Raw genomic sequence first — 115,343 nt, 5'->3', positions numbered from 1 at the left:
TCTGCTGCTGCGAATGGAATCGCACCCTCGGTGATGAAGGCGAGTCCCATGATGAAGTTGGTCGGACCGGATTCTCTTTCTTCTTTTGTAAATTTATCTTTGAACAGCAGGGTTGCAAGTGCAATCGCACACGGAGGAACCATACCGCCGATCATAACGGATGCCATAATGTCGTAGTTTCCTGCTGCGATGGCTGCTGTTCCGAATACGTAAGCTGCTTTGTTGAACGGGCCGCCCATGTCGATGGCCATCATGCCGCCGAGGATCATGCCAAGGATCAGCTTGCTGGATCCGCCCATGGAAGCAAGACCATTGTTCAGTGCCGTGTTGACGGTTCCCATGATCGGCTCTACAATGAAGAGCATCAGAAGTCCCATCGCAAGGATGCCGACTACCGGGTAAATCAGAACCGGCGCAATCTTTTCGAGTGCTTCCGGAAGTTTCTCACATGCTTTGCGGAGGCCAAGGATAATGTAGCCTGCTGCAAAACCGGCAACGAGTGCTCCAAGGAAACCGGAGGTTCCGCTCGATGCCATCATACCGCCGACAAAACCAAGGGCAAGTGCCGGCCGGTCGCCGATTGCCATGGCGATGTAGCCTGCAAGAACCGGGAGCATGAAGCCGAATGCCACGCCGCCGATCTGTTTGAACATCGCTGCAGCCGGGGTAATCGTACCGAAGTTTGATCTGGCTGCGGCATCAAGGGAGTTCATATCAACAAGAAGTCCGTCGATCAGGAATGCGATTGCGATCAGAATACCGCCGCCGACAACGAACGGAAGCATATGGGAAACACCATTCATCAGCTGGGTGTACAGCTGGTGGCCGATACCGCCGCTGTTCTTCTTCGTGCTTGCTGCGGCTGCCTGCGCATTGCCGCTCTTGTAAACCGGTGCGTTTCCGGACATCGCAAGCTCGATCAGCTCATCTGCTTTGCTGATACCGTCGGATACCTGGCGCTGGATAACTTTCTTTCCGTCGAAACGATCCATCGGAACCTGTGCGTCGGCTGCAACGATGATGCAGTCCGCATCGGCGATTTCCTGTGCAGTCAGCACGTTTTTCGCTCCGCCGGAGCCTCGTGTCTCGACTTTTACGAAGCATCCTTTTGCTTTCGCTGCTTTCTCGATTCCCTCGGCTGCCATGTAAGTGTGGGCAATACCGGTCGGGCAGGAAGTAACGGCGAGAATCTTCACCTGATTTTCTTTTGCTTCCACCGGCTCTGCAAGACGCTCATCTACGCTCTTTTTCTCTTCATCGGCGCGGTCGATAATGGCAAGGAACTCTTCCGGTGTCCTTGCGTTTCGAAGGCTCTTGGTGAACTCTTCATCCATCAGCATCATGGAAAGTTTACTTAAGACATCGAGGTGAACGTTGTCTTTCGTGTTCGGCGCTGCGATGAGGAACAGCAGGGTGACCGGCTCTCCATCGAGAGAATCAAAATCAACGCCGTTCGGGATAACCATGGCTGCAAGGCCCGGTTTGTTTACTGCATCACATTTTCCGTGCGGAATCGCAATTCCCTCTCCGATTCCTGTGGTGCTCTCTTCTTCTCTTGCGTAAACCTGTGCGCGGTACGCATCTTCGTCTGTGATCTTTCCGCTTTTGACCATCAGCGCTACGGCTGCGTCAAGCGTTTCCTGTTTGCTTTTCGGTGCGGCATCCAACGCAATACTGCGGATGTCCAGCAAATCTGTGATTCTCATGAGACGTCCTCCCTCTTATTTTGTAATCTGTTCGTAGACAGATGCAATTTCCTCCCGGGTTGCAAGGTTTTCAGAAAAAGCACTTGCACTTCCCGCTGCGATTCCCATATGGAACGCATGGAGGTAATCTTCTTTTTCCATGTAGCCTGCCATGAATCCGGCTACCATCGAATCGCCTGCGCCGACGCCGTTGATGAGCTTTCCTTTCGGGGCCGGAGCTTCAAAGACCTCACCGGATGCGGCAACGAGAACGGCTCCTTCGCCTGCCATGGAAACCAGAACGTTCTGTGCGCCCTTTTCCTGCAGCTGTTTTGCATACGGAACAACTGACTCTCTTGTCTTTAATTCCACACTGAAAATCTCACCGAGCTCGTGATTGTTCGGTTTGATGAGGAACGGGTGGTACGGCAGAACCTTCATCAGCAGATCACGGGTCGCGTCTACGACGATGCGGACGCCCTTGCCGTCGAGCATTTCCATAATTTTCTGATAGGCATCATCTGCCATGGATGACGGGATGCTGCCTGCGAGGAAGAGAACGTCGCCCTCGCCGAGTGCGGAAAGCTGTTTCATCAGCTCTTCCACTTTTTTCTCCGGGATTTCGGGTCCCTGTCCGTTGATCTCAGTTCCGTCAATGCTCTTTAATTTGACGTTGATGCGGGAATATCCTTCTTCCAGCCAGATGCAGCCGTTTTTAATTCCCATCTGGTCGAGCCGTCCCGCGATTTCTTTTCCGGTAAAGCCTGCCAGAAATCCGAGCGCTGTGCTCTCAATTCCAAGGTTTCCAAGTACGGTCGATACGTTGATTCCTTTTCCGCCCGGAAGCATCAGCTCGGAGCTTGTACGGTTGGTAAGGCCGAGCTTGAAGTCTTCCACCGATACAATGTAGTCCAGAGACGGATTGAATGTCACTGTGTAAATCATATTTCCCTCCTGCTTTATTTTGATCGTGTTTGCTTTGATGAGCTTATTATATCGTCATATTCATTCAAAATCAATCATTAATATTTCATGAATTTTACCTTCTCTTTTTGTCGTATTTGCATAAGTTTAGAGTTTTATGACGGATTCCCCCGTTTTATCGCCCTGTTTTGACCGAGTTTGACTGATCGTCATCTTTTCTTCCTTGTCACGCATCGATCGCTTTATTCTCTCCATTTCGGTCATTTTTTATCAGACACTTTCTGTTCTCATTTTTGTACTTTACTTTTTCCGGATTTGGTACTAAAGTGAAGAGAAATCAAAAAAAAGAATTTCCAGAAGAGGTGATTTTATTTGAAACGATACTATATTCTTCACTATTTTGATCCCGCCAATGTGGGCAGTTTTCTGCTTGTCTCACTGCTCGGCCTGATTCTGGTGCTTACCCTTGTGCTTCTGATTGCAAAATTGCAGATTCAGCGGCAGCTAAAAGAGGAGACAGAGGAAAAAGCGAAAAAAATACGCCGGAAGAAACACCAGCGCAGGCAGTATCAGGTTGTGGAAAGCTTTTATGAGCTGGTTTTCTCCGGCACTTCGATTCTTCTCTTCCTCTCCCTCTATTACATTATCGATGAGCGTCTGCCGCAGATTTCGATGTACTGGGAGAAATATCAGGATGTGGTGCTTCTTGTCTTTATCGTGCTCTCCGTCTTTCTGACAAGCTGGCTCGATGTGGTTCTCGTAAAGCTCACGCATCTTGAGCCGGAGCAGAAAGCATCGGTGCGGCTGATTTCGGTCTTCTATATTGTACTGATTCTCCTGTACATCCGCTTTATCTACGAGGACACGAATTACGACGGCCTGATTCTCTATTTCCTGACACTGACGGTCGGCCGCTTCCTGTATTTCGACTTTACGGTCAAGAGTTTTCTTGAAACGATGCGGGGCGTGTTGGAAAATCTACCGCTTCTTGTCATCATGAGCGCCTACTCCGGTTTCGTGTGCTGGTATGGGTTCCATGTCGGCTTTCTGCTGAAATCAAATGGCGTCATTTTGAGCACCTTTCTTGCCCATCTGTTTATGGACTGCTCGATCTTTCTGCTCCACAAGACAAGAATTTTAAAGCATGTGATACGAAAAATTTAAAACCGGCATTTTTTTACCAGCCATATATCAAAAGCTCTGCAGATCAGAATTTTGCATTTTCTGTTCTGCAGAGCTTTTCTTATTTAATGTTCTTTTTTACATGCCAAACAGCAGTGCAAAGCCATGTACGACAAAAGCTGCCAGCCAGGCGATCACACACTGGGAAACGACAACACCGGCTGCCCATCTGCCGCCAAGCTCCCGCTTGATGGAAGCGACTGCCGCCACACACGGCGTATAGAGGAGGCAGAAAACCAGAAGGCTTAATGCGGAAACCGGTGTCAGAATTTCGGTCAGCTGCGCGGTCGTGCCGAACAGTACGGAAAGTGTGGAGACGACACTCTCCTTTGCCATAAATCCGGTTAGAAGGGCGGTCGATACTCTCCAGTCTCCAAATCCAAGCGGCCGAAAAACCGGGGCGAGACGGCCGGAGACAACGGCGAGAATGCTGTCCTTGGAGTCCTCCACGACATTGAGATGCGTTCCAAAGGTCTGTAAAAACCAGATCACAATCGTGGCAACAAAAATGACGGTGAATGCCCGCTGCAGGAAGTCTTTTGCCTTATCCCACAAAAGCTGTCCGACATTTTTTGCCCCCGGCATGCGGTAGTTTGGAAGCTCCATGACAAACGGAACGGCTTCCCCCTGGAATAAAGTTCCCTGCATCAGCATCGCCATCAGGACAGCCATGAAGATACCACCGAAATACAGAAGAACCATCACAAGGGCACTGTATTTCGGGAAGAATGCGGCGGTAAAGAACGCGTAAATCGGAAGTTTTGCCGAACAGCTCATAAACGGAGTTAATAGGATCGTCATTTTCCGGTCACGCTCGGAAGGCAGGGTGCGGCTCGCCATGACGCCCGGCACGGTACAGCCAAAACCGACCAGCATCGGCACGATACTGCGGCCGGAGAGGCCGATTTTCCGGAGCAGCTTATCCATCACAAATGCCACGCGCGCCATATAGCCGCTGTCTTCCAGAATGGACAGGAAGAAAAACAGGGTGACGATGATCGGAAGGAAGCTTAAGACACTTCCGACGCCGTTAAAAATACCGTCAATCACAAGGGAATGAAGCACCGGATTGACGCCCCATGCTGTCATGGCGCTGTCCACGAGCTCGGTCAGTTTTCCGATCAGAACCTCCAGCACACTCTGCAGCGATGCTCCGATCACATGGAAGGTCAGGAAAAAGACAGCCGCCATAATCCCGGCAAAACATGGCAGAGCCGTATATTTTCCGGTCAGCACACGGTCAATTTTTGTGCTCCGCACATGCTCGCGGCTCTCTTTTGGTTTTACCACGGTCTCACGGCAGACTTTTTCAATAAAATTAAAACGCATATCCGCAATCGCCGCCGCGCGGTCCAGGCCGCGCTCCGTCTCCATCTGACAGACGATATGCTCGAGCATCTCTTTCTCGTTTTCATCGAGGGCCAGCTGCTCCAGGATCAGCGCATCGCCCTCTGCCAGCTTGCTCGCCGCAAACCGCACCGGAATATCCGCCCTTGCGGCGTGATCCTCGATCAGATGCATGATCGCATGCAACGCACGGTGGACGGCACCGCCGTGGTCATTCGCCTCACAGAAGTCCTTTCTGCCCGGTTTTTCCTGGTATTTGGCCACATGGACAGCATGGGCAACCAGTTCATCGATTCCCTCGTTTTTTGCAGCGGAAATCGGGATAACCGGGATGCCAAGTCTCTCTTCCATCTGGTTCACGAGCACAGAACCGCCGTTTTCGCGTACCTCATCCATCATGTTGAGGGCCAGTACCATCGGAACGTCGAGTTCCATCAGCTGCATCGTCAGATACAGGTTTCGTTCGATATTTGTCGCATCTACAATATTGATGATGCCGCGCGGATGCTCGTTCAGAACGAAATTCCGGGTGACGATCTCTTCGCTTGAATACGGCGACATCGAATAAATGCCGGGAAGATCGGTGACCAGCGTGTTTTTCTGGCCGCGGATTTCACCGTCCTTCCGGTCTACGGTCACGCCGGGGAAGTTTCCGACGTGCTGGTTGGATCCCGTTAATTGGTTGAACAGGGTGGTCTTGCCGCAGTTCTGGTTTCCGGCCAGCGCAAAGGACAACAGCTCTCCTTCCGGCAGCGGATGCTCCTCTGCCTTATTGTGGTACTTTCCGCCCTCTCCAAAGCCGGGATGCGGAATTGCTTTCGCATCCGGCTGCTCTTTTTCTTTTACAGCGTCCCGCATCTCATCAATGGCAATCCGTCCGGCATCGGCGAGGCGGAGTGTCAGTTCATAGCTGTGAATCCGCACTTCCACAGGGTCTCCCATCGGTGCATACTTTACCATCGTCACTTCCGCCCCCGGAATGATTCCCATATCTAGGAAGTGCTGCCGCAGCGCGCCCTCTCCTCCTACCGTGCGGACGGTCGCTGTTTTGCCGATCGGCAGTTCTTTCAGTGTCATATATTTCACTCCTTATTGATTCTCATTATCAATAGTAAGTATATGACACAATTCGACTGCGGTCAAGCAATTGCCATTATTTCTCTTTTTGTTTTTCTTCGAGCTTCTTCTGTACACTCGGAAACAGCTCCAGATCCGTGTGTGGGATTGCCTGGGCCGCTTTCATCATAGAGATGAAAGCGGCGACCTGGCCGAACTGGATGTAGACCATCTCGTCCAGAATGCGGTCAATATCGTCGATGCAGGTCCGATCCAGCAGGATTTTTTCTGCTCCCGCAAGCGACGTATTTCCGGCGCAGATCAGGCGGCTGCGGTCCATATCCGGGTACATGCCGATCGTGATGGCGGATTCCTTTGAAACGTGCTTTCCAAATGCACCAGCCGCGTAAAACCGGTCAATTTCTTCCATGGAAATGCCGGATTCACGCATCATGTACTCAACCATCGTGTAGGCCGCTGACTTTGTACGAAGGAATTCGGCGATATCACTCTGATAGAAGCACAGCCCTTCACTATATTCAACGCACCACTCTCCCGTCTCCGGGTCTTCCTTGATCTTTTCGGACCGCTCCGGCTGCAGGGTGCCGAACAGGTTGATCCATCCATTTAGGAATAATTCCGCGAGCAGATCGATAATGCCGGAACCGCAGATGCCCTTTGGCTTACCCTCTCCGATTACATGGCACTGGATTTTCCCGTCTTCTATTTTTACCGTATCAACAGCGCCTTCTGCAGCTCGCATGCCGGTTTTGACCACGCCGCCCTCGAGCGCCGGACCGGCAGCGCCTGCGCCGCAGAGCAGAAATTCCCGGTTTCCGACGACAAGCTCGCCGTTCGTTCCGATATCAAAAAAAACGCTGATCGTTTCTTTTTTATAGAGTTCCGTTGCGATCATACCGCTTAATATATCACCGCCCAGGTAATTGGATTTTCCCGGCACGCAGTAGACACATCCCTTCATGGGAAATCCCATCTCTTTCGCCGGAAGGAATCCGACGCGGTCTGCGCGCACGGCGTACGGGGATGAAAAGACGCAGAACGGATCCAGTCCCAGCAGGAAATGGATCATCGTTGTGTTGCCGGATACGACCATTGAGAGAACATCCGACGGCGCAATTCCTGTCTTTTGGCGAAGTTTTTCAAAGAGCAGTGTAAATGTCTCCATCGTACACGCACGGATGTCCTGCAGTACCTCCGGTTTATCCTTACAGGCAAAGATTCTCGTCAGAATATCGGTTCCATAGGCAGTCTGGCGGTTGTATTCGCTCTCCTCGGCAAGCACAGTACCGTCGCTGCAGTTTACCAGGCGCACAACGACGGTCGTACTTCCAAGATCAGCGGCATAGCCGTAATGCTCTGCTGCTGTATCGCCCGCTTCCAGATCAACCACCTGCCAGATGCTTCCATTCCATGCGAGGGAAACCGTTATGTTATAGTCTGCCTCATCGCAGATGGGATACAGTTTCTGCAGCGCTGGAAGGGTAAATGATGCGGTGATTCCTTTCTCTTTTAATGCATCCAGTATCCGCATCTGGCTGGAGCGGGCGTCCTCCTCCGTCGGCGGGACCAACCCCAGATACTGTTTCTGTGTTATTCCTCTATTCATTATTACTTCCTCATTTCCTGATCATTTTTCTGTTTCTTATTGTAGCACTTTTCTCTTTTCCAGAGAACTTATTTTTTTCACATTTTTACTACATTTCCATCACAGATTCCCATTATACTGCAAAGCATAGAAACAAAAAAGGAAGCAAACAAAACCGGAAGCCGATTCCGGAACACAGTTTAAAATACAGATACCAGAAAGGAAGCATTTATTATGATGGACTACAGAAACAACTACAATAACGAAAACGAAACCAATAATGAGAACATGATGGCAGCAGAGCAGAATAGCTTCAACGGAAAGAAACCTTCTTCCAAAAACAAAAAAGCTGCTAAGCTTGCAAAAAAAATCGGAGCCATCGCCTTAAGCGCAGTTCTGTTCGGCGGTGTTGCCGGCGGTACCTTCCAGGCAGTCAACCACTTTGCCGGAAGCACGACAGCCACTGCAACAACAACCACTGCACAGCAGACGACTTCCAACAGCAGCCTCTTAAAAGCCGCTGCCACATCCTCAAGCTCCACTTCCACCGGAACGATGGATGTTTCCACGATTGCGAAAAACGCAATGCCGTCGATCGTCTCCATCACAAACCAGTCCGTACAGGAAGTACAGAACTACTTCAGCATGTTCGGTTACGGTGCCCAGACTCCGCAGACCGAGGAGACCACAAGCTGCGGTTCCGGTATCATCATCGGAAAGAATGACACCGAGCTTCTGATCGTCACCAATAACCATGTAGTAGAAGATGCCGATACTCTTTCTGTTAGTTTTGTAAACAATCAGGTCTGCAAGGCAAATATCAAAGGTACCGATGCCGATAACGATCTTGCCGTCATCGCCGTTCCGCTCTCCGAGATCCCGGATGACACGATGAGCAGCATCGCTGTTGCCACGATGGGCGATTCTGATTCCGTTGAGGTCGGCGAGCAGGTCGTTGCGATCGGCAACGCACTCGGCTACGGCCAGTCCGTTACGACCGGTATCATCAGTGCTGCAAACCGTGTGATCGACAGCGATTCCTCTTCTGACGGAAGCTCCGATGGAACAACGGCAGATACTTCTTCCACTGATACAACCGGAAAGACCTACTTACAGACCGATGCAGCCATCAACCCTGGCAACAGCGGCGGCGCTCTTCTGAACATGAACGGAGAGGTCATCGGTATCAACTCCGCAAAACTTGCTTCTACAGAGGTAGAGGGCATGGGCTATGCAATCCCGGTCTCCCGTGTTTCCGATATCATTGAAAATCTGATGAATGAGCAGACCAGAACAAAGGTTGCCGCAGAAGATCAGGGAACGATCGGCATCAAATGCCTCGATGTCAGCAGCCAGATCCAGCAGGCATACAATATGCCGGCCGGCATCTATATCTCCGAAGTAACCTCCGGCGGTGCCGCTGAAAATGCAGGTCTGAAATCCGGATACGTTCTGACCAGCTTTGACGGACATTCCATCACCTCCACCAGCGAGCTGAAATCCCTGCTGCAGTATTACTCTGCCGGCGAAACCGTTGAGGTGGAAGTACAGGTTCCAGACAACGGATCCTATGAGACAAAGACCTTCTCACTGACCCTCGGAACGAGCACCAGCTCTTCAGATGATCAGCAGAGCGATTCCCAGCAGAATGCGGGTTCATCCCGCTCTGCAGAGGGTGGAAATACCCTGACCTCCGCTACTCCTTCGATCTGACTGCCCGCTCTCCCGTGAAAGAAATCCATAAATAAAAAACATCATAAGCATGAAAGAAAGGCCCCGAAACATAACTCCAATGTTTCGGGGCCTTTCTCCTATTCTCTTAATCCATTTCTTATTTTTCTGCTCCTGCAACTGCCTCGCGGGCTGCTTTCTCTTCCGGATCTTCATCCAGAATGGAGAATGCAATATTGGTTGCATGGTCCGCGACACGCTCGAGTCCGGATACAAGATCGGAGAAGATCATGCCGGCTTCCGGCGTACATTCGTTGCGGGTCAGACGCTCTACATGCTTCTGCTGCAGATCCCGCTCCTCCTGATCAATGGAATTTTCAATATCAATGATCTCCTGCAGGTGCTGCAGATCATTCTTTGCAAACATTTCGATCGACTCATCGAGAATTTTTAATACCATATCCAGCATCTCGGAAAGATCCAGTTCGCCCTGTTTGCTGAAGGTCACATTGTCATTCGTCATCTGCACAGCAGAATCTGCGACATTCTCGGCATGATCACCAATCCGCTCGATATCATTGACCACATGGAACAGCGCTCCGATGCGCATAACGTCTGATGTCGGCAGCGATGCCTGATTTAAGTGAACCAGATAGTTCGTAATCTCTTTGTTCAGGAAATTAATATTTTCCTCGACACGGTAGACCTCATCGATTTCTTTCTGATCGCGGGTCACCAGCGTATTCATCGCGCGAATCAGGTTGGTCTCTGCCATCTGTGCCATACGCTCCATCTCACGGACAGCCTGCAGAACTGCAGTCGTCGGGGACATCGCGTGTTTCGAGCTGATGTAGGCAAGCTCGAACTTTTTGTCTTCCTCGTCATTTCCGCGGATGATAAAGTACGTTGCCTTCACCAGAAGCGGGGTAAACGGCAGCATCAGGAGTACCTGGCATACTTTGATGATCGAGTTTGCATTTGCGATCATACGGCCTGCTTCGTTTCCGGAAATACCCATAAAGAAGTCAACTACCTGATTTCCAAACAGCAGGAAAATAATGGAGCAGACAATCGTTCCGGAGATGTTGAACAGCAGGTGGACACATGCCGCACGTTTTGCATCTTTTTTGCAGCCGAAGCTGGCAAGAATAGCGGACATCGTACATCCGATGTTGCATCCAAGCATCATAAACAGACAGATCGGAAGTCCCATCAAGCCCTCTCTTGCAAGAAGCATGATGATTCCGACCGTTGCAGAGTTACTCTGCAGAATCGCGGTAGCCACCCAGCCGACTAAGAACGCAAGAAACGGATTCGTCAGGGATCCGAGGGCGTTAACGACTGCCGGGATCTCTTTTGCTTCGTTCAGGGCTCCTGAGATACCGGAGATACCCATAAACAGAATACCAAATCCCAAGATAACCTCGCCGAGACGGCTGATCGTCAGATTGTTCTTTACGAACATAACCATCAGAACACCGATGATGACAAACAGCGGCGCGATATCCGCAAGGTCAAACGCAATCAGCTGTCCGGTAACTGTCGTACCGATGTTTGCTCCGAGGATAATTCCAGGAGCCTGTGCCAGTTTCATCAGACCGGAGTTTACGAAGCTGACCACCATAACGGTTGTAGCGTTGGAGGACTGAATCAGCGCGGTAAAGAAAATACCGACCAGAAGACCGATCACACGGTTCTTCGTAAATACCTCCAGAATGCTTCTCATCTTGGATCCGGCAACCTTCTGCAGTCCTTCACTCATCAGCTTCATTCCATATAAGAAGAAGCCCAGACCGCCCATCAAAGACACTATTACACTCATATTCTTTTTTCTTCCTTGTCTTTTTCTGATGTCTTTTCAAAATCCCTGTCAAAGCATTTTCATGTTTTGGTCTCAATATTTTACATTTCCTTAACGCAGATTTTACAAGACACCTTTTTTATCATAAAAGAAATCATGACATTTGTCTATAGAAAAATTAAAAATTTCGACAAGAAATTTTCAGATTCTTTTCGTTTCTTTCTTGCATTCTACTTGATAATATTGTAACATTTAGGATGTTTCCATATTATGAGGCGACATTTCCGCCTACAAAATTCAAAAGGAGAGAAAACTATGGAAAAGTTTAGCAAGCTGATGGAAAACACATTCAAGCTGCGGGAAAATGGAACAACGGTCAAAACCGAGATCATCGCCGGTGTCACCACGTTCATGACGATGGCGTACATTCTTGCCGTCAACCCGAACATCCTTTCCTCCACCGGCATGGACCACGGCGCTGTCTTTACCGCAACGGCTCTGGCAGCCTTCCTTGGCACCCTGCTCATGGCACTTTTTGCCAATTATCCATTCGCTCTGGCACCTGGAATGGGCCTCAACGCCTATTTCGCCTACACCGTTGTTCTCGGATACGGATATAGCTGGCAGGCAGCCCTGACCGCCGTTTTTGCAGAAGGTATCATCTTTATTGTACTTTCTCTGACCAACGTCCGTGAGGCGATCTTCAACTCCATTCCGGTCAGCCTGAAATCTGCAGTCAGCGTCGGCATCGGTCTGTTCATCGCATTCATCGGACTTCAGAATGCAAAAATTGTACTGCCGAACTCTTCAACCGTGGCAGGCCTCTATTCCCTGTCTTCCTACAATGCCAACCTGCAGTCTGCAGCCACATTAAACGGAACGGAGTATGTGGCAGGAACGTTTAACGATGTCGGAATCACCGTTCTGCTCGCAGTCATCGGTGTTATCCTCACCGCTGTTCTTGTCGTACGCAATGTAAAAGGAAACATCCTCTGGGGAATTCTTGCAACCTGGATCCTCGGCATGATCTGCCAGGCATGCGGTCTCTACGTTCCGAACCCGGCAAACGGCTTCTACAGCCTGTTCCCGGATTTTTCCAACGGACTTTCCATTCCAAGCCTTGCCCCGATTTTCGGAAAACTGGATTTCTCCATTCTGAAAACAGGCGAGTTCTTCGTGATCATGTTTGCATTCCTGTTTGTCGATATGTTTGATACCATCGGAACTCTGATCGGTGTATCTTCCAAGGCAAACATGCTCGACAAAAACGGAAAACTTCCGCGCATCAAGGGCGCGCTGATGGCAGATGCTGTTGCTACCTGCGCAGGTGCTGTTCTTGGTACTTCTACCACAACGACTTTCGTTGAGAGTGCTTCCGGCGTTTCCGAAGGCGGCCGTACCGGTCTTACCGCTGTTACCACTGCAATCCTCTTCGGCCTCGCTCTGTTCCTCTCCCCGATCTTCCTTGCCATCCCGTCCTTTGCAACGGCTCCGGCACTGATCGTGGTAGGCTTCTACATGCTGACCAACGTAGTCAACATTGATTTCAGCGATCTTTCCGAGGCGATTCCGTGCTACATCTGCATCGGAGCAATGCCATTCTTCTACAGCATTTCCGAAGGTATTGCCATGGGAGTTATCTCCTACGTTGCAATCCAGATCCTGAGCGGAAAAGCAAAAGAAAAAAAGATCAGCGTGATCATGTACATCCTGGCTGTTCTGTTTATCTTAAAATACCTTCTTCTGTAATGGCTTTTTAACGATACAGAACTGCATAAAAAGGCTCCTGTCCCACAGATTTTATTCTGTGAAACAGGAGCTCTTTTTATGCTCTGAATCAAAAATTTTTATTCTGCCAGGGTCCGGTAAAAGCAGGTGCGGTTTCCGGTGTGGCACGCTGCGCCGACCTGTTCTACTTTGGCAAGAATTGTATCGTTGTCGCAGTCAATCAGAAGCTGTTTTACATACTGCACATGGCCGGAGCTCAGTCCTTTCGTCCAGAGCTCATTGCGGCTTCTGCTCCAGTACGTCATTTTTCCAAGGCGCAGTGTCGTCTCAAACGCTTCTTCATTCATGTAGGCGAGCATCAGCACTTCGTCATTTTCCGCATCCTGTACAACAACCGGAACCATGCCGTCGCTGTTTGTCTTAAAATCCGCCCAGGTAAAATCACATTTTAATGCTTGTTTCATCTCTTGTTCTCCTCTTTTTCTGCTCTTACAGGCTGCCCTTGGTCGAGAGCACGCCGGCAATTCTCGGATCGAAGGAAGTTGCCTCATCGAGTGCCTTCGCAAATGCTTTGAACATCGCCTCGATGATGTGGTGGTTATTTCCGCCGTCAAGCACTTTGATATGCAGATTCATCTGCGCCGCATAGGAAACGGCGTAGAAGAATTCTTTTACCATCTCGGTCTCCATCTCTCCTACTTTCTCCCGCGTAAATTCTGCCTGGAAAGAGAGATACGGTCTGCCGCAGAGGTCAACGGCCGAGAGCACCAGTGTCTCGTCCATCGGAAGGATTTTGTCGCCGTAGCGGCGGATGCCCTGTTTGTCGCCGACTGCCTCGCGGATTGCAGTTCCGAGCACGATACCGGTGTCCTCGATCGTGTGGTGGCCGTCTATATCAAGGTCTCCATCTACAGAAACGGAAAGGTCGAAAAGACCGTGGCGGGCAAAGCCGTCGAGCATATGGTCAAAAAAGCCGATGCCGGTGTGGATGTCGCTCTTTCCCGTTCCATCCAGATTTAATGTCATGCGGATCTTTGTTTCTTTTGTCACGCGTTCTACGCTGGCTGTTCTGTTCTCCACTTACTCTTCCCCCTCAAAACGGACGGCAATCGAATTGGCGTGTGCCGTCAGGCTCTCTGATTTTGCAAAGCTCTCGATATCCTCGTGGATCTCGGAAAGGGCTTCTCTGGAATAATAGATGATGCTGGATTTCTTCACGAAATCGTCTACGGACAGCGGGGAGAAGAATTTTGCGGTTCCGTTCGTCGGCAGGATATGGTTCGGGCCGGCAAAATAGTCACCGAGAGGCTCGCTGGAGTTCTCGCCGAGGAAAATAGCACCGGCGTTATGTACCTTCATCATATCCTCAAACGGGTTCTTCGTCACGATCTCGAGGTGCTCCGGTGCGATGGCATCTACGGTGTCGATCGCTTCCTGATGCGAATCGGTGACAAGGATGTAGCCGAAGTTGTCCAGTGATTTGGAGATGATGTCGCTTCTGGAGAGGACTTTTAAGAAACCGTCTACCTCTTCACTTACCTTCTCTGCCAGTTCCTGGGAGGTGGTAATGAGGATCGCACTTGCAAGCTCATCATGCTCAGCCTGGCTTAAGAGATCGGCTGCCACGAACCGCGGATTTGCAGTCTCATCAGCAAGGACAAGAATCTCACTTGGGCCTGCGATGGAGTCGATGCTGACATTTCCGTATACGGCTTTCTTTGCAAGGGCAACGTAGATGTTTCCAGGTCCTACGATTTTATCGACTTTTGGAATGCTCTCGGTTCCGTAAGCAAGGGCTGCAATTGCCTGTGCACCGCCGATTTTAAAGACGCGGTCCGCACCGGCTTCTTTTGCTGCTGCAAGGACAACCGGGTTGACTTTTCCGTCTCTGCCGCACGGCGTTGTCATGCAGATTTCTTTGACTCCTGCCACTTTTGCCGGAAGAATGTTCATCAGAACAGAGGACGGATACGCTGCCTTTCCTCCCGGAACGTATACGCCGACACGGTTCAGGGCGGTCAGCTTCTGGCCAAGCATCGTTCCGTTCTCGGTAGAGGTGAACCAGCTGTTCTGTTTCTGTTTTTCGTGGAACTCACGGATATTTTTCATGGATCTGCGGATGACACCGATCAGCTCTGGATCTACGATGTTGTACGCCTCATCAATCTCTTCCTGTGTTACTTCTACGGTAGAAGCATCGAGTACCGCGTGGTCGAATTTCTCGGTATATTCGAAAACGGCTGCGTCTTTTCTTGTTTTTACATTCTCAATGATCTCCTGCACGGAAGCCTCGTACGTTCCGTACTGTGTCGGGCTTCGTTTCAGCATATTCTCCAGAATATTTTCTGTGGTCTCTTTTGTCAGTTTTACGATTCTCATACCAGTGCTCCTTTCAGATCCTGAATTAATTTGGTAATTCTCTCATTTTCCATCCGCATGCTCACCTGGTTGACAACCATGCGCGCAGACAGCGGGCAGACCTCCTCGAGAACGGTCAGGCCGTTTTCCCGTAAAGTGCTTCCTGTCTCTACAATATCCACAATCACTTCGGAAAGTCCGACAATCGGTGCCAGCTCGATCGAGCCGTTCAGCTTGATCATCTCAACGGTCTGGTGCTTGCGGTTGTAGAAGTAATCCTTGGCAATGTTTGGGTACTTCGTTGCCACACGGATCTGCTGGTTGTGCTGCAGCAGCTCACGCGCGGATTCCGGTCCGCAGACACACATGCGGCACTTGCCGTAGCCAAGGTCCAATACCTCGTAGAGGCGTCTTCCTTCCTCCAGAATCGTGTCCTTTCCGACGATTCCGATATCCGCTGCGCCGTACTCCACATAGGTCGGCACATCCGGACCTTTGGCGAGGAAGAAACGGAGCTTATGCTCTTCGTCCGTGAAAATCAGCTTTCTCGTATCTTTATTTTTCATTTCATCGCAGGTGATGCCGACTTTTTCCAGCAGCTCCAGCGTCTGGTACGCCAGGCGTCCTTTTGTCAGTGCAATGGTCAAATATCTCATCTTTTTCGTACCCTTCCTCTCCTACAGCTCCACCGGCTGTACTTCTCCTGTCGACAAATCGATAGCAAGCACCGAATCGCTCTTCTGAATATAGACAATGCCGCCGAACTGGTTCTTTCTGCCGTATTCTTCATAATCTGCAAGAACCTTGTCCCTTGCAAAGCAGACCAGCGCGACATCCATGCCCTTGCTTCTGTGCTCGTTAGCAAGTTTTACGGCCAGCGGCTGAAGAAAATCCGGGTAGAGTAGCATCGTTTTCGTATTGGCAATCGGAAGAGAAATTTTCTGGCGCTCCAGTGCATTCATCAGAGATTCCATGACAGTACAGAATCCGATCGCCGGCGCTTTCTTTCCGAAGTGCTGCAGCAGTGCATCGTAGCGGCCGCCTTTTACGATCGGCTCGCCGGTGCCGTAGGTGTAGGCCTGGAAAATAATACCGGTGTAGTAATGGAATTTGCTTAAAAGGCCGAGATCGAAGAAGACGTATTTTTCATAGCCGTAATCTTTAACGATCTCATAGATCGTAGCCAGACGATCGAGTGCCTCTCTTGCCGCCGGATTTCTTGTAAGGCCTTTTGCCTTTTCGAGAATCTCTGCATTTCCGAACAGTTGCGGAACATCACGGAGTGCTTCAAACAGATCACTTCGAAGGTTCTGTTTTGCCAGCAGCTCCTCGGCGCCAAAATGATTTTTAATGGAAATCAGTTCTTTTAATTCGTTCAGAACATCCTCGGCGAGCGCAGCTTCCTCGGCGAGCGCCTGGAAGAAACCTACGTGGCCGATGCTGATCTGGAAATCGGTAAGACCGGCATCCAGCATAACTTTTACGGTCATCGCAATGATCTCTGCGTCTGCCATTGCGGAATCATCGTTTAAGAGCTCGACGCCCATCTGGGTGGACTCTTTTAAGCGGCCCTGATAGCTGCTGCTGTTGACGAAGCTGCTTCCTCTGTAGCAAAGGCGGATCGGCATCGTCTCTTCCATGAAATACATGGAGGCTGCGCGTGCAATCGACGGGGTAAAGTCCGGACGGAGCACAAGGGTGTTGCCGTCGCGGTCAAAGAATTTGTAGAGCTCGCGGGACGGTGTTGTTCCCACTTCTCTTCCGAATACATCAAAAAACTCGAACGTCGGTGTTTCAATATCCTGATATCCAAACGCATGAAATACCTGCTCAATCTGATTCTCCATGTATAATTTTTTCGTACATTCCTGATTGTAGACATCCCGGACGCCTTCCGGGGTATGAATTAATCGATCCATGTTTTGTTGTCCTCACTTTTTCGCTTTAGTCCACTACCATATTACCATATTGAATTTAAAACTATGGTTAGTATATCGGAAAACATTTTCCCTGTCAACTCAAAATTTTAATCCGCTTTCGAATCCCGTATCTCCAGATCCTTCTGGATTCCGTTCAGGTACGGGACGAGAACGCTGCTTCCCGTTCTGGGAAGGAAGAATGACGTTTCAAGCTCGGTGTAGGAAAAATGCTTCTTTCCGCCGTTCTGTCCGCGGTCCCAGAAGGTTTTCATCGTCTCATACCGCAGGTAATAATATTCGTCCCGCGCCGTAAAATACAGCAGCAGGAAGGAAATCCCCCCCTGCTGCTCGAAATCTTTCATAAACGTGACCTGGTGCTCGTGGATGTTTGCGAGCGGAAAGGAATCCGTTTTGCACTCTTTGGCATCGAAGCAGACGGGAATGCCCTGTACAGCGCCGATGTAATCAACGGTACTCTTCTTTTCAAAATAAGCCAGCGTGATGTGTCTGCTCTCCTTATCTATTTTGATCGGGGTGATCGGCGTCGGCACCTTCTGGATCAGTGCCAGATGCTTGTCACGGTACTGCTCGTTTGTGCGGTTGATCATTTCCTCCAGCGTTGATCCGCGGAGTCCCCTCGATGTCCATGCCATAATTCCTGTCCTCGTCTTTGTTCTGTTCTTATTCAATCAGAGAAATTTTGTTCAGCGGCCAGTAGCGCAGAAAGGCCTTGCCGATGATCTTGTCTTTCTCTACGTACGGATTCAGCCAGTAGCGGGAATCCTTTGATACGTTCCGGTTGTCGCCGAGCATAAAGTAGCAGCCCTCCGGCACCTCATACGGTCCGAAATCGCCGACCGGTGTTTCCGGGCAGAAATCATCGCGCAGCGGATCGGTGGAATCGTTGATATACACCTTTCCGTCGCGGATCGTAACCGTCTCTCCCGGCAGTCCGATGACGCGCTTGATAAACTTCTGCTTCTCGTCGTCCGGATAATAGAAAATAACGATGTCATACCGCTGCGGATCGCTCTTTACATAAGCAAGGCGGTTACCGAAGATCTGGTCTCCGGTCATAATCGTGTTTTCCATGGAAGGAGATGGGATTCTTGCGTTGATGACAATGACCTGCTCCACAAAAACAACGACTGCCACGACAATAGCGATCATTTTTACATATTCCCAGATTTCCCGTCCGATGCTCGTCTCCTCCGTTTTTCTTGGTTTTGTTTCTTTCTTTTCGTTGTCTTTTCGGCTCATAATCCTTCTCCCGTCAAATGTTCTCCCTGTAAAATCCGGCGCACGGATGATGGCAGGGGCGCTGTAAAGGTTTTTCCGGACAGATCCGATAAGGTGCCCGTAAGCTCTGGAAATACCGCCTTCCACGAATGGAGAAGTTGGTATTTCAGTCCGTATTTTTCCCGGAAGCGGCGGTTAAACTCCGCATCCCCGTATTTCGTATCTCCCGCAAGCGGATGACCGATGCTCGCGAGATGGCTGCGGATCTGATGGCTCTTTCCGGTCACCAGCTCAACCTCCAGCAGCGTACAGCCTCTTCCGGCACAGAGCGGCCGGTATGCGGTTTCTATGTAAACAGCATCTCCCTGCTGCTCTCTCTGAATCGAAACACGGTTTGTCCTCTCATTTTTTGTGAGATATCCGCGTATCCGCTCTGTCTCTGTCACGGTTCCTTTTACAACCGTCAGATAGTATTTTCCAACAGCCCGCTCTGCGATCAGTTCTGAAAGCTGCTGCGTCGCCGCAACGGTTTTTCCGGCAAGAATCAGACCGCTGGTGTTCCGGTCCAGACGATTGCAGAGTCCGGCGCGGAACATGGTCTCCTCCCCGGCATTTTTTTCCGAAAGATAGGCGCCGAGCGCTTCGGTAAGGCTCACATCCGTCTCTTTCGCCTTCTGTGAGAGGACACCTGCCGGCTTGTTCAGGAAAATTACTTTTTCGTCTTCATAGACGATATCCAGCTTCGGATACTTTACCTGTTTTCCAGCCGCCGGTTTTTCCGGTGTTTTCCGAAATTTTTCGATGGTCTCTTCCGCCAGATACAGCCGGATCGTATCGCCTGTTTTCAGCTTTTCACTGCCGTCCGCCTTTTTCTGGTTCAGCACAATGTTTTTCTTTCGCAGCATTTTATAGAAGAAACTCTTTGGCGCCTCCTCCATATATTTGGACAGATATTTGATGAGCTGCTGCGCGCAGTCTTTTTCTGTCACGGTCAGTTCTCTCATAGCAATGGTCTCCTACAGTGCCAGCGCCAGCATCGTGTGTTTCACCAGTTCCGTGCGGGACAGATCCGGGTACCGCTCATCCGGTTTGAAGTTTTCACTGGCGCTCTTTTCCAGCTCATCGTAGTTGCGGTTCAGGGAATCGAGGCGCTCCAGAAATGCTTTTTCCCGATCAAAAATCTTCACATGGCATTTGTAGCCGTTGGCACGGATGATCTTGTTCAGATACGTAGTGCAGTCCTCGATCTGTTTCTGGTCTTTGGCGCGCGTGGTGTAGCAGGCGATCTCCTCACCGCAGAACGCCGCTGCTTCGATCATCAGACTCGATTTTTCCTGTGTGATATACATTTCATATCCCATCAGCAGTTTTCCTTTTTTTGCCTCAATGGCATCGTACACTGCTTTGTCCACTGGCTTTTGCATAACCATCATGATAAAACCGACGGCGGCGCGGCAGCCCGGCAGACAGCCTACTACGGCGACAACCGTAAAAATGTTGCTCTTGTTTCCGTCTGCAAGCACAAGCCCGACAATAAAAACGATGGCCGGAAGGACGAACAGTCCCAGTGTCACAAGCAGTCTTTTTTTCTTTTCCCGGCGGATATAGCCGTAATCCCCTTTTCTGATCTTCATTCTTCTGTCATTTCCCTTCTTCGATAAGATCCCCGCTCATCTTCTGCGTGTTTATTTCTTTTTGTGCACGTTGCGGAGCGTCTTTTTCGGCCGTCCGCCTGTTTTGGCTTTTCCCTGTCCGGAACGGTCATTCGCCGTCTTCTGGCCAAAGCCTTTTCCGTTGGACCCTTTTCCTCTTGACGGTTTTCCTGCCTCCCCGGCCATCTTTCTCGGTCGTACGAGACATTTCGGTCCGAATCCGATCAGATCCTCCCGGTGTGTCCGGCGCAGTGCCTCGCAGACGAGCTCATAGTTCTCCGGATTCCGGTACTGAATCAGCGCACGCTGCATCGCCTTCTCATGCGGCGATTTCGGCACGTAAACCGGATCCATCGTCCGCGGGTCAAGACCGGTATAGTACATACAGGTGGAAAGTGTGGAAGGCGTCGGATAGAAGTCCTGTGCCTGCTCCGGGATAAATCCCATATCGCGGATGTACTCGGCAAGCTCCACCGCATCCTCCAAGTCACACCCCGGATGGGACGACATAAAATACGGAAGTGCGTACTGCTGCTTCCCCGTCTTTTTGTTGCACGCATCGAAGCGGCGGATAAATTCCTGATATACTTCGTGGCGCGGTTTTCCCATATAGGAAAGCACACGGTTCGAAACGTGCTCCGGCGCAACGCGGAGCTGACCGCTGACGTGATCCTTTACCAGCTCGGAAAGGAACGTCTGGTCTTTATCGGCCAGGACATAGTCAAAACGGATGCCGGAGCGGATAAAGACTTTCTTCACGCCCGGAATGTCTTTTAATTCCCGCAGCAGCTTCACATAATCTCTGTGATCTGCCACCATATTTTTACACGGCTCCGGGAAGAGACAGTTCCGGTTCGGGCAGGCGCCTTTGGTGAGCTGCTTTTTGCATGCCGGACCGCGGAAATCCGCCGTCGGGCCGCCGACATCGTGAATATAGCCTTTAAATTCTTTTTCCTGAACCATCTGCCGCGCTTCCGCCAGAATGGATTCGTGGCTTCTTGTCTGCACAACGCGTCCCTCGTGGAACGTCAGCGCGCAGAAACTGCAGGATCCAAAGCAGCCGCGGTTGCTCGTCAGACTGTATTTGATTTCTCCAAGCGCCGGCACACCGCCGTCTTTTTCATAGCTTGGGTGATAGGCGCGCATGTATGGAAGCGCATAGACATCATCCATCTCCTGCTCTGTCAAAGGACGGGAAGGCGGATTCTGTACAATGTAGCCCTGGCCCTCATACGGCTCTGCCATCGGCTTCGCATTGATGGCATCGGTATTTTTATACTGAATCGCAAAGCTCTCCGCATACGTCCGCTTGCTCTCCCGCACCTCCTCGAATGACGGCAGCACCACCGGGTCAATCAGGTGATCCAGCGTTTTGCTCCGATAAACGGTTCCCGGAATAAAGGTGACATCATGAACGTCAATGCCGGCCGCAAGTGCATCTGCAATCGCTACGATCGAAAGTTCTCCCATTCCGTACGAAATCAGATCCGCACCGGAATCGAGAAGGACGGAGCGGCGCACCTGGTCAGACCAGTAATCGTAATGCGAAAGGCGCCGGAGCGATGCCTCGATGCCGCCGAGGATCATCGGTGTATGTTTATACGTTCTCCGGATCAGATTGCCGTACACGGTAACCGCGCGGTCCGGCCGTTTTCCCATGACACCGCCCGGCGTAAAGGCATCTGTTTTTCGGTGCTTTTTCGCCACGGTATAATGGTTGACCATGGAATCCATATTTCCGGAAGAGACAAGAAAGCCAAGACGCGGTTCACCGAAAATCGAAATGCTGTTCTCGTCCTTCCAGTCCGGCTGTGAGATGATGCCGACGGAATAGCCGTTCGCCTCGAGCACACGGCTGATGATTGCCGGTCCGAACGAGGAATGGTCCACGTAGGCATCTCCGATGACATAGACAAAGTCAAACTGTTCGATTCCCCGTTCCTTCATCTCTTCTCTTGTAATTGGTAAAAAAGGCATGCTTTACTTTCCTTTCTGTGTTTCGGCGTCCGCTATGCCAAGCGCCGCTTTTTCTTTCTGCGTCAGGAGACGGGCACTGCCCTTTGGCAGCGCCGGATCAAGTTCCAGGCTCCCCATCGACAGCCGTTTCAAATAGACGACCGTTTTTCCGACCTTCTCAAACATGCGCTTGATCTGGTGGAAGCGGCCCTCACAGATGGTAATGCGGATCCGGCTTTCAAAAATGCCAGGCTCTTTTTCAGTCGTTTCCAGAATGGTAAGCTCGGCCGGAAGTGTCGGTTTGTCGTCCCCAATGTCGAGCCCTTCGGCAAATGCCTGCCGATCTTCTTCTGTCACTTTTCCGTCAATCACGGCCTCATACACTTTCGAGACATGCGATTTCGGAGAGAGCAGCCGGTGGGAAAGGGCTCCGTCGTTCGTAATCAGCAGCAGCCCTTCGGTGTCCTTGTCGAGCCGTCCGACCGGAAAGAGGTCTTTTCTTGCCGCACCACTTAAAAGATCGAGTACGGTCCGGTCACGGCGGTCCTCCGTCGCAGAGACGACACCCGCCGGTTTGTGGAGCATCCAGTATTCCATTTTCACATAGGAAATGCTGTTTCCGTCCACAGTCACCTGCGCTTCATCCGGGTCGACTTTCAGTTCCGGGGCTTTTGCCGTAATTCCGTCTACGGCCACCCGTCCCTTCCGGACCAGGGCCTTTACTTCCTGGCGTGTTCCCACACCCATGTCCGCCAGATATTTATCGAGTCGTAATTTACTCATACCATCCGCCATCCTGCATAATATTTATTCTTTAACGTTCCGTTGTTTATTTTTCCCCAGCCAAGTGGGAAATCATCCAGGCACACAAGCACCCAGTCCTTTTTCCCCTGACACTCTTCCTCGGAAAACGAGAGTGTCTCACCCTTTAAGTAGCGCATGACACGGTCATCTCCCTTGGGAATGGTCAAACACGAAACGTATTCTTCTTTTTTCAGATACGCCGCCAGCGCCTGGGACGGCTCGAAGCGGTTTTTCTTAACGGTGCCAAGCGAAAGTCCGGTCCGCAGATAGCGCAGACCCTTTGCCGCACAGACACCTTCCGGCAGAAAATAGAGCTGGTCTTTCACAAGGGCAAACGAACCATTCTTCCAGTCCATGCGCACGCCAGCAAGAAACTCTTCCGCCTCTTTCGGCAGCTTCTTTGTCGTTTCCAAAAGGCGGGAAGGCTGCCGTTTCCGGCTCTCTCCCTGCTTTTTCAGGAGCGCCACGAAATGGCCTTCTCCCTCCATCCGCTGCGGGAAAATATGAACGCACCGGGAAAGATCGCGGCCATTCACGGATACTCCCGGCGCAAACCCTTCGTAACCCGGGGTAATTTCCTGCACTTCCATATCCGGATGCGCATCCAGCAGCCCTGCGATGACCTCTTCGTTCTCCTTTACAGAAAACGTACAGGTAGAGTACAGCAGCTCTCCGCCCTCTGCAAGCATCTGATACGCCTGCTCGATCAGTTTTTTCTGGATCGGCACATAATGCTCCGGCCCATTTTCACTGTAGTAGCGCAGCATTGAGCTCTCTTTTCGGAACATGCCCTCCCCAGAGCACGGCGCGTCAAGAAGGATCTTGTCAAAAAAGGCCGGATACAAGGTTACTAATTTTTCCGGATCCTCGCTCGTCACGAGAAGACGTCCCACTCCCTGGATTTCCAGGTTGCGCAGCAGCGCCTTCGCCCGCGAATTGCTGATATCGTTTGCCAGCAGCATGCCGCCCTCACCGATCCGGCTTCCCAGCTCCGTTGCCTTTCCGCCCGGTGCCGCACAGAGATCGAGCACACGGTCATCCGGCTCAATTGGAAGGCGGGATGCCGGTGTCATCGCACTCGGCTCCTGCAGATAATACAGGCCCGCATAGTAATCGGCATCCTTTGCCGGATTGCAGCTCTCTTCATCGTAATAAAATCCATTGGGGATCCACGGAACCTTCTTAAGCGGAATATCGGTCCGCCTAAGAAACTCTTCTGTCGAAATTTTTCCGTTGTTTACCCGCAGTCCTCTATGTACCGCCTCGTCAAATGTCTTGCGGTATGCCTCATATTCTTCCTCACCGAGCAGCTGTTTCATCTCCTGCTCAAAGGCTTCCGGCAGTGTGATCATATCCGTTTATCCCCTTTTGTTCTAAAGTTCGTCTGTAATTGCCTGTGCGCGGTATCCCTCTGCAATCAGATCCAGTTCTTTGTGGAACCGTTTTAACTCCTGCAGATCGTTCTGCGCATAGATGTGATAAAACTCATCCTGAATTTTTTCTACTTCGCGTTTGTTCGTCACCTTGTAAAGATTCTCGATATTATTCAGGATATCCGTGATCAGATTCCGCTGTATCTGGGAGGAATTCTGTGCATCCATAATCTCACTCCGCACAGAGGACATCTCATTATCCAGCACAATAATCGCCTTTGCAGCTGCACTTAAGCGCTCCCGGATGTGATCCGGAATGTTTGCCTTATATTTGTACTGCAGCGAGTGCTCAATCGTCGCCCAGAAATCCATCGCCATCGTGCGGATCTGGATTTCCACCTGGATGCGCTTCGGGCCGTTCATCGTCTCCACGGTATAGTAAACAATGAGGTGATAGCTCCGGTAACCGCTGTCCTTCATGTGGCGGATGTAGTCTTTCTCGCTCTTAATCTCAATATCCGACCGCTTCTGGATCAGGTCGGCAACCTTTTCGATATCTTCAACGAACTGGCAGATGATGCGGATGCCCGCGATATCCTCCACCTGCTCCTCCATCTCTTCGGGCACAATGCCCTTTCTCTGCATTTTTTCCAGAATACTGGAAACACTCTTCACACGGCCGCTCACGCTCTCGATCGGTGAGTACAGCCCTTTTCCGTGGTGCTCCTTGATCAGATGCCGGAATTTCACCTGTAATTCCTTGACAGCCAGCTCGTATGGTTCCAGAATCTCATGCCATAACAGTATATCCATGTCCCCTAATCTCCTTTTTTGCTCCTGCTTTCAGCCATTTTTCTTATCGGATGGTAAACGCTTTGGAAATTCAATCCCCACCCTGTTACTTTATGCCTGTCTTTTCTGTTTTATGACTGTTTTTCAGAAACTTTTTTGAAATAGACACGGGCAGTTTTTTATGCCTGCCGTTTCGAAAGCTGCTCCAGAACGCGGCACAGGTACTGATACGTTCTCTCCACGGAGGAAATCGAAAGCCGCTCCTCGGTCGTGTGGATTGCTTTCATGTTCGGGCCGAAAGATACACAGTCAAGACCGGAAAGCTTTTCATAGAACAGACCGCATTCCAGTCCGGCATGAATCGCTTCCACTGCCGGTTTCTGTCCATACATGGCTTCATATTCCACCACCATCAGATCGCGGAGGGCAGAATCCTCTTTATACTCCCATGCCGGGTACGCGCCCTCTACGTGGAACTCACCGCCCAGGAAACCGATCAGATACTCCAGCTTGTCGGAAAGGGCTTCTTTTGCACTTCCCACGGAGCTCCGCACACTCGCACACGCATGCAGGTGATCCGGCTCTAATTTCAGAATACCGAGGTTCAGGGATGTTTCCACCAGTCCCGGGATCTGGCCGCTCATCTTCTGTACCCCGTTCGGAAGATTCATCAGGAAAAAGACGGTTTTCTGCAGGCTGACCGGATGAAGCGCCGGTGCAGCGCCCTCGCCTGTTTTCTCTACCGTAACGGTAATACCGTCATCTGTTCCGCTGTACTCTCTGCAAAGATTTTCGGTGAAGCGTAATGCTTCCTCTTTTAAGATCTCTTTCTCTCCGCCGTCGATGGCAAGAAGCATGCGGGTTGTCCGCGGAATGGCGTTGTCTTTTAAACCGCCCTCCAGCTCGATCAGGGCATAATCCATCTTTCCTGCCAGTTCGTACAGGAAACGGCCCGCCAGAATGTTGGAGTTGGCACGGTTTTTGTGGATTTCCGTACCGGAATGGCCACCGGCAAGACCGGAAATCGTCACTTCCATCTGCTCACCCATCACTTCGCTTCTGCGCACCGGCAGATCCATCATGGCTGTCATACCGCCTGCGCACGATACGGTGAGAATGCCTTCCTCTTCAGAATCCATATTTAACAGTGTTCTTCCCTTTAACTCATTCCCGTTTAATGCTGCTGCGCCGAGCAGTCCGATCTCTTCATCCGTCGTAATCAGTGCCTCGATGGCCGGAAGCTGCAGATCATCCGATTCCAGCACAGCCAGCATATAGGCAACGGCAATTCCGTCGTCTCCGCCAAGCGTCGTGTCCCTGGCATAAATCTCATCGCCGTCGATGTGAAGCTCAAGGCCGTCCTTCGTAAAATCGTGGCTGCTGCCCGGCTTCTTCTCGCAGACCATATCGCAGTGGCCCTGCAGAATCACGGTCGGAGCCAATTCACATCCCTTCGATGCCGGGCGGCGGATGACCACGTTGTTGGACGCATCCTGATACCAGGATAATTCATGGTCCCTTGCAAACTGAACCAGATAGTCGCTCACTTCTTTTGTGTTTCCGGAGCCGTGCGGAATGCGGCAGAGCTCTTCAAAATAATAAAATACCCGTTCCGGTTTTAATCCTGCTAATACGCTCATTTTTTCTTCTCCCATCTTCTTTTTTTCAAAGCTTCATCATACTCTATTTTAGAAAGCGGGAGGAGGTTCGAACGTCATGAAAAAATCACTTTTATTTCTCTCTTCCCTGCTTCTTTTTTTCTGTCTTCTTATCTTTCCCGCGCGGACTTTTTTCTATGCCTGCGAGGGTGTCAATCTCTGGTTTCATACCATTCTTCCGTCACTTCTGCCGTTTCTGATTCTGACATCTCTTCTTCTGGAAACAGGAGCCGCGCGGCGGATCTCTGCCCGTGCAGAAGTTTTTTTTCAAACGGTTTTCGGTCTTTCCCCGGCTGGGTTTTATGCACTTTTTCTCGGTCTTTTCTGCGGTTTTCCCATGGGAGCGCGCATCACTGCCCAGCTCTATGAGGCAGAAGAAATTGACCGGAACGAAGCGTGCTATCTTTTAACCTTCTGCAGCAGTCCGAGTCCTGCTTTTCTGTCTTCCTATGTTATCTTAACTGCGTTTTCCGGACAGATCCATCCCGGGTTCGTCTTCGGCGTGCTCTACGGTTCCAATTTTCTAACTGGTTTTCTGTTCCGGCTTGTTTTCCGCCGCTTCCGCCTGCACCGGCACACCGCCCATCGGACACATTCCGTGGAAAAAAAAGAGATGTCAAAACAGACTTCCAAAGGAAACCTGCTGGACACCTCTATCATGAACGGATTTGAAATCATTACACAGCTTGGCGGATACATCATCCTGTTTTCCATTCTGTCCGGACTTCTGATGGATCTGCATCCGTTTGGTTCCGCCTCGCCCCTGCTCTGCGGCGTGCTGGAAATCACGACGGGAATCGCACAGCTTGCCGCGTCCTCTCTTCCTTACGCCGGAAAAGTCTCTGCTATCCTTACCTGCGCCGCCTTCGGCGGTCTCTCTGTCGCTGCCCAGACAAACTGTATGATCCATAACAGCGGTCTGCCCCTCTGGCCTTATCTTGCCGGGAAGCTCTGCTGTGCTGCTTTCGCAGGAACGCTTGGTTTATTCCTCTTCGCTTTCCTCTTCTGATGCCGGATCATATTCCGGTACGACAACTTCTTCCTCTGGCTGCTCTTCTTCCGGAGCACCCTGCGGGGAGAGCTCACTTCTGTTCTGAACAACGGTATTGTAGCAGCTTGTCAGGGATTCTACAAAGCTGTTGTATTTCTCTCCTGCATCGTTTAATGCAGTCGTCATAATATTGCTTAAGTTGGCAAGCATATCATCGGTATATCCGATGGCACCGAGACGGATGCTGTTGGCATCGTTGGTTGCAGCATCCAGGATTTCCTGTGCCTGCTGGTTTGCATTGTTGACGGTCTCATTTGCCTGTGCGTATGCTGACTGCATCACTTCACTCTGCTCTACCATCTCTCTTGCCTTTGCCTGTGCCTCTGCAATGATGGCATCTGCCTTGTTCTGTGCATCTGCCAGAATCGCATCTTTGTTGCTGATGATCTTCTGGTACCGTTTGATCTCGTCCGGTGTTTTCAGACGGAGCTCACGGAGAAGCTCTTCTAATTCTTCTTTATTTACAACGATTTTGGTGGTAGACAGCGGCTGATATTTACAGCTCTCTACATACTCCTCAATTTCTTCGATGATCTGTTCAATTCTGCTGCTCATTTTAATTCTCCTTATCTTTTATCCTGCGGCATTCCTTCTGAATTTCGGGCGGCATACTTTGCGCGGATTTCTTTTTCCACAAAATCCGGAACAAATTTGTGAATGTCGCCGCCAAAAGCAGCTACTTCTTTTACTACCGTGGAGCTGAGGTACGCATACTCCAGCGAGGTAATCAGAAACGTGGTATCTACTTCCGGTTCCAGAACGCGGTTCGTCTGTGCCATCTGCAGTTCATATTCAAAGTCTGTGATCGCGCGGAGTCCGCGGACGATCGTATGCGCCTGGCATTCCTTCGCAAAATCAACAGCGAGCCCGCTGAAAGAACGGACTTCGACATTTGGAATGTCCTGGGTCGCTTTCTTTAGTATATTAACACGTTCTTCCACAGAAAACAACGGAGATTTTGAGGAATTATGTAAAACTCCCACGATTACGCGGTCAAAAAGCTTGGATGCACGCAAGATAACATCCAGATGACCATACGTTACAGGGTCAAAAGTTCCCGGGTATACGGCTGTCTTCATGATTCTTTTACTCCTTCGTGTTTGCTTTTCGGGGTAAGGAATACATGGACATTTGTCTTATAGATTTTTTTCTTCAGAATTTCGTATCCGGCATCCTCCGCCCAGTCGAAATCAGTATTCAGCGATGCTTCTACAATAATTAAGGTATCCTCACCGATAAAAGAGGCGTCGCGGAACGCATACAGCACGTCCTTTTCCAGTCCCTTATCGTATGGCGGGTCCATAAAAATGCAGTCAAAAGGCTCCTGTCCCTGAAGCGACTGCAGAGCTGCATGCGCTTCCATGGGCAGGAGCACTGCCTGCTGTTCCAGCTTCGTAAATTTTAAATTCTGCCGGATACAGTCTGCTGCAGCTTTGTTCTGCTCTACGAACCACGCGCGCTCGGCGCCGCGGCTCAACGCCTCGATTCCGATCGCCCCGCTTCCGGCGAACAGATCGAGAAAACGCGCATCCGGCAGATACGGCTGAAGCATATTAAATAAGGTTTCTTTGATCCGGTCCGTCGTCGGCCGGGTCTGTCTGCCGGGAACCGTCTTTAATGGAAGACTCCGGCATTTTCCTGCTATTACTCTCATGTTGGTCTTATTTTCGTCCTTACTGTTTTTGTTTGATGGATCAGTCGGCTTTCAACTGCTCTCTCCAGTCCAGATCTCCTCTTGCAAGTCCCAAAATCAGAGACTCCGCGGTTCCGATATTTGTTGCAATCGGGATATTGTACTGGTCGCAGGTACGGATAATTTTGTAGACATCCGGCTCTTTCGGATTGATCATCGTCGGATTGTAAAAGAAAATTACCATATCCATATCGCCGCGTTCAATCATCTCGGTAAACTGTTTGTCTCCGCCTACGCTTCCAGGCAGAAACTTGTGTACATGAAGGTTCGTCACCTCTTCAATCCGCCGTCCGGTGGTTCCGGTGGCGTACACCTCATGTTTCATGAGGATTCCCTTGTATGCAATACAGAAATCCTCGATCAAACTCTTCTTGCTGTTGTGTGCTATGATTCCAATATTCATTACTGCAAACCGCCCCTTCTCCTGTTTTTACTACCATGTACAGCAATTATAACAAATTTATTTTCAATACGCAATTCTTTTTGTGAATTTTTTACACAGTTTTTATATTTTTTTCTGACGTTCCATTTTTCCTTCTTCTTTTACTTTCTCCGCTTTTCCGGAAAAAATACAGAATCTGGAAGTTTATTTTTGTTTTCTTTCCACATACTATGACCGTAGCAGAACAGATGAAAAACACATCCGGATCTGCTTCACAGCAGCTTTTAACAAGCACAAAGATAAAGGAGGGAATGAACATGGCGAATCGTTCATCGAATACCGCAGCAGTACCAGAAGCAAAAGGCGCTCTGGACAAATTCAAATTTGAGGTGGCAAGCGAACTCGGCGTGCCGCTCAGTGATGGCTACAACGGTAACCTGACTTCCAAACAGAATGGTTCTGTCGGAGGTTATATGGTCAAAAAGATGATTGAGCAGCAGGAACGCCAGATGTCCGGCGGTTCTTCTGGCCAGTACTAATCATCCCGGTATAACATCCTGATGCCGGAACAGGCATCAAAAAGCGTGAGCTCTTTTCTTTTCGGAAAAGCTCACGCTTTTTTCTTGCTCCTGCAGAGCTGGTACATAATACTTACAGATCAATGCTTCCGGTTACATCATCATTGATTACGTAGTAAGCAGTAAATTCCTCCGGTTTTACATAAACCTTCAGGCTCTTTAATTCCTCTGCTTTCTTGCCATATCCTTCGATCCAGATCTGCTGGATTCTCTCGTACAGATCTTTCTCCTTGATTTCTCTTCCGCCGAACTGCAGAATCATCTCCTGCTCCGCTTCTTTCTTTGCTGCTTTTGCAGGTGCTTTTTTCTCTGCCGGCTTTTTCGCTGCTGCTGGTTTTTTCGGTGCAGCCGCTTTCTTTGTCGTTGTTTTCTTTGCTGTTGTGCGGGTTGTTTTTGCAGCTTTTGCTGCCGGTTTTTCTTCTGCTTTTGCAGGTGCTTCCTCTGCTACTGCAGTTTCCTTTACAACTTCTTTTGCAACTTCTTTTACAGCTTCTTTCTCTGCTGCGGTTGTTTTTTCTGCTGCTTTGGTCTCTACTTTTACTGTCTCGTTCTCTGCTGTCTTAGCCTGGGCAGCTGGTTTTTTCTTTACCATATCTGTTTCCTCCCATTTGGACCGGCCCTGTATATTTTGGAAGAGCCATCCTGCGAACTATTATTCAGGCGAACGCTTGACACTCACGGTCCGCACATTTTTTGATTCCTTGTTTATGATACATGAATTTTTTTGTCATTTCAAGTAATATCTGATTTCGCACGAATTTTCCACGAAATTGTACAGTCATTTTCCATACTATCCAATCAGGCTGTTACTTTTATCCGATTTTGCATTTTAAAGCCGGATTTTTTTTGTAATTTTTCACAATCCAATGTCGTGGTTTTCCAGATCAAGATACGATTTCATTACCTTTTTCAGCAGTTCATGCTCCGGTTTTTCAAAATAAGGATCGTCGGCAAGCAGTTCTGAAGCCGCCTCACTCGCTTTCTGCAGGATATCGGCATCCCGGAAAATATCTGCCATCTGGAATTCCATATCCCCGCTCTGGCGCGTTCCCAGCAGATCGCCGCTGCCGCGCAGTTTCAAATCTTCCGAAGCAATATAAAACCCGTCGTTCGAATGGTTCAGGATTTCCAGACGTTTGGCGGTCTCCTGATCTTTGTTTCCGCGGATGAAAATACAGTAGGACTGATGCTCTCCTCTTCCGACACGTCCGCGGAGCTGATGGAGCTGTGCAAGGCCGAAGCGTTCGGCATTTTCCACCATCATCACCGTCGCATTCGGCACGTTGACACCGACCTCCACGACTGTCGTCGAGACGAGTACCTGGATTTCTCCGCTGGCGAACCGCTCCATGATCTCGTTTTTCTGCGCCGCCTTCATCTGTCCGTGCAGCATCTCTACTGTGATGCCCGGCAGCTCTTTTTTCAGGAGCTGTGTATAGTCGGTGACGTTTTCCGCTTCCAGACCCTCGCTCTCCTCCACCATCGGGCAGATCACATACGCCTGACGGCCCAGTTCGACCTGACGCGTGATAAAGCGGTAAGCTTTTGGACGGTAAGACGTATCCACCACACAGTTTTTGATCGGCAGACGCTTCGCCGGAAGTTCATCAATCACAGAAATCGAAAGATCTCCGTACAGAATGATAGCCAGGGTTCTTGGAATCGGCGTTGCACTCATAACGAGAACATTCGGCGGTTCCCCTTTTTCAGCAAGTGCCGTTCTCTGCCGGACACCGAAGCGGTGCTGTTCGTCTGTGATGACAAGCGCCAGATTTTTGTACTGTACCTTTTCCTGAATCAGTGCATGTGTGCCGATCACCATTTTGCAGCTTCCGTCTTCCAGACTGGCATAGATTTCCCGGCGTTCTTTTGCTTTCGTGGATCCAGTCAGAAGGCGGGGATTGTATCCCGTCAGATTGTTTTCTTTCAACAGAGTGCAGAGCGATTCATAATGCTGCCGCGCCAGAACCTCCGTCGGAACCATCAGCGCCGATTGGTAGCCGTTCTCAGCTGTCATAATCATTGCAAGGAATGCCAGAATCGTCTTTCCGCTTCCGACATCTCCCTGTACCAGCCGCGCCATGCGGGTATGGCCTTTTAAGTCCCGCTCCAGTTCGCCCCACACGCGCATCTGTGCATTCGTGAGACGGTACGGCATATTTTCGATGACTTCCTCCGTCTTCCAGACGGCGCGGATCGGGAACACATTGGTAATTCCCTCCGTCTGCTCTTTTAACTGCCGCAGGGACAGGATGAAGAGAAAAAACTCTTCGAACACAATTCTGCGCCGCGCCGTTTCCAGATGCTCCTGGTCTTTTGGAAAATGAACCTCATGGAGGGCATAATTGATTTCACAAAGTTCATACCGGGCACGGATTTTTTCCGGCAGATAGTCCTGCGCAGGTGCGCATCGTTCCAGCACCTGTGCAACGGCCTTGCTCACCATCTTGTTCGTGAGACCGGCTGTCAGCCCATAAACCGGCTGAAGACTTGCCAGAAGCTCATGGTATGCGGCAGGAGTGAAGATTTCCGGCTGCTCCATCACGAGACGGCCTGATTTTTCCTGTATCTTTCCGCGGAAGATAAAAACACTGCCTTTCTTCAGCGTGCTCCGCAGAAACGGCATATTAAACCAGGTAAGCTGCAGCCGCACCGGCTCCTCGTAGAGTTCCAGGACAACGACGCTCTTTCTCTGGTTTCCTTTTACCGACGGACTGTGGACAATTCTTCCGTATACCGCATTCTTTTCCTCTTGTCTGCATTCGCGAAGGGGAACCGGCTCTGCATAGCAGTCATAATCTCTTGGATAATAATGCAGAAGCTGCTGCAAATTGTAGATTCCTACTTTTGCAAACAGCTTCTCCGTTTTTTCACCGATCCCCTTCAGTGTTGTCAGGGGTTCCGTATTCATATTTTTCTTTCCTTACTCTTATTCAACCGAAACGACACAGTAGTAAATCGGCTGTCCGCCATAGTTTACTTCCACATCGCAGTCCGGATATGCCTGCTCGATTTTTTCGCCAAGGCTTTCGGCATCTTCCTCACTCATATCTTCACCGTAATAGATGCTGATCAGCTCGCTGTCCTCATCGACCATGGCGCGGATGGTTTCTTCTGCAACGGTAAGAATATCCTGTCCGACAGCGAGAAGTCCGTGATCGCCAAGTCCCATGATGTCGCCCTGATGGATCTCTTTCTCATCGATGTGGGTATCACGTACCGCGTACGTTACCTGACCGGTTTTCACCATCTGGATGCCCTCTGTCATGGCCTCCTCGTTCTCTTCTGCAGATTTCTCCGGCACATAGCTGATCATGGCTGTGATGCCCTGCGGAACGGTTTTGGTCGGAACAACGATGATATTTTTGTCCTCAGTCATGGCTTTTGCCTGATTTGCTGCGAGGATGATATTTTTGTTGTTCGGCAGAATAAAGATATTCTTTGCATTGACCTTCTCAATTGCAGTCAGCATATCCTCGGTGCTCGGGTTCATGGTCTGACCGCCCTCGATCAGGTAATCAACACCGAGTCCCTGGAAGATCTCTTTGATTCCCTCTCCGATGGACACGGCAATGAATCCGTTCTCCTTCGGCGGCTGTTTTGCTGCTTCTTTTCTCTTCTTATCTTCCTCTGCCTGCTGTGCTGCGATCTTTTCTGCGTTCTTGATCAGGCGCTCCTGATGCTCCTCACGCATGTTGTCGATCTTCATTCTGGTCAGCTGTCCGTACGTCAGCGCCTTGGAAATTGCTTTTCCAGGATCGTTGGTATGTACGTGTACCTTAACCAGCTCGTCGTCTGCAACGAGAACGATCGAATCTCCGATTCCGTTCAGGAAATCTTTGAATGCATAAACCTCTTCATCCGGAAGCGGGTTTTCCAGCATAATGATAAACTCGGTGCAGTAGCCGAATTTGATTTCTTTTTCTGTCTCTTTGGACGGTCTGACAAATTCTGTCTTTGCTTCCGGCATCTCGAAATTCAGATCAATCTCTTTCCCGAGGAACGCGTCATATGCGCCCTGCAGTACGGTTAAGAGACCCTGTCCGCCGGAATCCACAACGCCTGCCTCTTTTAATACCGGCAGCATCTCTGGTGTCTGGGAGAGCACGTACTCTGCATGCGCGAGAACGTCCTCGATGAATGCGTTCAGATCTTCGCTTTCCGGTGCAAGCTCTGCTGCTTTCTCTGCTGCTCCCTTTGCCACGGTCAGGATGGTGCCTTCTTTTGGCTTCATAACGGCTTTGTATGCAGTCTCGACTGCTTTTTCCATTGCCTCTGCAAGAATCTCTGCATTCAGCTCTTCATAGTCGCGGATCTTCTTGGTAAAGCCACGAAGGAGCTGGGAAAGAATAACGCCAGAGTTACCTCTGGCACCGCGCAGAGAACCGGAAGAGATTGCCTTGGAAAGGTTGTACATGTTCACTTCTGTGAGCGAGTTTACTTCCTTGACTGCGGACATGATCGTCAGCGTCATGTTGGTACCTGTGTCGCCGTCCGGTACCGGGAACACGTTCAGCTCATTGATCCACTCTTTCTTTACTTCCAGATTTTTTGCACCAGCCAGAAACATTTTTGCCAGTAAGCCGGCATCAATTGTATTTGTAGCCACTTTCTTCATTTCCTCCTATTACCATCAGTCGATGACGCGAACGCCTTCAACCAGGATGTTGATTTTTTCAATTTCCATTCCGGTGAACTCTTCCACCTTGTATTTCACATTATTGATCAGGTTATCTGTTACGGCAGAAATACTGACTCCGTAAGAAACAATCACGTGGAAATCCAGGGAAATTTTATTTTCCGAAATCGATACATTGATTCCGTGTGTCAGACTCTCTTTTTTCAGAAGTTTGACCAGTCCATCTTTCATGTTTACCGCTGCCATTCCGACAATGCCGAAGCACTCCACAGCAACGCTGCCCGCATACAGGGCGATTACATCCGGATTGATTACGATTTCTCCCAAGCCTGTATTCATACGACCTTTCATGCCTTGTATCCTCCAATTCCATCATACTATTCAAAACACATGGAGACAGGAATAACTGACTCCACTCTACGATACATTATAACCGCTTTTCCGCAAAAAAGAAAGTTTAAAATGAAAAACCTTCAAAATTCATATAATTTTTTCATTTTTTACTTGCAAAACCGGTATAGATCTGTTAGAATGACTTATGTTGTGAGTCTAAAATGCGTTTTGACTCAAGTACGTATGTCAAGGAGGTGCAATCATGGCAAAGTGTGCAATTTGTGAGAAGGGTGCTCATTTCGGAAACAACGTAAGTCATTCACATAGAAGAAGCAATAAAATGTGGAAATCTAACGTAAAATCTGTCAAAGTTAAAGTTGACGGTGTACCGCAGAAAATGTACGTATGTACTTCCTGCTTAAGATCCGGAAAAGTAGAGCGTGCATAAGTTGAATGGTTAAAAGGCCTTTCCAGTCCGGGAAGGCTTTTTTGCTGTTCAAAAAGAATTAAGATTTTAAAAAAAGTTCTGGGAAGAGCAAACAGGACATACGTTTTCGCTTATGCCCTGTTGTGCTCTATTTTTTATATTTTAAAAGGGAGAAAAAAATAGCGTGGTCTCTTAAGCTGAACCTGCCAACGATCCATATGCTTAGCAAAAGAAAAAGAGCATCCTACCGAAACTTTCGTTCTGGTAAGACGCCCTCGTCTTGATCTATGATATTAGTATAGTTGGCTGATTCATTTAAGATGGACTTATTATAGCGCAGCTTTCTTCATTTTGCAAGTATTTCTCTGTACAAATCAGCCAGTTCATTTCCGATCTTTTTGTGCATCTTTCACTATTCCCCTGTATTGCAGAACAGATGATATCCCACGCACAGCAGCAGAGCGGCCGCAAGAACCGTAAGAAATGAGCTACGGATCATCAGGCTGATGAGAAGCCCGACCCCCATCCAAAACAGCAGAAAACCTAAAATTCTGCACAAACGAGCTTACTCCTTATCCGCCTCTTGGTTTATTATATGCTCTACTTTCTCTGCGGTATACCCGTCCTCTTCCTTTTTGCCGGTAAAGCGGCTGATCAGATCCGGAGCCATGTCAATGATTTTGGTGACAGCATCCTGGTTTTTGATGTTGACCAGACGCGTTCCGTTTTTGCTGATGACAAGAACGGCGCTCGGAGAAATTTTTCCGCCCATACCGCCTCCTGCATTGTTCTTTGCATTTTCTGCGAATGCACCCGCTCCCACGCCGAAGGAAACGTCTACCAGCGGCAGAAGAATCGTATCCTCAATGTGGATCGCCTCACCTACGACCGTCTTTGTTGTGATAAAACTGTCCATTCCGCGGAACAGTGCTTCTACGGTATTCTGAAATGTGTTGTCCTTTTCTGCCATCTTTTAGGCCTCCTTGTGTTTGAAATGTCGTATGGTTTTCCGAAGATTCTGATCCCGGAATAATCGAAGTGCAATGCCGGCTGCTGTCACAGCCTGAAAACTTCCTTTCATCCGGACATCGCCCTGGAGAATTTCCTGTTCGAAATCCGGCTGGATGGAAAGGTCTTTCGGCAGTTTTCCATAAATCATACCCAGAATGCCGAGTGTCTCTCCGGTCAGTGCCGGATCGTTAAATCCGAACCGGACTGTGCCGGTTACTTTTTTCGGTGCTGCTTTCTTCAGGAAATAAAGCACTTCTTTCTTTGCATGGAGCAGCGCCTCACGGAACATCTTCGAACGGAAGAATTTTTTCACACTCTCCCACTTTCTTTTTAACCGTCTGCCTGCCTGGATTTTCTGCTCCAGTTTTTCAAGCAGACGGAACGGAAGTTCCAACAGCCGGAAAGCTGTCTGCAGCAGACGGCTGGCAAGATTCAGCAGTTTTTCCGGAAGATATTCGATCCTTCCGAAAAACCGTTCCAGAATGCTTTTTTTCGGCGCATCCGGTTCCTGCTCTTGCTCTGGCTGCTCCTTCTGTGCTGTCACCTTCTGCTGCTTTTCTTTCTGGTCCGGTGCTTTCTGCTCTGCTGTTTTTTCTGCTTCCGGCGCATTTTCTGTCTCATTTTCCTCCGTCCGGGGCACGGACGCTTCTCCCCGGCGGATCTTTTTCAGCCGCCGTTTCCATGTTTCCAGTGATGCCCCGAAAAGCAGAATCTGCGCCTCCGGCTTCTGTTCCTCATACGAGGCCGTCAGCGCGACAGCTCCGAAAAGCCACGATACTCTTCCGCTCGCTTTTACGCAGGCAAATCCCTCTTCTTCTTTCAGAACCTGCGCCCGGTAGCAAAAAGGAAGAAACAGGACGGTGCAGACGATAAGAAGCACGAGAAACAGTAAAACAAGGAGTAAAATCCCCAGTGCCTTCAAAATCATGAATAGTATATGTATCATTCACATCCCTCAATCCGGTTCAGCAGCCATTCCCGGATTTTTACTTCTCCGGTTTCCCGATAAGTTTCCAATGCGATCGCCTCCACAAGCTCAAAAGCTTCCTCGCGCGACACGGCAAGTCCGACAATCATCGGACAGTTTCTCCGCACGGCCGGCTGCAAAAGCAGATCCGCCGGAATTACATCCAGATTGTTCTGCTGATTGGAAGGCAGTGTGAGGAGCCAGACTCCCGGAACTGCTTTTTTGTTCTCAATCCGGCGCATCCATTTTTTCTGTTTCTTTTTTGCAGTATCCCCGACGTACAGATTTTTATACCAGTTTACCATATTTTCCCTGAGCCTGTGGCTGAACCTTCCATAAATTTGCTCTCTTCAGTTCCAGATACTCCTGATAGGCCTTTTCCAGAATCTGCCGTTCATTGGAAAACTTCAGCAGATGATATGCTTCGTGATACTTGTAATAGCCCGAATCCACAAAGTATTCTTCTCTCTGTGGACGGCTGTAGTAGCCGGATGAGACCATCAGATACCAGTGCACCTCTTTTTCCACGGTGTCCTCCGGAATGCTGAAGCTGTACTGGCTTTTTCCCACGTACTTGATGATGGTGCCGTGTACGCCGGACTCCTCATATACCTCGCGGACAGCAGTCTGTTCATGGGTTTCTCCCGGCTCAACGGTTCCTTTCGGCAGAACCCAGCCTTCATATTTGTTGCGGTAGCTTTTGTAAAGCGTCAATATTTTTCCACGGTAGATTACGATACCTCCGCAGCTTACTGCTTCGATCATACGTTTTAAGCTCCTTCTGGCTTTTTCCATTCCCTGACAGCTCTTTTCTTCCCGCTTGCCGCCAGATCTTCTGTTAAAAAGTATACCTCTTTTCCCGCCCCCGCGCAACCTTAAAACCGCATCCTTTTTCTAACATTTTTCTAAAAATTCAGAAAACGCGCCCGAACCCATCCTTTCCGGTTCGAACGCGTTTTTTTCATCGTTTACTGCTGTGCATAATATGCTTCAATTACCTGTCTTGCAATCGGTACAGCGACTTCACTCGAATATCCGCCGTTTTCTGCCACAACAGCAATGACAATATCAGGATCATCCGCATTGGAGAATCCGACAAACCAGGAATGCGGTGTCTCTCCGTCGCTTCCGTGTTCTGCGGTTCCTGTTTTACCGGCGATATTGTACGGCAGATCCGAAAGTGAAACTGCAGTTCCGCTCTGGACAACGCCTTTCATCAGCTCTGTCAGCGTATTGGCTTCGCTCTCGGACATTACCGTGCCAAGAGACTCTTTGTAAAAGGTTTTGACTGCCTGTCCGCCCGCAGACACAATGTTGTCCACATAACGCGGTTTGATCATTTCTCCATCATTTGCAACCGCGGAGGCGATCAGTGCCATCTCCATCGGTGTTACCAGCGTATCGCCCTGGCCAATGGAGGTCTGCATCACAAGAGCATCCGCCGTTGTCGAATCAAGGTCGAAAGAACTTTTGCTGGTCGGAAGCTCCAGATCCAGACGGCTGTTCAGATACAGGGAATCCGCCAGCGAGCGGAAGGCATCTTTATCCAGCCCAAGGCCAATCTGTGCAAAGGCAGAGTTGCACGAATGTGCAAACGCACCTGCAAAATCTTCCGGTCCATGCACTTCACCGCCGGAGCAGTGAATCGTATAGTTTCCTGCTGTCAGCTCACCGTCACAGTCGAACGAAAAACCGTCCAGTGTGCCGTTCTGACGGAGATACGCAAGCGAAGTAACAATCTTGAACGTAGATCCCGGCGGATATCTTCCCTGCAGACCGCGGTTCAGAAACACGCCGCTCTCATCGTCTGCGTTCAGTGCCTCCCAGTCCTCATCAATCGTATTAGGATTAAAAACCGGATTGCTCACATTGGCAAGTACACGGCCTGTTTTTGCCTCCAGCACGACAACTGCACCGCGGTATCCGTCCAGTGCATCGGCCGCGGCCTGCTGGAGTGTTGTATTCAGCGTTGTATAGAGACTGTCTCCCGGGTTCTTCGCATCGCTGAATTCATTCTTTACCTGCTTTAACTTACTTGTATGGGACTCCATCAGCATATAGTTGTAGGAAGATTCGAGGCCGCTGTTTCCTTTTCCCGTGTAGCCAACCACCTGCGCAAACAGGCTGCCGAACGGATACGTTCTTACCTCATCCCCGTTTTCATCTGTCGTCGTCTTTGCCAGTTCCTGGCCGTCCGCAGAATAGATTGTTCCGCGGATCACGCGCTCTGCATAGTTATTCTGTCTCGTATTGTAAGAACTATTCAGAAATTCTTCTTTCCGCACGACATTAAAGTAAACGAGATACGCGATCAGCCCAAGAAACATGGCCACGAACAGGAACGAAACGATCAGATACGGCCCTGCGCCGTTGTTTGCCGCCTTACCAGTGGAGGCTGTTCTCGGTCTGCTCTTCGATCCGCCGTTCGAATTCATCCGGCTGCTCGCGGTACTTCTGGCGGGTTCCCTGTCCGTCGTTCCGGCTGCCGCTCTTCTTTCGTCTTTCGGTCTCTTCGTCCGGGCGTCGTTTTTTCTTGGCGCCTGGGTCGTTTTTCTGCTGGTTTCGTTTCTTCTTGTTTTGTCTTTTCTCAAGCTCCTCACCTTCGTCTTCCCTTAAGATGTACAATCCCTGAATGATCGACAGCATCAGCACCGTGGAGAACATAGAGCTTCCTCCATAGCTGACCAGCGGCAGCGTGATACCTGTCATAGGAATAAATTTAATGGTTCCTCCGATGGTGAGGAACACCTGTGTCGCATATTCCGTTCCAAGACCCATGGCAATCAGTTTGTAGAACCGTTTGCTCATCTTCATGGAAATATTGATAATCAGAAGGAATGTGGACATGCACAGCAGAATCAGGCAGATTCCGAAGATAATGCCCATCTCCTCACAGATCGCACAGAAAATAAAGTCTTTCGTTGCAACCGGGATAATGTCAGGCCGTCCCTCGAAAAGGCCGGTTCCGAACCATCCGCCGGAGCACATGCCGAAGAGTCCCTGTGCTAACTGGCTGCTGATATCCCAGTTTCCGATCGGATCCTGCCAGAGTGCCACACGGTTCCGTACATGGGAAAACAGGAAATACGCCACAACGCAGGCGGCACTCATTCCCGCAAGTCCCAAAAGCGGATATCTGGCTTTTCTCGTTGCCACATAGATTACAACCACGTACGCCATAAAGAAGACGAACGCAGTTCCAAGGTCGGTGGATGCAACAAGGATCAGCACATGAACTGCCGCAACGACCGTTGCTTTCACAACGTTTCCAAAGGAATTATCCTCGCGCAGCATGCCTGCCATAAAGAACACGAGTGTGATCTTGGCAATCTCGGAGAGCTGGAACGTAATGCCGTGGATTTCGATCGACAGCTTCGCACCGCCGGAAGTAAAGCCAAGCACCATAACGACGGAAAGCATGGCAATTCCGAGCACAGCGTAAATCCAGGTCAGATTTTTCAGAAACTTGCCCTTTCGGACAATGACCGGAATGATGAAGCAGAGCAGTGTGGATGCCGCCAGAATTTTGTACTGGGACATCGCCTTTGACACGCTCAGTCTCGTCAGAATAATCATGCTGATCGAGAGCAGCATACACATGTTGTTTACCAGGATCATCGATGCCTTCCGGTAAATCAGGCGGTACAGGATCTGTACGCCCAGGATATACGCCATCGTGAGCAGAAACATCTGAATCGTTGATACTTCGCCTTCCTGCAGGAACATCACGAAAAAACAGATGAAATTCATCAGAATGATCATGATGATCTGCCGCATCAGAATGTAATGGCGCTCATCCTCATCCCGCTCTTTGAGTGCAGCAAACGACTGCACGGTAAAACAGATCATGAGGAAGGTAATCACATATTTTGATAACTGAACAATGGTATTTTCCATAAATTCCCCTTATTTTTTCTCACCGTTTACTCTACTTTCCGGCGGAAATGGCCTTTGGTATATTCCCGTTCGGCCGGAACTGCGATTCCTTTACAGTACGTTCCAGCAAACGCAGCGGCGATTTCTTTTGTCTCCTCCAGTGTCTCGATGGTAAAATTCAGCCGCACCGCAGCCGGATGCATGGACCGGATCTCATCGGCTTCTTTTACCAGGCCGAGCGGAAGGCTGTTGTAGATCACACTGTAGCACGAGGTGCAGTAACTCTTCACCGGGAAGTATTTTCCCATCCGGTCTTTTAAGCGTACCAGAGAATAACTGTGATTGCAGCCGTTCAGGTTCTTCTGGACACACTGGGCGGAAACCATCATCGGAAGGTAGCCGTAGACCACCATTTCGCTGTTCGTATTGTCACGTTTTCCGATTTCCCGTTCGTTCAGCTCATACGGAACGGTATCACGCTGCACGCCCTGCTCCTGCCAGAATGCCTGCGCACGGCTGTTGTACGTGTAAACACTGTAATCGAGCCGGATATCCTTTTCCATTCCCATCTCTTTCAAAAACGAAAAGCTTTCGAGATTGCGGATCAGGAAACCGCCAAGACCGATCTCCTTCAGACAGCGGAACATGTCGCGGTATTCCTTCAGATCGCCTTCACGTACAACGTGCGGCAGCATCAGATAAACCTGTTTTCCCAGTTCTTTCGCCTGCAGGATGCCTTTTTCCGCCTGCTCTTCGAAGATTTCCCGTTTGAAGCATCCCATGCCGGCGTAGATCGTCGTGATCTCCGGAATCTCGAGCAGTGCATTCCACTGGGCTCTCGTCTCGGCAGATGCGGTCAGCTCCATTTTCTTTTCTGCCCTGCTCTCCTGGTCCGGTTTTCCAGATGCTTTTGCTTCCTGTTCCGGCTTTTCCGCTGCTTTTCTGCGGTATGGCTCTGTCATCTCTTTCACCAGCTGGTCTGAAACGCCTCTCCGCAGCTCGTTTAACGTCTGCATCGGCACGAAACAGTTGTCATCCATACAGACATCGAGTTCTTTGAAATAGAATGGTGTCTCGCCTGTCTTTTCCAGCTGTGTTTTTACGCGTTCCGCGGTCAGCGGCTGCTTCTTTGCCGGTTCTACCATGCCCGCCTCTGCTGTTACGCTGTATTTTCCGCTTTCTGCACTTAAGAACGCCGGCTGGCCCGGATACAGGGTCAGAAAGCCGGAAATCGGCTCTTTTGCCTCAGTCTCGATATAATCTCTCTGGATCTCATAAAAGAGCTGCTCATTTCTGCGCTGTTTCTTTTTATTTTCCTGCTCTTTTTCGTTCTTCAGCGCCATCATATCGCGTCCGTTTCTTACGGTATAATAGCTTTTGTTGAAACCGTCACGGTTATACAGCTCATACAGCTTTTTCATGTCCTCCGGCAGAACGTGGAAACGAGACGGCTTTTTCTCGTACAGATCGAGGTATTTGCGGTAAATGCTGACAACGCCCGCTGTATACTCCGGCTTTTTCATTCTGCCTTCGATTTTGAGGGACATAATCCCGGATTTTACAATCTCCGGCAGCAGTTCTACCGTACACATATCCTTCGGGCTTAACGGATAGCGGTCGCCCGGCTCCCCCATGCGGTGGTTGTCTTTATCGTACGCTTCGTACGGCAGACGGCACGGCTGCGCGCATCTTCCGCGGTTTCCGCTTCTTCCGCCGATCAGGCTGGAAAAAAGGCACTGTCCCGAATAGCAGTAGCAGAGCGCCCCGTGGACGAAGCATTCAATTTCAAGGTTGGTCGTCCGGTGGATTTTCTGGATCTCCGCAAACGAAAGCTCACGGGCCGGTACCACACGCGTTGCGCCAAGGCTCTCCAGGAAACGCGCTCCCGCAGATCCTGTCACTGTCATCTGTGTGCTCGCATGAATGTCGAGATCCGGGAACCAGGAGCGGACCGCCTTTAAAACGCCCATATCCTGGACAATCACGGCATCCAGTCCCTGCTCATAGTACGGACGCAGATACGGATACAGTTTCTCTTCCAGTTCCTCCTCTTTTAAGAGGGTGTTGACCGTCAGATACAGTTTCCGGTTCCGCAGATGGACGTAATCGATGGCTGAGAGAATCTCCTGCTCATCCAGATTTTTTGCATACGCTCTTGCGCCGAATGCGGCTCCGCCGAGATAGACGGCATCCGCACCGGCGGAAACCGCTGCTTTTAACGCTTCCATCGAACCGGCTGGTGCTAATAATTCTGTCTTCATCTTTATCTCCTAAAAACGGGCGATTACCTGTTCCGCAATCCCCCGTTTTTCCTTCTTTTACGCTTTTAATAAATCTTCCAGATCCTTATTTGCCTTATCAAGCTGCCGCTGCAGTTCTTCCATCTCGCCGCGCACATGTTCCAGCTCGATTCGTTTCTCTTCCAGCTCTTTTTTCAGATCGCCGGCCTGGATTTCCGCTGCAATCAGATCGTGCTTCATATCGTAGGTTTCCCGGTCTTTGGCTTCCATATCCTCTTCGAGGGTATCTACCTGGCTTTTTGCTTTGAAATAGTCGTCTGCAATGTTCAGTGCAAGCAGTGTGTGCTTCGTATCCACCGACAGGCGGTTGTATCCGGCTGACTGGGAAAGTTCGCTGATCTTCTGATTCAGATAAGCAGCTACTTTCTGCAGATATTCCGGGCTCTCATAGCCTCCCAGTGTGATAATTTTTCCATCTATTAAAACCTGTGTTGTATTTTTTACAGCCATTCTTTTGCTTTTCCTCCACTGAATTTAACCGGACCAAACTCCCGGCTAATATAACCTATCATATACCGAAAATGGAAGAAAAACAACCTTTTTCTGCAAAAAGCGACAGGAAATGAAAGATTCAGGGCTTTTACTCTTCGATCTTACGCGGTGCCTCCAGCCCCAGGTGGTGCCAGGTAAATTCCGTTGCCACTCTTCCGCGCGGAGTGCGGTTGATAAATCCGGATTTGATCAGGAACGGCTCGTAGACATCCTCGATGGTGCCGGCATCTTCTCCAATCGATGCTGCCAGGGTATCGAGTCCCACCGGACCGCCCTGGAACTTTTCCATAATGGTGGTAAGAAGCAGCCGGTCAGTCTGATCCAGTCCGTAACGGTCTACTTCCAGCAGATCGAGAGCAAACGATGCGACCTCTTTTGTGATTCTTCCATCGTATTTCACCTGGGCAAAGTCGCGGACACGCTTTAAAATCCGGTTTGCCAGGCGCGGTGTTCCCCTGGAACGGCGTGCCATCTCAAGCGCTCCCTGTGGATCCACCTCCACATTCAGTACTTTTGAGGAGTGCAGGATAATGTTGGCCAATTCTTCCTCCGTGTAAAATTCCAGATGGTGGATGACACCGAACCGATCGCGGAGCGGAGCAGTCAAAAGACCTGCACGCGTTGTTGCGCCGACCAGCGTAAACTTCGGCAGATCCAGGCGGATCGAGCGCGCCGAAGAGCCTTTTCCGATCATGATATCAATCGCAAAATCCTCCATCGCTGGGTAAAGAACCTCCTCGACCTGGCGGTTCAGGCGGTGGATCTCATCAACAAACAGGACGTCGCCCTCCTGCAGATTGTTGAGGATCGCTGCCATCTCACCCGGTTTTTCGATCGCCGGGCCGCTCGTTACCTTCATATGGGTTCCCATCTCATTTGCAATGATGCCCGCCAGCGTTGTTTTTCCAAGTCCCGGAGGGCCGTAAAACAGCACATGATCGAGAACATCACTTCGCTGTTTTGCTGCTTCAATATATACTTTCAGGTTCTTTTTCGTCTTTTCCTGTCCGATGTAGTCGTCCAGGTGCTGGGGACGGAGCGAACCTTCGATTTTCACGTCCTCCTCGAGAACGTCAGTTGTGATAATTCTTCTTTCCATCGTTATAAGGTTTCCTTCTTCCACAATTTAGGACCATCTGCTAAAACATATGCTTCAATGCCGCTTTCAGCACAGCCTCGCTGTCCATGCCTTCGGTGATTTCGACTTTCTTTACTGCCTGCAGTGCTTCCGTTCCGGAGTAGCCAAGCGCAGTCAGCGCCTGTACCGCATCCTGGAAGGCATCCGGTTCGCCTGTCTGCCGTACCGCCGCAGCCGCCTGATTTCCTGCCAGCTTCTGCTCGAACGCTTCCTGCAGGTCGAATTTGTCTTTTAATTCCAGAATCAGCTTCTGCGCGGTCTTCTTTCCGATGCCCGGTGTTTTGGCAATCGCCTGGACATCTTCCGAGAGGACGGCAAAGCGCAGATTGTCTGCAGTAAGCGTGGACAGCACCGCAAGCGCCGCTTTTGGTCCGATGCCGCTTACGCCGATCAGCATACGGTATATTTCAAGATCTTCACGGGACAGAAAGCCGAATAGGGAAATTCCGTCTTCCCGCACACTCATATGGGTATATATCTTTAACTCTTCTCCCTCCCGGATGCCTGCGTCGAACATACTCGCTGGAATATTCAGCTCATAGCCGATTCCATGGCTTTCGAGAATCATTTTTCCTTCCGAAAGAGAATCTACAGTTCCTTTGATAAATGCAATCATGTTTTTCCTCCAAAGCGCCGTTTTCTTTTTTCGAAAGCGAACGCACATTCTATTATAGCAGAACTTTTCTCATCACGCAACGATTAGTCGCTGTCTTTCTTGCATGTCAGATTTTTTCGTCTTATAATATCTTTAGATTCAAAAAAGTTTTTCAAAGGAGACAAAAAACCTTATGCAGATCATAGATTCTACCCCCGCTGCTCTCTCTGCCAATCTTCAGATGTATCTGAGAAACGGCGATGTCTTTTTCGATATTGAGACGACCGGCCTTTCCTGGCGTACCTCGCATCTCTATCTGATTGGTGCGCTGTTCTTTGACCCGGCCGCGGATGCTTTCACACTGCGCCAGTGGTTTCTTGATCGACCGACCGAAGAAAAAGAGATGCTTGTCTCTTTTTTCACGTTTCTTTCCGACGTGAAGCAGCTGGTGCATTTTAATGGAACGACATTTGATCTTCCTTACCTCACACACAAAGCACTGTTTTATCAGATGGAAGATCCGCTTTCGTCAATCGCATCCCTGGATCTTTATCAGGCACTCCGCCCGTTTCAGTCAATCCTGGGACTTTCTTCAATGAAACAGAAAAATGTGGAACAGTATCTCTCATTCCCACGGAAGGATCAACTTAACGGAAAACAGTTGATTTCTGTTTACCACGACTATCTTCAGACACTGGATGAAAAGAAACTGGAACTGCTTTTCCTTCACAATTATGAGGATGTCCTCGGCATGGGTTCTGTTCTGGAACTGCTCGCGCTTCCTGCCCTGTTTCACGGCGATTTTTCTGTCCAGTCGTGTCGTTTTACCGGACAGACACTGGAAGTTTCACTGCAGCCCGAGCGGGAAGTTCCGGTTTTCCTCTCCCGTGTCTGCGCGGATGGTTCTCTTACAGCCTTTGGTTCACGGGTTTCTCTCTCCCTGCAGACGCATACGGCGGAGCTGAAATATTTCTTCCCGGACTATAAGAATTACTATTATCTTCCGCTGGAGGATCAGGCTGTTCACAAGAGCGTTGGCGCGTTTGTCGATCCGGAACACCGTCAGAAAGCAAAGGCTGCCAACTGCTATCAGCGGCGGACCGGTACATTTCTTCCGCAGCAGAAAGAGTTTTTCACCCCGGCCTTCCGCGAGGATTTCAAAAGCCGCCCTTACTATTTTGAGTGGTCCGATGCCTTTCTTTCGCAGGAAAATCTCCTGAAAGAGTATCTCTGTTCCGAGCTTCAGCTCTTTTTCAAAGACAATAGCAAAACCAGAAAATAAAACAGCCGTACACGTTTTTGCATGCACGGCCGTTTTTCCGGGACTGTCCTTTCCAAGCAGTCCTTTATTTTTTCTCTTCTTTCTCTTCTACCTTTTTTTCTTCCTTTTTCAGAGAAGCATGATGCGTTCCCTGCAGATGCGGATAGGCGCGCAGATAACGTTTCGTTGTCAGGCGCATCAGCCAGTTGGTCGGAAGCTGCGGTTTTGTCATCTGGTCAAAGCGCTCCAGCAGCTCTTTAAGATCCGGCATCTTATCGCTGCGCACATCAAATCCAAGTGCCGCAAACCGTTCTTTCTGCTCTGCTCCGAACTCGGTCAGGCGTTCCTTCTGCTCTGCTCCGAACTCCATCAGGCGGTTCTTCGACTCGGAAAGCGGATTTCTTCTTCCCTCGGCTTCTTTCCGCTCCTTCTCCAGCTTCTGCATCTGCTCCATTGCCTCAGACAGTGTCTGGCGTTTCTCGGCCAGATATTCTTTCATCTTATCTCTGGAATACTCTGCACGATACTGCTGTACTTTCGCATTCATCTCCTCGGCAAGCTGGTTAAAGCGGGATTTCTGCAGATATTTCATAAATTCTCCCCACGTTTTCTCCAGACTGCGCATCTTCTGTCCCAGCTGGAATGCTGCGGCTGCGGAAAATCCAAAATCTACCAGATAGCAGACGGTAACAACGGAAACAATGATCTCTCCTGTAGTATCCGAAACAAGATTCACTACTTTCACGGCAATCGGCTGCAGAATATAGAACAGCCCCAGTGTAAAGAATCCCCAGGCAATCGAACTGCTGAGGCAGATCTTTCCCTGAAAATTAAACTTCTGATTGCTGTAGTCCCACCAGTGCGCATGAAAAATGGTCTCCATCAGCACGCCGGTTACATATTCCAGAACCGTCGCTACAATGACACCTCCGAAATACAGTGCCCAGACGTTCGCTTCAAACGGGCGCAGGATCAAGTATACCATAACAGCGCCGGTGCCGTACAGTGTCAGCAGCGGACCATTGACAAAACCGCGGTTGACCAGTTTTTTCTGCCGGATCGATACATAGGAACTCTCCCATATCCATCCGCAGAAGCTGTACAGCCAGAACCATGCTAGAACGTGGTACAGATCCACACCCAGAATCTTCGTCTCCCACATAAACTTTCATCCCCTTTTTCTTTTCTGGTGCCAAAAACAGGATGATAAGAAAATACCGCAGGCAACAGGTTTCCTGTCTGTTCAGGAAACCCGGTTGTCTACGGCATTCTAATCATCCAACTGCAGCACCTGCAAGTTAAATTATTCTTACTCTTCTACTGGCTCTTCGTTTTCCAGAGCTTTCATGCTCAGAGAGATTTTTTTGTCTTCCTCGTTGAAATCAACTACTTTTGCAGTGATTTCCTGTCCGATTTTCAGTGCATCAGACGGTTTCTCAACGTGCTCTCTGGAGATCTGGGAAACATGAAGCAGAGCATCTACGCCCGGCTCAAGCTCAACGAATGCACCAAAGTCAGTCATACGGGCAACACAGCCTTCTACTACGTTGCCTACAGCGTATTTGTCAGCAGCGTTCAGCCACGGATTCTCTTCCGGGAATTTTAAGGAAAGAGCGATCTTGTCGCCGTTGATGTCTTTGATCAGAACTTTTACAGTCTCACCAACTTTGAATACTTTTTTCGGGTTCTCTACGCGGCCCCAGGACATCTCAGAGATGTGAAGCAGTCCGTCAGCTCCGCCCAGATCGATGAATGCGCCGAAATCGGTAACATTCTTAACAGTTCCCTCTACAACATCGCCAACTGCAATGCGTGCGAACAGTTCTTCCTGCAGTTTCTTCTTCTCAGCAACGATGAGCTGTTTGCGGTCACCGATGATGCGTCTTCTTCTCGGGTTGAACTCGGTAATAACGAATTCAATTTCCTGATCTGCATATTTAGACAGATCTTTTTCATATACATCAGATACAAGGCTGGCCGGAATGAATACTCTGGTCTCCTCAACAACTACGGATAATCCTCCGTTCAGTACCTGTGTTACTTTTGCTTTCAGAACTTCATGATTCTCGAATGCTTCCTCGAGTCTCTTGTTGCCTTTTTCAGCAGCAAGTCTCTTGTAAGTAAGAAGGACCTGTCCCTCTCCATCATTTACTTTCAGAACTTTGACTTCCATTTTGTCACCTGGCTGTGCAACGGTGTGAAGATCGATGGAAGAATCGTTGGAATATTCGTTTTTGGTAAGAATACCATCGGCTTTGTATCCGATATTCAGGATAATCTGATCGTCTTTGACATCGATTACAGTACCCTCAACGACTTCTCCGTTTCTGATTGTTTTAAATGATTCATCCAGCATTTGTTCAAAACTCATTTCTGACATTTTTTGAACCTCCTCAATTATTTTATTCGGGGTGGATGCCCCAGCTGTAATACCTACGCGACCAAATGATTGAAAAGGCTTAGATTCCAAATCAACGAGTGTCTCTATAAAGTAAGTATTTTTACATTCTTCTTTACATATCTCATACAGCTTTTGCGTGTTTGAACTATGTCTGCCTCCCACGACAAACATGGCATCAACCTTCCTGGCAATTGCTCTCGCTTCCGTCTGTCTTTCCTCGGTAGCGTTGCAGATAGTCTTTAAAACAGTACTATCATAACTCTTTTTCAAAAAAATTTCAACTAAATCTTTAAATTTGTTGTAATTAAATGTCGTCTGTGCCACAATAGATATTGGTTTTCCATTTTCGGGCACAAAACTTTCCGCTTCTTCGGCGGTATGCATCACGGTAACCGGGCCGCTCGCCCATCCCATGATGCCCTGTACCTCCGGATGATCCGCGCTTCCGATGATGACGACGTGGCGGCCTTTTCTGCCCTCCTCGTCCACAATCCGGTGGATCTTCTTGACAAACGGGCACGTCGCATCTACAATCTTCATGCCGCGCGCTTCGATCTTTTCACAGACATCCCGCGACACGCCATGCGACCTGATCACAACGGTTCCGCCGGAAAGCCCCTCTAGTTCATCTTCCGAATGGATCACCTGCACGCCGCGGTTTTCGAGATCCTCCACAACCTGTTCGTTGTGAATAATCGGCCCGAAGGTGTAGACCGGCTTTTCACCGCTCTCAATTTCACGGTATACCGTATCGACCGCCCGTTTGACGCCGAAGCAGAAGCCTGCACTTTTTGCAACAGTTACTTCCATCTGTTTTTCTTCTCCTCTTTTCTCTGCCGCGTTTACATACGCTCGCGGGCAAGGCTTAAGATCTTTTCCACAACCTCATCGATCGTCATTTCAGAGCTGTCAACGAGTACGGCGTCTTCTGCCTGTACCAGCGGGGAATGCTCTCTGTGCATGTCCTGATAATCACGCTCATTGATATCTTCCTCGATTTTCGCAAGATCGGCTGTCTGTCCCTTTTCGGTCAGCTCTTTCCAGCGGCGCAGTGCGCGGACATGGGCACTTGCTGTCAGATAGACTTTCAACGGTGCGTTCGGCAGAACGGCAGTTCCGATATCGCGGCCGTCCATCACAAGATCCGTATTCTCCGCCATCTCCTGCTGCAGCTCCACGAGTTTTTTCCGTACTTCCAGATAGGCGCTTGTCGCGGATGCCATCTTTCCAGCCTCCTCGGTGCGCAGTCTTCCGGTGACATTGACGCCGTTTAAATAAACCTGCTGCTCTCCGTTTTCGTAGGAAATGGAAATTTTCACATCTTTGCAGGCTGCCTCAATTTTTTCCTGCTCTTCCGGTGCAATGCCAAGATCTGAAAAATAGATGCCCATGGCACGGTACATTGCTCCTGTATCAACGTAGACAAACGAAAGCTCCTTTGCCACACGTTTTGCGATTGTACTTTTGCCAGCGCCTGCCGGTCCGTCAATTGCAAGATTAAATCTCATCTTCTCTCTTCCTCCTGAAAATTCTAAAATCTGTGATCCATATTTTATTCCTGTTCTTCCTTTGCCCGGATCTCTTCGGCTGCAGCATGGGCACTTACCCAGGCAATCTGCAGATTGAAGCCGCCGGTCAGTGCATCGAGATCGAGCACTTCTCCTACGAAGTACAGACCTTCTTTTTTCTTTGCCTCCATCGTGCCCGGACGGATCTCTTTCACGGAAACACCACCCTGTGTGATAATTGCTTCACGGAAACCCCGTGTTCCGGTTACTGTAAACGGGAAATGCGTGATCAGCTCTTCAAAGTGCTGACGCTCCGCTTTCGATACGGCATTGACCTGTTTGTACGGGTCGATCCCGCCAAGAGAGAGCATCACCGGAAGCAGTTTCGCCGGGAACAGACTGTTGATCACGTTGCGGAACTGTTTGTTCCGGTTTTCCTCAAATTCACGCAGGATCCGCGCATCCAGCTGTTCTTCCGTGAGTGCCGGCTTCAGGTTCAGATATCCTTTCAGCGGCTGCTGTTCCAGTGCTTTTCCGATGTAGGAGCTCGCAGAAAGCCCCAGCGGGCCGGAAATTCCGAAATGTGTAAACAGCATCTCGCCGAATCCATCGAACAGCGTCTTTTTGCCGTTTTTAATCGTCATCGTCACATTTTTCAGGGAGAGTCCCTGCAGCTCACGGATGTACGCTTCCTCTGTTTCCAGCGGAACCAGCGCCGGGCGGAGCGGAGTGACGGCAAGTCCTGCCTCTTCTGCGAAACGGTAGCCGTCTCCATCCGACCCCGTCGTCTGGTACGACATACCGCCGGTTGCGACAACGACATCATCGTAAAAAAGCTCTTTCCCGTTTTCCAGGCGGATTCCTTTCACGCGGTCTCCTTCGAAAAGAAGCTCTTTTACTTTTGTATTCTTATGCACCTGCACATTTTTCCGTTTCAGTTCCGTCTCCAGCGCGCGGATAATATCCGAGGAGTGATCTGACTCCGGGAATACACGGTTTCCGCGCTCCACTTTTAAGCGGACACCTGCCGCTTCGAAAAACTCCTGCACCTGGGCGCTGTCAAAGCTGTAGGCGGAGCTGTACAGAAATTTCGGGTTTGTCACCACATTCGTGAAGAACTCTTCTGTCGGGCAGTCGTTTGTCACATTGCAGCGGCCCTTTCCTGTGATAAACAGCTTCTTTCCCAGCTTTTCATTTTTTTCATAGAGATGAATCTCTGTCTTTTCGCCGGCGGCAAGCACGGCGGTCATCATTCCGGCGGCGCCTCCGCCGATTACTGCTGCTTTTCTCATGCTTTCTCCTTTACCGGCAGAGCTGCCTTTTTTCCGCCCATGGGACGTGCATCGTCCAGCCCGTTGATTTCATCGTTGCTGTAAACCTGGTACTCATCCCACAGTTTTTCCATGCTCTCAAGTGTCTTTTTCACATCCGCCTGGCGTTTCATGCAGAGCGCCACGACAAGCGCATTGATTACACTCAAAGGGGCCACCAGAGAATCGACGATCGATGCCATATCGCTCTTGGCAATCAGCGTACAGGCTGCATAAACATTCATCGGTGAATGCACACTGTCTGTGATCGTAATTACCTTCGCTTTGCGGCTGTTCGCAAATTCCAGTGCCTTCATCGTACGCATCGAATACCGCGGGAAGCTGATGCCGATCACCACATCATCCTCCGTGATGCGGATCATCTGCTCGAAAATCTCGCTGGAACTGTTTGTCTGTACCTGGCGCACATCCGGGAAAATCATATGGAGATAGAACGCCAGAAAGCTCGCAAGCGGCGCGCAGCTCCGAATGCCGACAATGTAGATTGTCCGCGCAGAAAGAATCGTATCCGCAGCGCGCTCAAAGGCGCTCCGGTCCACTTCTTCCAGCGTCATCTTGATTTTTTCAATGTCCGACTGCAGGACGGTCTCCAGAATTTCTCCCTGCGGCACGCGGCCATACGTAAACTGCATCCGCTGCACCGAATTCAGACGGTTCATCACCATCTCCTCCAGTGCGCGCTGGAACTCCGGATATCCCGCGTAGCCAAGCTGCATCGCAAAGCGAACCGTTGTCGATTCGCTGACGCCGACCTGCTGTCCCAGGCGCGCTGCCGTCATCGATACGGCCTGGTCATAATGCGCCGTAATAAAATCTGCCAGCCTCTTCTGTCCTTTGCTCAACTTTCCGTAATTTTGATTCAGACGAATGAGGAGATTCTCGTTCGCTGCCTTCTGCTCTTCTGAAGAAGACTGTTCTTTTTCTTTTTTCATGTTATTTTCTTCCTGATTTGTTTTTCCGATCTGCAAATGCCATTCGGCATCCACATTTCTTCTTTTGGAGGCATCCTGATTCTTTTTCGGACACACCTCGATCTTTTGAATTATAACACGAATAAATTACTGGCGCAATGGCTGAAAAGCTGAAAAGGAAAGCCGGTGTTCTGCATTCCCTTTTTACGGGGAACACAGAACACCGGCTGATTTTTTTTACTCAGATTTTATTTAGACCGGATATGCGCCGTCTTTTTTGTCAGCGGCTGCCGGATCTACTTTTGTCTGCTGCGCTTCACGATATTTGAAGAAGTCTACAGCTACCTGCGGGAACAGAGCGTAGGTTAATACATCCTCATCCTGCTGTTTCCACTGCTCGATCTCTTTCTCCAGTTTCGGAAGCTCCGGCTCAAGCAGGTCTGCGTAGCGGCAGGTGATCGGCTCGGTATCGCCGATGCATTTCTTCTGTACTTCCGGATTGAACGGTTTTACAGTTGCACCGTATTTTCCGGCAAGAACGTCTTTTGTCTCTTTCGTTACCATCTTGTAACGCTCGCCCATCAGGACATTGAATACAGCCTGGGTACCAACGATCTGGGAAGACGGAGTAACCAGCGGGCACTCGCCGAGGTCTTTTCTTACGCGCGGTACTTCTTCGAGTACATCGTAGTATTTGTCCTCTGCGTGCTGCTCTTTTAACTGGCTTGTCAGGTTGGAGAGCATACCGCCCGGTACCTGATACAGAAGAGTCTTGATATTTACGCCAAGGTTCTTCGGATTTAAGAGGCCTGTATCGAGCGCTTCGTCTCTCATCGGACGGAAGTAATCTGCGATCTCAGCCAGTTTGTTCTGATCCAGACCAGTATCGTATGGAGTGCCTTTGAAGGTTTCAACCATAACCTCAGTTGCCGGCTGTGAAGTACCCATAGCGAATGGAGACATTGCGGTATCGATGATATCAACACCAGCCTCTACTGCTTTCAGGTACGTCATGGATGCAACACCGGAAGTATAGTGGGTGTGCAGCTGAATCGGAAGATCGGTTGCTTCTTTCAGCGCGGTTACCAGCTCAGTTGCCTTGTACGGAACGAGCAGGCCTGCCATATCTTTAATACAGATGGAATCTGCACCCATCTCTTCGATTCTCTTTGCCATGGTGGTCCAGTAATCCAGGGTGTAAGCATCTCCTAAAGTATAGGAAAGTGCTACCTGTGCGTGGCCTTTTTCTTTGTTTGCTGCGCTGACAGCGGTCTGCAGGTTGCGCAGATCGTTCATACAGTCAAAAATACGGATGATGTCGATTCCGTTTGCGATGGATTTCTGTACAAAATACTCTACTACGTCGTCTGCGTACGGACGATATCCCAGGATATTCTGTCCGCGGAACAGCATCTGCAGTTTCGTGTTTTTAAATCCGTCACGAAGTTTTCTCAGTCTCATCCATGGATCTTCATGCAGGAAACGTAAGGAAGCATCAAAGGTTGCGCCACCCCAGCACTCTACTGCGTGATATCCGATTTTATCCATTTTATCAATGATCGGAAGCATCTGTTCTGTTGTCATTCTTGTCGCGATCAGGGACTGATGTGCATCACGCAGAACAGTTTCCATAATCTTGACAGGTTTCTTTTCTACTGCCATTTCTATCCTCCTAAATGAAGTGTTTTTCACTTTTGTTTGTCTTAAGAAGTTATACACCAAAGATCGCCATGAAGGTACCGGCCGCTACTGCTGTACCGATAACACCGGCTACGTTCGGTCCCATCGCATGCATCAGCAGGAAGTTCGTCGGATCTGCCTCAGCGCCAACCTTCTGGGATACACGGGCTGCCATCGGAACCGCAGATACACCTGCAGAACCAATCAACGGGTTGATTCTTCCATGTGTTGCCTTGCACAGTATTTTTCCTAACAGGACACCGCCTGCAGTACCAAATACGAATGCGATCAGACCCAGTGCAACGATCTTTAAAGTGCTGACATTTAAGAATGCCTCCGCACTTGTGGATGCACCAACGGAAGTACCAAGAAGGATAACAACGATGTACATCATGGCGTTGGAAGCTGTCTCCTGAAGCTGTTTTACAACGCCGCACTCGCGGAACAGGTTACCAAGCATCAGCATACCTACCAGCGGAGCGGTAGACGGAAGAATCATGCAGACAACGATTGTAATGACAATCGGGAACAGAATCTTCTCAAGTTTGGATACGGAGCGAAGCTGCTCCATTTTGATTTTACGCTCTTTTTCTGTAGTCAGAAGCTTCATGACCGGCGGCTGGATGATCGGCACAAGTGACATATAGGAATATGCTGCTACTGCGATCGGTCCCATCAGGTGCTGCTGTCCGAGCTTGTTCAGAAGGAAGATAGAAGTCGGGCCGTCGGCACCGCCGATGATGGAGATAGCTGCTGCCTCTCTTCCATTGAATCCCATGAAAATAGCGAAAAAGTACGCCAGATAGATACCAAGCTGTGCTGCAGCTCCCATGATGAAGCTGATCGGGTTTGCAATCAGCGGACCGAAGTCTGTCATCGCACCTACACCCATGAAGATCAGGGATGGAAGGATACTCCACTCGTCCAGAGTAAAGAAATAGTAGAACAGACCGCCCGCATGCTCAAGACCCTGTACGTCGGTATAAGGCTCAGCCATGATGTCCGGGTAAATGTTTACAAGCAGCATACCGAATGCGATCGGTACAAGAAGCAACGGCTCAAATTCATGCTTAATCGCAAGATACAAGAAGAAGCAAGCCACTGCGATCATAACGTAATTGCCCCAGTCCAGATTAAAAAACGCCGTCTGGTGAAGCAGGTTGTTTAAAGTTTCAGTAATCATTTTTTCACCTCCGGTTTTTTCTTACAACGGGCATTAGTTCATGGTTGCAAGAACGTCACCGGATTCTACTGCATCGCCTACTGCTACATTGATGGTTGCTACTGTGCCATCCTGCGGTGCTACAACCGGGATTTCCATCTTCATGGCTTCCAGTACAAGAACAGCATCTCCTGCTTTTACAGCGGTGCCTGCTGCTGCTTCGATTTTGCAGATTTTACCAGGTACAGAAGCAGTAACCTCTACGCTGCCTGCTGCGCCTGCCGGAGCTGCTGCTTTCGGTGCTGCCGGTGCTGCTTTTGGTGCCGGAGCTGCTTTTGCTGCGCTGACAACTGGAGCTGCGCCTGCTGTGGTTCCTTCTTCTACAGTTACGTTATATACATTTCCGTTTACGGTAATGGTGTAGTTTTTCATTGAAAATTTCCTCCTTAAGCTCTTTTGCCTTTTCTGCGGATCGGACGTGCAACATAAGCATCTCCGGATGCAGAAGCCATATCTTCTTCATACATGGCGATTGCAGCTGTAATAACAGCCTGCAGCTCCATATCGTCTGCTTGCGGTGCTGTCTCTTCAACAACCGGTGCTGCGACAGCCTTCGGTGCTTCCTGTACAGGTGCTGCCGGTGCTTTTTTCTTCTTCTTGTCTCCCAAAATGTAATCAAACGAAGAAATAACGAAAATCAGGAAAATCAGCATAACAAATACGGTACCGATTCCGATGATGGTGTTCATGCCGGCCTGGCCGATCAGAACGCCCTTTGACTCCTCAACGGTGATGGTGAGGTCGGTCGGAACCGGTGTTCCGGTGCTGATGTTCCAGAATACGCGGACAATACCAGGATTTTTTTCAAATTCACCCGGAATTGTGCAGGTTACAAAATCTCCGTCTACTTCGAGAGTACCGTCTTCCAGGCTTTTTACCTCTCCGAGGTCAGCCTTTGCCTCTTCCCATGCCTCAGCTGCTCTTGCATAGAACTGCTGGTCGGAAGCTTCCATATTGGCAAGATCGTCATCGCTGTAGGTCATCAGGCTCTGTCCTACCCACTGAACACTGGAGGAGAGCAGAGAATCTACCGTAGATGCCTCAACCGGTGAATAAGCCGGTGTAGATGCCGCATCCGCAAAAACAGGAGCTACGGTCACAACCATGGTGCAGGCTGCGGTAAGGACGAGACTTACTAATTTTTTCCAGTTCTTTCTCATCGTATGCCACCTTCCTTAGACTGTTCCGTGTTTTCTGTCCGGTCTGTCTTCTCTCTTGGTATACAGCATCTCGAATGCGCCGATAACATATTTTCTGGTGTCTTCCGGCTCGATGATGGTGTCCACATAGCCTCTTCTGGCTGCGGAAGTTACATTGTTCTGAAGGGTTGCATATTCAGCTGCTTTCTCGTTGATGGTAGCAGCGTCAGATCCTTCGTACATGATCTTTGCTGCAGATTTTGCATCCATCATTCCGATTTCTGCGTTCGGCCATGCAAATACCATGTCTGCTCCGATGGATTTGCTGTTCATGACAACGTATGCGCTTCCGTATGCTTTGCCGACAACAACGTTTACTTTCGGAACGGTTGCGTTTGCGAAAGCTGCGGTCAGGGCTGCTGCGTTCTTAGCCATGGTTCTCTCAGAGCATTTGGTTGCCTTGAATCCGGTTACGTTTGTGATGGTAAGTACCGGGATGCAGAAAGCATCGCAGAAGTTTACGAAATCTGCTGCTTTTTTGGCTCCTCTTGCGCTTAAGGTTCCATCCATTTTCTCTTTTACAGTTCCGTCCTCGCCGTAGATTTCAGAGCGGTTTGCAACTGCTCCTACGGTTGCTCCGTTTAACTGGATGAATGCGGTTACAACATCTTTTCCGTAAGCGGCTTTGGTCTCAAAATAGATGCCGTTGTCGCTGAGCTGGGAAAGAAGGATTCCGGTATCGCCTGCGCAGTTTGCAAGGTCTGCACATGCACGGTTCAGATCATCCTCGCACTCGGTGTATGCTTCGTCCTCGTTGTTTGCCGGAAGCATAGATACCAGGTTTCTGATCTGTCCGAGGATTTCTTCCTCGGTTCCAGCAAAGTCAACAAGACCTGCTTCTTCGCCCTGGAAATCTGCGGATGCGGTATCACATTTGGATACGTGGTTTCCGTCCAGTGCGTTCGGGGAGTTTACGAAAAGTTTTCCGTTTTTAGACTCCATGAACGTGAAGTCTGTCATAGCCGGGATGAGTGCCATACCGCCGCCGCAGGTACCAAATACTGCTGTGATCTGTGGAATCACGCCGGATGCCATTGCCTGCGCCATATAGATTTCGCCGAAACCGTTCAGAGCATCAGTTGCCTCCTGCAGACGCATACCGGCACAGTCTACCAGTCCGATGACCGGAGCACCTGTTTTCTGTGCAAACTCATACAGTCTCGCGATTTTTTTTGCATGCATTTCGCCGATGGTACCGCCCATCACAGACGCATCCTGGCTGTATACGTATACCAGGCTGCCGTTGATCACACCGTAACCAGTAATTACACCATCGGATGGTGTCTCCATGCCGGCCATGTTGAAATCTGTGCTTCTGGCAGTAACCTGTCCGCCGATTTCCACAAAGCTGTTTTCATCCAGCAAAGAGGCGATTCTTGTGCTCGCTAAACTTTGTGCTGTGTTACTCATTCTTCAAACCTCCATCTTTCTATTTTCATTATAAAATTTTAAACAAATTTTATACAAGTCTATCATATCTGTTTTTTCGTTTTTTTTCAATACTTTTTCTCACCTTTTTGACAGAAAATAGACAGAAAAATTTCAGATTTTTCCTATTATAAATGGAAGGTCAAACTTGATTTTTCCCGGCCTTTCCTTTTTCAAAAAGTCCTGTTTTCTTTCCGCATCGTACAAAAAAGCCGCCCGGCGGCGGCTTTTCTTACACGTTTTTCCTTCGGTTTAATATAGTTCAATGTGAACCGGAATTCCATTCTCATACTGCATCGCCGGTTCGCCAAGAATCAGCGGACGAAGATACGCCATCATCTCCTCGGTCACATCATGACCATCTTCTGTAATCCAGGAAAGCGGCACTTTCTTTTCTTTATTTGCCACTTCCGATACCGGAACGGAGGTATACTCCACGCGGTAAGGATCCGCGGAGATTCTTCGGATCAATGCCATCTGTCCTCCCTGTTTTTCCAGTGCACACTGGCAGGCTTTCATGCCGAGCATACGGGACTCCTCAAGATCAGTCGCACTCGCAAGATGAGCCGCGCACCGCTGCATCAGGTTCAGTTCAATCGATCTTACCTTACAGCCGATACGGTCACGCACCAGCTCTTCGAGTACTTTTGCAGAACCTGCAATGTAGCTGTGCCCAAACTGATCCTGTGCATCGCTCTGCACCTGCTCAGAAACATAGCGGCCCTCGCTGTCATGGATGCCCTCGCTGATTGCAACCAGAACACTGTCCTTCTGTTCCAGTTTTTCCTGCACATCCTTTAAAAACTGTTCGGTGTCAAAGACCGGCTCGCAAAGATAGATCAGGCTCGGCCCTTCTCCGCCGTTGACACGGGACAGTGCAGACGCTGCCGTCAGCCATCCTGCGTTTCTTCCCATGACCTCCACGATGGTCACAGCCTTCTTTTCATATACATGGCAGTCTCTCTCCAGCTCTGCAAAGGTTGCTGCCAGATATTTTGCCGCAGATCCAAAGCCCGGGCAGTGATCCGTTTCGACAAGATCATTGTCAATCGTCTTTGGTGCCCCGACAACAAACACATCGTCCACACCGTTTTCTTTGCAGTACTTTGACATCTTGTCTACGGTATCCATCGAATCATTTCCGCCGATATAAATAAAATAACGGATCTCATGTCTGCGAAAAATTTGAAGTATTTCTTCAAAATCCTCCTTGTTTTCTTCCGGATCGCCCAGTTTATAACGACAGGAGCCAAGCGCTGCTGCCGGGGTCTGCATCAGAAGAGAGATTTTTTCTGCTGAATCCAGTTTTTTTCCAAGATCAAGAAATTTTTCTGCAAGCACGCCTTCAATTCCATTTACCGCACCATAAATATGATCTACTTTTCCGGACAGTGCAGCACAGGAAACAACTCCTGCCACCGTTGCATTGATCGCCGCGGTCGGTCCGCCAGACTGCGCTACTAACAGATTTCGCATATGATTTTCCTCCATCTATTCCCACTACTTTCTAAAAGTTTTTCACGAAATCACTTTCGCTTCGTCCTATAGCGTACCATATTTTTTTTCTTCCGTACACCCTGTTTTGCGTTTCCGGGAAAAGCCTGTAGACTTTCACAACGGATTGCAAAGTTTTTCGTTTTTTTCTTGCAGGATTGCCCTTAAAAAGCTATAATAAAAGCAATGTCCACGAAAAGGACGCAGAAAAATATACGTTTCATCAACAAAAAAACTGGAGGTTTTTTTCATGCAGACCAAGCAAGATGGCCGTCTCGGCACCGAAAAAATCGGGAAACTGATGCTCGAACTGGCCCTTCCCTCTGTCCTCGCACAGATTGTAAATGTACTATATAACATTGTAGACCGCATTTATATCGGCCGGATTCCTGATGTTGGTTCCCTGGCACTGACCGGTGTCGGCGTCACGTTTCCGATTATCACAATCATCTCCGCCTTTGCCGGATTCGCAAGTGGAGGCGGTGCTCCTCTTGCCGCCATCGCACTCGGACAGAAAAACCGGGACCGCGCAGAAAAAATTCTTGGAAGCTCCACTTCCCTGCTGCTCTTTTTCTCCGTGTGTCTGATGGCGTTTTTCTTTTTCTTTCAGACACCGCTTCTGTACCTCTTTGGTGCAAGCAGCAACACAATCCGATACGCTTCCACGTATATTTCCATTTATCTTGTCGGAACCGTATTTGTCGAGCTGGCTGTCGGATTGAATACTTTTATCAGCTGTCAGGGACACGCACGCACGGCCATGTGCTCCGTTCTCATTGGCGCTGTTATCAACATTGGTCTTGACCCGGTTTTCATCTTCGTTCTTCATATGGGTGTTTCCGGGGCCGCACTTGCTACCATTCTCTCCCAGGCTTTAAGTGCTGCATGGGTTCTTCGGTTTCTTACCTCAAAAAAATCAGGTGTCCGCCTTTCTCTTCGCACCATGAAACCGGATTTTTCCATTTTAGGCTCTGTCATGGCACTCGGCATCTCACCATTTATCATGTCTGCAACGGAAAGTGCCATCACAATCGTCATGAACCACGGGCTGCAGACGTACGGCGGCGACCTCTATGTCGGCTCGATGACAATTCTCCAGTCGGTGCTGCAGCTGATTTTCGTACCGGTCAACGGCTTTACGAACGGTGTACAGCCGATCATCAGCTACAACTTTGGTGCAGGCCAGTTTGACCGTGTCCGCCAGACAATCCGGCGCATGATCGCCATTACTTTTACTGCCGCTTTCGTCTACGTTGTATTCGCAATGCTTCGTCCGGCTCTTTTTGCCGGTCTTTTCACGACTGACCCGGAACTGATTGTCATCGTAGAGAAGGTACTTCCGGTTTACATTGCCGGCATGGCAATTTTCGGACTGCAGAGCGGCGTACAGAGTTCCTTCCTCGGTCTTGGCCAGGCGAAGATTTCTCTTTTTATTGCACTGCTTCGAAAAGTCATCCTTCTGATTCCGCTTGCACTCATTCTGCCGCATTTCTTCGGTGTCATGGGCGTTTACTATGCAGAACCGATCGCTGATGTATGTTCTGTTATCACTGCCGTTACGCTGTTTCTCTGCAATATCCGGAAAATTCTTTCAACGGAAACACTTGCAAAAGTAACTCATACCGAAGAGTGACAAAAGAGGCGCTCTGCGACCTTTTCCATGCACCACCCATAATCAATTTTCTCGATCGTTTCGGCTGCATAGACGGGATATTCCGCGAGAAGAATCCCGTCGATCGAATACGTAACCGAACCGACCTTTTCTCCTTTCTTTACCGGGGCTTTCAAAAGCTCCGGTAAAAAAATGTCTTTTTCCGGTATTTCTGTCTCTTTCAGAAGAGCGGGAAGCGAGCGCGCCGGATCAAGCGCCGGACTTGTAAGGGTAAGGCGGGCGCTGCTTTTTACCTGCAGCATCCCGTCGTAAACACCGTCTGCTACTTCAATCTGCCCTGGGTTCCAGCTATGGTCCAGCACGTCACGATACATATACGATTCCAGCCCGTAGTTTAAAAGCTTTGCGGCATCCGCCCATTTATAGTTTTTATGGCTGGGCCATCCGCATGCAAGCAACGACACAATCAGACGCTTTCCATCCCGCTCCAGCGCACCGGTATAACAGTAACCGGCTTTTGCCGTGAAGCCGGTTTTTCCCGAAACAGCTCCATCCATCTGATCCAGCAGTGCGTTGTGATTATAGCAGTTGAACATGTTTTTCTTTTCCAGATCCCAGAAGGTATAGGACCGCGTCTGCGTCACTGCGAGAAACTGGGCGGCTTTCGGTGAAATCCAGACACAGTATCGCATGATCCGTGCCAGATCAGCTGCTGTCGTGTGGTGATCTCCGCCTGCGTCAGAAGCATCGAGACCGTTCGGCGTCACAAAATGCGTATCCGTACAGCCGATTGCTGCGGCTTTTTCATTCATAAGCGATGCAAATTCCTCTACACTTCCGCCGATGGTCTCTGCAATCATTACCGCCGCGTCGTTATGCGATTCCAGCATCAGGGAATACAGAAGATCGCCAAGCAGAAACTGTTCTCCCTCCCGCACACCGAGATGTACTTTCGGCGCTGCGGCTGCTTTAGCCGATGCAGTTGCGACCGTCTGCTCTTGTCCGTTTTCCAGTGCCAGAATGCATGTCATGATTTTCGTTGTGCTCGCCATTGCCATAGAATCTGTCTCGCGTTTTCCGAACAGCACACGGCCGGTATCGCCATCCATCAGGCATGCCGCCGTTGCAAACAGCTGATTCGGCTCGCTCTCCTGCTCTGTCGCAGTCACGGACACACTTCCCAAAAACAGAAGCAGGATTCCCAGGAAAAAACCTGTCTTGTTTCTTCTTTTTCTGTTCAAAATCAGATCCCCCTTGTGTTTTTTCTCTTTAAAAATGGAAAAGCCGGACGCTCTTTTGGGACCGGCTTTTTGTCTGCTTCTTCTTCATTATATGAGGTTTCCTGCAAAATCATGGTAAAATTTCACAAAGTTATTGACACTGCGATCCATATCATGTATAATTCCCCGTGTTTGTATAGAATTACTAAACTTTTTGTTTATTTTTACTGAGATTTCCTGAGAATCCGTATTCAGCAAAAGGATCCCGGGAAAGACTTTGGATGCAGAAAGGATTTTTTATGGAAATCGGAAAAAAAATCAGGGAACTGCGGATGTGGAAAGGGCTGACGCAGGAGGAACTGGCAGATCGGAGCGAGCTGTCAAAGGGATTTATTTCCCAGCTTGAAAACGATGTGACCTCTCCCTCGATCGCCACGCTGGTTGATGTTCTTACCTGCCTTGGAACGGATCTAAAAACGTTTTTCGGCGAAGAGCAGGACAATCAGGTTGTCTTTTGCGAAGAAGATTACTTTGTAAAGACCGCTGAAGCGCAGGGCAACGAGATCGCATGGATCGTTCCGAATGCACAGAAAAACAGGATGGAGCCAATCCGGCTGACGCTGCAAAGCGGCGCGTGCACCGAGATTGATTCACCGCATGAAGGCGAGGAATTCGGCTATGTACTTTCCGGCCGTATTCTCCTTCATCTTGGAGATGAATGCCACAAAGTGAAGAAAGGGGAAAGCTTCTACTATCCCGCTTCCTGTAATCACTATCTGGAAAATCCGGGTAAAACACCGGCCATCATTCTCTGGGTCAGTTCACCGCCTTATTTTTAGATTTTTTACACCGCGTGATTTTCACGAGAAACGGTGTTCCAAATTTCACAACCCGAAAGGAGCATATTACACATGAGTACCAAATTACTTGATCTGGTCAACATCACAAAATCGTACGACGGAGTTACCATTCTGGATGATCTGAATCTTTATATCCGTGAAAACGAATTTCTTACCCTCCTTGGCCCGAGCGGCTGCGGAAAAACAACCACATTACGTATCCTCGGCGGTTTTGAGACACCGGATGCCGGAAAGGTTTTATTTAACGGACAGGATATCACCCAGCTTCCGCCGAACAAACGCCAGTTAAATACGGTGTTCCAGAAATATGCTCTTTTCACGCATATGACAATTGCGGAAAACATTGCTTTCGGGCTGAAAATCAAAGGAAAATCCAAAGCATATATCGATGACAAAATCAAATACGCATTAAAACTTGTTAACCTTGAGGGTTACGAAAACCGCTCCCCGGCGCTTCTCTCCGGCGGCCAGCAGCAGCGAATCGCCATTGCGCGCGCGATTGTCAACGAACCAAAAGTTCTGCTTCTGGATGAGCCGCTCGGCGCACTTGACTTAAAGCTCCGTCAGGATATGCAGTACGAGTTGATCCGTCTGAAAAACGAGCTTGGTATCACCTTTGTCTATGTCACCCATGATCAGGAAGAGGCGCTTACTATGTCGGACACGATTGTTGTCATGAACCAGGGTTATATCCAGCAGATCGGCACACCGGAAGACATCTACAATGAGCCGCAGAACGCATTCGTTGCAGACTTCATCGGTGACAGCAACATTCTCGACGGCATCATGATTGAGGACCGTCTCGTCGAGATTCTCGGTGCGAAGTTCGAGTGCGTTGATGTCGGATTCGGCAAAAACAAACCGATCGACGTTGTGATCCGCCCGGAGGATATTGATCTTGTGAAGCCGGAGGAAGGTACCATCCGCGGACGTGTCACCCATCTGATTTTCAAAGGTGTTCACTATGAGATGGAGGTTACGGTGAACGGCTTTGAGCTTCTCGTTCACTCTACCGATCTGTTCCCGGTCGGACAGGAAGTCGGCATTCACGTCGATCCGTTCGATATCCAGATTATGAACAAACCGGAATCCGAAGATGAGGAGGCGGCAGCCATTGAAGAGTAATAAATTAAAGAAATGGCTGGCAGCACCGTATGCCGTCTGGGCTGCCGGTTTCATCATCATCCCGCTGATCCTGATTCTCTACTATGCGTTCACCGGGGAAGAAGGCGGCTTTACCCTTTCGAATTTCGCCTACGTTGCGACGAAGGAAAACATCAAGGCACTCGGCCTGGCGCTGTGGCTGTCGCTTCTTAGCACCGCGCTCTGTCTTTTGCTTGCCTATCCGCTTGCCATGATTCTGGCAAACCGGAATGTCAATCAGACCAGCTTTATTGTGCTGATCTTCATTCTCCCGATGTGGATGAATTTTCTGCTCCGTACGCTTGCATGGCAGACACTGCTTGAGAAAAACGGCGTCATCAACAGCATCCTCGCGTTTTTCCATCTGCCCGGCATTTCTATCATCAATACACCGGGAGCGATCATTCTCGGTATGGTGTACAACTTCCTGCCGTTTATGGTTCTGCCGATCTACAATGTTCTGATTAAGATCGACCGTGATGTCATCAACGCAGCAAGGGACCTCGGAGCAAACAGTGTGCAGACGTTTCTGAAAGTAACGCTGCCGCTCACCACGCCGGGTATCGTAAGCGGTATTACCATGGTATTCATCCCGGCGCTTACAACCTTTGTTATTTCCGACCTGCTCGGCGGAAGCAAGATCCTTCTGATCGGAAACGTCATCGAGCAGGAGTTCAAACAGACCAACAACTGGAATGCCGGAAGTGCACTCTCCACAGTCCTGATGATCTTCATCATCCTGTCGATGGTTCTGATGAACAAATACGATAAAGACGGGGAGGGAACGGCATTTTGAGAAAGAAACTGGAAAAAATTTACATGGCACTCATTTTTATTCTTCTGTATGCGCCGATTGTCACCCTTGTGGTGCTCTCCTTTAATGCATCAAAAACGCGTGCCAAATGGGGCGGCTTTACGCTGCACTGGTACCGTTCACTGTTTGCCAATACAGAGATCATGAACGCGCTGTATACAACGTTAATCATTGCGCTTCTTGCCTCTGCGATTGCAACCATCCTTGGAACGCTTGCGTGCATCGGCATCAACAGCATGTCAAAAAAAAGCCGGACGCTTTTCATGGGTATTACGAACATCCCGATGCTGAACGGTGAGATCGTTATGGGAATCTCGCTGATGCTGCTCTTTATCATCTGCCGCATTCAGCTTGGATTCGGCACGATTCTGATGGCGCATATCACGTTCAATGTTCCTTATGTTATTTTGAGCGTTATGCCGAAATTAAAGCAGACGAACAAATCAACGTACGAGGCAGCCCTCGACCTTGGCGCTTCTCCTCTGTACGCGTTTTGGAAAGTCATCTTCCCGGACATCATGCCGGGTGTTGTTTCAGGCTTTCTGCTCTCCTTTACCATGTCCCTCGATGATTTCGTTATCACCTACTTCACCAAGGGACCGGGCGTTGATACGCTCTCCACAAAGATTTATGCCGAGGTCCGCAAGGGAATCAAGCCGGAGATGTACTCGCTCTCCACAATTCTTTTTGTCACCGTACTGCTTCTGCTGCTCCTTGTGAATGTGAATCCTTCTCCGAAGGAAGAAAAAGAGGAGGCAAAAGAGCGCGAGGCTATGGCGAAGAAGGGCATCCGTTTCCGCATCACGAAACGGGTGGTCTTCCGCCGGATTCTTCCGATCGCCATGGTGCTTGTCATCGGCGGCGGCGGTATTTACTACGGAAGCCAGAATGCTTCAGCCGGCGGCTCCCAGCAGCTGATTGTGTACAACTGGGGCGAATATATGGATTCTGATGTCATCGATATCTTTGAGGAAGAAACCGGTATCCACGTTGTTTACGAGGAGTATGAGACGAACGAAATCATGTATCCGAAGATCAAATCCGGTGCGATTTCCTACGATCTTGTCTGCCCGTCCGACTATATGATTCAGAAGATGATCCAGAACGATCTGCTGCAGCCGATCAACTTTGACCATATTCCGAACGCTTCCAACATTGGAGATATGTACTACGAGACTTCCGAGCAGTTCGACCCGGGCAATCTCTACTCGATCCCGTACTGCTGGGGAACAGTTGGTATTCTGTACAACAAAAAAATGGTAAGCGAGCCGATCGACTCCTGGTCTGTTCTGTGGGATACCAATTACCGCGACAGCATTCTGATGCAGGACAGCGTGCGCGATGCGTTTGCTGTTGCTTTAAAGGATCTGGGATACTCCTTAAACTCCACCAATATCAAGGAGCTGACGGAGGCGAAGGATCTGCTTGTGACACAGAAACCTCTCGTGCAGGCGTACGTTGTGGATCAGGTGCGTGACAAGATGATCGGAAATGAGGCGGCTATCGGCGTTATTTACTCCGGTGAAGCTATCTACACGAAGCGTGAAAACCCGGATCTGGAATACGTTGTTCCAAAAGAAGGCTCCAACGTCTGGATCGATTCCTGGTGCATTCCAAAAGATGCGCAGCATGTCGAGAACGCAGAGAAATTCCTGAATTTCCTCTGCCGGCCGGACATCGCACTGAAAAACTTTGAGTATATTACCTACTCTACGCCGAATGATGCGGCGCGTGAACTGATTGAGGATGACGATATCCGAAACAGTGAAATCGCCTTCCCGGATGAGGAAACGCTTGCACGGTGCGAAACCTTTACGTATCTTGGCGATGATGCCGATGAGGTTTACAACCAGCTGTGGCGTGAAGTAAAATCAAATTAAAGATCTGCTTTCGGACAAAAAAAGATCCCGGTCAGGAATTCTTAGGAAAGATTCCTGCCGGGATTTTTCTATTCTTACTGTTGCTCTCAAAAGTCTGTTTTAATCAAAATTGTGGTCAAAGCGCGGGGAAAGCGTTCCGTTTCCATGGAGCACTTCATCCAGCTTTACAAGCTCCTGCGGCGCCTCTGCAAGCGCTCTTTCGTACAGGTGGACAAGATTCCGTGTGCCCGCTTCGCATTCCTTCTGAGGCCTTCCAGGCATCACACGGCCGCCCATCGAATCGTAGCAGCCGACCAGTTTCATCACTCCAAGAAGAAGGCTTCTTACCGCACTGCTGCGGCAGATCGTGATTCTCGTCCAGAGCTTCATGCCCTTCAGGCATTCGACAATTTCTGTTTCCCCGATTTCCGGAAAACAGCGGTGGATGACCTTGTTGCCGTCGGTGTGCGGGCAGATCGGCGATGCCGGACGGTATACGAGCGGATCGAGGCCGTCCTCCAGCATGAAGTACTGGTCAAGGCTCGTCTCAATCTTTGCATGGGAAATTCCAGTGTGATCCACAAATTTCCCGATATACGGATGACACGTCGAATCGAGAAGGTAATGGCAGGCAAAGCCTAACAGATACGCTTCCATCGCCTCTGACGGGCTCTGCTGATACTTTTTCACCTCATCCTCGAACAGAACGGAAGCCGTCTGCTCATGCAGAAGCGTTCCGTAATCAGACACACGGTTTTTCGAGAACGGATGGTAATAAAAGAAGATATCCGGCCCGTGCAGTCCGATCAGATACAATTTTTTGTTTTCTCGAATGATCTTTTTCAAATTTGCCGGAAGCTGTTCATAGACTTCTCTTCCGAACCTGTCGTGTGCGTACGTAGTAGGCATATCGGTATCTCCCTTCTTTTTTCTCCTGCCGGATCAGACATCCAGCTTGATCTGCATTTCCTCTTCCACTTCTGCGCGGAAGTCCTCCATCTTGACCGGACTGATCTCCGGCAGATTGTCGGTGGAATCGACGCCAAAGTTCCGCAGGAATTCTTCGGTCGTGCCGAACACAATCGGGCGGCCCGGCGCGTCGAGGCGGCCAAGCTCCTGCACCAGATTGTACTCCACCAGTTTGTTGACCGCGTGATCGCTCTTGACGCCGCGGATCTTGTCGATCTCCTGCTTCGTGACCGGCTGCTTGTAGGCAATGATCGAGAGAGTCTCCATCATGACGTCGGTCAGAACCGCCTTCTTCGGCTGCATGGCGATGTTGACAAGATAATCATAATATTCCTGTTTCGTGCACATCTGATACGCATTTTCAAGCTCCACGATGTGGATGCCGCGGTCTTTCGTATTATATTTTTCCATCATATGGTTCAGAATCCTGCGGGTCGTCTCCGTGTCATGGCCGATCGCTTTTGCAATCCTTCCCAGCTCCACGGAATCTCCCATCGCAAAAAGGACTGCCTCGATGGCTGCTTCCGCCTCCTCGACCGAAGAGGGGCGTCTTGCCTCACCCAGGGCAGTTTCTTTATTCCTGTTCTGTTCTTCCATCTGTCTTGTCCTCACTGTCTGTCTCGTCTGTATACGGCACAACTACGGTGTCTTCATCCTCCAGGGATTCAATCAGGATATCCCCGAAAAGCTCCTCCTGGCTGATCCGGATTTTGCCGGTTTTCATCAGCTCCAGGATTGCAAGGAAGGTGACAATCACATGCACCTTGCCCGGCTGGGATTCCAAAAGGTCGCGGAAGCTGAAGCGGCGTTTTTTAACAGCAAACTGCTCGACATACGTCATCTTGTCCGGCAGGCTGACCTCTTCTTTTTCGATCTTTCCGAACTTGCTTCGGATCGGGTCGATCTTGTCCTCCTGGCGCTTTAAAATCATTTTATAGATCGTATGGAGCTTCGCGAGAGAAATCTGCGAGAGAAGCTCGGAGGTGTCGACCGGCGTCCTGTACTCCAGCACTTCTCTTGGAAGCGTCGGCTCCTTGTACACGGAACGGCTCGCCTCGTTCATGCGGTCACGCAGCTCGTACGACATGTACTTGTACATTTTGTACTCTAAAAGCTGCTGCACCAGCTCGGCTCTCGGGTCCTCTTCCTCGCCTTCCTCATTCACTTCTTTTGGAAGCAGCATGCGGCATTTGATATCCAGAAGCGTCGCCGCCATGACCATGAACTCGCTCATGATGTCGAGGTCTTCCCGCTCCATCTGATGAATGTATTCCAGATACTGGTCCGTAATCTCTACAATGGGGATATCGTAAATATCTATTTTATTTTTATCGATCAGGTGAAGAAGAAGGTCCAGCGGTCCTTCAAACACCGGAAGCTTTACTGGTATCGCCATGTGCTCTGTTCTCCCTTACGGTTTCCCGATATCTGTAATAATCAATTCTCTTCTGTTCCAGATGCGGACCGGAATGGTGTGTTCGCCCGTTCCTGCACTGATGATCTGGCAGGTGCCGCCCGTCAGGAACAGCCCGCGGCAGTTTTTCGAAAAAAGGCGGAAATCCGGCGTCACAAGCCCCCGGTGCGCGCCAAGGCCCACCACGCCGCCGTGATAATGGCCGGAAAGCGTCAGATCGGCTCCATATGATGCATAGGAGCTGCGGTAGGCAGGGTGATGCGCCAGCAGAATGCCGTAGCGCGCCGGATCCGGTTTTCCAAGGTGGTCCGTCAGTTCCGAAACCGGCAGCGGTCCGCGGTAAAAGCGGTTGTAATAGGTGCGGTCCATGGCATAGCCGTAGATCCGGACCGGACAGCCGCTGATGGTAAGATCCGCCGTCTCATTTTCCAGATAGCAGATTCCTGCCTTTTTCAGGCGCTCCCGGAGCTTTTCATACAGATCGCCGTACTGTTCCGGATACAGCTTCAGACGGTATTCGTGGTTTCCGCAGCCATAGATTACCTGGTATTCCTCCGCAAGACGTTCCGCGAAACTCAGACCCGGGTCGAGGTTCTCCCCCGGCTTTGCCACAATCTGGTCCCCGCCGATGATGACAAGATCCGGAGCCGCCTCATCGATGACTGCCTTTAACACCGTGTTGTCCGGGCCGAACTCCATATTGTGAAGATCACTGATAAACGCCAGACGAAAACCGTTTCCTACCGGAAATTTTCCGTTTGACGAAAGTTTGTAATAGGTCGTTGTAAATTTTCTCATACCGTTCATTATACTTGATTTTTCGGTGTATGACAACCCGTTTTCCCTGCTGTTTATAAGCCCAGTGCCTGTTTTGCCAGCTGATCGGCTTTTTCGTTGTAGGTGACGCCGGTGTGGCCCTTTACTTTGCAGAAACGGATCGCAACTTTGGCCGATGCCAGATCGTAAAAATTCCGGTAATCGATGGTTCCCTGTTTTTTCGCCTGCCATTCTCTCGTACACCAGCTTGCGATTCCCTGGTAATCGTGATAGATGGCCAGCTCCGGAATATCATGTGTCAGGCAGTAAGCCATGGCCAGCTCTGCGCCCTTGATCTCGCCTGCTACATTCCGCATGGAGACGAGATCCGGGTCGCTGTATTCTTCTGCAAGATTCAACTCTTTTCCGTCCAGGAAGAGGACCACACCGCAGGAGAACTTTCCGAGCGCATGCTGATAGCTTCCATCCACGTATGCGACGGCGCTCCTGCCGACACCGGCGTATTCCGGGTCTTCGCATGGTTTTTCCGCCAGAATCAGGTGTTCCCAGTCCCAAGAAGAAGGATCGGGTGCTGCCGTGCTCTGTACTGCCTTTCGTTCCGGGGCAGCGAAATACGTTCCTTTTGTTTCCCGCAGCAATGGTTCCGGCATTTTACCGCCGCCCAGAAAGGCCTCTGCCTCCTCCAGACGCTCAAATCCCTTGTAAATTGCGCCAGGATAACCGTGTACCTGCGCTTTGCACGCATCCCATGTCCGGTAGATGCCCGGAACCTTTCCCTGTTTTACCGCATAGTAATTTTTCTTTGCCATGTTTTTCTCCTTTTCGCGCATGATACTCCGGCTTTATGCCGTCCCAAGAAAATATTGTTTCATCGTACATCCGAACAGGTCCCACATGCCGGCTCTTGCCACGTCTGCTCCATATAAAATCGCAACGGAACCAAGTTCCTCACCGTCTGCTTTGTAAACAACTCTTCCGGCACACTCGCCTTTCTGGATAGGGGCCTGCACCTCTTCCGGCAGTTCCATCGTTTTTTCCACTTCACCAATCACCGTCCCGCCCGTCGTAAGATAGCGGAATTCTTCCGCATATTCCAGTTCTGCCGTATCCTGCTTTCCGTAAACAACCGAAAGTTCCGGCAGGGGATCGCGTTCCCGGTCTATGTAGATGCTGCAGGACGAAAACCCATACTGGAACAGTGACGCTGCATCTGCAAACCGCACCTTGTAGTCCGGTGCTCCCATCACGACTGCCAGCATCGTCAGATCATTTTTCTTCGCCACTGCCGAGACGCAGTACTTCGCCTTCGAGGTGCTTCCTGTTTTCAGTCCCACACAGCCCTCATAGCCGCGGATCAGCTTATTTGTATTGGTGAGGGTGAATGGTTTGCTTCCCTTCTGTGTGACATGCGTAATCTCTTCCATCCAGATAGAGGAATAGTTCAGGATCTGCGGAAAGCGCTCGATCAGCTCCCGAGACATTTTCGCCACATCTGCCGCTGTCGTGTAATGGCCGTCGGAATCCGTGAGGCCGCAGCAGTCCTCAAACTTCGTGTCGTTCATGCCGAGTTCTTTTGCTTTCTGGTTCATCCGGCTGACAAACTCGCTTTCTGTCCCCGCAATATGCTCTGCCATCGCTACAGATGCATCGTTTCCCGAAGCAACGACAATACACTTGATCATCGTCTCAACGGTCTGCTTTTCGCCCTCTTCCAGAAAAACCTGGGACCCGCCCATACTTCTGGCGTGCGCACTCGTCGTCACTTCGTCGGTCAGCTGGAGCGTCCCTTTTTCGAGCTCTTCAAAAATCAGCAGCAGCGTCATGATTTTTGTGATGCTCGCCGGGCTTCGCTGTTCCGACGCATTTTTCTCGTACAGAACAGTTCCGGTCTGTGCCTCCATCAAAAGAACAGACGGCGAAGCCAGCCCAAGGTCCGTTGTCATCTCCGGTGCTGTCTCCTCCGTCTCCTCCGTCTCTTCTGTTTTCTGTTCCGTTGTTTCGTTCTGCTGCTTGTCGGAAGATTCTCCATTCTGCTCTGCCGCAGTCACTTTCAAGGGCGCTGCAAGAAGCGCCAGGATCATCAGCAGGCTCCAGACGATATTTCGTGTTCTTCTCTTCATATTCCCCCGAAACATCTGCTCTTTCTTCCCTACAGGCTATGCAGACGACCGCAGAACTATGCTGTCTGTTCCGTTTACAGCAGCGGTGCCAGAAACTTCAGCGCACCGCGGAGTGCACGGACTGCAAAATTTTTCTTTCGGCAGTAGTCCATATTGATCTGCTCACACTGTTCAAACGTGATCAGCGCATCCTCTTTTACCTGGGCAACCGCACTGCTGCCGTACATCCAGACACCGCACTCAAAATGCAGGTACATGCTCCGGTAATCCATGTTGATCGTTCCGACCGTCGCAACTTCATCATCACAGACAAAGCTCTTGGAATGGATAAAGCCTGGCGTATACTGGTAAATCTGAACGCCGGATTCCAGCAGGATCTCGTAATTGGCCTGCGTCAGAATATAGACAATCTTCTTATCCGGGATGCCCGGCGTTACAATCCGCACATCGACTCCGCGCTTTGCCGCCATGCAGAGAGCGGTCAGCGTCTCGTTGTCCGGAATCAGATACGGGGTAAAAATATAAAGATATTTTTTCGCCTGTGAAATAATGTTCAGATAAACATGCTCGCCTACTGTCTCTCCATCCAGCGGGGAATCGCCGTACGGCTGCACAAAACCGTCTTTTTTAAACGCTTCCTCGTGATAGATTTCCGGCCGGTATGATTCGAAATCGCATTCCATACCGGTGATTGTGCTCCACATCTGCAGAAACATCACCGTAAAACTCCATACCGCCTCACCATGCAGACAGATTCCGGAATCCTTCCAGTGGCCGAACCGCTCCTTGCGGTTAATGTATTCGTCCGCAAGATTAATGCCGCCCGTGAAAGCCGTATGACCGTCGATCACGGCAATTTTCCGGTGGTCACGGTTATTTAAAATGACATTCAGCACCGGTCGGAACTGATTGAACGCCGCACACTTGATGCCCATCTGCTGCAGCGATTTATAATACTGATACGGCAGTGTCGTCACGCAGCCGAAATCATCGTAAATCAGCCGCACATCCACACCGGCGGCCGCTTTTTCCTTCAGAATCTCCAGCACCGTATCCCACAGATACCCCTCGCTGATGATGAAATATTCCATAAAAATGTAGTGTTCTGCCTTTTTGAGTTCCTCAATAAAGTGCTCAAACCATACATCTCCCAGCGGGTAATACTCTGTTTCTGTATTTTCATAAACAGGATAATGCGCATAATTGGTCAGATAGGAAGACTGCCCCGCTGCCAGGATATTTTCTTCCTCGAGCTTTTTACGCGTCTCTTCTTCCTCTCCAAGAACGCCTCCCTGCGAAAGCAGAACTGTATCGTAATGTGTACGGAATTTTCTTGCCACACTGGAATGGCCGAGAATGCCGTACAGGCAGATTCCGGTTACCGGAAGCGCCAGGATACAGACTGCCCACATCAGTTTGTAGCCGGGATTCATTTTCGGATTATTGATAATCGAAAGCACTGCAATCAGGGAAAGAATCGTGACCGCATAGTTGATGTAGACAGATTTTTCATTTAGCTGCATCACAATTCCGGCCAGCCAGCAAAATTCCAGAAGAAGTGCAACACCGATAATGACCATACGGCTGGTAAGCAGCTTCAGAATCTTTTTCACGATACGAAACAGCTTGTTTGCTATTTTGTACAAAATTCTCATTTGTCACCGCCTTGCTGTTTTGTCAAAACCTGCGACTTTAAGTTACAAGTATAAAAATCCCCGGCAAAACAGATCGCCGGGGATTTTTTGCACATTAATTATACTTACGTTTTCTGGCAGCTTCAGATTTCTTTTTACGACGAACACTTGGTTTCTCGTAATGCTCTCTTTTACGAATCTCCTGCTGAATGCCAGCTTTTGCACAGCTACGCTTAAATCTGCGTAAAGCGCTGTCCAACGTTTCGTTTTCTTTAACGATTACATTTGACATAGTCTCACACCTAACCTCCCTCCAGTTGTAGATTGTGCATAATACAACTGTATGGGTATTTTTTGCACTGTTCTTATTATACCAGAAAAATCTCGTACGTCAACAAGTTTTTTCATTTTTTTGCAAAATTTTTCCCTGCCGCCTGCCTGGCTCCTTTTTCTGCCCTGCAGGCGGCAGGATTTTGTGCTGTTTTTCCTGCTTATTGTTATGCGATCTGGCCTTCCAGTACCTCGGCAGCTTTTGCAACTGCTTCGTCGATCTTCTCCGGATTCTTTCCGCCGGCCTGTGCCATGTTCGGACGTCCACCGCCGCCGCCGCCGACAACGGCTGCCACTTCTTTGATCAGTTTTCCGGCATGTGCACCTTTCTTCATCGCATCATCGGTTACCATGGCAAGAAGGCTTACTTTGCCGTCCTTTGCAGATGCCAGAACAACAACGCCGCTTCCCAGTTTTTCTTTCAGCTGGTCGCCAAGGTCACGCAGTCCGTTCATATCGACATCCGGTACGGATGCAGCGAGAAGTTTTACACCTTTGACTTCGGTGACTTTATCCATAACATCGCCGAGCGCTTCTTTTGCCAGTTTGCTCTTTAAGGACTCATTCTCTGCCTGGAGTGCTTTTGCCTCTGCCTGCAGATGAGCGATCTTCTCGAGGAGATCCGCCGGTGTTGTCTTTAAGAGAGCTGCTGCCTCATGCATTTTCTCTTCCTGTGCTTTATAGTATGCAGTAACAGACGGTCCGGTCAGAGCTTCGATTCTGCGGACACCTGCTGCGACGCCTGCCTCAGAAACAAGTTTGAACAGTCCGATTTCAGCGGTATTCTTTACATGGGTACCGCCGCAGAGCTCTTTGGAGAAGTCTCCCATGGAAACGACACGTACTTTGTCGCCGTATTTCTCACCGAACAGAGCCATCGCGCCGGATTTCTTTGCTTCCTCAGTATCCATGATGTCGGTTACAACCGGGATCTGCTCCTGAATCTTTTCATTTACCAGATTCTCAACTTTTTCCAGTTCTTCCGGTGTCATAGCCTGGAAGTGGGCAAAGTCGAAACGGAGTCTGGTCGGGGTTACGAGAGAACCTTTCTGCTCTACGTGTGCACCGAGAACAGTCTTTAATGCCTTCTGCAGAAGGTGTGTTGCGCTGTGGTTCTTCTCGATATTTTTTCTTGCCTCTTCGTTGACCTGAAGTGTAACTTCCTCGCCGTTTGAAATCATACCGGATTTCATGACACCGACGTGACCGTATTTTCCGCCGCGGAGTTTGATGGTATCTTCTACTTCGAATACACCATTTGCTCCTTTGATGATACCGCAGTCGCCTTCCTGACCGCCCATGGTAGCGTAGAACGGAGTTTTCTCTACGAAAATGGTTCCCTTCTGGCCTTCCATCAGAGATTCTGCAATCTCAGTCTCTGTCGTCAGAACGGTTACTTTGGAGGTATCCTCCAGATGATCGTATCCGGTAAACTCAGTTGTTACGGACGGGTCGATCTCATCGTAAACGGTTGCATCAGCACCCATGTAGTTTGTTACTTCACGGCTCGATCTTGCACGCTCTCTCTGCTCTTCCATTGCTGCATGGAAACCGTCCTCGTCGATGCCGTAGCCCTTCTCCTCGAGGATCTCTTTGGTCAGATCCAGCGGGAATCCGTAGGTATCGTACAGTTTGAATGCATCCTGTCCGTCCAGAACTTTTTTGCCTTCGCTCTGCATTTTTTCTTCGAACTCGGAGAGGATATGAAGTCCCTGGTCGATGGTTTTGTTGAACTGGGTCTCCTCGTTGTTCAGAACGTTGAAGATGAAATCTTTTTTCTCTTCAAGTTCCGGATATCCGTCTTTGGAGCCTTCGATTACGCTTGCGGAAAGGCGGGCAAGGAACAGTCCGTCAATGCCAAGCAGACGGCCATGACGTGCTGCACGGCGGATCAGACGGCGCAGTACGTAGCCTCTTCCTTCGTTGGTCGGCATGATTCCATCGGAAATCATGAATGTTGCGGAACGGATATGGTCTGTGATAAGGCGGATGGAAACATCGGTCTCATGATCTTTATCATACTCTTTTCCGGAGATTTCGCATACTTTGTTGCGGAGTGCCTGAATGGTGTCGACATCGAAGATGGAATCTACATCCTGTACGACAACGGCCAAACGCTCAAGTCCCATACCGGTATCAATGTTCTTCTGGATCAGGTCGGTGTAGTGGCCCTCGCCGTCGTTGTTGAACTGGCTGAATACGTTGTTCCATACTTCCATGTAACGGTCACACTCGCAGCCAACGGTACATCCCGGTTTGCCGCAGCCGTATTTTTCTCCGCGGTCATAATAAATCTCAGAACACGGACCGCACGGACCTGCGCCATGCTCCCAGAAGTTGTCCTCTTTTCCAAAACGGAAAATACGGTCTGCCGGGATGCCGATCTCTTTGTTCCAGATATCAAATGCTTCATCATCGTCCTGATAGATGGATGGGTACAGACGATTCGGATCGAGCCCTACTACCTGTGTTAAAAACTCCCAGGACCATGCGATTGCTTCGTGTTTGAAATAATCACCGAAGGAAAAGTTTCCGAGCATCTCAAAGAAGGTGCCGTGACGGGCTGTTTTTCCTACATTTTCAATATCGCCGGTACGGATACATTTCTGGCATGTTGTTACTCTTCTTCTCGGCGGAATCTCTGCGCCTGTGAAGTAAGGTTTCAGCGGAGCCATACCGGAGTTGATCAGTAAAAGACTTTTATCGTTGTGTGGAATCAACGAAAAACTCTTCATAGCAAGATGTCCTTTGCTCTCGAAGAACTCAAGAAACATCTTTCGTAATTCGTTTACGCCATATTTTTCCATGACTGTTTGTCCTCCAAATAATTCAGTGTGTCCCGGAATTTCTTCCGGGAATCCATTCTTTTATAATAGCACACTTAATTATTTAACGCAAATTTTTTTGAAATTCTTCTTTCCTTTTTTCAGAACGATACCGTCCTCGCCGAAGGCTGCTTTTTCTACGGCATATTTCGGATCTGTAATTTTCTCACCGTCTACGGATACACCGCCCTGCTCTACGGCACGGCGTCCTTCGTTTCTGGTCTTTGCAAGCTCTGCTTTGACAAGAAGGGTTACGATATCGATTTTATCGTCCGTGAAATCCTCTGCAGAAAGTTCACTGGTCGGCATATGCTCGGAGCTTCCGGTAGAGAATACGGCACGTGCGCCTTCCTGCGCTTTCTTTGCTTCTTCCTCGCCGTGTACCATGGAGGTCAGCTCATAGGCCAGGATCTCTTTTGCCTCGTTCAGCTTGCTTCCTTCCCAGGAATCCATCTCGTCGATCTGCTCCAGCGGCAGGAAGGTCAGCATACGGATACATTTTAAGACGTCGGCATCGTCCACGTTTCTCCAGTACTGGTAGAAATCGAACGGGCTGGTCTTGTTCGGGTCAAGCCATACAGCGTTTCCTGCGGTTTTACCCATCTTCTTGCCCTGAGAGTCGGTCAGAAGGGTGATGGTCATTGCATAGGCATCTTTTCCAAGTTTACGGCGGATCAGTTCGGTTCCTCCCAGCATGTTGGACCACTGGTCATCGCCGCCGAACTGCATATTGCAGCCGTATTTCTGGAACATGTGATAGAAGTCGTAGCTCTGCATAATCATATAGTTGAACTCCAGGAAGGAAAGACCTTTTTCCATACGCTGTTTGTAGCACTCTGCACGGAGCATGTTGTTGACGCTGAAGCATGCACCTACCTCACGGAGCAGTTCTACATAGTTCAGGTTCAGCAGCCAGTCTGCGTTGTTGAGCATCATAGCTTTTCCCTCGCCGAACTCGATGAAACGCTCCATCTGACGTTTGAAGCACTCTGCGTTGTGGTCGATCTCCTCGCGGGTCAGCATTTTTCTCATATCGGTTCTTCCGGACGGGTCACCGATCATGGTGGTGCCGCCGCCGATCAGGGCGATCGGTTTGTTTCCTGCCATCTGCATCCGTTTCATCAGGGTCAGTGCCATGAAGTGACCTGCGGTCAGACTGTCTGCGGTGCAGTCGAATCCGATATAGAACGTTGCTTTTCCATTGTTTACCAGGTCTCTGATTTCATCTTCGTCGGTTACCTGTGCCAGAAGGCCTCTGGCGATCAGTTCGTCATAAATCTGCATTTTGTTTTTCTCCTTTTTTCGGTTGACTTTCGGGTATGTGTTACCGTCTGGGACCAAAGTTTTTTATACAAAAAGACTCCCGTCCTTTCCGATTCAAAGGACGAGAGCCCGTATCTCCCGTGTTACCACCTTACTTCACAGCTGTCTCACGGCAGCTGCCTTTGTCGGTATCCAAAACCTCTGAATACCCTGACGCTGTAACGTTCGTCTCTTACGTCGCAGCCTACTAAAAACGTGCATCATAGTTCTTCTGCCGCCCGTTTTATTCGGTGCGCAACTCCAGGATGTATTCGAATCGTACAGAACCTGCATGCGCCTCTCATCTGCCGGCTGCTTTCTGTCCGCGTTTTTGTACGTCTACTTGTTCCCTTCCAAGCCTTTTTCCATGTTCCATAGTATAAACGGTGATTCGAAATCTGTCAAGACTTCTGCTTTCCGTTTTTTCATCTATTTTTAATATCCGCGGTCCTGATCCATCATATACAGGAGTGCGTTGCAGATGCACGCCGCGATATTGCTGCCGCCTTTTCGTCCGCGTGCCACGATATACGGGATATTGGTCTGCATAATCAGTTCTTTGGACTGTACCACATTGACAAAGCCGACCGGAACTCCGATGATCAGCGCCGGTTTTATTTTTCCTTCCCCGATCAGTTCATAGAGGCGGACCAGTGCCGTCGGCGCATTTCCAACCGCAATAATCAGCTTTTTATCCAGCTCCGCCGCTTTTTCCATGCAGGCTGCCGCGCGGGTGCTTCCGGTTTCTTTTGCTCTTGCCGCAACATCTTCGTCTGACATAAAGCAGAGCGCTTCACCGCCGTGGCGCGCAAGCACCTTTTTGTTGATGCCGGATCTTGCCATCTGCGTATCCGTCACAATGCAGGCTCCCTCCCGGATCGCCTCGATGCCTTTTGCCACCGCATGCTCCGAAAAGCAGAGATTATCCGCATAATCAAAATCCGCACTTGTGTGGATACACCGCTTTACAACCAGTTCCTGATCCTCTGGAAACGTTCTTCCGTTTAATTCTTCCGTGATAATTTCAAAGCTTCTCTTTTCAATCTCGTGCGGGCTTACCTGCTCCAGTTCTATCTTCATCTTTATGCCCCTTCTTCCAGAATTTGATAAATCTTCTTCATGTCGAGATGCTCGCGCAGCGCATCTGCGAGAATATCGTACTGTGTCTCTTTGAATGTCTGGTAATCGACACCGTGAATCTGCTCCATGGCAATTCCCTTATTCTTTGCAAGTGCTTCCACGATCCGCTCGGCAACTTCTTCTTTGTCGAAAATGCCGTGCACATACGTACCGTACACATTTCCTTTCTGTGCACCGTCCAGCTTATCCGAATCAGCACGGTTCTGATCATCGATGAACGTGAATGCTTCTGTTTCTTCTTTCCGCACCGTTTCTCCCATATGGATTTCATAGCCCTCGATCCGGGTTCTCTCGATCCCGGCAAGAACGCCTTCTGTTTTTCCAAAAGCGCCCTCCGCGCGGGTTCTCGTCTTCTCACCGGCAAATACGGTATCCATCGGCAGGAGTCCCATTCCTTTGATCGTTCCGCCGGCTTCGACATGCAGCGGATCGCTCAGCGTATCTCCGAGCATCTGGAAGCCGCCGCAGACACCGAAAATTACTTTTCCGGCCGCAGCCGCCTTCAGTACGGCCGCTTCCAGACCATTCTGACGCATCCAGAGCAGATCCTCCATCGTGTTTTTCGTTCCAGGAAGCAGAATCATATCCGGATTTTTCAGTTCGGAGACAGAGCTTACGTAGCGGAGTGATACGCCTTCGATCCGCTCGAACGGGTTGAAATCGGTGAAGTTTGAAATACGCGGGAGACGGATGACCGCAAGGTCAATGAGACCGATCTCCTCTTTTCTGGTGAATCGCTCGGTCAGACTGTCCTCGTCTTCCACTTCGATGTGGAGATACGGCGCCACGCCGACCACCGGGATGTGTGTTTTTTCTTCCAGCATCACAACGCCCGGGTCCAGGATGGTTTTGTCCCCGCGGAATTTGTTGATAATCAGACCCTTGATGCGGTCGCGCTCATCCGGCTCTAAAAGCTCTACGGTACCGTAAAGCTGAGCAAAAACGCCGCCGCGGTCAATATCTCCGACGAGGAGCACCGGTGCATCCACAAGCTTTGCCATTCCCATATTGACGATATCATCGGCTTTCAGGTTGATCTCCGCCGGACTTCCGGCTCCCTCGATCACAATGATATCATACTGTTCTTCCAGTGCATGGTACGCTTTCATGATGTCCGGGATCAGCTCTTTTTTGTGGGAAAAATATTCCCGCGCACTCATGTTTCCCAGTACCTCACCGTTTACAATCACCTGCGAACCGGTGTCATTCGTCGGCTTTAACAGAATCGGGTTCATCAAAACGGACGGTTCGATCCCGGCCGCTTCCGCCTGCATGACCTGTGCACGTCCCATCTCAAGGCCTTCTCTCGTAATAAACGAATTCAGCGCCATATTCTGTGATTTGAACGGCGCTACACGGTATCCGTCCTGATGGAAAATCCGGCATAAGCCCGCCGCAAGCAGACTCTTTCCCGCATTTGACATCGTTCCCTGTATCATAATTACTTTCGCCATCGTTTTTCCTCCTAAAACCACTGCAGAATCTGTGAAACGGCTTCTGTCAGAATCTGGTTTTCTTCATGTGTGCGTACGGCTGCACGGTAATATCCGTCGGCAAGGCCCGGGTAGTTGGAACAGTCGCGGATCAGAATGCCGCCTTTTTCCAGCCGTGCGGCAAGTCCTTTCGGTCCCTCAAAGAACAGATAATTTGCACAGGAATCCCATACGGTAAGACCTGCTTTTTCCAGTTCTGCTTTCATCCAGGCGCGTTCTTTTCCGATCAGTTCCCGTGCTTCTTTGACGTAAGCATCCTCGTTCAGGGCGGCAAGGCCTGCCATCTGCGCCGGAGTCGAAACATTCCACGACTGCATGCTGCGGCTGATCCGATCCAGCAGATCCTCGTCGCTGCAGAGCAGATAGCCAAGACGCAGGCCCGGCATTGCGTAAATCTTTGTGAACGCACGCAGAATCAGCAGATTCGGATATTCGTCCAGTTTTCCCTGCATCGTCACTTTTTCCGGCTCCGGCAGAAATTCTATGAAACACTCATCCAGCACCAGATAGATGTTACGCTCCCGGCAGTTATCCAGGATCTTTAAAAGAAGCTCCTGCGGAATCGTAAGGCCGGTTGGATTATTTGGATTACATAAAAAAACAAGATCCAGATCGTCGGTCAGATCATCGCAGAAATCGTCCTGTAAAAGAAAGCCTTTTTCCTTTTGCAGCGGATACATACGGATAAAACACCCTGCCGCTGAAAGTGCTGCTTCATACTCTGCAAATCCCGGCGCTGCAATCAGCGCTTTTTTCGGGCGGAGAGCCTGTGTCAGGGCAAAAATAAGCTCCGCGGCGCCGTTTGCAAACAGGATATTTTCTTCTGGAAGCTGCTCCTTTTCCGACAGTGCCCGGGTCAGGTCCCGGCACAGTGCGTCAGGATACTGTTCCACCGATTCCGCGCTCTTTCTCACCGCCTCTTTCACACTTTCCGGAGCTCCAAGAGGATTGACATTCACAGAAAAATCGACTCTGCATTTTTTCGTGTAAATGTCTCCTCCATGTGGATTTTGTCTCATACCATATGCCTTCCTTTCTCTTTTCCGTTGTGTTTCTATCTTCTCTTTTTACAGAAATAAAAAGAGCGCGCGGATTCCCGCAAAGAACACCAGTCCGAGGAACGAGGTCAGATACATCAAATGATTTGCTCTTTTGATATCTTCCGCCTCGACCGGGCGGATGTCATCGCCGATCGTTGGTTTCTTTACGACTTTGCCGAAATACACGGCATCTCCGGCAAGCTGTACTTCCAGCGCCCCTGCCATAACTGCTTCTGTCTGCGCAGAATTTGGGCTGGCGTGGCAGTAACGGTCGCGTTTGTAAATTTTTTCTGCATTTTTCCAGTTCATGCGCTCGCATGCAGACGCAAGAATCATCAGCCATGCGCTGATTCTCGCCGGTATGTAATTGACGACATCGTCCAGCTTTGCCGCACACCGTCCAAAATACAGATATTTGTCATTTTTGTATCCCACCATGGAATCCATGGTATTGATGGACTTATACAGAAAGCCTAATGCCGGTCCGCCGAGGGCAAGAAAGAGGAGCGGTGCAATGACACCGTCCGACGTATTCTCCGCGATCGTTTCCACGGCAGCTTTCGTCACTCCTGTTTCCGAAAGATTTTTCGTATCACGTCCTACGATCATGGAAACCGCATAGCGCGCCCCCGGAAGATCGTTTTCTTTTAATTTCTGATAGACCTTCATGCTCTCATCCTTCAGGCATTTCGTTGCCGGAATCTGCCAGCACCAGAGAACCTCCAGAAGGAAGCCGATGACCGGATGAATTTTAAATGCCGCAAAGAGCAGCAGTGCCGGAACACCGTATCCCGCCAGACAGACGAGGATCACGAGAAAAACTCCTCCGGCAAGCTCTCCCTTTGGCGTTTTCGGAAATACCTTCCGCAGCCATTTTTCCAGCAGGGCAATGAGATTTCCGATCACACGGATCGGATGGTACAAAAAGGAGGGATCTCCAAGCAGCAGGTCCAATCCATAGCCCACAATCAGGGCTGCTAATGCTGTTTTCATCTTGTTTTCTCCTGTTCTTTCCGGTAAGAAACACACTGCTCCAGAAATTCCAGTGCGAGGTGCGGACTTGCCATATAGTAAAGATGCGGGAATCCCGCCATCATCCGTTTTGTCGCATGAATGCATTCCCAGTTCCGCTTCCGCAGCGGTTTTGCCGCATGCCATGCACTTCCGCAATCTGTGCTGTCAAAGTAATGGAACTCATGGCCGCGCACCGGATTTCCGCCGTTCCGAAAGGTATCTTTCGTGTTTGGCGTGAGGGTGATATAGCCGAATCTTCCCAGCTTTTTTGTCCGGTAAACATTTCCCGGAACAGCCTGTACCATAGGATACACATTTCCATCCATATCCTCCATGGATTCTGACAGGTACATATAACCGCCGCATTCTGCAAGAACCGGCATTCCCTGACGGATGTTATCGCGGATCTTCGTTCTCATGGTCTGGTTTTCCGAAAGCTCTTCTGCGTGCAGCTCCGGGTAGCCGCCGCAGAACAGAAATCCGTCTGTATTCTTTGGCGGCTCCGCATCGGAAAGCGGCGAAAAATATTCGATTTTGGCTCCAAGTGACGCGAGAAGCTCCAGATTATCCCGATAAAAGAAACAAAATGCTTCATCCTTTGCAACGGCAAGAATCGGCTTCGCAACACGCACCTTGGCGGCTACTTCGCTTTCTGTCACCTTACGCAGGACTTCCGGCATTTTTCCCGAGAGCTCTTCTGCCCCTTCTGCAATCGCAAGAATTTTTTCAAAATCCAGTGTCTTCTGCAGTGTTTCTGCAAGCAGATTGACCTGCTCCTGCAGATTTTCCACCTCATCCGGCATCACAAGGCCGAGGTGGCGGCTTTCTAAGTGGCATTCCTTCAGTTCCGGCACAAAGCCGACACAGGAAATGCCAAGTTCTTTTTCCGCCATCGGCGCGATCTCCCGGTACAGCATCTCTGACATCCGGTTAAAGATTACACCGGCGATCCGGCTGTCCTCTTTGTACTGCAGGTATCCCTTGATAAAGGCAAGCGCTGAAACGCTCATGCCTTTGGCATCGACAACCAGAAGAACCGGCGTTTTTGTCATACCGGCGAGATCGTAGGCGCTGCCTTTGGTAGAAATTCCGCCAAGACCGTCGTAATACCCCATAACGCCTTCCAATACGGAAATGTCATGACCCGCTGCATGTTTGCAGAACAGATACTGTGTTGTTTCTTCCTCTGTGAAAAACGGATCCAGATTACACGACGGGGCGCCGATTACCTGTTCGTGAAACATCGGATCGATATAATCCGGGCCGCATTTAAACGCTGCGGGCTGCTTTCCCATCTGCTGCAGTGCACGGAGCAGTCCGCAGGTGATCATCGTTTTCCCGCTTCCGCTCCTTCCTGCTGCCAGCATGATTCTTGGTGCTTTCATTCTTTGGCACCTCCCTGGGCTGTAAAGATATAAACCGGATTCTGGGCAATCATCAGATGGCTTCTTCCGGCCTTTTTCGCATTGGAAGCCTGCAGGCAGACGATTTCCGGCTCTTCAAACGCAAGTTTTTTGAAACACGATGCTGCCTCCGCTAATGTTTCCACGGTTACTGTATTTAATACCACGCGGATGTTCGGATTCTTCCGCAGGAGCAGTTCCAGAATCTCTTTTAAGTTTCCGGCAGACCCGCCGATAAATGCATGCGTCGGAACCGGGAGTGCTTCGAGTGCTTCCGGTGCAGTTCCCTCAATAATTTCCAGATGATCCACTGCAAATTTCTTTTTATTTTCCTGCAGAAGTGCAACGGCTGCCGGATTTTTTTCTATCGCATATACCTTTCCCTGTGCTGCACGAAGCGCCATCTCAATCGAAACAGAACCTGTGCCCGATCCAATATCATAGACAACAGAATTCGAAGAAAGCTGCAGATGAGAAAGAGACGCATTGCGCACTTCCCGCTTGGTCATCGGTACTTTGTCACGCAGAAATACTTCATCTGCCATGCCGGCTGTAAACTCTGGTTCCGGATTCGGGTTTTCAAACAGAAGAACCGCAAGCGGAGCAAACTCCATTTTAGCAAGTTCGAATGGGGTTCCTGTCACAATCTGTTCTTCCGGATACGACAGATCCGTTCCCACATGCAGCACAATCTGCTCCCAGCCGTACGAACTTAACGTCTGGCAGATTTCCCTGACACTGCCCTTTCCGCCGGCGATCGCCAGAGTTTTCCGGTTTCGGCGGACCGTCTCCAGAAAGTTGCAGTGCTGTCCGTGCAGGCTCACAAATGCTGCATCCTCCCAGGACACTCCGATTTTGGCACAGAAATAAACCAGCGAAGAAATTCCCGGCTCTACACGGACAGAAAAATCCGCATCTTCCGCAAGGACGGCCTGAAGTTTCTTTGCTCCGCTGTAAAAGCCGACATCACCCGACTGCAGAAGAACAATCTTTTCATATTCCGGGTGCGCCTTCAGATACTCGTAAATCTTTTCCGGGCTGTATTCTGCAAGCATTGGCTTCTGATATTTTTCTACTGCTTTTGTCATGCGTCCCGCACCGATCAGCACATCCGCCTGCTCACACGCGTCTACGAGCGCCAGCGTCATCTGCGCTTCTGCACCAGGTCCGATTCCGGCGATCACGACGTCCCGTTTCACGGACAGATCAAATCTTTCAACGAGATACCGCTTGACCTCGTCCTCCGAGAGTCCTTCTTCCTCTTTCGGACGGCCGATCAGAACGACACGGACACCGGCCTTTTTTGCTGCCTCAATTTTTTCTTCAAAGCCGCCGTTTCTTCCGGATTCCTTCGTTACCATCCATTCGGCATGGAACGACTGCAGCATTGCAACGTTCATGTCCATAGAAAACGGTCCCTGCATGCCTATGGTATGTGCGGCATCAAATCCAAGTTCCGCGCAGGATGCAATTACGCCTGGCAACGGCAGCACCCGGGCATACACACGGTTTTTATAATCCGGAAGCTCTGCAAATTTTGCGAGTTCCTTGCTTCCTGTTGTCACCAGAATCTCTCCCTCTGTACCCGCCAGATACGATACCGCTTCTTCTGTCGTATCGACCATGACGCAGGATGGATCTGCCGCAAGCGACGGCCGCAGCAGCCGAAGATACGTTTTTCCTGCTTTTTCACATGCAGACCGGATATTTTCCGACACAAGATCGGCATACGGATGGGTTGCATCGATAACCATTTCCGGCTGTTCTTCGCCAAAAAGCTGTTCCATCTCTTCTTCTGTCAGTCTTCCGCTTCGAACCGTCAGGGCACCGCCCTCCTCGATCCGGCACTTGCCGTATTCTGTCGCCGTACAGGCAAGGGATGCAATCTCATATTTCTTCAGAAAACTGCAGATTTCCCGGCCTTCCGTCGTTCCGGCAAAGACGATTACTTTATTCATAGCGATATCCCCTCGGCGTTACCATGTGATCCCGGATTTCCTTTGTCTGACTGTTTCCGATAAATACCGTCGTAAACATATCCACTTTTGTATTGCGAAGTTCTGCAAGCGTCATGGTCCGGCTCGTCTCCCCGTCTCTTCCGATCTGGCTTACGATTCCGCAGACGGTTTCCGGCGCTTTGTAACGAAGCATCAGATCACACGCTTTTTCCAGATAATCCGCTCTCTTATGGCTTCCCGGGTTATAAAGACAGATGACAAAATCCGCTTCCGATGCCAGCAGAAGACGTTTTTCAATTTTCTCCCACGGTGTCAGAAGATCGCTCAGGCTGATCAGGGCGAAATCGTGGATCAACGGTGCACCAAGAACGGCAGCGCCTCCCGTTGCGGCGGTCACGCCTGGAATTACCTTAATTTCAATATCAGGCCATTCTTCCGAAAGCTCATACATCAGACCTGCCATACCGTAAACGCCGGCATCTCCGCTGCAGATCATAGCAACCTGTTTTCCCTCTGCCGCAGTTTCAAATGCCAGACGGCAGCGCTCCACCTCTTTCCGCATCGGCGTCGTCAGAAATTCTTTTCCTGCAAAATGTTCTTTTACCAGATCCACATAGACGGTATAGCCGATGATCACATCGCAGTTCCGCAGCGCATCCGCCGCCTCGATCGTCATTTTTTCATATGCTCCGGGGCCGATGCCCACGACAAAAATTGTACTCAAAATACTGCCCTCCAGTCCGCCGCAGCCAGTGCAACTGTTACACCGTCCGCTGCCTTTTTTTTCTTTATCAGTCTGCCGCCGGCGAGAACTGCGCTGCGCTCACAGACATTGTCAATTCCTGTAATCTTCTTCACAAACGGAGACGGCGTAAATTCCCCCTCCGCCGTTTCCAGTTCTTCTGCAGAAAAGGTCCGGTACTGCCAGCCATACTTTTCCACCAGCTGCAGAATTCCCGGCTCCTGCGCTTTCAGATCAATACTTGCCGCCTGTCGAACTGCTTTTGGAGAAATCCCGGCCGCCGCAAGTGCCGCAAGAACCTTTTCTTCAATCCGGCCGGCCGGTGTATTCTTCTTACAGCCGATGCCGACGGCGATCACCTTCGGGATCAGGTGAAGTGTTCTCTCATATGGCGAATCCTCTTCCGATGTGGTAATGCAGATTCCCATCGACGGTTTTGCCGCCTCTTCCGGGATCAGTTCCTCCGGTTTTGTTCCATCCACCGGAAAACGGCTGCAGAATCCAACCGTTTTTCCGTCCACCAGAAGCGCCGCTGCCTCTTTTGCCAGCTCCATCTCACAAATTTCACAATGATTTTTTACAGCAAAGACATCGACCGCAAACTTGTGATTGACATCCGTTGCCGTTGTAATGACCGGAACCGCACCCGTTACAGCTGCAACTTCTTCCGTCAGCTCGTTTGCTCCGCCGATATGGCCGGAAAGTAATGAAATCACAAACTTTCCCTGTTCATCCATACACAGAACCGCCGGATCTGTCTTTTTACTTTTCACGTACGGTGCAATACTGCGCACCGCAATCCCGCACGCCCCGATAAACAAAATCGCATCCATTTTCTGAAACATGCGCTCTGTCCATGCAGGAAGCGACGGTGCAATCGCAGGAATTCCCGCTTCTTTCCCGTACTTTTCCAGTGCATATCCTTCACAGCTGTGTTTTTTCAGTGCCGCACAGAGTTTTCGATTCCAGGCGCATCCGTTTCTTGTAAAACTTGCTATGGCTATTTTCATCTTATTGTTCTGCCTCTCGGAATTCGGTGGTAAACGCCGGATTGTACAGATCACTTCTGCGGTAATTTCCCTGGGAAACGGCATTTCCGATGATCATCAGCGCTGTCTTGGTGATCTGGTTCTTTTTCGCCGTCTCGGCAAGTGTTCCAACGGTGCAGACGAACGTCTTCTCCTCCGGCCAGGTTGCTTTGTAAACAATCGCTGCCGGAGTATCTGCCGTATAGCCGCCTGCAATCAGCTCACGGGAAAGTTCCTCTAAGAGTCCCGTGCTTAAGAATACAACCATCGTTGCCTGATGTGCCGCAAAAGACGCAATGCTCTCCCGCTCCGGAACCGGTGTTCTTCCGGCCATTCTGGTGATGACAACACTCTGGGAGATATCCGGCAGCGTATATTCCATTTCAAGGGCAGCAGCCGCTCCGCAGAAAGAGCTGACACCCGGACAGTCATCGTGAGCGATTCCAAGGGCATCGAGCGCATCAATCTGTTCGCGGATTGCACCGTACAGGCACGGATCTCCCGTGTGGAGTCTTGCCACAGTCTGACCTTTGCTTTCGGCCTCTTTCATAACATCAATCACCTGCTCCAGCGTCATGGTTGCACTGTTATATACCACACAGCCCTCTTTTTTCAGATCCAGCAGTGCCGGATTGACAAGAGAACCTGCATAAATGATAATGTCCGCCTCACCAAGCAGCTTCTGTCCTCTTACCGTAATCAGATCCGGGGCTCCGGGGCCCGCTCCAATAAAATGTACCATCTATTTTTTCCTCTTTTCTTTTACAATAATCAGTGAATAGTAACTTGCCTGGTCCGGGATTTCTTCCGCGCTGAAATACTTCTGTTCCGTATCCATGCCGCAGTTTTCTACCATCACCGCCCGGCAGTTCTTTTCCTTCAGGAACTGTTTCACAGCCGGCATCTTTTTACCCGCTTTCATCAGAACCTTTGTTCCTGAAAGTTCCAGTGCATCTTCAATCTGATAAGACGCCGGAATCACATGCAGTTCTTCGGAATTTTCCACCAGTCCCTCGGAAAGAGATGCTGCTGCCGCGCAGAACGATGTAACACCGCTTACAATTCTCGCATCGTAACCGTCTTCCAGTACCCGTCTGTGTACATAAAGGTAGGTAGAATACACGGTTGGATCTCCGAGTGTCAGAAATACTACGTTTTTTCCTGCATCCAGCAGCTCCTCTATTTTTTCTGCACCGCGCCGGTGATTTTCCTCCAGTTCTTTGGCATTCTTTGTCATCGGCATTGGAATAGCAACGAGCTCTTTTTCTGCCAGTTCCGGCACTGCCTGAACAGCAATCTGGTAGGCAATGCTCTCTTCCGGTTTCTCTCCTGGTACTGCAATCGTATCATTTTCCCAGATCAGACGGACGGCCTTTAACGTCATAAGCTCCGGGTCTCCCGGTCCGATTCCTGTTCCAAATAAAATTCCTGTCATTTTGTTTTTACTCTTTTCTGTTTTCTTTTTCTTCCTGCTCCCGCAGGCGCTCCAGAAGTTCTCCCGCTCCCGGGGTTTCCCCAAGCAGGCCCTCATTGCTTGAAAAAACAATCGCCTCCGTCTGCACTCTGCCCTCAATATGGTAATTCATGTAAAAAGCAATTTTTTCTGTCACTTTTTCCATGGTCTCTTTCAGGCATCCTGCTTCCTTTAAAATCTGCACCGCTTCTTCCGTCGTTCCGGTCTCCAGCAGTTTTTTTGCCAGTGCAAGATCCGCCCCTGCACGCACCGCCTGCGCCGTAAGAAGCTCCGCACGGCAGTCTGCCTCGTGGGAATGGGTATTCATAATTCCGCCGGACACCTTGACAAATTTTCCAAGATGTGCCACAAAAAGGATGGCGTCAAAGCCGAGCTCAGCTGCAAATTCCAGTGTTTTTCCGACGTAATTACTGCACTTAACGGAATGGTCTGCACGGACCCACGGATACGTTTTTAAGAAGTCCTGTCCGTAATTTCCCGGTGTCACCAGAAGGACGCGGTCACCCTGTGCTTTCCGCATTTCCATCTCGACGCGGATCGTGGAAATCAGCGCCTCCTCGCTCATCGGCACTACAATCCCGCTCGTTCCAAGGATTGAAATGCCGCCGGTGATGCCAAGTCTCGGATTGAATGTATGCTTTGCCAGTTCTTCCCCTTCCGGTACGGAGATGATAACCTGCAGTGCGCGGAAATCATCGAGTTTTTTCTGAATCTCCTCCACATTCTCGCGGATCATCTGGCGCGGTACATGGTTGATCGCCGCGTTTCCGACCGGCTGATCCAGCCCCGGCTTTGTCACACGCCCGACGCCGAATCCTCCATCGATTACAATTCCCTCTTCTGTTCCAAACGTCACTTCCGCGTAAATCAATGCTTTATCTGTCACATCCGGATCATCCCCGCCGTCTTTTCGGACGGCACAGCTTACTTTTTCGGCACTTCTCCGGATATCCAGCAATTCCAGATTCAGAACAATGCCCTTTGGCGTATGGATTTTCACTTCCTGTATTTCTTTCCCGGAAAGCAGCATAAACGCCGCTCCCCGCGCTGCCGCTGCAGCGCAGGAACCCGTCGTATATCCCATGCGGAGTTTCTTGCTGCCGCGCATAATATATGCATCTTCCAAGCCTGTCCTGCTCATGTTTTTCTCCTTAACAGATCCGGCGGTTTTTCTGCCAGATCACGCGATCTGTTTTATCATAACACACAATGAAAAAATGCTGAACCATTTTCGCATATTTTTTCAAAAAAGATCAATTTTTCCCGGCTGTTTTTCTATCTCAGAAACTTATTCTTTTCCCAGCTTCCTGTTGTTTCAAACTCCGCAGCTCTTCTTTCTGCCTGTTTTACAATTTTTTCATCAATTCCCATATTTCCAAGCAGCGCAATCGCATTCTTTCCTCTTGCCGGCCCCTGTTCCAGGCGATACGGGAAAGAAATACTCTGCGCGGTAATCTGCTCTTCAAAATGATAATTGGTATAGAGATCTTCCAGCAGATACGTCAGTTCAGTATCATGTGTTGCTGCAAGACAGAGCACATTTGCACGGCGCAGGGCAGCAAGCACACTCTCTGACGCTGCAATCCGCTCCGTCGTGTTTGTTCCCCGCAGCACCTCATCAATGACGCACAGAAGCGGTGTTTTTTCCCGGCTTGCCTCCAGAATCCGTTTTAAAGATTTTGCTTCCACAACAAAGTAACTCTCTCCCTGTGCCAGATTATCGCGGAGTGCCATGGATGTCATGATCCGGCACACAACACCGCGGTACCGCTTCGAAAGACTCGTGTTCAGTGCCTGCGCCAGAATCGCATTCACTGCCATGTTTTTCATAAATGTGGATTTTCCCGACGCATTCGAGCCGGTCAGCAGAATTCCGCCCTCCGCATACAAACTGTTTGCCACCGGATGTGTCAGAAGCGGATGATAAAGCTCCTCCACATCGATCCGACAGCCCGCCTTTTTCTCATCCAGGAATTCCGGCCGGCAGTAATACGAAAGGCTCTCCCGGTACGATGCTGCAGACAGTGCAAAGTCCAGGAGTCCAAGATCCTCTGCCATCTGCAGAATCGCTTTTTCATACGATTTCACTCCGGAAACAACCGAAGAATACTCGATCAGATCCAGCAGAAAGAACGTATGAAAGTATGCAAAAATCATGTTTGCTGCACCGCCCTGCGATTCTTTCGTATTCACAAGTGTTCTGCATTTTCTTGTAATCGGACGGAGTTGTTTTTCCTGTTCTTCCAGACGCTTCTGATACATTTCCAGTCCGGAAATTTTTTCTTTTCCAAGTTCCCTGGCTGTCCGCTGCAGCCGCAGGATACAGCCAAACGCTTTTAATGCACTCTCCAGCTTTTTGCTCTCCCTTCCATGCATCAGTCCGTTGCCGACCATAGAAGCAAACAGAACAGCCACACCCAGCGGAGGCAGTACAAACAGCAGTCCAATTCCAAGCACAGCAATACCGGCCATCAGAAGATATTTCCCCTTCTCTCCAGGCTCCGCCTCCATCAGTACGGCTATTTCTTCTGTCGGCGGATTCATCTTTTCTTTTCCCATCAAAAGAAGTGCTTTCTGCACTGCTTCTCTGGCTTTTTGGTTCTCTGCAAAAAGCTTCATCAGCCGTTCCCGCTCTTCCCTGATTTCTGTTGTTGTGACCGGCATCCGAAGCGCCGTGTACAGATATTCTTCCCCGCACACCGACACTGTGTGGTCGACTGTGTCAAAAACCGCATCGAGATCCAGGTCATTCCAGGTAATCGCGTCCACGCAGAAGTTTTCCCCTGCTTTTCGTCTCAGACACGCTTCCAGTTTTTCTTTCTTTTCCCGTGCCGTCCGTTTCTCCTGCTTTTTTCCCCATTTCTTCCGCAGTTGTACCAGCTTCTTTTCCTGTTCATTTCTGTTATTCTGTACCATCCAAACTCCCAGCAGTATCAGAACAACAAAAATTCCTGCTGCCGTGTACAGTTCTTTCATGTCTTATCGCCATCCTTTTTCCTGCTCTGTATCATAAGTCTTTTGATTCTGTCTTATTCTAGCACAGAACCCTCTTCCCTTCCAGATTTTGTTGCAAAAATCATCTCCACCGCCGCATGTACAGCCAGTCTCTGTGAACTGCTGCCGTCACCAATGCAGGTGGAAAGGGTAAGTATCTTTTGAACTTTCTTTTCCTCACCGCTGCCAAAGATAATGCTGTTTTCTTTTCTTTCCTGTACCCATGCATTCCAGTCCGCATCGCTCCATGCTCCCAGCCGGTAAACATCACTTTTGGCATCCGTCTCCTCCACACTCCAAATACGGCACTGCCATGCTTCACCCGGCAAATACAGGTACAGATACGGAAATTCCTGTTCCCACGACGCCTCACGATACTTTTTCAATCCTCCGAACATCGTTCCATCCCGCATATTATGCCCATATAAAATCGTGTGACGTTCAGAAAAATCCTCTGGTGTATCACACGGTGCAAAAATACTGCCGTAAATCCGCTCCCTGCAAAACGCATCGTGTGTCAGATAATATGCGTTATCCTGCCCGTGCGCAACCGGAACATCTAAGGCGCAGCCCGGAATCCAGAGCCACGCGCAGATTTCTCTATTTTTTGATCGAAGTCCTGTAAAATCAATTGTCCGAAACAGATTTTGATCTGTACTGCCCGGTTCCTGCTCCTGCACTTCTTCGCTTTTTTCGTTTTCCTCTTTGTTCTCTTCTTTTTCTTCTCTGACATACATCTCCACCGCTTCTTCCTGTTCTTTTCGAATCTGCCGGCTTACCTGAATCTGCGGCAGATACCAGAAAAAAAGCGCCGCCAATGTCAGAACTGCAATCCCTCTTCTTTTTCTGCTGATTTTTTCTCTCTCCATTTTGTTTTCATTCCACCACCCGAACCGATGGTGGAATGTTTTTCCGTTTTGTTATTCAACCGGAATCCGGTTTTTTACAATACTGTTGTGTCCATAATCATCCCAGCGGTATTTCTGATTTTCAAATACAACCTCACTTTCTTTGGGATGTCCGCAAAGATTTACCGATACCGAAAAGACGCGCGCAGGATCTTTTCCATATGCCGGCTCTTCTAGTTTTTTCACGGTAACATTCTTCGTACCTGTCACCTGCATAAGCGAATACCGCAGCACCTTCTTCTCCTGTACCCGGTAATCGTTTCCTGCCGGAATTCCCCGGATCTGTACCGACTGTTCCGTGTAGCCGTCCTGATCTGTCGTTTTCTCCACCTGTGTTTTTGTAAACGTAAGATAGCATTGGTATGTATGTTCTTTTCCATACAGATCCTTTCCCTTCACGGAAAACAGAAACGTTGGATTTCCATGCGCCCATGTAATCTCATCCGCCTTAATCTTCTTTGTAATCGTCAAGGTTTCACATGCAAGATCCTTCATCGTCACGGTCTGCACTTCCTGTTTTGCCTCCAGCACAAACGAAACCGGTTCTGCCGCAAGGTATCCATCCGGCGCGGCCTCCTCCACAAGGACATAAGAACCCGGCTTTAATTTTTCCAGTTCATGCGGGCCGCTTCCTCCTGAAATCCAGCTGTCCACACGGTTTCCATCCATATCTTTTAATACCAGCTTTGCGCCGGAAATTCGTTTTCCGCTCTCTGCATCTATTTTTTCAATTGTCAGATGTGTTCCATCATTTTCGACCGTCACCGACAGTTCCGATTTACCGTCAATTTTTCCGTTTTCTACCACAAATTCCCGGCATGTGCTGTCCAGCAGAAAGCCCTCCGGAGATGCTGTCTCCTGATAGTACCAGACACCGTCCAAAAGTCCCGTCAGCTCAATTTTTCCATTTGCATCCGTCTTTTTTGTCTCATCAAAACTTCCATCTTTCGTCCAGATATGAAAGGCTGCTCCCTGAAGCACTTTTCCGTCTCCCTGACTTACTTTCTGCAGAACAAAACGGTTCTTCCAGTTTGTAAACGTCAGTGTGATCTGTGCGTTTTGTTCCCCGATCGTTATTTTCTTTTCCGTCGGATCCAGCACATATCCATTTGGAGCCGCCGTTTCCCGCACAAGATACGTTCCGTACTCCAGCCCGTTTTTGAACGCCTCTCCATTTTCATCCGTTTTCAGCACAGCTGCTACCGCCTGATCCGGAAACAGCACTGTTCCGTTTACCGTTGTAATTGCTCCGCTCGCAATCACCTGATATGTTGCACCAGAAAGTACTTTCCCTGAGTTTTCTTCCGTCTTTTTTATCTTCAGTGAGCCTGTTTTTCTTGTGTTTTCTGCCTCCAGATGGATCGTCTGCATGCCTTCCTTGTCAATGGAAAATTCCTGCTCCCAGCTTCCTGCATAACCAGCTGGATTCTTTGTCTCCACAACACGGAATTTTCCATTTTCACTGTCTGTATCCAGAATTCCCTCCAGCAGATAAGAACCCGTTTTTTTCACCCAGTTCATCTTTTTGAATTCACTCCAGGTGTTGTTTTTCCAGCGGTACACGGTAAATTCTGCACCCGAAAGAGCTTCTTTTGTCTCTGCATCCATTTTTTTCACTACAAGATCTCCTACTTTCGACAGATGACAGGGAACGTTCGCTGTGTAACCAAATTCCGAAGTATTCCACGGCACAACAGTTATTCCCGTTTCCCGGGATGCTCCATGCCAGTTGTTGTACGTACTGGAAGTATCGTTTACAAAATTATCCGGCCATTTTTTCGGTGCTTTCACTCCGCCGCCGGGACCAGTTACCGCGTCGTTAGTGCCTCCATCATAGAAAATCATCGTCTGGGAATTTCCTTCAAAGGTAACTGTAACCCAGCCTTCCGAATTTTCCGGAGTTGTTCCACCGTCCGGCTCAGAGCCGCGTCTTGCCGACCAGATCGCTTCTGTTCTGGCATCGTAGACGATTCTGGCATCTGCCTCCTTCGTCAGATAGATATGTTCTGTCTCATCAGCCAGATAAAAGCCCTGCTTAAAGTCCAGATCTGAAAGTGTAAAATATCCTTTCACATTCAGCGGATTTCCTTTACTGTCGTAATAAGCAAACCGTACCTTGATCCAGAGCAGACCTTTAATATCAATGACCGGCTTATTGTGGTCAATCGCCACGACTACCGCATCCACGTCCTCATACCCTGATGGTACAACCGTGTTCTGCCAGTCTTCCAGCCAGATCCGCATCGTTACATTTTCCCCGTGGCACTCTCCAACATTCGTATATTCCGCATACATTTTTCCTTTTTTCGACTCCAGCGGCGTGAAGGAACGGAGATTACTCCATCCCTTCACATCGGCCGCCGGCCACCATGTGGAACAGCATTTCGAATGGCTCTCTCCGTTTTTGCAGAACAGATTGTCCCAGGTACTTCCATCTGTACTTCCAAAACGGATTTTTGTCTCACTTCCGATCAGCGGGGTAAAATCATATCGGCCGTCAATAACAGAGTCCGATGATACAACTTCTCCGATTCCGGCTTTCGAAAGAGAAGGAAGACTCGTAAGACTCGAAGCCAGAACATCTTCCCGAAAACAAAATCCCAACAACAGCAGAATTCCTGCGAGAAACCAGAAGCTTTTCTTTGCTCTTTTCATTCTTTCCTCCTTTCAGACCGGCCCGCGGCAAGAAACAGGAAGGCTCCTGTCACGGCAATTCCAATGGGGACCGCTGCTGACGGATCGCGCAGACCTGTTTTTGGCGCGCTGTGCCAGATAGAGGGGCCTTCTTCCTGCGGCAGATCTTCTCCTTCGACAGAAAAAATCCATTTTACCCCGCTTTTCCGAAGTGCCCATTCATTTCCAAGTTCTGACGGCACACGGATTGAAAAACAGATTTCTTTCCGTTCATCTGGACTGCATATTCCAAGACTTTTTGCTGCCCATAGTCCCTCACTCTCTAAATCACCTTCATAAATCACGCTGTCTCCCTCTCGTATTTCCAGTTTCACCTTGGAAAGCAGTTCTTTTTCTGCTTCACTGAGTTCTTCCGGAAGTTCCGTCCGCAGAAAAAATTCTGCACGGCTTGCTGTCGTGTTCACCAGTGTGAACGTATCTTCCCATTCATCTCCCGGCATCAGCACTGGAAAGTTCCGAAAGAAATTGTCGGGTGCCAAGATCAGATTCCGCGCTGCTCCTTCGTACGAAACGGTGAGGAAGCTCTGCTGCGAAACCTCCGAAACGGTATTATCCGCCTCGTGGACACACTGTTCTATTTCCAGTTCTTCTCCCCACGGAGCTTCTGCCGTAAAATCCGGCGTCACATTCGCTGCCTGTACGGCCTCCGCCTGGATTTCAACGGACAGCACCTGTCCCTCCGCCTCACTGGTCCACGCAGATGGAATGGTGATTGTACGGAAAAAATCGACAGATTCCTGCTTTCCCAGCACTTTTGGATAATAATAATACTCTCCTGCTTTCAGCCAGACGTCCTCGATTCCCCCAAGGTCCTCTTCCCCCAGACGGTAATCCTGCGTTTCTTCCTCATCAAACACAGGCTTTACCCGGACATAGCATGGTTCAGCATAATTGGTGATCCGCGGAATTTTTGAAATCACCTGGGAAGGCAGTACAATGCCGTTTTCCGGTCCCTCATACTTCTTTTCTCCATCCCCGTCTTCCTCATATTCCCAGATTCCAATATTTACATCTCCGACAGCTATTTTGTTAATGGTCTCAACACTGCTCCGGTAATATGCATACGTTCCGCTGATTCCCATCAGAAGACTTGCCGCCGCACATCCGATCCTGACGCGTTTTCCTTTCATGTCTGACCACCTCTCTCATAAGCATCCCATGCCTCCCGATAGCCGTGAAATACCATATTCCCCTTCTGGATCTGCACCGATTCCTCATAGACCGAAACCTCAAGTTCTTTCTGTTCCATTTCTTTTGCAACGCGGATTCCGGTAAACAATTCCGTCGTGCTTTCGCCTTCTGAAACCGGTTTTTTGTAATAATAGTAGTCATCTTCTCCTTTTACCCAGTTTTCCGTATCAAGTCCCTCAATCACTTCAATTGGTTCACTGAATATAAGTGCCGCTCGAATATAGCAGGCAACGGAACCTTCATTTCTGATTTTTACTCTCTTTACCACACTTTTCCCTGGCGGTACGGGCGTCGGTGTCGGAAATTCTTCATCGATAGTACTTGTATTATGTCCGAACACCATACGATTCCAGACACTCTCGTGATCTGTAAAATACGCCGAAGTTCCCGGCAGCAGCCAAATGGCTGCCGCCATCGTACACCCGGCCGCACCCGCAAGGAAAAACAGCCGTTTCGTCTTTTTCTTCATCTTTTGTCCCCCAGAAAACTGCTTAAATTCCAGGTGCTTCTGTCTGTTCCGGCTCCGACTGCGGTGCCGTTACCTGCCCCTTCTGCCCATTATTCTGATTTACATACTTCTCCCAGGCCTTTGCTGCCCGCTCGGCAGCCGTACTTCCCTCACCGGTATTCAGCGCCTGGATTGCATAATAATTGATCGGAATATCGACCTCTTTTTCATCCAGCTGCCCTTCCACGATATTAGCTGCTGTCACGCTCGTAAATAAAGGATCCGTCGCTTTGCCAGCTGCGAGCACTTCATTGTAGAGATATGTATATACCATCGAATTGTTCTGTTTTTTCTTGTACATCAGCACCCATTTTTTCGAAAGCTGATTCATCGAAAACAGTTCCGTATCGACGGCTGCCCCGCCGTTTAAACGGTTTCCGGATGTATCTGCAACGATCACTTTTGCGATTGGTATGGAAACATCCATATAAACGTAAGAATCATTTTTACCTTTATTTTTGATACGCGGGTCCTTCGGAATCACCTGGGTCGGCACGATATGATTGGTCTTTCCGTCCGGATCTGGTGCGTACGATGGTTCATTTCCTTCGATATCTACTTTTCCCACAACAAACTGGTTCGTCACAGAATCCTTATCCGTCAGATACGCCAGTGTTCCGCCCGCTGCCAGGGCTCCTGTCAGAAGCAGTGATGCTGCCCAGAATACGATTTTCCGCTGTTTTTTCATAGATCAATTCCTCCTGTTTTCCTAAATAATTTTGCTAATTCTTTTTATAACTTGTTTTCCTGCATGATTTTTCTACCGTGCCAAAGCTGCCGGATTGTAAAAAGCATCACCGCTCCCACGGCCAGAAAAAAGAGTGTTCCTCTCTGCCGGAGCCAGACGATACCAAAGCCAAGCCAGGGAAGAGCTACGATCACATTCCCGATCACCTGTTTTTCCAAAACGATGCCTGCATCTTCCTCCGCGTTGGCATCCCCCTTAGTACAGTATCCTTCCTCGCTCTTTTCCACGATCCGGTGTGTCACCACCATATTTCCTCTCCGGTAGGTAATCACATCCCCCGGATTCCATTCCTTCTTCCGTCCATCCACAACCACAACAGATCCCGTCGGGATCTCCGGTTCCATGGACCCGGACAGTACGACATAGGCGCAGAAATACTGCATCAGATACCATCCCGCCGCCAGAAAAAGGAAGGAAAGAAAGCCCTGCAGCCCCAGTTTTCCTTTTGCTTTCATTTGCTCCCTTCCGTCGATGCGGACATCCAGACTGTCATTTTTGCACGCAAAAAACAGAGGATAGCATTTACCCTCTGTCTCAGAATATCCCTGTTTCATTTTCTCTAAAGTTCTTGTAAAAGTGATTTAAACTTACCATAGTCCGGGCGAAAGCGCAAGCATTGTCTGCCCGTTTAATTCTAAATTTTTTCTAAAGCCTGAAACGCAGAAAATTTTCAGAACTTTTCCCGGATCTTTTTTTCTCCAAACGCAAGCCGCTTTTCCAGCTCCTGCCCATTTTCTGCCCCAAGGATTTTTCGCATTACACTCTCTTCTTCCCGGATTCCTTTTCCGTGAAGTACGCCGTATGCGCCGGCATCACTTCCCGCCGCAAGCACAACGTCCTTTTCAAATGCGAGCTGCAGACCTTTTTTCTGCGTCTCAAAAATCCACGCCAGCGTTTCAGCCGGATATCTGCCGTTCTCCAGAAGATTCGAAACCGTCACAATTGTCGGCACCCAGATTGTTGCATGCTCTGCCATACAGCAGATGCTCTCTTCATTCTGAAAGTTCCCGTGCTCAACCGAGTCCACGCCTGCCTCTGCCGCATCCATCACAGCCTGTGCGCCGTTCACATGCGCCATCACAGAAAGCCCCGCATCATGCGCCGCAGCTGTCATTGCAAAAACCTCTTCCCTGGAAAGCGGCTCACTGGTCACATGCCCCTTTGTCGCGAAATCCAGGATTCCCGTCGTCATGATCTTGATAAAATCTCCGCCCGCACGGCGTACTTCACGCACAAGCGCGCAATACTCTTTCCCGTCTGAAAATGCGCGTCCGACAATTTTTCCATAACGGCCCGCCCTGTGAATCGCAAAAACCGGTGTGCGGTATGTGATCCCGTACTCCGGCGCAAGGCTCCGTGCAAGAACACCCGCCCCGTACGGATCTCCGCCGTCACGCACATAGGAAATCCCTGCCTTCTGATACGCCGCCAGATGTTCCCGGATCAGATCCTCCCGCGGGCCGTTTTCATGCGCTGCCGCCGCCTTTTTGTAATCCACACCGTCCATAAAAATATGGGCATGGCATTCTGCTGTCACCATTTTTGTTTACCGCCTTATCTCCGATTCCACCACAGCTTCTCTGCGGCCCATTTTCCAGTTCTGCTCCGAGAGATACAGATGATATCCACAGCCGTTTTCTACTCGCCAGTCATAGTAACTCTTCTGTGGCACGCCGTACTGCTCAAGGATACTCATGATCGTGCCTCCGTGCACCACCATCGCCACGTTACGGTAATGGCGGCGGATACACGTATCCACCATCTTGTCAAAGCCGGCGATGCAGCGGTCCTTGAACTGCTGCGGGCTCTCACCGCCCGGAAAGGCAAGCGTCGCCATGGAATCAATCCACTCCTGGTATTTCGGATTATCTTTTAATTCCTGATAATTTTTGTTCTCAAACTCACCAAAATTGCACTCTGCAAATTCCGGGATTTTGACCTGTTTGGCATACGGATACAGAATGTCTGCCGTTTCCAGACACCGTTTCAGCGGGCTGACGAACAGAAGCTCAACGGTATCCATCGTCCGCTGTTCCAGCTCTTTTTTCCCTTCCTCACACAGTGGTTCATCCGTCACGCCGATATACCGTCCTAATGTATTGCCATAGGTTTTTCCATGGCGGATCATTGCAATTTTAATCATGTTTTTCCTCACCTTTCAGCAGGATTCCGATTCCGCACACCACACGGGTTACCGAATCAGCCTTTGCTGCCAGCTCCGTACAGATGCGCCCCGTCTTTTCCCGCCATTTCCGGTCGAAGGGTTCGATCGGAACCACTCCGTAACCGAGTTCATTCGTAACAATGCAGATTTCCGGATTTTTCTGCAGCAGTTCTTCCAGTTCTGCTTCCGGTGCAGTCCCGGTCTCCTCTTCCAGAAGGAGCCATCTGCGGACCAGTTCCTGAAAATCATATACGCCGGAACATGCCGACAGCTCCTCTTTCGAAACTGCTGCCCCATCGGCCCATCCTGTTTCTTTTCCGGTCATCTTCTTTGCAAAGTCAAGCTTTCCCTGAAAAGCCCCTCCAATTACTAATTTCATTTCCAGTTCTCCATTCCAAGAGAAAGTACCACAAGAGACAGGAGCTGTGCCAGCTCACAGAGCGAAAGGAAATAGCCTGCGAGATCTCCTGTAATTCCTCCAAAATACTTACTGCTTTTCCATTTATAATAACAGAATACCAGTGCCGATACAACCAGTACATCCAGTGCCGCCCAGACGCAGAACGAAGCTGAGAGCGCCGTCACGGCAAAAATCGTCACAACAAGCACCGCCGCCGTTCTTTTTTTCTCTGCGCTCATGCCAAACGCTGCCGCTGTTCCTTTCGGATTGGCATTTGGAAAAAACGCGATCGAAAGACCGCTGAACGATCTCGAAACTGCGAAGCCAAATGCATACGCCGGAAAAATCTTCCAGACAAGTTCTCCGGCTGCGCCCGCGTACAGTACAAAATACAGACATCCCATAATAATCGCAAATGCTCCGGCGTGCGGGTCTTTTAAGATTTCCAGTCGGCGCTGTTTTTCTCTCCAGGAACTTAACGCATCCATCGTATCCAGATAGCCGTCGAGGTGAATGCCGCCCGTCACCAGAACCGGAACTGCCGTCAGCACTGCAGCCCGCAGCATGCTTCCCGCGCCAATCTGCTGCAGCAGCCAGAAAAGCACCGCCGAAACTGCACCGACAGCCAGTCCGACCCACGGAAAGAAACACAACGCATATTTCATGTTCTCTTTTTCCCAGTCTGCCGGCGGCATCGGGATTTTCGAGTACATGGCAAACGCCACTTTAAAATTATTCCATATCGTTTTCATCTTATTCTTTTTTTATTCTGACGGGAATCCCATACACAACCTCGGTCACACAGTCCGCCATCTCTGCCAGACGTACATTAATGTTTCCCAGGATCCGCTGGTATTCCATCGTCTCCTCCTCATATCGGTATCCGTCCGAAAAAATTTCATTCGTCACCAGAACCAGATTCCGCGCCTGATTGGCCAGACGGGAAACGCCCGCAAGAATTTCCTCCTCCGTCCGCGCTTTTCCCGCCCCGGATGGATCAAATATTTCATTTGCCGTGAGATTCGACATACATTCGAGCAGCACATCGCTTCCCGGTTCCAGCTCCACTTCTTTTAAATTCGTATAACACTCAATCGTCGAAAACTTCTTTGCCGCGCGCATCTTCCGGTGGCGTGCAATACGCGCCTGCCCTTCCGCACCGAACGGCTGCATCGTTGCGATATAAACCCTCCGTGTTCCGCCAAAATCCAGAATACACTGCTCCGCATACGCCGATTTTCCGCTGCCGCTGCCGCCTGTAACCAGATGTATCATCGTTTCACCTGCCTTTTTTAAGTCAGCGGCACATACGTTTCGATCTGTGCCTCGTCAAATGTCGCCATGCCGCGGTATACGGCATTTGCCTGATCCAGAATCGGGAAAAGCATGATGGCGCCCGTTCCCTCGCCCAGACACATATCGCAGTGCAGGAAGGCTTCTTTTCCAAGCTCTGCAAGCAGCAGATGCGCCGCCGGCTCCTTCGATACGTGCGAAGCGATCATATAGTCCTTTGCGAACGGTGCAATCCGTGCAGCAAGAAGCGCTGCCACACAGGAAATAAAGCCGTCCATCACAACCGGAACGCCATGTGCAGCCCCTGCAAGAAAGACACCCGCCATGCCGGCAATGTCAAAACCGCCGACCTTTGCCAGCACATCGATGGGATCGGACGGATCCGGCTGATTGATGGCAATTGCTTTTTCAATCGCTGCAATTTTCCGCGCAAGACCTTCACTCGAAAGCCCGGCGCCCCGTCCCGTCAGTTCCGGAACCGGCTGATTCAGGAAAACGGCTGCCATTGCACTGCTCGTCGTCGTATTTCCAATGCCCATCTCACCGGTTGCCATCAGCTGATAGCCCGCCGCAATTTTTTCTTCCGCCACGGCGATTCCTGTTTCAAGCGCACGAACGGCCTCTTCCCTTGTCATCGCCGGACCTTTTGCCATATTTTTTGTTCCATACGCAACTTTATACCGCGGAACCTTCGTATCGCGCGCCATTCCGATATCAATCGGAAACAGATCCGCATGCGCACCGCGGCAGAGAATGGCTGCTGTCGCCTTCTCCTGCAGAAAATTTTCCGCAACTGTCGCTGTCACTTCCTGACCGCTCTGCGTCACGTTTTCTTCCACAACGCCATTGTCCGCACAGAACGTCAGAAGTGCTCTTTTTTCAATCGAAATCTTCTCTTTTCCGGTGATTCCGGCAATCTGGATGAGCACGTCCTCCAGCTTTCCGAGGCTGTGGAGCGGCTTTGCAATGCCGTCCCAGTGAGCCTTGGCACGATCCATCGCCTCTTTCGAAAGCGGATGGATCTGTCCGATTGTTTCCTGTAATGTCATCTTTTGTTCGCCCCTTCTTTCGATATGACGTCCGATCAGCTCTGTTTTTTCACCCAGTTCACAAAGAAAATATGGGAATCTTCCCGCGCTGTTCCGCTGGAAGTTGTCCATTTATAGGTGTATGTATATGTCACACATTTTTCTTTATCCATATTCAGATTTTCAAATGCTTTCGGAGTCATGAAATATAGATAATCAAAATCATCTCTCGTATCGCCAAAGCCCGGGATCACACGTTTTGTGCCGTTCTTCAGATATGCATCCATGATCGACCGGGATTCATCCACTGCACCGTAGGCTCCATTATTTTTCAGCTGATTGATGATCGAACTGCTCTGCTCCGCAATTCCCGTCAGATAGTTTGTCAGACTTCCGTTCCGCGCCGGTTCAAACTGCTGCTGTTTATAAATCGCTGTGCGGAGCGAAATATTCTGTGCCGCCATCCGGTTCCGGATGACCATCGCAACTGCCGTCATACCGGTTTTTCTCTGGACACCCGCCTCCGCACTGCAGATAGCCGCAAAGAAATCACGGTCACTCACAGACGGATCCGTGTAATACTGATGCTCCATCGTATAATATTTTCCGCTTACGCTGTCCTTTGCACGCACATACTGGCTCGAGCCGAGAATGCACACTCCGTTTTCGTCAAAGCTGTAGTACCAGTTGCTGCTGTTCTTTTTCAGCAGAGCGTAATACGATTTTACCATCTTTCCGTCGCTTCCAAAGTAATACCAGCCCGTCTGCGGATCACCGCTTACCATCCGTTTCTGTGCATTGAGCCACTGGTTCTTTGCCATGCCTCCCCAGTCTTTAAAGTAATAGGAAGCGCCGTTAATAGTCCGCTCTCCCGTCACCATCACGCCGTTGGCATCGGCATAGTAACTGTTGTTTAAATGCGTAAAGAAGGTATTGCGGTACATCGCACCATTTTCCCGGAAGTAATACCACTGGTTCTCTTTCGAAAGCCAGCCCGTCACCATCTTTCCATCCGCATCGGCATAATACGTTTCACCGCCAAGCTGGAAAAAGGTACTACGGTACATGCCGCCCCAGCCCCGGAAATAATAATACGTACCATTGATTTTCTGCCAGCCGGTTACCATCTTTCCATCTGCATTCACACGATATGTATTGTTGTCATATTCAAAAAAGCGGTCAAAATACTGCTCTCCGGTTTCATCAAAATAGTAATATGTACTGCCCTGCTGCAGCCAGCCGACGGTCAGTTTTCCATCTGCAGCCGCATGGCAGACACTCGTTCCGTTTTTGATGAATGCATTCTGATACATGCCGCCCCAGTCCTTGAAATAGTACCAGTCACCGTCGATCTGTTTTTTTCCGACAGCCATCTTTCCGTTCTCATCGGCATAGTAAAGTGCACTTCCTGTCGGTGCTTTGAAAAAGGTGCTGCGGTACATGCCGCCCCAGCTTCGGAAATAATACCAGGTTCCATCCTGCAGCAGCCAGCCGGTCGTCATCTTTCCATCCGTATCAACATGATAAATATTATTTTTATGCGTCAGAAAGGTATTTCGTGCCATGCCGCCCCAGCTTCGGAAGTAATACCAGATCCCGTCAATCTGTTCGAACCCGGATGCCATTTTTCCATCCGCATCAACATAATACGTATTCTTGTCATACTCAAAAAAATGATTCCGGTACATCGCGCCCTGATCATCAAAATAATAATACACATCATCGATCAGTTTCCATCCGGTCGCCATTTTTCCGTCCGCATCAGAATAATACGGTACATTTTTCACGGTGTAAAAGGCATCCCGGTAAACACCGCCCCAGCTTTGGAAATAATACCAGGATCCATCAAGTTTTTTCCAGCCGACCGCCATTTTTCCGTCATTATTCAGGTAGTAACGGTTCTTGTCGTACTCTCTCCAGGCTCCTTTGACAATGGTACCATCCGGATCCTTAAAATACCAGATCCCGTTCTCATTCACCCATGGGTAATAGCTTCCAGCCTGCACGGATACCGCCGTCTCTTCGGGCTTTCCGCTCTGTACTTCTGCCGCCGGAAGATCCGAGGCGGCATTTTCCGCTGTCGAATCCGGCGTCTCCGTTTCTGTCATCTCCGGCGTATTTTCGTCTGTGGTTTCCGCCTCCGATGTTTCTTCTGTTTCTTCCTTTGTAACAGCAGAAGCCTCATTTACCAGACTCTGCTCTGTGCCTGCTCCAAATACGTTCGCAGCACTGACAGCGGTTGTCACGCAAGCTGCCGCCAGTACTCCCCTGATTACTTTATTTTTCATTATTTATTCTTCTCTCCCTGCAAAAACAGGCAAAGCCTGCTGTGTGCTCTGCCTGTTTTTAAATTCTGTTCCTGCTTTATCTTATTTCAAAAACGCCCGAACAGTCTCCGGCATCTGATCTACATCACACTCTGTCGTATGAAGCACCGGTGCAGTACGGATTTCTTCGATCGCACGCGGAATCTCGGTATTGGCAAGTGCAGACAGCTTGTCTACCTGCTCCAGTACCGGAAGGGTGTCATACTCCGGTGCAATCGCTGCAAGAACGCTGCTTGTAAATTTATACGGGCTTGCGGTAGATGCGATGACGGTCTTGGTTTCGTCATAGGTTTCCTCGCGGTATTTTCCGTATACAGCCGCTGCAACCGCGGTATGGGTATCAATCACATATCCGGTATCGCTGTACAGTTTTGCAATCGCGTCTGCTGTCTCCTGTTCGGATGCATAATTGCCGTAGAAGTCTGCCAGCTCTTTTTTCATCGCATCGGTGATCTCATATTTTCCGTCCTTTGCAAGATCCTGCATCAGCTCGCGGTCTGCTGCTTCGCTGTTTCCGGCGATGCGGTAGATCAGACGCTCCAGATTGCTCGAGATCAGGATATCCATGGACGGTGATGTTGTCAGAATAAAGTCTCTGTTTCTGTCGTAAACGCCGGTGCGGAAGAAGTCAAACAGAACTTTGTTCTCATTGGAAGCGCAGATCAGTTTTGCGATCGGCAGTCCCATCTGTTTTGCATAGAATGCAGCGAGAATATTTCCGAAGTTTCCGGTCGGAACGGTTACATTGATCTTTTCTCCGTCTGCAATCTCTCCGTTTTTCACCAGGTTTGCGTAAGCATATACGTAGTAGACGACCTGCGGAACGAGTCTTCCGATGTTGATCGAGTTTGCAGAGCTGAACTGGAAGCCTTTATCTGCCAGCTCTTTTCCAAGCTCTTTGTCGTTAAACATTTTCTTCACGCCGGTCTGTGCGTCGTCGAAGTTTCCGTGGATGGCTACAACGTGGGTGTTCTTGCCCTTCTGTGTTACCATCTGTTTTTCCTGAATCGGGCTTACGCCGTTCTTCGGGTAAAATACAATAATTCTGGTACCCGGCACATCTGCAAAGCCTGCCATTGCTGCTTTTCCGGTATCTCCCGATGTAGCAGTTAAGATGACGATCTCATTTTTCACGCCGTTTTTCTTTGCGGCGGTCGTCATCAGATGCGGCAGAATGGAAAGTGCCATGTCCTTGAACGCGATCGTTGCGCCGTGGAACAGCTCCAGATAGTAAACACCGTCTGCTTTTGTCAGCGGTGCAATTTCCTCTGTGTCAAATTTCGCATCGTATGCGTTTGCAATACAGTTTTTCAGTTCATCTTCTGTAAAGTCGGTAAGAAAACGGCTCATTACCTCGTATGCTACTTCCTGATAGCTCATAGCCGCAAGTTTTTCCATGGGAACATCCAGTGCTGGAATGGAGGTCGGTACAAATAATCCGCCGTCGTCGGACAGACCCTTTAAGATTGCCCGGGATGCAGTTACGGTTTCTCCATTGCCTCTGGTACTTTTGTATAATACTTCCATGCTCTTTCTCTCCTTCACTTTGACTCCCGGCAGAGCCTCTCTGACTCCTGGCCGGATACGTTTCAGATTAGTTTTACCTGTACGCTTCCTTTTATTATAATGGATGAAGTATGAAAAAACAACAAAAATATACAAAAAATGACTGTGCACAAAAATGCACAGCCATTTTCCACCATTCTGCCAAAATATTTTTTGTCAGAATGTATGATTTAATTTTCGTCGGACTCCTCCGTTTTTGCTTCGCCGTCTTCTAAAGCCGGAGCTTCCCTTTCTGTCTCCTCGAGTGCGAGTGCCTCTTCCTCTTTTTCCGCATTCTCTGCGATTCTATCTTCCGCCCAGGTCACAAACGCTGCCGCGTCTCCGATTTCAAAGCGTTTCTTATCGAGAAAGGTGCTTCTGCCTCCGATGGTGATGCGGATAAAGTTGTCAAACTCCGTCACCTTTGTCAGCTCTTCGAGCGGAATATCAGTGCTTCTGCCCTCTTTTTCGTATGTCATTGTGAGCACCTGCTCAGTAAAACGAAGGGTACGTTCTCCAAGGAGTCCTCTCTTTTTGCATTTTTTCATCTGTGAACGTGCCATCAGATTCGGCAGAAACGTACACAGAAGTGCCATCAGAATGGAGATTCCAAGATTGAAGAAGTCTCCCGGCATGATAAATCCCCGCGCTGCTGCACCGTAGATCATAAAAGCGATCGCAGCCACAACAGCAATCCCTGTAATGATCCGCAGTACCAGACGTACTTTTTTTATCTCGGTGCCGTAAATCTCCACAAACATTCCTTTGGTGTATTCAATTTTGTTTTTAAACAGCATATGCTCTCTCTTTTCTTATCGGTTGTTGATTGCAGTTACCAGCGCGTCGATGGAAGCGCGGATGATATCCGGATCTACGCCTGCGCCCCAGGAAAGGATTCCGTCCGGCTTTTTGATGCCGACGTAGGCAATTGCCTGTGCACTTGAGCTCTGCTCCAGCGCGTGCTCCGTATAGCTGACCAGATCATACTGCAGATTGTACTGCTGTTTCAGCGCGTTGCTGACAGCATTCAGACGGCCGTTTCCTTCTGCATATACAGTTGCATACTCACCGCCCTCGTAATTGGAGGTAACCTGTGCTTCAATTCTGCCCTCATCGAGCTGTTTAAAGTGAACGCCGTTGATGTTGTACGGTGTCGTTACGTTCTCGAAGGTATCTTTAAAGAGTTCAAAGATCTCATCCGGACGCAGCTCTTTATGCAGATGATCGGAAACGGATTTTGCGGTATAGCTCATAGCCTCGCGCATCTTCGCCGGCAGATTCAGGCCGTATTTCGTCTCCAGAATATAGCCGACACCGCCCTTTCCAGACTGGCTGTTGATGCGGATGACGTCTGCATCGTAGTTTCTTCCGATATCGGTCGGATCGATCGGCAGATACGGAACGGTCCAGGTATCCGGTGCTTTCTCCTCGATCCAGTGCATGCCTTTTGCGATCGCATCCTGATGGGAACCGGAGAAGGCTGCAAATACGAGAGATCCGCAGTACGGGCTTCTCGGGTTGATGCTCATACCGGTGAAGGATTCAAATGCATGGCAGAGTTTCGGCATATCGGAGAAGTCAAGCTCCGGATCGACGCCCTGCATGTACATGTTCATGCCGACCGTGATAATATCCACGTTTCCGGTTCTCTCGCCGTTTCCGAACAGCGTTCCCTCGATACGGTCTGCTCCGGCAAGGATACCCATCTCTGCATCGGAAACGCCGCAGCCGCGGTCATTGTGCGGATGAAGGGAAAGAACGACATTATCGCGGTATTTCAGGTTTTTGCTCATGTATTCCACCTGGCTTGCATAAACGTGCGGCATGGAAAGCTCCACGGTGCTCGGCAGGTTGATGATGGCTTTGCGGTCTGCAGTCGGCTGCCATACGTCGAGAACGGCGTTGCACACCTCAAGCGCATATTCCGGCTCGGTTCCGGTAAAGCTCTCCGGGCTGTACTCGAAGCGGTATTTCTCGCCGGCCTCTTCTGTCAGCTCTTTTAAGAGCTTTGCTCCCTCAACGGCGATTTTCAGGATGTCTTCTTTCGATTTTTTGAAGACCTGCTGACGCTGTGCATAGGAAGTGGAATTGTAAACGTGAACGATGGCATTCTTGCAGCCCTTTAATGCCTCGAAGGTCTTGCGGATGATATGCTCTCTCGCCTGGGTCAGAACCTGAACGGTTACGTCATCCGGGATCAGATCCTGCTCGATCAGGGTGCGAAGGAATTCGTACTCGGTCTCAGATGCTGCCGGGAAGCCGACCTCGATCTCTTTGAAACCAACCTCGACGAGGAGTTTGAAGAATTCTACCTTCTGCTCCAGGCTCATCGGAATTACAAGTGCCTGGTTTCCGTCACGAAGGTCAACGCTGCACCATACCGGTGCTTTGTCAATGCTGTCTTTTTCTGCCCAGTCCATGCACGGAACCGGCGGCATATAATACTGTTTCTGATACTTCTTTACATTCATCATGATTTTTTCCTCCCAGAAAGTGAAATACAATTTATTCTGCCGACATAAATTCGGGATGAAAGCATAAAAAAATCTCTCATCTTCTGTGTCGGCTTCTGACACAAGAGACGAAAGACTTGATATCTTACGCGGTACCACTCCTGTTTTACAGAGATTTTCTCTGTACACTCTGCGGATACGGATGAAACATCTGCATATCCTGCCCTTCTAACGGTGGGTTTCCGTCTGCACCTACTCTTTTTATTCTAAATTTGGGAGCAGCGGCTCTGAGGTCAGTTCCACGGAATTCGTCTGCTGTTTCGCATCACCCAACAGCTTTCTGGATTCGGAAGCTCCATGTAGTATTCCTCTTCTTTGCCTTTTTCCTAACTTGGCTCTTATGTTACCATTTTTCTCCATCTCTGTCAAGCGCAAAACGCAGGATTCCGTAAAAATACACCCGCCGGAAAGGAGGCTCCGGCGGGTGCTCTAACACATGATTTCGTTGTTTTATTTGTTGTACTCTTCCAGGTATTTCTGGTAATCCTCTACCTGTTTTCCGTGGATTTTCTTGAGCTCATCCAGCTCATCCAGTGTAGTCGGAACAGCCAGTCCTAAGTTGTCCAGCCAGTCTTTCCGGATCCACAGAGTCTCACATGCCGGCTCTGCAACGTCGCCCGGGATACGGTAAATTCCGTTGTCTCCGGATGCATAGAACATAACGCCAGGATCTACGCTGTTGTAGTAGTCAACCATGTTGGTGTATTTCTTCATATACGGAGAAACATCCATCAGAAGGCCTGCGTCTACCCATTTCGTATAGTCAGCTTCCATGTTCCACCACCAGATGATGTCCGGTCGCTGTGTCTCATCGCCCATCAGAAGGGAAATTTTGGATGTTGCATCCGACCAGCCCGGCAGTGCGATGATATCGATATCCAGGTTGCAGCGGTCCTCCGTCCATTCCTGCATTTCGCTCTCTCCCTTCCTTCCGGCGATATAATGCATTATTTTGCACTATTATTTTTTAATGTGTGATATTAACGAGGTTTTTATTCTTGCGTTTTTGTCATTTTTGTTCAGTTTAGCTTTCCTTAAATGCACCATTTTGCATTATTAATTAGTGTTTTTCTACATGGCATTTATGCACGAATTTGAATCATCGCAAAAAGGGAGCCGGAAACGCCCCGGCAGACGGTTTTTCTTCTCGTCCGCCGGGGCGTCCCTGGCTTTCTTTCTTTGTTCACTTTTTCCTGTTTTTTCTATTTCTTTCTATCCCTGGCGCTTGCACGAGGAACGGCGCACCACAACCTCCCCCGAAACGAGAATCCGTTCTTTCGGCGCTTCCGGGTGCTCCTCCCGCCATAAAAATTCATGCACCATACGGCGGCCAAGCCACTTCGTATCGACATGAACGGTTGAGAAGAACGGATACAGCATCCGGTCCTCATCATCATCAAATCCGGTCAGTGCCACATCCTCTGGCACGCGCACGCCGATTTTCCGGAAGGATTCTGTCAATCTTTTGGCGATCATATCGTTGCCGCAGACAATCGCTTCCGGCAGTGTATCGTAGCTCGCCACAATCTTGTCAAAATTTTCCGGGTAATAAAAATGATCGCTCTCCATATTGGGGCGCACAAGCTCCTCATCGAGCGGAATGCCCGCCTGTTCCATCGCTGCAAGGAAACCGACATACCGGTCATGCATCGACTCATACGTGCTGCTGTGCTCACTTAGGAAACCGATCCGCGTCATGCCCTGCCCGATCAGATGGGACGTCAGAAGACTCACCGGCTGCACACCGTCCACACGCACGATATCGCCCATCGGCCGCTGTTCGATGCCGCAGTAATGGTCGAGCTGAAAGATGCGGTAACCCAGATTTACCAGTTTCTGCATATATTCCGGCGGCAGCATTTTAATGCAGAAGATCGCATCGATATTTTCATTCAGGCCGAGCGGCAGAATGCCGTTCTCCTCCTCCCGCTCCGTCACGACCGCAACGCGCGTCTGACAGTTATTGAGGCTCGCCTCCTCGGAGATGCCGCTCACGACACGGTCCCAATAAACAGCGGCATCCCGCGTACGCAGAACCATAATATTGTAATGCTTCTCCTGCGGTGCCCGAACTTCTTCCACATATACATTTTCGCCCAGATAGCCATTTCTTTTCGCCATCCGAAGAACTCTCTCCCGCGTCACCGGAGCTACCTTCGGATCATCCTTTAATGCCATGGCAACCGTATTCCGGGACAGTCCCAGCTCCTTTGCCATACTCTGTATCGTTACTTTCCCCATAACTTCCTCCCTGTTTTTTCTGCGCAATTCATTTTTCTTCCGCACACGTCTTTGTCCGTAAGAAAAAAAGTGCCGTAAAACGACACTCTTACCGATCGGGGCAACAGGATTTGAACCTGCGACCTCACGGCCCCCAGCCGTGCGCGCTACCAAGCTACGCCATACCCCGTAATCATGTTTTCATTATACCAGCGAACTTCTGAAAAATCAATGTTATTTTTCCCTCTCCCGTTTCATTACATTCATTTCTTTATTTCGTGTCATATTCTCTTTTATTTTACTATATTGTCACTTTTTCTTTCTGAATATGTAATTTTTCGACGTTTTCCACGTATCATAAGTGAAAGGGGAAAATCGTATGCCATACAAACTTTCACCTCTGGCATGCCCGTCTGCAAAGACTATGTAAAAACTGAATAAAAGGAGACATCGTAATGGAAACTGAAATTTACTTTCTACTACACTCTTTAGGAATTGGTGCAAAATACCGCGGATTTCGCTATCTCGCCTATGGTATCGCTTTATGCATGGAAGACGAAGATTATCTCCTTCGGGTCAGCAAAACGCTGTACCCAAAGATCGCGCAAACGTTTCAGGTATCGTCCTCCTGCGTCGAACGAGACATCCGCACCGCTATTTCCGTCTGCTGGACCCGCGGAAACCGTGATCTGCTCTTTTCGCTTTCTGTGCATCCGGTTCTGACAAAACCGACCAATTCCGAATTTTTTGATATTTTAAGTTCTTATATCAAATACTACCGTGCTTTTCCTGCCTGTCGTCAGGAGGCATAAAAAAACGAATACAGAAAAGATAACACTTCCGCGCCCTATCATATTGGGGGATATGCATGGCGCGGAAGTGTTTTTTCTATGATAAAACGATAGAACGAAAAAAAGGAGACTGCCCGCAAAGGCAGCCTCCCGATATGGATCATTTGACAGCAAACCGATTAGTTGTTGATCAGTTTGTCCTCGTTGCTCCAGCTGTACAGTTTTCTGACTTCTTCTCCGACTTTCTCTGACGGATGCTCTGCAGCTTTTCTTCTCATTGCACGGAAGTGAGCCTGTCCGCCTGCTGGGGACATATCCAGAAGGAAGTCTTTTGCGAAAGTACCATCCTGGATATCGGAAAGGATCTTCTTCATGGTCTTCTTGGTTTCTTCTGTGATGATCTTCGGTCCGGTGATGTAATCGCCGTACTCGGCTGTGTTGGAGATGGAGTATCTCATTCCGGAGAATCCCGACTGATAGATCAGGTCTACGATCAGTTTCATCTCATGGATGCACTCGAAGTATGCGTTTCTTGGGTCGTATCCAGCCTCGCACAGAGTCTCAAATCCAGCCTGCATCAGGGCGCATACACCGCCGCAGAGAACTGCCTGCTCACCGAACAGGTCTGTTTCGGTCTCAGTTCTGAAGGTTGTCTCCAGAAGACCAGCTCTTGCTCCGCCGATTCCAAGGCCGTAAGCCAGTGCTCTGTCCAGAGCTTTTCCGGTGTAATCCTGCTCAACAGCAACCAGGCAAGGAGTTCCTTTGCCAGCCTGATACTCGCTTCTTACTGTGTGGCCAGGTGCTTTCGGAGCGATCATAGCTACATCTACGTTCTTCGGAGGTACGATCTGTCCGAAGTGGATAGCGAAACCATGAGCGAACATCAGCATGTTGCCCTCTTCCAGGTTTGGCTCGATATCTTTTTTGTACATTGCAGCCTGTTTCTCATCGTTGATCAGGATCATGATGATATCAGCCTGTTTTGCAGCCTCAGCAGCGGTGTATACTTTGAATCCCTGTGCCTCTGCTTTTGCCCAGGATTTGCTGCCTTCATAAAGTCCAATAATAACATCACAGCCGGAATCTTTCAGGTTCAGTGCATGAGCATGTCCCTGGCTTCCGTAGCCGATAATTGCGATTTTTTTGCCTTCCAGTAAAGAGAGATTACAATCTTCCTGAT

The 115,343-nt window shown here is 49.6% G+C and carries 103 protein-coding genes, 1 tRNA gene, 1 pseudogene and 1 other annotated feature (2 of these 106 running past the window's edge); of the genes and pseudogenes, 13 read left to right on the top strand and 92 right to left on the bottom strand.

The window, feature by feature from the left end; translation table 11 throughout:
- Positions 1 to 1,706 carry the 5' portion of a PTS fructose transporter subunit IIABC gene (locus tag DWZ44_RS01625; protein ID WP_117804081.1) on the bottom strand. The gene continues 208 nt to the left of window position 1, outside the view, so only the first 1,706 of its 1,914 coding nucleotides appear in the window; it begins with the start codon at positions 1,704 to 1,706; its stop codon lies beyond the left edge, outside the window.
- A gap of 15 nt (positions 1,707 to 1,721) precedes the next feature.
- On the bottom strand, positions 1,722 to 2,630 hold the full coding sequence (gene pfkB, locus DWZ44_RS01620) for a 1-phosphofructokinase (RefSeq protein ID WP_117804080.1): 909 nt from the start codon (positions 2,628 to 2,630) through the stop codon (positions 1,722 to 1,724).
- A 351-nt stretch (positions 2,631 to 2,981) separates the two neighbouring features.
- Between pfkB and DWZ44_RS01615 the strand changes: the two genes are divergently transcribed.
- Entirely contained in the window at positions 2,982 to 3,773 is a 792-nt protein-coding gene (locus tag DWZ44_RS01615) for a hypothetical protein (protein ID WP_117804079.1), read from the top strand.
- Positions 3,774 to 3,869: 96 nt separating this feature from the next.
- Here DWZ44_RS01615 and feoB read toward each other — a convergent pair whose 3' ends face one another.
- Both feoB and DWZ44_RS01605 read right to left on the bottom strand, forming a co-directional pair.
- On the bottom strand, positions 3,870 to 6,215 hold the full coding sequence (gene feoB, locus DWZ44_RS01610; RefSeq protein WP_055265179.1) for a ferrous iron transport protein B: 2,346 nt from the start codon (positions 6,213 to 6,215) through the stop codon (positions 3,870 to 3,872).
- Positions 6,216 to 6,291: 76 nt separating this feature from the next.
- Positions 6,292 to 7,821, bottom strand: coding sequence for an ASKHA domain-containing protein (locus tag DWZ44_RS01605; protein ID WP_117508985.1), 1,530 nt, complete (start codon positions 7,819 to 7,821; stop codon positions 6,292 to 6,294).
- 213 nt (positions 7,822 to 8,034) lie between these two features.
- Between DWZ44_RS01605 and DWZ44_RS01600 the strand changes: the two genes are divergently transcribed.
- Positions 8,035 to 9,513, top strand: a complete 1,479-nt coding sequence (locus tag DWZ44_RS01600; RefSeq protein ID WP_117508986.1) for a S1C family serine protease — start codon at positions 8,035 to 8,037, stop codon at positions 9,511 to 9,513.
- Positions 9,514 to 9,631: 118 nt separating this feature from the next.
- On the opposite strand, the gene DWZ44_RS01595 is transcribed toward DWZ44_RS01600, so the two are convergent.
- Positions 9,632 to 11,293, bottom strand: coding sequence for a Na/Pi cotransporter family protein (locus tag DWZ44_RS01595; protein ID WP_117508987.1), 1,662 nt, complete (start codon positions 11,291 to 11,293; stop codon positions 9,632 to 9,634).
- Between the two features lie 312 nt (positions 11,294 to 11,605).
- Here DWZ44_RS01595 and DWZ44_RS01590 point away from each other — a divergent pair, with 312 nt between their 5' ends.
- Complete coding sequence (locus tag DWZ44_RS01590; RefSeq protein WP_117509154.1) at positions 11,606 to 13,021, top strand: NCS2 family permease; 1,416 nt, start codon at positions 11,606 to 11,608, stop codon at positions 13,019 to 13,021.
- Positions 13,022 to 13,122: 101 nt separating this feature from the next.
- Here the strand turns inward: DWZ44_RS01590 and hisI are convergent.
- From hisI to DWZ44_RS01520, 14 genes and pseudogenes are all read right to left on the bottom strand, one after another.
- Positions 13,123 to 13,434 (bottom strand): annotated as a pseudogene (gene hisI, locus DWZ44_RS01585) (phosphoribosyl-AMP cyclohydrolase); the annotation flags it as partial.
- A gap of 55 nt (positions 13,435 to 13,489) precedes the next feature.
- Entirely contained in the window at positions 13,490 to 14,026 is a 537-nt protein-coding gene (hisB, locus tag DWZ44_RS01580) for an imidazoleglycerol-phosphate dehydratase HisB (protein WP_242991106.1), read from the bottom strand.
- A 54-nt stretch (positions 14,027 to 14,080) separates the two neighbouring features.
- A complete protein-coding gene (gene hisD / locus DWZ44_RS01575) occupies positions 14,081 to 15,379 on the bottom strand; it encodes a histidinol dehydrogenase (protein ID WP_055226357.1) in 1,299 nt (432 codons plus the stop codon).
- On the bottom strand, positions 15,376 to 16,014 hold the full coding sequence (hisG, locus tag DWZ44_RS01570; protein ID WP_022461875.1) for an ATP phosphoribosyltransferase: 639 nt from the start codon (positions 16,012 to 16,014) through the stop codon (positions 15,376 to 15,378). The genes hisD and hisG overlap by 4 nt, the downstream gene beginning before the upstream one ends.
- 21 nt (positions 16,015 to 16,035) lie before the next feature.
- Positions 16,036 to 17,277, bottom strand: coding sequence for an ATP phosphoribosyltransferase regulatory subunit (gene hisZ / locus DWZ44_RS01565; protein WP_117508989.1), 1,242 nt, complete (start codon positions 17,275 to 17,277; stop codon positions 16,036 to 16,038).
- Positions 17,278 to 17,384: 107 nt separating this feature from the next.
- Positions 17,385 to 17,933 (bottom strand): Holliday junction resolvase RecU, encoded by a 549-nt coding sequence (locus tag DWZ44_RS01560; RefSeq protein ID WP_117509155.1) that lies wholly within the window; start codon positions 17,931 to 17,933, stop codon positions 17,385 to 17,387.
- Between the two features lie 25 nt (positions 17,934 to 17,958).
- A complete protein-coding gene (gene lepB / locus DWZ44_RS01555; protein ID WP_055265187.1) occupies positions 17,959 to 18,537 on the bottom strand; it encodes a signal peptidase I in 579 nt (192 codons plus the stop codon).
- A complete protein-coding gene (locus DWZ44_RS01550; protein ID WP_055226359.1) occupies positions 18,534 to 19,520 on the bottom strand; it encodes an RluA family pseudouridine synthase in 987 nt (328 codons plus the stop codon). Before DWZ44_RS01550 ends, lepB begins: the two co-directional genes overlap by 4 nt.
- A 12-nt stretch (positions 19,521 to 19,532) precedes the next feature.
- Positions 19,533 to 20,150, bottom strand: coding sequence for a DUF4191 family protein (locus tag DWZ44_RS01545; protein WP_022461880.1), 618 nt, complete (start codon positions 20,148 to 20,150; stop codon positions 19,533 to 19,535).
- Between the two features lie 51 nt (positions 20,151 to 20,201).
- Positions 20,202 to 22,145, bottom strand: a complete 1,944-nt coding sequence (locus tag DWZ44_RS01540) for a YgiQ family radical SAM protein (RefSeq protein ID WP_055226360.1) — start codon at positions 22,143 to 22,145, stop codon at positions 20,202 to 20,204.
- A gap of 3 nt (positions 22,146 to 22,148) precedes the next feature.
- Complete coding sequence (locus DWZ44_RS01535) at positions 22,149 to 22,907, bottom strand: pseudouridine synthase (RefSeq protein ID WP_117801045.1); 759 nt, start codon at positions 22,905 to 22,907, stop codon at positions 22,149 to 22,151.
- Positions 22,904 to 24,277: an RsmB/NOP family class I SAM-dependent RNA methyltransferase gene (locus tag DWZ44_RS01530; protein ID WP_117509156.1), complete on the bottom strand. Its 1,374-nt coding sequence runs from the start codon at positions 24,275 to 24,277 to the stop codon at positions 22,904 to 22,906. Before DWZ44_RS01530 ends, DWZ44_RS01535 begins: the two co-directional genes overlap by 4 nt.
- A gap of 24 nt (positions 24,278 to 24,301) precedes the next feature.
- Entirely contained in the window at positions 24,302 to 25,114 is an 813-nt protein-coding gene (locus DWZ44_RS01525; protein ID WP_055218019.1) for a GTP pyrophosphokinase, read from the bottom strand.
- A 158-nt stretch (positions 25,115 to 25,272) separates the two neighbouring features.
- Complete coding sequence (locus DWZ44_RS01520; protein WP_117804078.1) at positions 25,273 to 26,733, bottom strand: aminoacyl-histidine dipeptidase; 1,461 nt, start codon at positions 26,731 to 26,733, stop codon at positions 25,273 to 25,275.
- A 76-nt stretch (positions 26,734 to 26,809) separates the two neighbouring features.
- Here DWZ44_RS01520 and DWZ44_RS01515 point away from each other — a divergent pair, with 76 nt between their 5' ends.
- The gene (locus DWZ44_RS01515) at positions 26,810 to 27,760 is read left to right on the top strand and encodes a nucleoside recognition domain-containing protein (protein ID WP_055265191.1); all 951 of its coding nucleotides are present in this window, start codon (positions 26,810 to 26,812) and stop codon (positions 27,758 to 27,760) included.
- On the opposite strand, the gene DWZ44_RS01510 is transcribed toward DWZ44_RS01515, so the two are convergent.
- From DWZ44_RS01510 to DWZ44_RS01495, 4 genes are read right to left on the bottom strand one after another with little or no spacing between them, the layout of a single operon-like run.
- On the bottom strand, positions 27,734 to 28,357 hold the full coding sequence (locus DWZ44_RS01510; protein WP_055265193.1) for a hypothetical protein: 624 nt from the start codon (positions 28,355 to 28,357) through the stop codon (positions 27,734 to 27,736). The genes DWZ44_RS01515 and DWZ44_RS01510 overlap by 27 nt on opposite strands.
- Before the next feature lie 11 nt (positions 28,358 to 28,368).
- Entirely contained in the window at positions 28,369 to 28,881 is a 513-nt protein-coding gene (coaD, locus tag DWZ44_RS01505) for a pantetheine-phosphate adenylyltransferase (protein WP_055265195.1), read from the bottom strand.
- Positions 28,878 to 29,456, bottom strand: coding sequence for a 16S rRNA (guanine(966)-N(2))-methyltransferase RsmD (gene rsmD / locus DWZ44_RS01500; protein WP_022461889.1), 579 nt, complete (start codon positions 29,454 to 29,456; stop codon positions 28,878 to 28,880). Before rsmD ends, coaD begins: the two co-directional genes overlap by 4 nt.
- 40 nt (positions 29,457 to 29,496) lie before the next feature.
- Positions 29,497 to 29,898, bottom strand: a complete 402-nt coding sequence (locus DWZ44_RS01495) for a methylglyoxal synthase (RefSeq protein ID WP_022461890.1) — start codon at positions 29,896 to 29,898, stop codon at positions 29,497 to 29,499.
- Positions 29,899 to 30,194: 296 nt separating this feature from the next.
- Between DWZ44_RS01495 and DWZ44_RS01485 the strand changes: the two genes are divergently transcribed.
- On the top strand, positions 30,195 to 30,416 hold the full coding sequence (locus DWZ44_RS01485) for an alpha/beta-type small acid-soluble spore protein (protein ID WP_022461891.1): 222 nt from the start codon (positions 30,195 to 30,197) through the stop codon (positions 30,414 to 30,416).
- Positions 30,417 to 30,528: 112 nt separating this feature from the next.
- Here the strand turns inward: DWZ44_RS01485 and DWZ44_RS18110 are convergent, their stop codons facing one another.
- The 4 genes from DWZ44_RS18110 to DWZ44_RS01460 form a co-directional block, all read right to left on the bottom strand.
- The gene (locus DWZ44_RS18110; protein WP_158565811.1) at positions 30,529 to 31,047 is read right to left on the bottom strand and encodes a DUF6465 family protein; all 519 of its coding nucleotides are present in this window, start codon (positions 31,045 to 31,047) and stop codon (positions 30,529 to 30,531) included.
- 264 nt (positions 31,048 to 31,311) lie between these two features.
- A complete protein-coding gene (gene recG, locus DWZ44_RS01470) occupies positions 31,312 to 33,366 on the bottom strand; it encodes an ATP-dependent DNA helicase RecG (protein WP_117804075.1) in 2,055 nt (684 codons plus the stop codon).
- 18 nt (positions 33,367 to 33,384) lie between these two features.
- On the bottom strand, positions 33,385 to 35,064 hold the full coding sequence (locus DWZ44_RS01465) for a DAK2 domain-containing protein (RefSeq protein WP_055226532.1): 1,680 nt from the start codon (positions 35,062 to 35,064) through the stop codon (positions 33,385 to 33,387).
- A 24-nt stretch (positions 35,065 to 35,088) separates the two neighbouring features.
- Positions 35,089 to 35,445: an Asp23/Gls24 family envelope stress response protein gene (locus DWZ44_RS01460; protein ID WP_022461895.1), complete on the bottom strand. Its 357-nt coding sequence runs from the start codon at positions 35,443 to 35,445 to the stop codon at positions 35,089 to 35,091.
- Positions 35,446 to 35,689: 244 nt separating this feature from the next.
- On the opposite strand from DWZ44_RS01460, the gene rpmB reads away from it, so the two are divergent.
- Positions 35,690 to 35,875: a 50S ribosomal protein L28 gene (gene rpmB / locus DWZ44_RS01455; protein WP_022461896.1), complete on the top strand. Its 186-nt coding sequence runs from the start codon at positions 35,690 to 35,692 to the stop codon at positions 35,873 to 35,875.
- A 391-nt stretch (positions 35,876 to 36,266) separates the two neighbouring features.
- On the opposite strand, the gene DWZ44_RS18355 is transcribed toward rpmB, so the two are convergent.
- The 11 genes from DWZ44_RS18355 to ruvA form a co-directional block, all read right to left on the bottom strand.
- A complete protein-coding gene (locus DWZ44_RS18355; protein ID WP_167622772.1) occupies positions 36,267 to 36,413 on the bottom strand; it encodes a hypothetical protein in 147 nt (48 codons plus the stop codon).
- 6 nt (positions 36,414 to 36,419) lie between these two features.
- Positions 36,420 to 36,824 (bottom strand): GerW family sporulation protein, encoded by a 405-nt coding sequence (locus DWZ44_RS01450; protein WP_117760321.1) that lies wholly within the window; start codon positions 36,822 to 36,824, stop codon positions 36,420 to 36,422.
- A 3-nt stretch (positions 36,825 to 36,827) separates the two neighbouring features.
- On the bottom strand, positions 36,828 to 37,811 hold the full coding sequence (locus DWZ44_RS01445; protein WP_117801030.1) for a DUF2953 domain-containing protein: 984 nt from the start codon (positions 37,809 to 37,811) through the stop codon (positions 36,828 to 36,830).
- Positions 37,808 to 38,137 (bottom strand): hypothetical protein, encoded by a 330-nt coding sequence (locus DWZ44_RS01440; RefSeq protein WP_022461899.1) that lies wholly within the window; start codon positions 38,135 to 38,137, stop codon positions 37,808 to 37,810. The genes DWZ44_RS01445 and DWZ44_RS01440 overlap by 4 nt, the downstream gene beginning before the upstream one ends.
- Positions 38,121 to 38,597: an NUDIX hydrolase gene (locus DWZ44_RS01435; protein ID WP_117508996.1), complete on the bottom strand. Its 477-nt coding sequence runs from the start codon at positions 38,595 to 38,597 to the stop codon at positions 38,121 to 38,123. Before DWZ44_RS01435 ends, DWZ44_RS01440 begins: the two co-directional genes overlap by 17 nt.
- A gap of 203 nt (positions 38,598 to 38,800) precedes the next feature.
- Positions 38,801 to 40,159, bottom strand: a complete 1,359-nt coding sequence (locus DWZ44_RS01430; RefSeq protein ID WP_202031401.1) for a peptidoglycan D,D-transpeptidase FtsI family protein — start codon at positions 40,157 to 40,159, stop codon at positions 38,801 to 38,803.
- A 55-nt stretch (positions 40,160 to 40,214) separates the two neighbouring features.
- Positions 40,215 to 41,729: an FtsW/RodA/SpoVE family cell cycle protein gene (locus tag DWZ44_RS01425; RefSeq protein WP_117508997.1), complete on the bottom strand. Its 1,515-nt coding sequence runs from the start codon at positions 41,727 to 41,729 to the stop codon at positions 40,215 to 40,217.
- A 26-nt stretch (positions 41,730 to 41,755) separates the two neighbouring features.
- Entirely contained in the window at positions 41,756 to 43,969 is a 2,214-nt protein-coding gene (locus DWZ44_RS01420) for a U32 family peptidase (protein WP_117804074.1), read from the bottom strand.
- 57 nt (positions 43,970 to 44,026) lie between these two features.
- On the bottom strand, positions 44,027 to 44,458 hold the full coding sequence (gene zapA / locus DWZ44_RS01415; protein ID WP_055226374.1) for a cell division protein ZapA: 432 nt from the start codon (positions 44,456 to 44,458) through the stop codon (positions 44,027 to 44,029).
- 130 nt (positions 44,459 to 44,588) lie between these two features.
- Positions 44,589 to 45,599: a Holliday junction branch migration DNA helicase RuvB gene (ruvB, locus tag DWZ44_RS01410; RefSeq protein WP_117804073.1), complete on the bottom strand. Its 1,011-nt coding sequence runs from the start codon at positions 45,597 to 45,599 to the stop codon at positions 44,589 to 44,591.
- Between the two features lie 40 nt (positions 45,600 to 45,639).
- Entirely contained in the window at positions 45,640 to 46,254 is a 615-nt protein-coding gene (ruvA, locus tag DWZ44_RS01405; RefSeq protein ID WP_117508999.1) for a Holliday junction branch migration protein RuvA, read from the bottom strand.
- A 172-nt stretch (positions 46,255 to 46,426) separates the two neighbouring features.
- On the opposite strand from ruvA, the gene DWZ44_RS01400 reads away from it, so the two are divergent.
- Positions 46,427 to 47,515, top strand: a complete 1,089-nt coding sequence (locus tag DWZ44_RS01400; RefSeq protein ID WP_117804072.1) for a ribonuclease H-like domain-containing protein — start codon at positions 46,427 to 46,429, stop codon at positions 47,513 to 47,515.
- Positions 47,516 to 47,579: 64 nt separating this feature from the next.
- Here DWZ44_RS01400 and DWZ44_RS01395 read toward each other — a convergent pair whose 3' ends face one another.
- The 11 genes from DWZ44_RS01395 to DWZ44_RS01345 form a co-directional block, all read right to left on the bottom strand.
- Entirely contained in the window at positions 47,580 to 48,656 is a 1,077-nt protein-coding gene (locus DWZ44_RS01395) for a putative ABC transporter permease (RefSeq protein ID WP_117801018.1), read from the bottom strand.
- 147 nt (positions 48,657 to 48,803) lie between these two features.
- Positions 48,804 to 50,705 carry a bifunctional 4-hydroxy-3-methylbut-2-enyl diphosphate reductase/30S ribosomal protein S1 gene (locus tag DWZ44_RS01390; protein ID WP_117509002.1) on the bottom strand — a complete coding sequence of 634 codons (1,902 nt, stop codon included), beginning with the start codon at positions 50,703 to 50,705 and terminating at the stop codon, positions 48,804 to 48,806.
- A gap of 32 nt (positions 50,706 to 50,737) precedes the next feature.
- The gene (cmk, locus tag DWZ44_RS01385) at positions 50,738 to 51,403 is read right to left on the bottom strand and encodes a (d)CMP kinase (RefSeq protein WP_022462337.1); all 666 of its coding nucleotides are present in this window, start codon (positions 51,401 to 51,403) and stop codon (positions 50,738 to 50,740) included.
- Between the two features lie 44 nt (positions 51,404 to 51,447).
- Positions 51,448 to 52,695, bottom strand: a complete 1,248-nt coding sequence (locus DWZ44_RS01380) for an NAD(P)/FAD-dependent oxidoreductase (protein WP_117804071.1) — start codon at positions 52,693 to 52,695, stop codon at positions 51,448 to 51,450.
- The gene (locus DWZ44_RS01375; RefSeq protein WP_022462335.1) at positions 52,692 to 53,666 is read right to left on the bottom strand and encodes a MurR/RpiR family transcriptional regulator; all 975 of its coding nucleotides are present in this window, start codon (positions 53,664 to 53,666) and stop codon (positions 52,692 to 52,694) included. The genes DWZ44_RS01380 and DWZ44_RS01375 overlap by 4 nt, the downstream gene beginning before the upstream one ends.
- 231 nt (positions 53,667 to 53,897) lie before the next feature.
- Positions 53,898 to 55,307 carry an oxaloacetate decarboxylase subunit alpha gene (locus tag DWZ44_RS01370; protein WP_117804070.1) on the bottom strand — a complete coding sequence of 470 codons (1,410 nt, stop codon included), beginning with the start codon at positions 55,305 to 55,307 and terminating at the stop codon, positions 53,898 to 53,900.
- 49 nt (positions 55,308 to 55,356) lie between these two features.
- Positions 55,357 to 56,508, bottom strand: coding sequence for a sodium ion-translocating decarboxylase subunit beta (locus tag DWZ44_RS01365; RefSeq protein WP_055226382.1), 1,152 nt, complete (start codon positions 56,506 to 56,508; stop codon positions 55,357 to 55,359).
- A 33-nt stretch (positions 56,509 to 56,541) separates the two neighbouring features.
- Positions 56,542 to 56,919 (bottom strand): biotin/lipoyl-containing protein, encoded by a 378-nt coding sequence (locus DWZ44_RS01360; RefSeq protein WP_117509004.1) that lies wholly within the window; start codon positions 56,917 to 56,919, stop codon positions 56,542 to 56,544.
- A 14-nt stretch (positions 56,920 to 56,933) separates the two neighbouring features.
- Positions 56,934 to 57,707 (bottom strand): OadG family protein, encoded by a 774-nt coding sequence (locus DWZ44_RS01355; RefSeq protein ID WP_117509005.1) that lies wholly within the window; start codon positions 57,705 to 57,707, stop codon positions 56,934 to 56,936.
- A 15-nt stretch (positions 57,708 to 57,722) separates the two neighbouring features.
- Entirely contained in the window at positions 57,723 to 59,156 is a 1,434-nt protein-coding gene (locus tag DWZ44_RS01350; RefSeq protein ID WP_022462330.1) for an acyl-CoA carboxylase subunit beta, read from the bottom strand.
- 270 nt (positions 59,157 to 59,426) lie between these two features.
- Entirely contained in the window at positions 59,427 to 60,650 is a 1,224-nt protein-coding gene (locus DWZ44_RS01345; RefSeq protein ID WP_117804069.1) for a 6-phosphofructokinase, read from the bottom strand.
- A 268-nt stretch (positions 60,651 to 60,918) separates the two neighbouring features.
- Here DWZ44_RS01345 and DWZ44_RS01340 point away from each other — a divergent pair, with 268 nt between their 5' ends.
- Entirely contained in the window at positions 60,919 to 62,301 is a 1,383-nt protein-coding gene (locus tag DWZ44_RS01340) for an MATE family efflux transporter (protein ID WP_055226390.1), read from the top strand.
- On the opposite strand, the gene DWZ44_RS01335 is transcribed toward DWZ44_RS01340, so the two are convergent.
- On the bottom strand, positions 62,286 to 63,521 hold the full coding sequence (locus DWZ44_RS01335; protein ID WP_243002017.1) for a D-alanyl-D-alanine carboxypeptidase family protein: 1,236 nt from the start codon (positions 63,519 to 63,521) through the stop codon (positions 62,286 to 62,288). The two genes, DWZ44_RS01340 and DWZ44_RS01335, sit on opposite strands and share 16 nt — an antisense overlap.
- A 278-nt stretch (positions 63,522 to 63,799) precedes the next feature.
- Between DWZ44_RS01335 and DWZ44_RS01330 the strand changes: the two genes are divergently transcribed.
- The 4 genes from DWZ44_RS01330 to DWZ44_RS01315 all read left to right on the top strand — a co-directional run bounded on the left by DWZ44_RS01330 (position 63,800) and on the right by DWZ44_RS01315 (position 68,197).
- Positions 63,800 to 64,339, top strand: coding sequence for a cupin domain-containing protein (locus DWZ44_RS01330; protein WP_055226534.1), 540 nt, complete (start codon positions 63,800 to 63,802; stop codon positions 64,337 to 64,339).
- Between the two features lie 72 nt (positions 64,340 to 64,411).
- Positions 64,412 to 65,485, top strand: coding sequence for an ABC transporter ATP-binding protein (locus DWZ44_RS01325; RefSeq protein ID WP_117509007.1), 1,074 nt, complete (start codon positions 64,412 to 64,414; stop codon positions 65,483 to 65,485).
- Entirely contained in the window at positions 65,457 to 66,299 is an 843-nt protein-coding gene (locus DWZ44_RS01320; RefSeq protein ID WP_055218051.1) for an ABC transporter permease, read from the top strand. Before DWZ44_RS01325 ends, DWZ44_RS01320 begins: the two co-directional genes overlap by 29 nt.
- A gap of 23 nt (positions 66,300 to 66,322) precedes the next feature.
- The gene (locus tag DWZ44_RS01315; protein ID WP_179964625.1) at positions 66,323 to 68,197 is read left to right on the top strand and encodes an extracellular solute-binding protein; all 1,875 of its coding nucleotides are present in this window, start codon (positions 66,323 to 66,325) and stop codon (positions 68,195 to 68,197) included.
- Between the two features lie 99 nt (positions 68,198 to 68,296).
- Here the strand turns inward: DWZ44_RS01315 and DWZ44_RS01310 are convergent, their stop codons facing one another.
- The 41 genes from DWZ44_RS01310 to DWZ44_RS01110 form a co-directional block, all read right to left on the bottom strand.
- The gene (locus tag DWZ44_RS01310) at positions 68,297 to 69,085 is read right to left on the bottom strand and encodes a zinc dependent phospholipase C family protein (RefSeq protein WP_117804068.1); all 789 of its coding nucleotides are present in this window, start codon (positions 69,083 to 69,085) and stop codon (positions 68,297 to 68,299) included.
- Between the two features lie 33 nt (positions 69,086 to 69,118).
- On the bottom strand, positions 69,119 to 69,742 hold the full coding sequence (scpB, locus tag DWZ44_RS01305) for an SMC-Scp complex subunit ScpB (RefSeq protein WP_055226398.1): 624 nt from the start codon (positions 69,740 to 69,742) through the stop codon (positions 69,119 to 69,121).
- On the bottom strand, positions 69,720 to 70,541 hold the full coding sequence (locus DWZ44_RS01300) for a segregation and condensation protein A (RefSeq protein WP_022462320.1): 822 nt from the start codon (positions 70,539 to 70,541) through the stop codon (positions 69,720 to 69,722). The genes scpB and DWZ44_RS01300 overlap by 23 nt, the downstream gene beginning before the upstream one ends.
- Positions 70,542 to 70,556: 15 nt before the next feature.
- Positions 70,557 to 71,357, bottom strand: coding sequence for a metallophosphoesterase (locus tag DWZ44_RS01295; protein WP_158565810.1), 801 nt, complete (start codon positions 71,355 to 71,357; stop codon positions 70,557 to 70,559).
- Between the two features lie 53 nt (positions 71,358 to 71,410).
- On the bottom strand, positions 71,411 to 72,145 hold the full coding sequence (locus DWZ44_RS01290) for a ribonuclease H1 domain-containing protein (RefSeq protein WP_022462318.1): 735 nt from the start codon (positions 72,143 to 72,145) through the stop codon (positions 71,411 to 71,413).
- A 33-nt stretch (positions 72,146 to 72,178) separates the two neighbouring features.
- On the bottom strand, positions 72,179 to 73,456 hold the full coding sequence (locus DWZ44_RS01285; RefSeq protein ID WP_243002016.1) for a D-alanyl-D-alanine carboxypeptidase family protein: 1,278 nt from the start codon (positions 73,454 to 73,456) through the stop codon (positions 72,179 to 72,181).
- A gap of 74 nt (positions 73,457 to 73,530) precedes the next feature.
- Positions 73,531 to 75,111: a cardiolipin synthase gene (gene cls / locus DWZ44_RS01280; protein ID WP_117760330.1), complete on the bottom strand. Its 1,581-nt coding sequence runs from the start codon at positions 75,109 to 75,111 to the stop codon at positions 73,531 to 73,533.
- A gap of 94 nt (positions 75,112 to 75,205) precedes the next feature.
- Positions 75,206 to 75,382: a 30S ribosomal protein S21 gene (rpsU, locus tag DWZ44_RS01275; protein WP_004222305.1), complete on the bottom strand. Its 177-nt coding sequence runs from the start codon at positions 75,380 to 75,382 to the stop codon at positions 75,206 to 75,208.
- Between the two features lie 205 nt (positions 75,383 to 75,587).
- The gene (gene alaS, locus DWZ44_RS01270) at positions 75,588 to 78,227 is read right to left on the bottom strand and encodes an alanine--tRNA ligase (RefSeq protein ID WP_117804066.1); all 2,640 of its coding nucleotides are present in this window, start codon (positions 78,225 to 78,227) and stop codon (positions 75,588 to 75,590) included.
- A 78-nt stretch (positions 78,228 to 78,305) separates the two neighbouring features.
- The gene (gene tyrS, locus DWZ44_RS01265; protein ID WP_022462314.1) at positions 78,306 to 79,529 is read right to left on the bottom strand and encodes a tyrosine--tRNA ligase; all 1,224 of its coding nucleotides are present in this window, start codon (positions 79,527 to 79,529) and stop codon (positions 78,306 to 78,308) included.
- 453 nt (positions 79,530 to 79,982) lie between these two features.
- Positions 79,983 to 80,627, bottom strand: a complete 645-nt coding sequence (locus tag DWZ44_RS01260) for a precorrin-8X methylmutase (RefSeq protein WP_055218068.1) — start codon at positions 80,625 to 80,627, stop codon at positions 79,983 to 79,985.
- Between the two features lie 2 nt (positions 80,628 to 80,629).
- Positions 80,630 to 82,141 (bottom strand): cobyric acid synthase, encoded by a 1,512-nt coding sequence (locus DWZ44_RS01255; RefSeq protein WP_117804065.1) that lies wholly within the window; start codon positions 82,139 to 82,141, stop codon positions 80,630 to 80,632.
- Between the two features lie 11 nt (positions 82,142 to 82,152).
- On the bottom strand, positions 82,153 to 83,199 hold the full coding sequence (gene cobD / locus DWZ44_RS01250) for a threonine-phosphate decarboxylase CobD (RefSeq protein WP_117804064.1): 1,047 nt from the start codon (positions 83,197 to 83,199) through the stop codon (positions 82,153 to 82,155).
- Positions 83,200 to 83,247: 48 nt separating this feature from the next.
- On the bottom strand, positions 83,248 to 84,213 hold the full coding sequence (gene cbiB / locus DWZ44_RS01245; protein WP_117760334.1) for an adenosylcobinamide-phosphate synthase CbiB: 966 nt from the start codon (positions 84,211 to 84,213) through the stop codon (positions 83,248 to 83,250).
- Positions 84,210 to 85,619, bottom strand: coding sequence for a cobyrinate a,c-diamide synthase (locus DWZ44_RS01240; protein ID WP_117804063.1), 1,410 nt, complete (start codon positions 85,617 to 85,619; stop codon positions 84,210 to 84,212). The genes cbiB and DWZ44_RS01240 overlap by 4 nt, the downstream gene beginning before the upstream one ends.
- Positions 85,616 to 87,595 (bottom strand): precorrin-6A reductase, encoded by a 1,980-nt coding sequence (gene cobK / locus DWZ44_RS01235; protein ID WP_117804062.1) that lies wholly within the window; start codon positions 87,593 to 87,595, stop codon positions 85,616 to 85,618. Before cobK ends, DWZ44_RS01240 begins: the two co-directional genes overlap by 4 nt.
- Positions 87,588 to 88,319 carry a precorrin-3B C(17)-methyltransferase gene (gene cobJ, locus DWZ44_RS01230; protein ID WP_022462307.1) on the bottom strand — a complete coding sequence of 244 codons (732 nt, stop codon included), beginning with the start codon at positions 88,317 to 88,319 and terminating at the stop codon, positions 87,588 to 87,590. Before cobJ ends, cobK begins: the two co-directional genes overlap by 8 nt.
- Positions 88,316 to 89,347 carry a cobalt-precorrin 5A hydrolase gene (locus tag DWZ44_RS01225; protein ID WP_117804061.1) on the bottom strand — a complete coding sequence of 344 codons (1,032 nt, stop codon included), beginning with the start codon at positions 89,345 to 89,347 and terminating at the stop codon, positions 88,316 to 88,318. The genes cobJ and DWZ44_RS01225 overlap by 4 nt, the downstream gene beginning before the upstream one ends.
- Before the next feature lies 1 nt (position 89,348).
- Positions 89,349 to 90,107 carry a precorrin-4 C(11)-methyltransferase gene (gene cobM / locus DWZ44_RS01220; RefSeq protein WP_117804060.1) on the bottom strand — a complete coding sequence of 253 codons (759 nt, stop codon included), beginning with the start codon at positions 90,105 to 90,107 and terminating at the stop codon, positions 89,349 to 89,351.
- Complete coding sequence (gene cobI, locus DWZ44_RS01215) at positions 90,108 to 90,800, bottom strand: precorrin-2 C(20)-methyltransferase (RefSeq protein WP_117804059.1); 693 nt, start codon at positions 90,798 to 90,800, stop codon at positions 90,108 to 90,110.
- A gap of 7 nt (positions 90,801 to 90,807) precedes the next feature.
- Positions 90,808 to 91,980, bottom strand: a complete 1,173-nt coding sequence (gene cbiD / locus DWZ44_RS01210; protein WP_055226415.1) for a cobalt-precorrin-5B (C(1))-methyltransferase CbiD — start codon at positions 91,978 to 91,980, stop codon at positions 90,808 to 90,810.
- A 134-nt stretch (positions 91,981 to 92,114) separates the two neighbouring features.
- Positions 92,115 to 93,815, bottom strand: a complete 1,701-nt coding sequence (locus DWZ44_RS01205) for a MutS-related protein (RefSeq protein ID WP_117509021.1) — start codon at positions 93,813 to 93,815, stop codon at positions 92,115 to 92,117.
- 53 nt (positions 93,816 to 93,868) lie between these two features.
- A complete protein-coding gene (locus tag DWZ44_RS01200; RefSeq protein WP_117509022.1) occupies positions 93,869 to 94,702 on the bottom strand; it encodes a class B sortase in 834 nt (277 codons plus the stop codon).
- Between the two features lie 51 nt (positions 94,703 to 94,753).
- Complete coding sequence (locus DWZ44_RS01195; protein WP_117804058.1) at positions 94,754 to 97,396, bottom strand: SpaA isopeptide-forming pilin-related protein; 2,643 nt, start codon at positions 97,394 to 97,396, stop codon at positions 94,754 to 94,756.
- A complete protein-coding gene (locus DWZ44_RS01190) occupies positions 97,393 to 98,565 on the bottom strand; it encodes a hypothetical protein (protein WP_117509024.1) in 1,173 nt (390 codons plus the stop codon). The genes DWZ44_RS01195 and DWZ44_RS01190 overlap by 4 nt, the downstream gene beginning before the upstream one ends.
- Positions 98,562 to 99,095 (bottom strand): hypothetical protein, encoded by a 534-nt coding sequence (locus DWZ44_RS01185; RefSeq protein ID WP_117804057.1) that lies wholly within the window; start codon positions 99,093 to 99,095, stop codon positions 98,562 to 98,564. The genes DWZ44_RS01190 and DWZ44_RS01185 overlap by 4 nt, the downstream gene beginning before the upstream one ends.
- A 22-nt stretch (positions 99,096 to 99,117) precedes the next feature.
- Positions 99,118 to 99,822, bottom strand: coding sequence for a SipW-dependent-type signal peptide-containing protein (locus DWZ44_RS01180; protein WP_117760344.1), 705 nt, complete (start codon positions 99,820 to 99,822; stop codon positions 99,118 to 99,120).
- A gap of 44 nt (positions 99,823 to 99,866) precedes the next feature.
- Positions 99,867 to 100,436: a signal peptidase I gene (locus DWZ44_RS01175; protein WP_117760345.1), complete on the bottom strand. Its 570-nt coding sequence runs from the start codon at positions 100,434 to 100,436 to the stop codon at positions 99,867 to 99,869.
- Positions 100,437 to 100,552: 116 nt separating this feature from the next.
- On the bottom strand, positions 100,553 to 101,422 hold the full coding sequence (locus DWZ44_RS01170) for an amidohydrolase family protein (protein ID WP_207741833.1): 870 nt from the start codon (positions 101,420 to 101,422) through the stop codon (positions 100,553 to 100,555).
- 6 nt (positions 101,423 to 101,428) lie between these two features.
- Positions 101,429 to 102,025, bottom strand: coding sequence for a histidine phosphatase family protein (locus DWZ44_RS01165; RefSeq protein WP_022462294.1), 597 nt, complete (start codon positions 102,023 to 102,025; stop codon positions 101,429 to 101,431).
- Positions 102,018 to 102,425, bottom strand: coding sequence for a bifunctional adenosylcobinamide kinase/adenosylcobinamide-phosphate guanylyltransferase (locus DWZ44_RS01160; protein WP_022462293.1), 408 nt, complete (start codon positions 102,423 to 102,425; stop codon positions 102,018 to 102,020). The genes DWZ44_RS01165 and DWZ44_RS01160 overlap by 8 nt, the downstream gene beginning before the upstream one ends.
- Positions 102,422 to 103,198, bottom strand: coding sequence for an adenosylcobinamide-GDP ribazoletransferase (locus DWZ44_RS01155; RefSeq protein WP_055226435.1), 777 nt, complete (start codon positions 103,196 to 103,198; stop codon positions 102,422 to 102,424). Before DWZ44_RS01155 ends, DWZ44_RS01160 begins: the two co-directional genes overlap by 4 nt.
- Position 103,199: 1 nt before the next feature.
- The gene (locus tag DWZ44_RS01150) at positions 103,200 to 103,721 is read right to left on the bottom strand and encodes a bifunctional adenosylcobinamide kinase/adenosylcobinamide-phosphate guanylyltransferase (RefSeq protein ID WP_117509027.1); all 522 of its coding nucleotides are present in this window, start codon (positions 103,719 to 103,721) and stop codon (positions 103,200 to 103,202) included.
- A 17-nt stretch (positions 103,722 to 103,738) separates the two neighbouring features.
- The gene (gene cobT, locus DWZ44_RS01145) at positions 103,739 to 104,788 is read right to left on the bottom strand and encodes a nicotinate-nucleotide--dimethylbenzimidazole phosphoribosyltransferase (RefSeq protein ID WP_117804056.1); all 1,050 of its coding nucleotides are present in this window, start codon (positions 104,786 to 104,788) and stop codon (positions 103,739 to 103,741) included.
- Positions 104,789 to 104,823: 35 nt separating this feature from the next.
- Entirely contained in the window at positions 104,824 to 107,055 is a 2,232-nt protein-coding gene (locus DWZ44_RS01140; RefSeq protein WP_117804055.1) for a cell wall hydrolase, read from the bottom strand.
- 81 nt (positions 107,056 to 107,136) lie between these two features.
- Complete coding sequence (gene thrC, locus DWZ44_RS01135) at positions 107,137 to 108,621, bottom strand: threonine synthase (protein WP_055266623.1); 1,485 nt, start codon at positions 108,619 to 108,621, stop codon at positions 107,137 to 107,139.
- A 209-nt stretch (positions 108,622 to 108,830) separates the two neighbouring features.
- Entirely contained in the window at positions 108,831 to 109,436 is a 606-nt protein-coding gene (locus DWZ44_RS01130) for a hypothetical protein (RefSeq protein ID WP_117804054.1), read from the bottom strand.
- Between the two features lie 15 nt (positions 109,437 to 109,451).
- A complete protein-coding gene (locus DWZ44_RS01125) occupies positions 109,452 to 111,113 on the bottom strand; it encodes a 2-isopropylmalate synthase (protein ID WP_022462286.1) in 1,662 nt (553 codons plus the stop codon).
- A gap of 100 nt (positions 111,114 to 111,213) precedes the next feature.
- Positions 111,214 to 111,477 (bottom strand) — a binding site (T-box leader).
- Positions 111,478 to 111,602: 125 nt separating this feature from the next.
- Positions 111,603 to 112,064, bottom strand: a complete 462-nt coding sequence (locus DWZ44_RS01120; protein ID WP_158565809.1) for an extracellular solute-binding protein — start codon at positions 112,062 to 112,064, stop codon at positions 111,603 to 111,605.
- A gap of 300 nt (positions 112,065 to 112,364) precedes the next feature.
- Complete coding sequence (locus DWZ44_RS01115) at positions 112,365 to 113,393, bottom strand: LacI family DNA-binding transcriptional regulator (RefSeq protein ID WP_117804052.1); 1,029 nt, start codon at positions 113,391 to 113,393, stop codon at positions 112,365 to 112,367.
- A gap of 95 nt (positions 113,394 to 113,488) precedes the next feature.
- Positions 113,489 to 113,562 (bottom strand) — tRNA-Pro (locus tag DWZ44_RS01110).
- 265 nt (positions 113,563 to 113,827) lie between these two features.
- Here DWZ44_RS01110 and DWZ44_RS01105 point away from each other — a divergent pair.
- Positions 113,828 to 114,184: a sporulation initiation factor Spo0A C-terminal domain-containing protein gene (locus DWZ44_RS01105; RefSeq protein WP_022462283.1), complete on the top strand. Its 357-nt coding sequence runs from the start codon at positions 113,828 to 113,830 to the stop codon at positions 114,182 to 114,184.
- A 158-nt stretch (positions 114,185 to 114,342) separates the two neighbouring features.
- On the opposite strand, the gene ilvC is transcribed toward DWZ44_RS01105, so the two are convergent.
- Positions 114,343 to 115,343: the 3' portion of a ketol-acid reductoisomerase gene (gene ilvC / locus DWZ44_RS01100; protein ID WP_022462282.1), read on the bottom strand. The gene runs 19 nt beyond the window's last position; only the last 1,001 of its 1,020 coding nucleotides appear in the window; the start codon falls outside the window, past its right edge — the gene reads right to left on this strand; its stop codon occupies positions 114,343 to 114,345.

Origin of the sequence: Blautia sp. AF32-4BH (assembly GCF_003460565.1) — a bacterium.
Classification (GTDB): domain Bacteria; phylum Bacillota; class Clostridia; order Lachnospirales; family Lachnospiraceae; genus Fusicatenibacter; species Fusicatenibacter saccharivorans.
This window is presented reverse-complemented; position numbering and strand designations above follow the sequence as displayed.

What these genes read in the sequence shown, in the direction of transcription:
- pfkB (WP_117804080.1), bottom strand. Translation starts at nt 2,630, where the DNA reads ATGATTTACACAGTGACATTCAATCCGTCTCTGGACTACATTGTATCG.
- feoB (WP_055265179.1), bottom strand. Translation starts at nt 6,215, where the DNA reads ATGACACTGAAAGAACTGCCGATCGGCAAAACAGCGACCGTCCGCACG.
- DWZ44_RS01605 (WP_117508985.1), bottom strand. Translation starts at nt 7,821, where the DNA reads ATGAATAGAGGAATAACACAGAAACAGTATCTGGGGTTGGTCCCGCCG.
- DWZ44_RS01600 (WP_117508986.1), top strand. Translation starts at nt 8,035, where the DNA reads ATGATGGACTACAGAAACAACTACAATAACGAAAACGAAACCAATAAT.
- DWZ44_RS01595 (WP_117508987.1), bottom strand. Translation starts at nt 11,293, where the DNA reads ATGAGTGTAATAGTGTCTTTGATGGGCGGTCTGGGCTTCTTCTTATAT.
- hisB (WP_242991106.1), bottom strand. Translation starts at nt 14,026, where the DNA reads ATGACATTAAATCTGGATGGAACGGGAAAGAGCGACATCCACACCGGC.
- hisD (WP_055226357.1), bottom strand. Translation starts at nt 15,379, where the DNA reads ATGAGAATCGTAAAACTGACAAAAGAGACCACAGAAAATATTCTGGAG.
- hisG (WP_022461875.1), bottom strand. Translation starts at nt 16,014, where the DNA reads ATGAGATATTTGACCATTGCACTGACAAAAGGACGCCTGGCGTACCAG.
- hisZ (WP_117508989.1), bottom strand. Translation starts at nt 17,277, where the DNA reads ATGGATCGATTAATTCATACCCCGGAAGGCGTCCGGGATGTCTACAAT.
- lepB (WP_055265187.1), bottom strand. Translation starts at nt 18,537, where the DNA reads ATGAGCCGAAAAGACAACGAAAAGAAAGAAACAAAACCAAGAAAAACG.
- DWZ44_RS01550 (WP_055226359.1), bottom strand. Translation starts at nt 19,520, where the DNA reads ATGAGAGAACTGACCGTGACAGAAAAAGACTGCGCGCAGCAGCTCATC.
- DWZ44_RS01545 (WP_022461880.1), bottom strand. Translation starts at nt 20,150, where the DNA reads ATGAAGATCAGAAAAGGGGATTACGGCTATATCCGCCGGGAAAAGAAA.
- DWZ44_RS01540 (WP_055226360.1), bottom strand. Translation starts at nt 22,145, where the DNA reads ATGCCTTTTTTACCAATTACAAGAGAAGAGATGAAGGAACGGGGAATC.
- DWZ44_RS01535 (WP_117801045.1), bottom strand. Translation starts at nt 22,907, where the DNA reads ATGAGTAAATTACGACTCGATAAATATCTGGCGGACATGGGTGTGGGA.
- DWZ44_RS01525 (WP_055218019.1), bottom strand. Translation starts at nt 25,114, where the DNA reads ATGGATATACTGTTATGGCATGAGATTCTGGAACCATACGAGCTGGCT.
- DWZ44_RS01520 (WP_117804078.1), bottom strand. Translation starts at nt 26,733, where the DNA reads ATGAGCGTATTAGCAGGATTAAAACCGGAACGGGTATTTTATTATTTT.
- DWZ44_RS01515 (WP_055265191.1), top strand. Translation starts at nt 26,810, where the DNA reads ATGAAAAAATCACTTTTATTTCTCTCTTCCCTGCTTCTTTTTTTCTGT.
- DWZ44_RS01510 (WP_055265193.1), bottom strand. Translation starts at nt 28,357, where the DNA reads ATGAGCAGCAGAATTGAACAGATCATCGAAGAAATTGAGGAGTATGTA.
- coaD (WP_055265195.1), bottom strand. Translation starts at nt 28,881, where the DNA reads ATGAAGACAGCCGTATACCCGGGAACTTTTGACCCTGTAACGTATGGT.
- rsmD (WP_022461889.1), bottom strand. Translation starts at nt 29,456, where the DNA reads ATGAGAGTAATAGCAGGAAAATGCCGGAGTCTTCCATTAAAGACGGTT.
- DWZ44_RS01495 (WP_022461890.1), bottom strand. Translation starts at nt 29,898, where the DNA reads ATGAATATTGGAATCATAGCACACAACAGCAAGAAGAGTTTGATCGAG.
- DWZ44_RS01485 (WP_022461891.1), top strand. Translation starts at nt 30,195, where the DNA reads ATGGCGAATCGTTCATCGAATACCGCAGCAGTACCAGAAGCAAAAGGC.
- DWZ44_RS18110 (WP_158565811.1), bottom strand. Translation starts at nt 31,047, where the DNA reads ATGGTAAAGAAAAAACCAGCTGCCCAGGCTAAGACAGCAGAGAACGAG.
- recG (WP_117804075.1), bottom strand. Translation starts at nt 33,366, where the DNA reads ATGAATACGGAACCCCTGACAACACTGAAGGGGATCGGTGAAAAAACG.
- DWZ44_RS01460 (WP_022461895.1), bottom strand. Translation starts at nt 35,445, where the DNA reads ATGAAAGGTCGTATGAATACAGGCTTGGGAGAAATCGTAATCAATCCG.
- rpmB (WP_022461896.1), top strand. Translation starts at nt 35,690, where the DNA reads ATGGCAAAGTGTGCAATTTGTGAGAAGGGTGCTCATTTCGGAAACAAC.
- DWZ44_RS01450 (WP_117760321.1), bottom strand. Translation starts at nt 36,824, where the DNA reads ATGGCAGAAAAGGACAACACATTTCAGAATACCGTAGAAGCACTGTTC.
- DWZ44_RS01445 (WP_117801030.1), bottom strand. Translation starts at nt 37,811, where the DNA reads ATGATACATATACTATTCATGATTTTGAAGGCACTGGGGATTTTACTC.
- DWZ44_RS01440 (WP_022461899.1), bottom strand. Translation starts at nt 38,137, where the DNA reads ATGGTAAACTGGTATAAAAATCTGTACGTCGGGGATACTGCAAAAAAG.
- DWZ44_RS01435 (WP_117508996.1), bottom strand. Translation starts at nt 38,597, where the DNA reads ATGATCGAAGCAGTAAGCTGCGGAGGTATCGTAATCTACCGTGGAAAA.
- DWZ44_RS01430 (WP_202031401.1), bottom strand. Translation starts at nt 40,159, where the DNA reads ATGTTTCTTGGGCTGATCGCGTATCTCGTTTACTTTAATGTCGTGCGG.
- DWZ44_RS01425 (WP_117508997.1), bottom strand. Translation starts at nt 41,729, where the DNA reads ATGGAAAATACCATTGTTCAGTTATCAAAATATGTGATTACCTTCCTC.
- DWZ44_RS01420 (WP_117804074.1), bottom strand. Translation starts at nt 43,969, where the DNA reads ATGAAGACAGAATTATTAGCACCAGCCGGTTCGATGGAAGCGTTAAAA.
- zapA (WP_055226374.1), bottom strand. Translation starts at nt 44,458, where the DNA reads ATGGCTGTAAAAAATACAACACAGGTTTTAATAGATGGAAAAATTATC.
- ruvB (WP_117804073.1), bottom strand. Translation starts at nt 45,599, where the DNA reads ATGGAAAGAAGAATTATCACAACTGACGTTCTCGAGGAGGACGTGAAA.
- ruvA (WP_117508999.1), bottom strand. Translation starts at nt 46,254, where the DNA reads ATGATTGCATTTATCAAAGGAACTGTAGATTCTCTTTCGGAAGGAAAA.
- DWZ44_RS01400 (WP_117804072.1), top strand. Translation starts at nt 46,427, where the DNA reads ATGCAGATCATAGATTCTACCCCCGCTGCTCTCTCTGCCAATCTTCAG.
- DWZ44_RS01395 (WP_117801018.1), bottom strand. Translation starts at nt 48,656, where the DNA reads ATGTGGGAGACGAAGATTCTGGGTGTGGATCTGTACCACGTTCTAGCA.
- DWZ44_RS01390 (WP_117509002.1), bottom strand. Translation starts at nt 50,705, where the DNA reads ATGGAAGTAACTGTTGCAAAAAGTGCAGGCTTCTGCTTCGGCGTCAAA.
- cmk (WP_022462337.1), bottom strand. Translation starts at nt 51,403, where the DNA reads ATGAGATTTAATCTTGCAATTGACGGACCGGCAGGCGCTGGCAAAAGT.
- DWZ44_RS01380 (WP_117804071.1), bottom strand. Translation starts at nt 52,695, where the DNA reads ATGAGAAAAGCAGCAGTAATCGGCGGAGGCGCCGCCGGAATGATGACC.
- DWZ44_RS01375 (WP_022462335.1), bottom strand. Translation starts at nt 53,666, where the DNA reads ATGAAAAAAGAAAAAGAACAGTCTTCTTCAGAAGAGCAGAAGGCAGCG.
- DWZ44_RS01370 (WP_117804070.1), bottom strand. Translation starts at nt 55,307, where the DNA reads ATGGCAGTAGAAAAGAAACCTGTCAAGATTATGGAAACTGTTCTGCGT.
- DWZ44_RS01365 (WP_055226382.1), bottom strand. Translation starts at nt 56,508, where the DNA reads ATGATTACTGAAACTTTAAACAACCTGCTTCACCAGACGGCGTTTTTT.
- DWZ44_RS01360 (WP_117509004.1), bottom strand. Translation starts at nt 56,919, where the DNA reads ATGAAAAACTACACCATTACCGTAAACGGAAATGTATATAACGTAACT.
- DWZ44_RS01355 (WP_117509005.1), bottom strand. Translation starts at nt 57,707, where the DNA reads ATGAGAAAGAACTGGAAAAAATTAGTAAGTCTCGTCCTTACCGCAGCC.
- DWZ44_RS01350 (WP_022462330.1), bottom strand. Translation starts at nt 59,156, where the DNA reads ATGAGTAACACAGCACAAAGTTTAGCGAGCACAAGAATCGCCTCTTTG.
- DWZ44_RS01345 (WP_117804069.1), bottom strand. Translation starts at nt 60,650, where the DNA reads ATGCGAAATCTGTTAGTAGCGCAGTCTGGCGGACCGACCGCGGCGATC.
- DWZ44_RS01340 (WP_055226390.1), top strand. Translation starts at nt 60,919, where the DNA reads ATGCAGACCAAGCAAGATGGCCGTCTCGGCACCGAAAAAATCGGGAAA.
- DWZ44_RS01330 (WP_055226534.1), top strand. Translation starts at nt 63,800, where the DNA reads ATGGAAATCGGAAAAAAAATCAGGGAACTGCGGATGTGGAAAGGGCTG.
- DWZ44_RS01325 (WP_117509007.1), top strand. Translation starts at nt 64,412, where the DNA reads ATGAGTACCAAATTACTTGATCTGGTCAACATCACAAAATCGTACGAC.
- DWZ44_RS01320 (WP_055218051.1), top strand. Translation starts at nt 65,457, where the DNA reads ATGAGGAGGCGGCAGCCATTGAAGAGTAATAAATTAAAGAAATGGCTG.
- DWZ44_RS01315 (WP_179964625.1), top strand. Translation starts at nt 66,323, where the DNA reads ATGGCACTCATTTTTATTCTTCTGTATGCGCCGATTGTCACCCTTGTG.
- DWZ44_RS01310 (WP_117804068.1), bottom strand. Translation starts at nt 69,085, where the DNA reads ATGCCTACTACGTACGCACACGACAGGTTCGGAAGAGAAGTCTATGAA.
- scpB (WP_055226398.1), bottom strand. Translation starts at nt 69,742, where the DNA reads ATGGAAGAACAGAACAGGAATAAAGAAACTGCCCTGGGTGAGGCAAGA.
- DWZ44_RS01300 (WP_022462320.1), bottom strand. Translation starts at nt 70,541, where the DNA reads ATGGCGATACCAGTAAAGCTTCCGGTGTTTGAAGGACCGCTGGACCTT.
- DWZ44_RS01295 (WP_158565810.1), bottom strand. Translation starts at nt 71,357, where the DNA reads ATGAGAAAATTTACAACGACCTATTACAAACTTTCGTCAAACGGAAAA.
- DWZ44_RS01290 (WP_022462318.1), bottom strand. Translation starts at nt 72,145, where the DNA reads ATGGCAAAGAAAAATTACTATGCGGTAAAACAGGGAAAGGTTCCGGGC.
- DWZ44_RS01285 (WP_243002016.1), bottom strand. Translation starts at nt 73,456, where the DNA reads ATGAAGAGAAGAACACGAAATATCGTCTGGAGCCTGCTGATGATCCTG.
- cls (WP_117760330.1), bottom strand. Translation starts at nt 75,111, where the DNA reads ATGAGAATTTTGTACAAAATAGCAAACAAGCTGTTTCGTATCGTGAAA.
- rpsU (WP_004222305.1), bottom strand. Translation starts at nt 75,382, where the DNA reads ATGTCAAATGTAATCGTTAAAGAAAACGAAACGTTGGACAGCGCTTTA.
- alaS (WP_117804066.1), bottom strand. Translation starts at nt 78,227, where the DNA reads ATGGAAAAATATGGCGTAAACGAATTACGAAAGATGTTTCTTGAGTTC.
- tyrS (WP_022462314.1), bottom strand. Translation starts at nt 79,529, where the DNA reads ATGCAGATTTATGACGAACTGATCGCCAGAGGCCTTCTGGCACAGGTA.
- DWZ44_RS01260 (WP_055218068.1), bottom strand. Translation starts at nt 80,627, where the DNA reads ATGAAGATAGAACTGGAGCAGGTAAGCCCGCACGAGATTGAAAAGAGA.
- DWZ44_RS01255 (WP_117804065.1), bottom strand. Translation starts at nt 82,141, where the DNA reads ATGGCGAAAGTAATTATGATACAGGGAACGATGTCAAATGCGGGAAAG.
- cobD (WP_117804064.1), bottom strand. Translation starts at nt 83,199, where the DNA reads ATGAGACAAAATCCACATGGAGGAGACATTTACACGAAAAAATGCAGA.
- cbiB (WP_117760334.1), bottom strand. Translation starts at nt 84,213, where the DNA reads ATGAAAACAGCATTAGCAGCCCTGATTGTGGGCTATGGATTGGACCTG.
- DWZ44_RS01240 (WP_117804063.1), bottom strand. Translation starts at nt 85,619, where the DNA reads ATGAAAGCACCAAGAATCATGCTGGCAGCAGGAAGGAGCGGAAGCGGG.
- cobK (WP_117804062.1), bottom strand. Translation starts at nt 87,595, where the DNA reads ATGAATAAAGTAATCGTCTTTGCCGGAACGACGGAAGGCCGGGAAATC.
- DWZ44_RS01225 (WP_117804061.1), bottom strand. Translation starts at nt 89,347, where the DNA reads ATGAAAATAGCCATAGCAAGTTTTACAAGAAACGGATGCGCCTGGAAT.
- cobM (WP_117804060.1), bottom strand. Translation starts at nt 90,107, where the DNA reads ATGGTACATTTTATTGGAGCGGGCCCCGGAGCCCCGGATCTGATTACG.
- cobI (WP_117804059.1), bottom strand. Translation starts at nt 90,800, where the DNA reads ATGACAGGAATTTTATTTGGAACAGGAATCGGACCGGGAGACCCGGAG.
- cbiD (WP_055226415.1), bottom strand. Translation starts at nt 91,980, where the DNA reads ATGAGCAGGACAGGCTTGGAAGATGCATATATTATGCGCGGCAGCAAG.
- DWZ44_RS01205 (WP_117509021.1), bottom strand. Translation starts at nt 93,815, where the DNA reads ATGAAAGAACTGTACACGGCAGCAGGAATTTTTGTTGTTCTGATACTG.
- DWZ44_RS01200 (WP_117509022.1), bottom strand. Translation starts at nt 94,702, where the DNA reads ATGGAGAGAGAAAAAATCAGCAGAAAAAGAAGAGGGATTGCAGTTCTG.
- DWZ44_RS01195 (WP_117804058.1), bottom strand. Translation starts at nt 97,396, where the DNA reads ATGAAAAGAGCAAAGAAAAGCTTCTGGTTTCTCGCAGGAATTCTGCTG.
- DWZ44_RS01190 (WP_117509024.1), bottom strand. Translation starts at nt 98,565, where the DNA reads ATGAAAGGAAAACGCGTCAGGATCGGATGTGCGGCGGCAAGTCTTCTG.
- DWZ44_RS01185 (WP_117804057.1), bottom strand. Translation starts at nt 99,095, where the DNA reads ATGAAGAAAAAGACGAAACGGCTGTTTTTCCTTGCGGGTGCGGCCGGG.
- DWZ44_RS01180 (WP_117760344.1), bottom strand. Translation starts at nt 99,822, where the DNA reads ATGAAAAAACAGCGGAAAATCGTATTCTGGGCAGCATCACTGCTTCTG.
- DWZ44_RS01175 (WP_117760345.1), bottom strand. Translation starts at nt 100,436, where the DNA reads ATGAAACAGGGATATTCTGAGACAGAGGGTAAATGCTATCCTCTGTTT.
- DWZ44_RS01170 (WP_207741833.1), bottom strand. Translation starts at nt 101,422, where the DNA reads ATGGTGACAGCAGAATGCCATGCCCATATTTTTATGGACGGTGTGGAT.
- DWZ44_RS01165 (WP_022462294.1), bottom strand. Translation starts at nt 102,025, where the DNA reads ATGATTAAAATTGCAATGATCCGCCATGGAAAAACCTATGGCAATACA.
- DWZ44_RS01160 (WP_022462293.1), bottom strand. Translation starts at nt 102,425, where the DNA reads ATGAAATTAGTAATTGGAGGGGCTTTTCAGGGAAAGCTTGACTTTGCA.
- DWZ44_RS01155 (WP_055226435.1), bottom strand. Translation starts at nt 103,198, where the DNA reads ATGAAAACGATATGGAATAATTTTAAAGTGGCGTTTGCCATGTACTCG.
- DWZ44_RS01150 (WP_117509027.1), bottom strand. Translation starts at nt 103,721, where the DNA reads ATGATACATCTGGTTACAGGCGGCAGCGGCAGCGGAAAATCGGCGTAT.
- cobT (WP_117804056.1), bottom strand. Translation starts at nt 104,788, where the DNA reads ATGACATTACAGGAAACAATCGGACAGATCCATCCGCTTTCGAAAGAG.
- DWZ44_RS01140 (WP_117804055.1), bottom strand. Translation starts at nt 107,055, where the DNA reads ATGAAAAATAAAGTAATCAGGGGAGTACTGGCGGCAGCTTGCGTGACA.
- thrC (WP_055266623.1), bottom strand. Translation starts at nt 108,621, where the DNA reads ATGGAAGTATTATACAAAAGTACCAGAGGCAATGGAGAAACCGTAACT.
- DWZ44_RS01130 (WP_117804054.1), bottom strand. Translation starts at nt 109,436, where the DNA reads ATGCTGTTTAAAAACAAAATTGAATACACCAAAGGAATGTTTGTGGAG.
- DWZ44_RS01125 (WP_022462286.1), bottom strand. Translation starts at nt 111,113, where the DNA reads ATGATGAATGTAAAGAAGTATCAGAAACAGTATTATATGCCGCCGGTT.
- DWZ44_RS01120 (WP_158565809.1), bottom strand. Translation starts at nt 112,064, where the DNA reads ATGCAGGAATGGACGGAGGACCGCTGCAACCTGGATATCGATATCATC.
- DWZ44_RS01115 (WP_117804052.1), bottom strand. Translation starts at nt 113,393, where the DNA reads ATGGGGAAAGTAACGATACAGAGTATGGCAAAGGAGCTGGGACTGTCC.
- DWZ44_RS01105 (WP_022462283.1), top strand. Translation starts at nt 113,828, where the DNA reads ATGGAAACTGAAATTTACTTTCTACTACACTCTTTAGGAATTGGTGCA.